Genomic DNA, 113,128 nt, shown 5'->3' on the forward strand with positions numbered 1-113,128 from the left:
ATCCCGAACAGGACCGTGAAACGACTTTGCGCCGATGATAGTGCTGCAACCAGTGTGAAAGTAGGTTATCGTCAGGCTCTTATTAGAGAAAGCCCACCAGGCATGCGCCGGTGGGCTTTTTCGCTTTCCAAACCCAGAACAATCTCACGGCAATTGACGGTGTCTGACCCTTGGGTCAGACACCGGTTTACCGGGTTTCGGATTATGATACGGCTCGCAGTTTCTTTTAATTACACACAAAAGGAATCCGATGCCTTACAAAAAACTCCTGGCTGGCGCAATCACCCTGGCGCTAGTGTCCTTCCAAGCCTCCGCCGCAACCGAACCCGCCTGGGTCACCAAAAGCAACGAAAACGCCAAGCTGCTGCTGAAAGTCCAGGCCAAATACGGCCCGGAAAACGCCAGCAGCCTGGGTGTGGACGGCTACGACGAACAAATCACCGACATGTCGCGTGACCAGTTCGACGCCATCAACAAAGACACGCGCGCCGTAATCGCCGAGCTGCGCAAACGCCTCAAAGCCGAGACCGACGCCAAGGTCAAACAAGACCTCGAGATCCTGATCAACACTGCGGAAGACCAACTGCGCTCCGCCGCCGTCAATCGCAAGCACCTGCTGCCGTTCATGGACGTAACCCAGCTGATGTTCGGCGTGATGCGCCTGACCCTGGACCCGCGCATCCCGAAGGAGCGCCAGAAGACCCTGCTGGTGCGCCTGGAAAAATACGCTGGCATCACCAAAGGCTACCGACCGATCACCGAGCTGGCCTACGAGCGCTATGTTGAACGCCAGAAAGCCGACAAGAACCTGCTCGGTCCCTACAAGGGCGAAGTCGAGCAGGCGCTGAATGCGGCGCCGGCCATGATCAAAGGCATGAAAGACCTGCTCACCAAGAGCGAGCTGAAAGGCTGGGAACCGGCATATGCGGCCATCGAGAAGCAACTGACCGCCTATAACGCCAAGATCAAGAGCGAGATCCTGCCGAAGGCGCGCACCGACCACCGCCTGCCGGCGGACGTCTACGCCGACAACCTGCGCCAATACGGCGTGGATATCGCGCCGAAAGAGCTGATGGCCAAGGCCTTGACCTCGTTTGCCGAAATCCGCAACCAGATGACGATCACCGCCAGCCTGATTGCAAAAGAGCGCAACCTGCCGAACGCCGACTATCGCGCCGTGATGAAAGAGCTGAAGAAGCAGCAAATCCCGGTCGACCAGGTGATGCCACTGTACGGCGAACGCCTGCAGCAGATCGAAGCGGCGGTGCGCCAGCAAGGCATTGTCACGCTGCCGGACCGCAAGGCCGTGATCCGCCTGGCGACTGAAGCGGAAAACGCCCAACAGCCGGCGCCGCATATGAGCCCGCCGCGCCTGATCGGCAATACCGGCGAGTATGGCGAGTTTGTGCTGACCACCGGCATGCCGCCTGACGCCAGCGGCAAGAAGCTGGTCTTCGACGACTTCACACATCAGGCCGGCAGCTGGACCCTGACCGCGCATGAAGCCCGTCCCGGCCACGAGCTGCAGTTCGCCAAAATGATAGAAATGGGCGTGTCCACTGCTCGCGGCGTATTTGCCTTCAACAGCGTGAACGTGGAAGGCTGGGCCCTGTATGCGGAAGCGGAAATGCAGCCGTACGAACCGCTCGATGGCCAGCTGTTCGCCCTGCAGGCTCGCATGCAGCGCGCCGCCCGCGCCTTCCTGGATCCAATGGTGAACTTGGGTGAAATCACCCCGGAAGGCGTGAAATCGTTCCTGATGGACGAAGTTGGCCTGTCCGAAGGGATGGCGACGCAAGAAATGCAGCGCTACACCTTCCGCGCGCCAGGCCAGGCGACCTCATACTTCTACGGCTACCAGCGTCTGATGGAAACGCGCCAGGCGGCGGAGGTGGCGCTGCGCCAGAAGTTCAACCGCAAAGCCTTCAACGATTTCGTACTGGCGCAAGGCATGCTGCCGCCCGCGCTGCTGCGCAAGGCGGTGATGGAAGAGTTCGTGCCAAGCCAGCGCTAAACGCCCCACACTATGTCGTGCCCGCCCGTCTGGGCGGCACGCAGCATCTCCAGCAGGGGGAAGGCACGCTGCGCGAAGCCGACCTTCTGCGTCTCGGCGAAATCGCTCTCGCCATCGTCATCCGGTAAAGCATGGGTCGGGTGGTGGGCTGCATGCTGGGAATCAACTTCCGGATGCAGTTTGCTCAGCGCAACTTCTTTCTCAAGCAGTTGCAGCGCCTGGGAAGCTTCCGCCGCAGTGATGACGCCCCGCGTGGAACTCTTCTTTAGCAGATCCATGATGCGTTCAACATGCTCGTGAGCCATCATGACTTCCGGCGACGATATGGAGTTAAATTTGATCAACATGGCGCGCTTCCCGTAGTTTGTTGATGTGTTCTTACGATAGCACGAGTGCGGCCGCGCGCATCGTGCTACTTAATACAATTTAAACGAACTCAAGAATGTATCAACCGTATCCGCATCAAAATGTTTCTGGTTGCCCAGCATGACGACTTGATACACGCGCTTATCTCTGGACAGGAAGCGCCCGTGCATGGCCAGCGGCGTGCCGTTGGCAGCGGTGCCGCGCGCCTCCACTTCGAAGGCGCCGTTCTTGGTGCTCTCTTTAGTGATGGTGCCGTTGATGTTGCGCACCATGGCCAGGCGCATGGCCTGCACCGCCAGGGCCGCCTTGGCCGCATCGGGTAGCTCAGCAGTACCGACGGCGAACATGGTGCCGTCCACTTCCGATGCCGACATGGTCATCTTCACTTCCTGGCCGTCGAGGTTGACGGTGCGGGTGTGGGTGGCCGCCTTGCCCGGCATCATGATGGCGTAGGGCGCATCGGTACTGCGGAAGTCGCGCCAGTCGAATTTGGGGCTGCAGGCAGCCAGCGCAAACGCCGTGGCAAGCACGGCGCAGGTTTTATGCAGGGTATGTTTCGTCATACCCCGCATGGTAGCACTTTGGACCGGGCTTAACCGCCGCCCGGACCCATGCCGCCACCGGGTGGCGGACCCATGCCGGGGCCGCGCATGCCAGGGCCGCGCATGCCATCCGGACCGCCCTCACGCGGCGTGCCGGTGGCGCCGCCGAAGCGGTAGGACAGGCCGACATAGATGATGCGGCCGTCGAATTGGCGCTCCGAACGCTCGCGCAGGGCGTAGGTATCGGTGATGTTGGTCATCTTGTTGCTGTTGAAGACGTCGGTCGCATTCACCATGAAGGCCAGTTGCGGCGTGAGGGCGTGGCGCCAGGTCAGGTTCAGCGTGGTGTTCGGCTCGCGGTAGCCCTGGCCGGTCAGCATCTTGCCCTGCGCCTGGATGGCGGCTTGCAGCATGTCGGTGCTGGTGGCTTGCCAGTTCACGCGGAAGCGGCCGCTCAGCGAAGAGGCGGTGCGCTTGGTCTGCTCGCCGTTCATCTCCAGCACCGACTGCTCGCTGCGCGCCAGGTTGCCGCTCAGGTTCATGGTCAGCGACGGCAGCACCTTGCCGCTCAGGGTGAACTCCAGGCCGCCGGAACGTGTGCTGCCGGCATTCTCGCGCGTGGTCAGCAGCACCGTGTCGCTGATGAAGTACTTGCGCTCGAGGATGGAGTCGCTCTCGTCGCGCAGGAAGGCGCGCAGGTTGGTCTCCAGACCGAACAGGCGGGTTTCGTAGCCCAGCTCCAGCGAATCGGTCTTGGCCGGCTTGAGCTTGGGATTGCCGGAGGAGACGTTGAATTCATCGCGGTACACCACGAACGGGTTCAGGTCTTGCGCGTTAGGGCGGCGCAGGCGGTGCGCGTAGGCGAAGCGCATCTGCGCGTCCTCGCTCACCTTGTAGGTGGCGAAGAAGCTTGGCACCAGGTTGGTATAGCTGTTGCCTGCGCTGACCTGGCTGGTGAGCTGGTCGATGTCCATCTCGGTGTGCTCGGCGCGCAGGCCGGCCTGCAGGCCCCATTCCTCGGTCAGGCGCATCTGGTAGGAACCGTAGGCTGCGAAAATGGTTTCCTTCATATCGAAGGCGTTGCTGCGCAGGGCGTTGGGCGAACCGGCTTGCGTGATCGGGTCGATATTGGTGTAGTCGATATCCGATTCGTTGCGGTTCTGGACCACCTTGTAGCCGAACTTGGTAACGCCGCCGAACAGCGGCGCCTCATAGTCGCCGGTAAAGTCGATGATGCCGTTCTTGCTGCGGCTCTTCTGCGCGCTGTCCATCACGCCGCCGGTCGCCGGGCGCACGATGTAGTTGTTGCGGTAAGCGCTGTCGGCGTCATTGGTAGCGGAGGACACGCGCAGGTCCATCTTGAAGGTTTCGCCCGGAGCGTCGCCTTTGTGGTCCCAGCGCGCGCCCCACGAGAAGTTCTTGCTTTCGCCTTCGCGCACGGTGCTGCGCTGGTAGTTGTCGGTCACGGTGCCATCGGCCTCGGTCGACAGGTAGTCGTCGCTCGAGCGCGCATCGTTGCTGCGCTGCGAGTAGTTCAGTTGCGCACCGAGGGTATCGTTCGCGCCCAGGTTGTAGGTGACGCCGCCGTTCAGGCCCACATTGTCATTCAGGCCGTTCGATTGCGATTTCTGGATCGCGTGCGACAGGGCGCCGGTGCGCGGGTCGATACGGTCGCGCACTGTTTCGCCGCTGGAGTTGCGGCCGTCGTGGCGCACGTTGATGCCACCCTGGAAGCCCCACAGGCCTTCGTTGTAGGTGCCGTTCAGCGCGCTGTTGTAGCGGCCCGCCGTGCCGTAGTTGGCGTTGGCCACGCCGAAGCCGCCCGGCTTGCGCGAACGGCGCATGACCAGGTTGATGATCGGACCACCGCCGCCTTCATTGCCGAATTGCGCGCCGGGGTTGTTGATCACCTCCACCGACTCCAGGTCTTCCGCCGGGATCGACTGCAGCGCCGGGCCGCGGTTCTCGCCCTGCAGCATGGCGGACGGTTTGCCATCCACATAGACTTGCACATTGCTGCTGCCGCGCAGGGTCAGCGAGCCGTCCGGATCGACGTTGACGGAGGGGACATTGTTCAGCGCATCGGCAGCCGAGCCATTGCTGGCGGCGGCATCGGTCTTCACGTCATAGACCTGGCGGTCGATGCGGTTGGTGGGACGTTCGGCAGCGACCGTCACGCTTGGGACGGTCGCTGGTTCTTCTTTGTTTACCGTTGCTGGCTTGGCGTCTGCCTTGGCTGGCTGGGTAGGCTGGGCTGTTTGGACCTGGGCGACTGCGCTGCCGCAGCACAGGAGGAGCAAGAGCGGGCCGGCGCTATAGCGCGAATAACGGTATAAAGTTGTCATGATGGCCGCCATTCTAGCGAAAGAAACGGCCCAGAAGTCATTGATTTACTTGAAATTACATTTGAAACTTTGAGGTGAAAACCTGGCGGCGTAAAGCTTGCGCCTGCCGAGTTACTCATCGTAACTGTGACCTTTGCCAAGCAGCGCCGAAAGATCTAGAGCTCGCGCAGCGCCCGGCGCAGCTGGATGGCTTGCGACACGTGGCGTGCGCCGACCTGCTTCTGGCCTTCCAGGTCGGCCACGGTGCGTGCGACGCGCAGCACGCGGTGGTAGGAGCGGGCGGACCAGAGCATTTTGCGCATGGCGGCGCGCAGGACTTCCTGGCCGGCGGCATCAGGGCGGCAGTAGCGGTCGATTTCGCGTGGGGTGAGCAGCTGGTTGGCTTTGCCCTGGCGCTCGACTTGGCGCTCGAAAGCAGCGGCGACGCGGACGGCAATGATGCCGGACAGTTCGCCGCTGGCGTCGGCTTGCAGCACGTCGGGCGGTACCGGGCCGACTTCGATGTGCATGTCGATGCGGTCCAGCAGCGGGCCGGAAACCCGGCTCTGGTTGGACATCGCCAAAGATGTACCAACGGAGAGCTTCCTTATTTTCAATGAGTTACCGAATTTGTGCGTAATGCGAAAGGGAACCTAATCTTCACAGTTAAGCGGAACATGGCGCTGCCATAAAACGGGCGCATCCCAGCTCATGCATAATGAGGTCTCATTTGACTTGGAAAAGTGTGTAATCCAACTGGAGAGAATGTGTACGACGCAGCGAAGCACCAACAATTGTTGATCGCCCGTTCCGCAATCATTGAGATTAAGAATCGCATATCCGGCACTCACGAGCTCATTTTGGGCGCAAGCGCACGCGCTGACGCAGCGACTTGGAAGCATGCACGGCAGGCGTATATCGATAGTGTTGAGGACATCATTCGGGCTGCGGGATTCGACTGGGAGGTTTGGAAACCCTTAGTCTCGAAGAATGCGACTGAAATTAAGAATGCCTATCTCTCGCTTGGAAGGGTATCGAGCCGGGGCGGAAGGAATGGGAAACCGAGCGCAAACAAGCAGGCGCTTCGTGCGTTATATTCGAAGGAGTGGGGGGCGGTTGAGAATGCTCTGAAGGCGATCCCACCATCGATCGAAAAAGCTCGTGGTGCGATTATTTCTGAACTTGAGCAATGCGATCCAGCGGGTGAATACGAAATTTTTCCAGAGTGGGTCTTGTTGGCTGACGGAGAAAGGCCGCGGAACTTAGGCCCGCTCAAAGGGCGATTGCGCGCCGACCTGATCGCTGGCCATGCATATACCGGCCCTCGATATTGGGAGGAGGAATGGGCACTTGCGCAAATTCGCTACGCGGAACGCAATGTACTAAAGGACTCAAAGAGCTTCCTGGAATCGGAAGTAGATCGAGTGGAGGAGGAGCTTAGACTTGCGGTCGACGCCGCGTACGCTCCGGCAAATTATTCAGCCGCAAAGTGTGACCTACGCCCTTTACTGCACCGTTCATGGCTTGCAATGTCCTCATTTAAAATGCGGGCTCGTATCGAAATGATGGTTCGAGAAGCATTGAGGATAGCGTTGACCTGGCAGAGTATGGATGGCAGCTGGCCTTCGGTGTTTGAGGAGGGTAAGCCGTGTATCGCCACGACAGCGTTTGCGACGGCTTGCCTATCAATGCTCAACGACCATTCACATTGGCGCGAAAACCGTGAGCGTGGTCTGAACTGGTTGCTTTCGCACCGGACTGAACAGGGCGCATGGGGACCAGTAAAAGAAATGGGGGCGACCAACGAGATCAATCTCATTGTAACGGTAGCCATTCTTGATGCGTGTCGAATGGAAGGCATTCCGCTAGACCATCCCGCAGTAATTGAGGCGGAAGCGGCCCTCCTTTCTGCTCAATCCCCAGCTGGACTGTGGGAGGACTATCGTGGCATGGGGGAGGAGTATCTGACAGCTCTGATTGTTGAGTATTTTCAACGGCGAGAACAACGCCAAGTCGACATGAGCGAGGCAACCATTCTCGGGCGGGGGCTCATTCTGCGGGGGCATGCGTTGAGCATGAATGACTCTGTCAGCGACCAAGTTCTTGCCCTGGCATCGATATACCATGGCCTCGAGTATGTCCTTTATGGTTTCCTGCTGAAGAACGACGTAGAGATTCGAACGCAAAAAGGAGAGACAATTGGCTTCCGCGAAGCACTGTCTGCGTTCGAAGTGTTGGCAAGAAATAGCAATTGGATTGGACATGCCGCATCCCTTCCCTTCAGGACTCAGCTTGCGGAAATGGCTGCGAAGCGTGACGAAGTGATACACCGGATGGGGCGTGTTGAAGCAGGCCAGTTGTCAATCTTTGTTGAGCGTGTCTTTGCGTTCGTAGGGAAATTTGATGTGAATGCCCTGGGCTATAGCTTGTTAGTTTGATCAGGATGCGTATGATTGGCTCAAACTTGATCTGACACTGACTGTTAGATGAGGTGAAGTCCTCCCTGGTTACTTGAGCTTTTCTCTTTTCATTCGAAGTTGGGGCGAACTTTTGAGTCGCCCCACTTCTTTTGACGCCCATGCTTAATGTCTTGATGCGATTTGTTTTTCGACGGCTTGAACCAGGTTGCATACAGATGACAGTGCCTGTCGATTATCGTTCTGACAGTAGCGCAATAGTTTTAAGAGCAATCCATGTCGATCAGCACATTCAACCAAAGCTGCAGTCCAGCCAACTCGATCCCTAACCAACGCTGGCCGAAGTCGATGGGCCTGTAATTCAATTGGCCATAACTTACGTCGTCCATGGGGGAGCGATTCTACGAACTTACAAACAACGTCAGGGTTTATGATCTCCAAGGCTGGGCAAATTGCGGGGTAGAGGTCACTCATCATTCCGCTCGCAAACAGTGCCTGTCGAGTCCCGGCAGAAGCATCATATTCAGTTAAGACAATTGGTTGTTCGACCAATTCTTGCACGAATCCTAGGTCAAAAGTACCGCTTTCAAACATGCCTTCCGATTGTGCCAAAATCGGCAACCTCCGAATATTCTTTGAACGTTGAATCTCTTCTGTCAACTCAAGATATCTCAGTGTTTCATGGGTCAAGAACCGAACTAAGCCAGCGCGGAGTTCGTTTCCTTCTTTGAAAAAATGTTTGTGAATGTTTGGACACAACTGTGCTTGCCGGTATTCGTCGATCGTTTTGATGCGAGACAAAAAAGACTTTGTCGGCCCAGTCCAACTAAACTCAATGGGCTCGGGAGACAGTAGGTTGAGAATTGTTTCAATGCCGTCTTTGAATGTTAACTTCGCCTCACCTTCAACATTAAATCTCTCGTAAAGATTTGCTTCGTGGCGATAGGTTGCCATGTTCATTAAGATTGATGACTTAAGTGAGCTTGCGCTGCCTGTTACGAGCGCCGACAATGCGGCTTTCCACAATGACGATTCCGTCAGGTTCCTGCCCTCGAGGACTCTGATACCTCCTATACGTTCCTTGAACGCGCGTTCGAAGAGTCTATCCGCGATAGCCGAGATTTCGGAAAACCTCGCTTGTGTAAAGAGATCCAACACGACGTTGTACTCAATCGGCTGCGTATAAATTAGTCCGCTGAGATTCGTTACTTTGATGGCTTCAGCCAAGGGGATAGCGCGACTTTCCCTGGAGAGTCGCGAAGCGGTTCGGCGCTCATATATTACGCGCAAGTCTGGATCCAGTTGCGTGAGCTCATCGGATGTTAGTCGATAATCGGCCTGAGCCTTTAGCCTCGCGACAGCGGCAGCCGGCGCACAAGTAATATCCGTACCGATGGACTGAAGTAGGGCTTTGGCCTCACCTGGTTCCAATGTACCCAACTCGCCTAACATCAATTGATGATAGCGAACTTCCAACTCACGCTGGCGCTCTGGAAGGTCACCATCTATTCCACTATCGTAGTATCTAATCGCCCTAGCATGAATATCGGCAGTTTTCGAACCATCCTCAGTTAACAAACTTAACATAAGTTGCCGCAAATCTTTTCGATGTACTAATGCACCGCTTTTCGGTTCGCGATGTACAAGCCAAACTTGAGACCCTAAGGTTTCGAACATTTGTCTAGCCAGCCTTGAGCTCACAACTCCAAGGCCACAAGGCTCTGCAAGAACATGTTGAATAATTGATGGAGTAACTCGACGTAAGATCAATCCTGGAGACGCAAGTTTTTTCACATTTTCATCTGTGCGCATTCGTCCAAGGATTCGCCGATAGAGCACACCTTGTACGATCGCGTTTGGAATTCTCGTGCTTGTATCGCTTGACGTTAGATCCGACAACGCAAAGTGAGGATCCTGGTTTATCCAGCCTGCGAGCAATTTCAGAACTAATGGATTCCTTCCATATCGTTCCAATAGCAAATCGTAAGGTATTGAAGCGCGACCATGCCGCTGCTCGCGCTCAATTAGATTTTGTAACAATCTTCTTGCATCGCTTTTCGGCAGATCTCCGATCGCCATAGCCTGGACCGACTCGAAATCGGAACCCTGATCGTGCCGAGGCATGGTTCGCCCAGACTTTACGACACGCAGATCGTCCAGTTCGAACTCGCTAACAAGCGCCAATAGCCAGCGGTCAAGTCGTCTGGCAACTTCGTCGGTTTGAATCGCGATTTCTTCAAAGGTGTCAAGAATGAGAATGATAGGCGAACGTAGTTGGATGCCATCTATGCATCGCCTCCAAAGTGAACTTAGGACTTTTAACTCGATCGATGAGCTATGAAAATCTAATGCTCTCTCTGAAGACTTGCCCACCGAACTTTCGGATGCAAGGCGCCGGAAGGTATTCATGGAGTCAGCCCACTCTGGCTTCGCTATTCCGATTTGCCTGCTCAGCTCCATTGTCAATACGAGCGGATTGGCAGATGCCATCTCTTTGCGATCAAAGTCAATCCAAACTACCGGGCTACCGTCCCATGATTTCCCGCGCATTTTCCATACAAACTCTGCTAACAAAGCAGACTTTCCGCTTCCACCGGGACCCGTTACTTCAAAAGACTTCACTGGACGGAGTGAACTACCTTTCTGTTCCACGAAGCCCCTCAAGCGACGCAACTGCCAGTGGCGGCCAAACACCTTCCCGGAGCGGGCTAACTGCACAGAAGCATCCGCATCCAGGCGTTCGATACGACGATTTATTGCATGCAGAGTTGATGCCAACGCGCTAGATTCAACATATAGAGCTGCTTTGCGTAACAACTGTATGGAAGTGGGCGGCAGAGTATCTAAATTAACGTCTTTGTCCAGGATCACTGTGGCCAACCAGCAGCCTAAACTGTCATCGCGAGAGTTTTCGGCATCAATCGCAAGTGTGCGAAGACGCGAAGTACTCAAGGAGCGCAATGTATTTGCGCGAGCGTCAGGTTGAAGAGACCATCTCAGCCCATAAGGCGTTTCAACCTCCACACAGAATTCCGCAAGCCGGCGAATTGCATTTGTCCACGAGTGATCGCTTCTAGAAATTTCTAGGATTTCGTCGGGAATAAATGTGTCCCGGAATGCCGCTTTCTCCAAGGCCAAGCGAACTTGATCGGCAGTTGCGTTTTCGATGCTAGGCGCTTTCGCCATTAGTGACCTCCACGCGCGATGATTGAACAAACGCGATCGGTATAGTCCTTAGCGAGTGTCCTCAATGGGGGCGTTCTTGGATGGTGGGGGCAAAGAATTTCGGCCACAGTTTTGGGGTCTAATTTCGCTTTGTGCTGAGATGAGACCAGATGCCTCTTGATTGTGTTTTCAACATCAATTTTGGTGACTAACGATAATTGATCAAATCGAGTCTCTACCGGTAATCCAGGTAGCAGGGCTCGTCCAAGAAGTATGATTCGCAGATTTGAAACCTGATGAACTGAGTGCAACAGCAGAGCTAATAGCTGCGTTGATGTTGTCTCGGGAAGCGGCTCATCAAGATCGTCGATGATTATCCACATGATTCTTGGAATTGCGGTAGTAACCAACAGCTCCAAAAATACAGGAAATAGCTCATCTTTTAACCACGCTGCATTCGAAGTATGCGACTCCTCGGCCGAAGGCAATGCAGCGAAACTTTCGGAGGAAGCTCCGCATTTATGCAGCAGAAATATGGCAGCGGACTTAGCCTCTTGTGGAAAATCACGGGCGGATACGTGCACGACTGCATGTTCACCGGCGCTCAGGTGGGCGCGAAGAATCTCAACGCTGAAACTACGTCCTGCTTGTTGCTCGCCTTGAACGGCGATAATGCGACTACTGCCAGTGATCGCCATAATCACCAGTTCTTGGAAATGTTCCCGTCCAAAGACTGGATGATTTGAGTTGGGGAGCAAACAGATCGGTTCTAGGCCATCTGTCACGCTAACATTCACGCCGCGCTCGGCGATCAGCGATGTCGGTACTGCGCCGTTTACGATGGAATTTCTCATTTTGTTCCAACCACCGCTTTGATGCAAGGCAACTACTTCGCCTGAAGCATCGAGTACGAGTCCTCCAGAAGAACCTTGGGTTGTGTTTGCCCCATGTAAGAGTCGAGCTCTGATCGACTTTGGCCAGTATTCGGTGGCTGTGCCACTTGCGAACTTCAATTTTGTCGAGCCAGGATGCTGATATAGAGTGAGCTGGCATGGCAATTCTGCAAATCTGTTTCGATCTAGAGGGTAAAAACCTCGTTCGATCCCAACTGGGCGAGCCAAGAAAATCATCGCAAAATCAAGATTGGATTCGAAGCCGTCTATGGTTACATCGGGGTCGAACGTAACTGCTTGCTTCAACTCGAGTTCATGGGCTGGGCTGGCTCCCAAAAGCCAATTTTCGTGTGCGCGGACGACGGTTCCAGGGTTGTTCTCGGTGTAGTCGAAAACAATCTCCAATCGTTCTGCAGTGTCGGCTTTTGCTCTGGTGGGATTAGCATCCTCCACTAAATTTTTGATCACATGCCATGCGGTCAGTACCACTTGAGGGCCGATTAAGAAGCCGGTACCAATGGTGTCGTCGGGAGCAATCCGGATCATGCAAACTCGATGCATTGCGCGCACTAAACTCGGCATATGTAGTCCAGCGTCCAAGAATCCAGCTTGGGGGTTGATCATTGCCTCTAGCTGTATCGCGCTTGATGACTTCGGGCTGATTGCCTCTTCCCGAAATGCATCGGTACGTGCCAAGAGCCGAACAAGTTTATTTAACCAGCCTGCATTGTGGGCAGCTTCCAGTGCATAGTGGTAGCGCTGATTGTGGTCTGCGGGCGGGTGGAAAAGCGCATTTACCACTAAAAGAGGATCACTATCATGGCTTTCCGCTAACCGATCATAGATCTCGGTGAACTGTGCGTGACTTATCGTGATTAGACTGGAGATATATTGATAGTTGGGTTTCCCCTGAACCGCGTCCGAACCTACGCCCATACCACGCCCCCCGTCTTCAGGAAGTCAACCGAGTTAGCAAGCTGGGCCGTAGCGTGTGCATAATTTGCGTGCCTCGCTGTTCCGGCATAGTGAAGCCCAATTGCTCGTGCATCCCCGCTCAATGCAATTACGCTGGATCCCGAGTTGCCTGGAAGCGAGGTGGCGTCATGATTAAATGTCCAGAAATTTTCGGTCCCGGGGATGCCGCTGGCAGCGGACATAACTGTACCTGGCGAGAAATAGCGTCGGCCATATTGTGGATAAAGTTTGCTCAATATTTCAATCATCTCGAGGTCCGGCTTTCCTCCCAACATCGGCTGCTTTGGTCTGCCTGGATACCCGACAAGTGCGATTGATCGATTCTTTGCGCTTTCACTTGGCGCTTTTAATAGACCTATAGGGGCAGGCAGTGATTGAGAGCTCAGATGTGGTTCGACTCGCAATAGCGCGGCATCTAGCAGTCGATGATTTGCTACGACCGGTATCGGATCTGAGCCAGTACCAACTACTTCGACAACCCGAAAACGATCAGATCCATTGGAGTCATCGGGGCAGTCCGAAAAATCGATCGAAATGTCGAGATCATCGAGTTCGAAGCGATCGGGGGGGCCATTGCTCGACATTGGAGAGGCAACTGCTTGAAGAACGTGTCGATTAGTAAGGATTAGGTCGGATCCAACCACAAAGCCCGTGCCAGCATGCTTTCCTGCCCGATCGATTCGCCCAACGCTTCGGATGCGTTTCGCTAAAGTTCCGTCTAGCGCGAAAGGCGTGAGTCGTTCCTTCCAGCTGGCGAGCAAGGGATCCTCTAAATCAACATTGCCGTTTTTCGTCGCTACTGCGGGCCGTCCGTTCAAACGAACCAAGGCTTCAAGCCCGAACTTGCCGGCCTCAGAAAGCTTCTGGTTATTAGCGGCGCAGGACAAGGCCTCTTGAGCAGCATTCACCAATTTTTGAAATGACGACGACGATATCTCGGGCTGTAATTTGAGCAGGGTTTCGAGACGCTGCATTTGTTGATTGGTCCCTCCGTGTCGGAGATATCGCCTAGCTTGGTCTGCGGTCAATACGTTGTTATTTGATTCCAATGCGTCTTGGGTTAAAACTATCGCAAGAGTAAGCTCGTAATCGTCCACATTCATAAAATGAGTCATTTCGTTCGGCTAGAGTTTTAATTGTAATTTATTGTTGCCATAAAGTGGATACGTGGGAATGCGCGTTAATTTTACCTCGACTCGAGAGCAGCGCATTTGTTGGCGGGGATTAAGAAATGAAGATAATGTGTCGGTTTGCTTGGCGCTTGCTCGCTCAATTTTCCGCCTCCCGCTAAAACTGCGCGAACACCGCTTAATCGAAAGTGAGATAGCAGAAACCCATGTAGTGGCAAGTCGGCCAATCGCCCCCCAGAGTTCATGACGCCGGCTGGTAGCCCTGCAGTACTTGTTCGATGGCGATCGCAATATCCTTTTGCGGGTTGCATCGCGGTTCATTTAGGCTCTCCTCATCCGTGCATCTATCATCGACCGCTGGCTGCTGGCGCCTTTCTGGAGGTGCAAAGGTGCGAAAGAACGCAGATAAGAATTTTCCACATTGCATCAAGCAGAGCATGTGTTAAATTCGGTGGTCTGAAATGTTAAAAAAGAAAGAAAAGGTCCCCTTGGGCTTGCAATTTTGATTATTCCGCCCCAGATGCTCTGTTCCACCATGAACTTTTGAAAAAAGTTTTCCGGTTCTGGCGAGAAGCCTCGATTAGGTTAGAAAGAAGCACCAATGCGCCAACCCAAGGAATGCAAATGGACCAGAACACCACCGATGACGAGCTCGGCGACAATGAATCCGAGCATGTGAGTAGTACCAATTATGATCGCCCTCCGGAGATGGAGAGCGTGTTGGCTGGGGTGATGGCAATGCGCGAGCCAGACTTGCTCGACGCCCTCGCGATCAAGGCACACTCTTCTTCGGGGTTCATACCTTCTGAAGTCTTGGTCACCCTGACCCGGCTAAAGTTCGGCAATCCTAAAGTTCAGCAGTCTGTTGCGTTGACCCTGCACGAGCGAATCGTGAAGGTGACCATTTGGTACCTGCGTAGGAACCCGCAGTGGTCAACGGTAATCGAGCGGAGCAGCGAATCGAAAAAGGAGCTGGTCTCCGACCTCTGGGTGAAACTTATGGCTACGCGCGCCTTGGTTTCCTTCGCAGAGGTGCGCTTTTTGCCATTCCTCGAATCCCGCATCTTGGACTGGTTAAAATCACAATTACGGCAAAAGAACTCGGCTCCTGCAGCGGAAGCGCTGGCAGCGCCCGTTGATGAGAATGGCGACTCCATGTCATTGGTGGACATGGTGCCGGATGATGATGCTATGCCGGTCCAAGACCAGGTCGAGCTGAAGGAGTTGCTGCAGCGTTTGGAGCTCGATGTGCTTAAGTTGCCGAAAAAACTTAGGGATGCCGCGTACTACTGCTTCGAGTTGGAAATGACTCAGGATGAAGCAGGCAAGCTTATGAAGTGTTCCACCAGGTCGGTTCGGACGTATCTGAACAAGGCTCTGGTTCTGTTGCGCAAGGGGGTGTGAGATGGACAACATGAATGTGAAAGTAAGTCGTGAAGCCACGGCTTTGATCGAGGCACTCTTGCTTGAGAATCCACACCCTACGAATAGTGATTGGAAGGCTCTTGTGATGAACAATCCAGACTACGCATCGGAAATTGTCGACTTCTCTATTCTGTTTGAACGAAATGTTCATCTTCAGTCGGAGGCTTATGATGAACCTCTTGATCAAGATTTATTTGATGAGTTGAGTGAGCATATCTTTGATATGCTTGGGACTGTAGAAAGTTCAGCGAGCGAGGCTCAAGCAAAATTGTCGAAGATTGTAGGACCTAAGTCTCGAGTCATAGCTCGGGATATTGGGCTTCGTGAGCATGTGGAGATCTTAGATCAAATAATTAGTGGGGAAACTAAAGCTCCGTTTGTCTTGGTTAAGAGGCTTGCTAGCAATCTGGGATTAGAGATTGCTTCCTTGGTACAAGCTTTTGCACTAAATTTTTCTCGTCGGCCTGCGCAAGCATTCAAGTCAGATGGCAAGCCTAAATTGGAGCAAGAACCAATTGATTGGGAAGTCGCGGTTCGAGCTGCTGAATTAGATCAAGAAGACACAAATTACCTTTTGGGTTTAGAGCGAAAGATAGAATAGATTGAATGCTTTTTTCCGTGCGAGACATGAGGCCTCACTCTTGCGACAAGAGTTGGTGGGGGACGCTGCGTTTACGGCAATCGATTCAAAATCCCTCTTTGCCAACGTCGAAAGTGTTCTCGATATTGGGGTAAAAGCGGTTGCGTCCACCAGCTCGGTTCTAAAGGGAGGAAATGCAACTCTTCGTCGGAAAAGCAAATTTATCTATTATCGAAGAGATCTCAGCTGGGATGATCAGGCATACTTGATTGCACATGAGTTGGGTCATCTCCGGCTAGATGACATCTCGGACGAGACGACCAATCACGTTCTTGCATCCGGTGTTAAGCCAACCTCACAATCAACGGCTGTGGTTGATTCGTATGGCGCTCGTGAACGGGATGAGCTCCAGAAAAATACTTTTGGACGTGAACTGCTTCTTCCTAGAACGGTAGCAAAAGCATTATTTGCGCAAGGATGGGGCCCCAAGAAGATTGCCAAGGTTTTAGGTGTTCCTTTAGAGGTCGCTAGACAGCAATTGTTGGACGCTATCTTGTTACCAGAGTACGTCCCTCCGCCGCCGCAGGATATGCCGCAACCGACGCCGGACCAGGTTTCGGCGATCAATGCGAGCGAAAAGCACGTCAATGTCGTTGCAGGCCCTGGTACCGGCAAGACAACTACTCTTGTTCATCGAGTGAAGAAGCTCATTGAAGTTGACGGCGTGCCTCCCAAGAAAATTCTCGTTCTGACCTTTACCAATAAGGCTGCAGCCGAATTGGTTGAGCGTCTTCAGCGCAGTGGGGTGAAAGGGGCATCAGAGATCTGGGCTGGGACATTTCATGCCTTTGGCTTAGAGTTTCTTCGGAAGTACTATCAGCACTTTCAGTTGCCTCAGGACGTGACAGTGGCGGACAAGATTACCGCTATTACGCTGACCGCTAATGCGCTCGCCGGCTCTACACTTGAGCATTACCGACGAACGGATGACCCTTATGAATGGTTGCCGAAGGTGGCCGAGGCGGCGCGACGGATCAAAGAAGAGTTGGTCAGTGTTCAGGACTATTTGGAGTCAGCGCTTAAGGTCTGTGAGGACTCCCAAGAAGCTATCTATCGTGACGTGGCAACTGTCGCGAATGTCTATGGTGGGGTTTTGAAGGAAGCTAAGTTGGTCGACTTTGTTGACCTGGTGGCTCTTCCAGCAATAGCAATCGCAACAGACCGCAGCAAGTTTGTTGACATTGCGGATCACTACGAACATATCCTTGTTGATGAGTTCCAGGATATGACGACAGCGATGCTTTCTCTCATTGAAGGCTTGTCGCTAAACGCGAAGGCACTGTGGGTGGTTGGAGATATCCGACAAGCCATCTATCACTGGAGAGGGTCATCACTCAATGCTCTTTTAGGCTTCTCGGACCGGTTCGCTGACGCCAAGTTATACGTCCTCACGCAGAATCGGCGTAGCAGCGATGAGATCATCGCTTTAACGCGATCAGTTGGAACACATCATCCTTTGCAAGCGCGTCTCGCTCTTCCAAAGGTAACTGGAGTTTTAGGGAAGACCGGAGCCGTTCCTTCTATGGGATGTGCTAGTTCCAGAGCCGAGATGTGGAACGGGCTGATACAGGGAATCGAAAGTCTTCATCGAGCCGGCGTGGCTTACAAAGACCAAGCAGTTCTCGCTCGTAAAGGAGGATGCGTTGCCGCCGCGGCAGAAGCATTGCAGTCTGCTGGTATACCCACAGTGTACATAGGCGATATTGCCGAGCGCGATGAGATCAAAGACATACTCGCGGTAGTTCAGTTGGTGGTTGAACGTCAGCCGCGCGCATTACTTCGAGTCGGCTTGTTTACCTCGCCACCAATGAGCTTATCGGACGTACAAAAAGTATTTGAAACTCTTACATCGAATCCGGACTTGCAGCGTATGGGGTGGTTGAAACATGCAATTCCAGGGGCATCAAAAAATGGAGAGCTTAGTCAACTAGACCTAAGGAGGCGAATCGGGAAATTTACTTGGTCGATGTCTCCGTGGGATTTCATTTGTGAGCTCATTTTAGAACAGCGCTTCTTGTTGCCCGATGTTGATGATCTTTCTTTAGACGGTCATTTGAAGCGGCTGGCGGTGTGGCAGTTTGCCTATATGAGCAGGATTAGTGATGGACTACGTAAGCGGTGGACACTACATCGTTTCCTCAATAGATTGAGATTGCGGCAGCAAATCAATGATTCGTATGTTGATCGACAGCTTCCCCCTGAAGCAAATGCTTTGGACGGTGTGCGCGTAATGACTGTCCATGCCAGCAAGGGGCTTGAGTTTCAGACCGTACATCTCTGCGGTGTGCACGGCGCAGACTTTGCAGGCGGGAATGAGCCTTCTCCGCTCCTGCCACCAGAGGCGATTAACAGCAGCCCACGAGATTATCAGGAAGAGTCTGATATCGAATGCCACAACTTGCTTTATGTAGCCGTATCACGTGCGAAGCAGCAACTGAGAATTTTTGAAAGCTCCGATGAGTTCCCCTACCCATTTAAACGTGCTGATGCTTTGCAGCATGCAATAGATGAAGGCGCTCTTACTCTACATGCGCTGGCTTCGCTTCCAAAGCCGCCCGTCCAGGGCTCAAACCAGCGTCCGCAGCAGGTTGGACGCGCGCATGTCAGCTTTGACGAATTTAGGACATACGATAGATGTCCTCGGCAGTATATGTATCGTTTCATCATGCAGTTGGGAAGAGAGGTTGCGCCTAACGCTGCCCTTCAGGCGCGCGCGACAGTGATCAAAGCTCTGGATATCATGGCGCGGGCCGGCGATTTTCGTAATGCGATTACCGTCTTTTACACCGAATGGATAAGAGCGCGCTTACCAGAACCGCAGTTAGATATCCAATTATGGGAGCAGGCTTGGAACGCATGTGAGCGAGGGGCGTCTGTTTTAGCTGCGGTGAATGGGGCGCATTTGGTGGCGTCTGCTGACATAAACGGCATGACGATCGAGCTCCCATGGGGAGTGGTAACGCCGGCGCCCGGCGGGCATCGCTTACACACTGTCGGCTTCTATCCATCGTCAGCCATTGAACTTGATAAATTGAGGAAAATTGTCGGGCAGATGATGAGCTGTACTTCGACAGATCTGGCACGTATCGTCGAAATACATATGTTTGATTTGAGTCGCGACAACCTACTTCAAATTCATCCTGTTGGCGTCTACGCAAGGTCAGCGCTAAACACACGCACTATTGGAATGCTGAACAAAGAGTACGGCGTCTCTGCCAGTGACTACCCTTGCAAGCGTTGCGCGTACGCGTATGTGTGCCCGTCCCTGATGACGTGATGTGATTTCAAAAAAGCTTTCCGCATTTGCTTTGATGGCCCGATTAAGGAAGTGAGGGTCACATGTTGCTGATCCGTTGAAAGCTTAAAATGCAAAACTTCGAACCCCTGAACAAAGTACCTCGCTATGCCGTTGAAGTAGCCGGCGCTACTATCGAATTCACTACCGTCCAGCTTGCTGACGGTACGCCGACAGGCCGCCAACTGGCACTTGCCGCCGGACTCCGCAACACCGACGACATCGTCATTTTGGAAATGCTGCCAGATGGTCAGCTGGAAGATGTCCGCCCGGACGAAGTCGTAAATCTCCAGGACTCTTCTCGCAAATTCATCTTGGTTAATAGCGATCGAAGCTATAACTGTTTTGTCGACGGTGCCCGCCTTAGCTGGCCAGTGCGCTTGATCTCGGGTGCACAGCTGCGCAAATTGGGTAATGTGCCTAGCCATCTGGCGCTCTACCAAGAGCTCACTTCTGCTCCGGACAAATTGCTCGAAGTGACAGACTTGGTCGATCTCGACAGCGCCGGTGTTGAGCGCTTCGTAAGCCGTCCAGCATCCTGGCAACTCAATGTCCAAGGTGTGGTGATCAACAGCGAATCGCCAACGATTAGCGTTCGCGACGCACTAATCACGGCGAAATTCGATGTCACGCAAGGTTGGCAGATTTTCCTCAAGGTCGTTGACAAGCCGAAGAAGCAGGTCGACCTCGATACTATCGTTGATTTGCGTGAGCCAGGTATCGAGAAATTGCGCCTTACTCCTAAAGAGGTAATTAACGGTGAAGCGGGCCCTGCCGAGCGCCGTGACTTCGCTCTACTCGACGTGGATGAGGACCACCTGGATAGCCTTTCGGCTCGTTGGGAGACCGTTCTGGACAGCGGCCGCCGATGGCTCATCATTGATTCTTACGATGTCCCCTATGGCTATACGTCAGGTTCTACCCGCCTGGCTTTGGAAATTCCGCCAACCTACCCAGGCGCCCAGATTGATATGTTTTATGTCTATCCACCTCTCGCACTGTCTGATGGTCGGGAAATCCTAGCCACTCAGGTACGCGCGACGATTCAGGGTATCGAATTCCACGGATGGTCGCGTCACCGCGGCCCAAGCCCCGGCTCTGAATGGAAAATCGGAGTCGATAATGTAGTCACGCACCTTGCCCTCGTCGAGTCGGCGTTGCAGAAGGAGGTCGAGTAATGTCGCCCGCCATTACTCTGACGATACCGCAGAAGACGCACGTTCAGCTGCAGCGTCATCTGTTCTGCGGTGACGGCCGTGAATCGGCTGCGATCATCCTGTGCTCACGTACGCCTCGCCCTCGTTGCCGGCTGCTTGTTAAGCACGTGCTGCTCGTTCCTAACGAAGCTTGTACGCTGCGTCGGTCAGATGAAATTAGTTGGCCCGGCGAGTATGTTGAGAAAGCGATTGATATCGCCGAGATGGAGGGCCTAGCTATTATTCTGATGCATTCGCACCCCGGCGGCATGCTGGCATTTTCTCCGGTCGATGACCAGAGTGACAAGGCCGTTATTCCAGCTCTGTTTCATGCACTGGGTGATTTGCACGGAACCGCCATCATGGTGCCTGATGGGACCGTCCGGGCTCGTTTGTACACGAACGACATGAAACGGCGAGCTGTTGATTTGGTCTCTGTTGCTGGTGACGATTTGCAGTACTGGTGGGATGACGGTGCTGCGCAAAGGCCGCATGTACGACCGGTCGCTTTTACCAGCGAAATGACCAGCGAACTTAAGCGTCTCACTGCAATAGTTATCGGTGTATCTGGCACCGGCTCACCGGTTGCGGAGCAAGTGGCGAGGCTTGGGTTCGGAAAGGTCGTATTGATTGATCCGGATCATGTGCAGTCTCGTAACTTGAACAGGATTATTAACGCGAGTTTTCAGGATGCACATACCAATGCGTCGAAGGTTGAAATGTTCGCGGCCGCTATCGCACGTCATCGGGGCGACGACGTCGCACAAGCAGTTCCAGCCAGTATTCGCACGAGGGCGGCAGTTCTTGCTGCCAGCCAGGGAGACGTGATCTTTTGCTGCACCGATACCGTTGAGGCGCGTTTCATCGCGGACCTCATGTGTAGCGCGTTCTTGATTCCAGTGTTCGACGTCGGCGTTGTGATTCCCGTCAGGCGAACAGATGATGGCATCGCTATTGTAGATGCATACGCAAGGATTGACTATGTGAAGCCAGGCGGAGCATCGCTGTGCGATCGAGGCGTCTATACTCCTGCCAGTCTGGAGGCTGAGTATTTGAAGAATGCAGCCCCTGCGGAGCATCGCGATCGCGTAAATGCAGGGTACATGCACGGTGCAAATGAAGAAGCTCCTGCGGTAATTTCATTGAACATGAAAGCAGCAGCCACGTGTGTTTTGGAATTCATTAATCGGGCGTACCCCTTTGGGGAGCCCAATCGGAAATATGCACGGTTCGCTTTTAGTGTCGGAGATCGTGAGAACGAGTTTCGTTCTGAAGATAGCTTCGCGTCTGGGCCCTCCATGTCATTTGCCAGAGGGGCTGCGGAGCCGCTGCTGGGGCTGCCTGAACTGAAGGTGCCCAGAGGAAGGGCTGACGTATGAGCGTGCGTTTGTGGTGTCGAAAGGTGTGGGATCGCTTTGGTCCGACTCGGCGTCTTCGAATCGTAGAAGGCGATAGTCTTCCTCTTTTCCTACCTCGTCGCGATCTGGTGCTAGCGCGTGAGGCCGGGGAAAACTGGTGCGTGGGAATGCGTTGTCCTTGCGGGTGTGGCGATACTATCGAGCTTTTACTTGTGGCAGAAGCAAAACCTCGCTGGGACATAACGATTGACCGTCAGTATCGACCTTCGATTGTTCCCTCTGTGTGGCGTTCTTCCGGTTGCAAAGCTCACTTCTGGATAAGCAAAGGTCGAGTGCATTGGTGTAGTTGATGTACGGTTGGTGGCATGCGTTGGTGTTGGCCGCATGCTTTTCCAAAGAGCTTAGTCGACTGAAGACAATGGCTACGCCCGAAGTTTGATTTGCGTCAAAGTCGATCTAGTGCTTGGTCCCTAGAAGGGCCTCATGCCGAATTGCTTTGAGCGTCATTAAACTGGGCAGGCGTACGCCGCTATCGTGCTGGAGCCACGCTTGACTGTCTCGCCTGCTTGCATTGTGCCGAGGCTCGGCATGTCGCTGCCAATTGGGCATTGGCGCGATTTCGTAGAATCCAGCTCAAGTGGCCTGTTAGATAAGCGCCGAAAATTGCCCACTTCGGTGCAAGCGAGGCGAATCACCGGTGTCTCACGTTCTCTGGTGGGTTGCACGACCTCTGCCTAAGCGCTGAGCCTGGAGCCTGAACATTATTCTCGTCCTGGGTTGGAGGGTTCACGTTGGTAGCCCCAAATCTCATTTGGCAAACAAACTTTGAGGTTGTGTAAATGATAACTTGGCTGGCATGTTTGATAAGAAACTGATAGTCTGCATGTTTCCAGCCGGATATTTTTGCTCTTCTTATGCTGCGATTATTTGTGCCAGTTTTGTTGCTAATGCGTGTTACAGGATCTGCCTACGCCGGTCGTGTTCAGGCAGCTTTGGATGACAAACCGACGAGCTTCTTATTGATTAACAGCCTTCACGTGACGGATCTCACTTCTATCTGCTTCACTCGTTTTGGGGTTCAGCATGGGCCTAAGGGGCTGACGACTATTGGCATTTTGGGATGCTTTCTCATGACCTCCCGGGCATTGATGAACTTTGATGCGGGCAATGTCTTAGGGCGATAGCAATGGCTCGGATGATTCCAACATTTGGTCCTGCCGCTACAGAAAGCCCGGCCGAGCCGACCATCTACCACCTTTTAAAGAAGCAGCTTGGAGATGACTTTGTCGTTATCCATAGCCTTCCTTGGCTATCTGCAGCCGCGAAAGAAATCGGGATGGCTTGGTCTGCTCCAACAGGCGAAATCGATTTCTTGATTCTGCACGCTGAACTTGGGATTCTCGCAATCGAAATCAAGGGCGGGCGCTATCGAATAGAGGGGGCTGCGTTTGTCCCGATTGCAGGCGGAGCTCCTCTTTTTGTTCTTAATCAAGTGAGACGAAATGCTCATGGTGTGGCGCATTGGCTCGGAGGGAAAGGGGCAATCCGTTGGCCAATCGGATACGCTGTTAGCCTCCCTCGCAATGTATTTCCAGATGAAGCGTTGCCACCTGGCTTGTTCGATTCGGTAAGTGGGCAGCGTATTGTTTTTGACATGCGAGACTTACCTGACCTTGGTGCAAAGGTAATCGAGGTAATGTCGTATTGGAAGTCGGCTCTCAGGCTTGGCACGCTCGGTAACGCGCGGATGACGGACGTCGTCGAGATGCTATGTCCCCAGTTCGATGGGACGCCGAATTGGGCGCATCGTATTCAGTATGACGGAAAATTCTGGCTCCGACTGACGGAGGAGCAAAGTGCGGTGGCAGATCGAGTCCTTAATGCTCATGGAGGGATTGTCACTGGATGGCCGGGTACAGGTAAGACCCTTGTTGGAATTGAAGTCGCGCGGCGACTAAGCGCGGCCGGTGAACGCGTCCTATTCCTGACATTCAACGCTCTCCTTTGCGATCATCTTCGTGTCCAATTGACGGGGACGAAATGCCAGGTCTTCACCTGGCACAAGCTATGCAGTTTCGCTCGTGATCTCATGGGCCGACCGAGCGCGGATAGCGATTGGTTCGAGAAAGAGTGCCTTGATGATCTGAAGTTAGCTATTGGTCTCGCTCCTCTAGGATTTGATGTACTAGTTGTGGATGAAGCTCAGGCACTGCGTCCAACGTGGTGGAGATTTCTCTGCGATTGGTTCTCTGGTAAAGCGGTTTTCGCGTTCTGTGATGAGACCCAAGTTTTTCCGTTTGAAAAGGAAACTACATCGCTAGCGTTACTCATCGAATTGAGTGGGCTGAAATCACTCCAGCTCTCGGTCGTCCTTAGAATGCCTCGGGCCGTAACGGAGCGACTGGTTCATGCAATGCCTAGTCAGATCCAGATTTCATCGCCAAGGCAAGTTGACTCCGACTCGCTGCGCGAGCTCGTAGTGGCTGATTGGGAAAAGGTGCTGAGCGAGATAGTCGCTGGCCTTGTACGCCAAGGAGTCAAGCATTCGGAAATCATGATCCTTAGCAAAAATTCATACGTGTCTGCCGCAATTGTTGATTTCGTGGAGGCGAATGAGGAGCTCCGGCATTCATTAGTATCGCGGTTTCGCGGCATGGAAGCCGCGATCGTTATTGTTGTGGAGGCACACCAGCTTTCTGATGCCGAACTCTTTAGTGCCTATTCACGCGCCACAACCGCTTGCTTCGCGCTTTACTCAGCGGATTCGCTTGCTGATTACTCGGCTAGTAAATTTCAGGCAGCAGTTTTTAGCTCACCGACGAATCAAGAGGTTCTTCAAGAAGTGAGGACGCGCCGCAGTATCGCGTACCGCCTGTCCGACCACGAGATGGTTGAAATTGAAGAGATAAAGACGATTGCACTTACCTGGTCAAGAACCTTAAAGGCTTGGGTCGTGCGGCTTTCAAAGGAAAGTCCTGCAGAACTTTGGATTGACTACATTAAAGAAGTCATGAGGAGGCCTGTTTTGGCCCTTTATGCTGAGGATCCTGAATTTCTCAGTGTTGCGTTACCAGGCAAGATCTATGATCGATCCGCTCGCTTAGTGGAGTGCAACCAATGCGAGAAAATGACTCCGCATTATTTGGCTCCGAACGCGTGCTTGATTTGTAGCGATTTGCTGGGGCGAGAAGAGCGAGAGCTTTCAAGGGGCGACGTGCGGAGGCTTGTGGCATTCGATAGAAAAATGACGGAGGTATCGTCGTCACCAAACCTCGACGAATCACTGTCAATCTACCACCAGCTACCATTTCTTCTCGGGGCCGCCGCAATTGGAATTCACGTCTGCCAAAATGGTGGCGCGAAATTACCTCCGAGCTTACCAGATCGGTCATCAATCTATCGGGCTGCGGTCATACTGGCCTATTCGTACGCTCAATTGAGTGGCCCCAGTAGCCAACTTTCGCTGACAAGACTTGTCGATAGCACTTGGCACTGGGAACTGAAGGAACTTGGCTTGCAACGTGATGCTTGGCACAAGCACGTGGCCAATGCACTGAGCCGTCTTTACCAGCGAGGGGTAATCACGAAGGTTGAAAAGGGCGTGTACCGCATTGGTGTGGACGAAAAATGAGTCTTGCCTATACATGCTCGCTAGGCGTTGGTGTGCGATTGCACCCCGCAGCTCGATTTTTCCGGCTCCATCCAAGCAGCCCAGGTACCCGTGTCGTGATTACAGCAATTGATCAGAACCATAGCTGTGTTAGAGGCTGCGAAGCTTGAGTTTGAAGAAGATCAGTTCTGCAGCCCGGAAAGAGATCCAGCCATGGTTGTACGCCCACATCGTCAGTGCTTTAGTGATCGTGAGGAGTTTGGATCTGACCGCAGATGGTCCACGGGAAATGGAGGTGCGTGGCGATATGTACTGACCTGGCAATTTATTGGAATGCATTTTGTCCTTCGCTTTCTCGCTGCATGGAAGGCAGCGCATGAACGAAGAATAGTTCAGGCAAGTGTGGGGGCGAATGGGGCTAGCGTAGCCAGCATCATGAAGCTGCAAATTACGCGCTAGCGTAATTCGCGTCCAAGTTCGAAATATGCGCTAGTTGCGCATTATGGAGCAACGTCTTGAAGACGTTTAGAGATCAAACACAGTACGTCGGCCCTGAGATCAGGATCATCAAGTGTTTGCGCAATGTCGTTTAGCGCGCGAAGACGAGCCGCATCCGAAGGGAAGCGTCGGCGTCCCTGCCTTACGCGATCAATTTCAACGGACAACTGCTCGACCTCCTGCTGTTCGCTGGCGCTCATGAGGTGCCTTGATGCGGCCGCCCTATGAATGGTCAGAGCGGTGGCGCCGCGAGCCGCCGACTCGAGAGCTAGTTTCGCTTTAGCGTCAAGCTTAATCCCGGTCGTTACAGTTGCGGTCAATACCCTTCTTGTAGCGCTCAAGCTGCGTGCAGGCCAACCAATAGTGACTAAAGCGTGAACGTATTCCACTGGAATATCTATGAACGCGTCTGCAAATCTACGTGCCAGTGCCAAGATGAATGCGCGGACACAGGGATCCCCTGAATTACTTGAGGGGGCACAGACAGGCCGCGTCCAATGGCACAAGGAATCAAGACCAGTTCGGAACTCAAGTGTGTTCGCAGGTGCTGGCAAATAAGGCTGCGCTGGCAGAGCTGCACGCATCGATTTAGCCTGATCGCGGACTTTTAGAACGACGCGAGGATTGATTACGTCTACTTCTGTTTGGAGCCCCAACTCCGTATAGGCGTCGGAAGCGATCTGACAAACCGTCAGACGGGACATCAAATTCTCCCGGGCGCCTTTGAAGAATATCCTAGCGGGTGGGGGCGCTGTACACATTGAATACCAAGCGGTATCAATCCATGCTTTGCGAGGAGTATCGGCGAACGTATTCAAAGCATTCGCTACCTCCTGCGGGATTGAGGTAGGCCCCCATGTAATCTCCTGGGCGTTCCCAGTTGTAGCCGTTTCGATGACCATGATCAGAATCGTCCGCTCCAAACTCACACAGGCTTAAACATTTGAAATAACGACGTTGGGTACTGACAATAGTCCGAGTATACATTACGCTGTACGAGCATACAGTGGTTTGGTGAAGGATTTCCAGTTGCGATGAGTACTTCGAGCTCCACGGGCGACGGACTCAGAATACAGCGAGTGCCAGGAACTGAAACCGGTCGACAAGTTATGGAAGCACTTACTGTATTACCGTTGCGTCAGTTAGCGTCCTTTAATTCCGCCTCTACTAAGAGCAGTATTTTGGACGGAGTCGTACCGAGCGCCTCCGCCAGCTTAAAAATCACCTTTAGCGCCGGCTGGTTGACACCTCGCTCAATCAGGCTGACATAGTTCCGCTCAATCCCGGCCGCAAGAGCAAGTTGCTCCTGTGTCAACCCAGCTTCCTTGCGAAGCTGGCGAAGAACCCGCCCAAATGAGACCAATGGATCCAAATCTTCTCCCAATATATTGGGAGAAATGGTCGTCGCACAGTATCATTAAGTCTTCATAATATATTGTGAATTTTAAGGAAAGTGCAATGTCGACAAGCGCTTGGGTTGAGACCCTATTAATGTACGGTGGCGGGGGAGCTCTAGTTTTATGGGTACTCTGGGCAATGCTCCAGCATGACCTCGCACAACGACGCGCTCTTGCAGGCCTTGTATCCGGTGGCTTCAAAGTCGACCACCAGATCAACAGCTCGAAAACCGTGGTGTTTGATGACACCCTTCGCGAGATGGCGATCATCGTCGGGCCGACGCTGCATCGCTACGCCTATTCCCAGATAGACACCTGGAACCATCAGTACGTTGATCGAAACGGCACCCCTATTCGAAATAAGCTTGTGATTACCGTGCTCGACACCAGGCATCCAAGACATGAAATTGATGTCTCTGCCAAAGAAGCGCAGTTGTGGATCGCCAAGATGCGCGCTATTCTGGCCCAGTAATCAACAGCGGGCTCGTGATGTGAAATCTCAAGTTGCTTCTGATTCCTTTATCGATCGCTGCGCCAGTCTTGGCTTGACTCTGAACAGGGCCAAGGAATTGGCAAGGGAAGATGATGCGAACGACGCAGATGCGTTAGCGCGTGTGCTTGGCATGGACACCCAAACGTTGCTGCCAGTCGGTGCGCGCCACTGGACCAGGATGGCAGCGCAGGGCGCCAGTGTCAGCTATCGGGAAGTGATGGATGAACGGTCTTTGGTCGAAGCCATATCGTCCGGCCAGGTCCCAACAAAGTACTTCGCGCACATTTGTATGCTCCTTGATGAAGTCCCGCTTCAAGTCGTGGTCATGGCATGCCACCAGGTTGCGCAACAGAACCACATTGCGATGGATACGGTCTGGAATAATGTCGCGATCCTGGCGCGCCTTGTTGGGGCTCGCCGAGCGAGATTCTGGAGCGCGAAAGATTAGATGCTGGGGGCTTGTGAGTAATCGAAAACTCAAGCGGCGATTAGTTCACCGGCGCCGTGCACTTTGAGTCCGCGCCCTTGGCGCCTTCCGATTCACTGTAGAGGATTGCGTCTGGCTCAATATGAAATCTGTTGGCCGCGAGTATGGCAGCTCGGCTTGGCCAGCTAATTAATTGGGATGGCTTTCCGGTAAGCCAAATATTTCATCAAGTGTGAGGTAGCAGCAATCCTTGTATCGGCTTAGCTTCTTCCGACTCAAGAGCAAACTGTCTTTACTGATGTCCGCAGTTGCCAGGTGCAAGTAGCATTCAATCTCTCGGTTTGCACTATCCATCAACCCACAAATGACGAAATCGGCATGGGCGCCGCAGGTCAAAGGCACACGCCAGCGCCGGCATCCGTCTTCACATCTTCTGTAAGAGGCTACGGAGACTTTGACGGACAGGCGGCCATTAAGGCGAAGGACATTCCAAACCGACGTACGGACAGCTTTAGCACCGGCGCGTGTTGCCAGGCTTAGGACGTCAATGATCAAAGAATCTATGAGGATTCGGACGCTCCTTAAAGCAAGTGCTCCCGTGGATGTATTCTCGGTTGGCAATCCTGCGGCTGCGAACGCATTCATATAGGTTCCAAACATGCGATACATCGTATTTTTCTTTGGGAGGGGAGATGCGTTGCAAAGCTTGGCGTTAATCGTTCCATGCTGCTGGAACACCTCCCGTATTTGTGCGAGCACTTTTTCACGTTCTGGGCCGGCGGCACGGCGCCGACGGATGGACATCGCGGCTTCAAATAATTCTCGTGAAACCATCGGCTCAAGTGCGTTTTTGCAATGCACCCAGTCCTCTTCCGGATTTGCCGCCACTTTGCTTCGCAGCCGGCGTGTGGTCTGATTGAAAATCAGCTCGCCACAATACCTTGGGTTGATCAGAATTCTTCGTACATCCACGGGATCCCAATGGTTGCCTAGGTGTGTAAGATGCCCTTCCGAGCAAAGCTGTTTGGCGATACGGCTATCCGTCCATTCCTTGTAAACATACAGATGATAGATGCGCCGAACAATTTCAACTTCCTCCGGTGGCCCAAGGTGGAGCGCGACGCGATCTGTCGCGACAGGCTTCCTTTCACCGAACTCCAATGCTTGCTTGATCTCGCCGTCCTTGGATACAGGGATCCGGCGTAATCCGTAACCTGGACGTCCACCTTGCTTGTATCCCATTTGCGAGAAGCGGCATTGTGCGTGTAGGACCTTCGCACCCAGCTCACGGCTATACTCTGCCGCCATTATGCGCTTCATACCCTTCATGAGCGAGTACATCGGGGAACCGTCGTCAATGAAATGTTCGGCACAGTAAATTACTTGAACACCCGCTCGGCGGCAGATGAATTCGTAATGAGCGCTTTCATCGATATCCTGGAAGCGGCCCCATCGGCTTACGTCATATACCAGAATTGTGTCGAAGCCGGCGGTGCCTGATTGGACGTCTGAGATGAGGTCCTGCAGCCCATCGCGGCCGTTGATGCAAAGCCCGCTTTTGCCGGCGTCTGCATACATCCTAACAATCTCGAACCCGTTCTCATCGGCGTAGTTGTTTAGCCGATCCATCTGGTGCTGGATGGAGTGGTCTTGTGGGATGCTGGACATGCGCACGTACATTGCAGCGCGCCGTGCACTAGACTTGGGTGAAGCTGAGACAGACTTGGTTTCCACGCATCCCCTCAACGGCGTTGGGTATTGTCCTAGTCGTCAGTCACATAGTGCACTCTTGCGTCCTCCGGAATTGCGGAAAGGAACGCTACGAGCATTGCGCTTCGATGTTCTGCGACAAACGCATCGGCAAAATTACGTCCGTGGCTGCTCTCAAGTGTCACATGCACGACGACAAATGCCGTCCTAATGTCAGCAATGGCGAGATCCAGCGGTGTCGGTGCGAGCGCTTGGTTCATCCTGATCCTCCCTTGGAAAATTCAGAATAGCACCTGAAACTACATGAGATTTGAGATTTCGCAAGACCTCGTCGGATTGGAGGCCTCGCTGCGGAGATGGCAACTATGGGACTTAGAATGAAAGCAGCGCTAGGGACTAGGCTACCCGCAGTTTTATCATCGGCCAGAACGACGGCATCGACTCAGTGCTGCGGTGTGAAGGTGCACGGTGTAGGCGGATCGACACTTTCGTTGGCTCCAAGCCTATGCCGCACAACAAGAAAATTCTCGCATTAGCGCTGAGGCGGGAAGCAAATGTCTGCAAATCGCAATTCGGGCGCCGTTCTTTCAAATCTCAGCAGGTCTGACCGCTCAGCGCTATTGATCGCATCCTTGGATCGGAATACCGCAAAGGATGCCTTCCAAGCTCTCTAGCTATGTCCCGGCTACACTTTTCTAGACAGTGTCACCCAGAGCAATTCGCATGACGAGGCGCTCATGAAATGAACGGACGACATCGTTGTATTGTAGTGCGTAGGCAGCATAGGCATGATCCCGAGATGGCCTAGGCCTTACTTGCGAATGCGATGCGGCAAAAGTCTCATCGAATGCTCTCCAGAGGACGTAAGCTTCGTCAGAGCGGAGTTTTGCTTGTGCAAGTTCAAGAAACGTCGTGCGGAGCCAATCCCACCTCTGCTTGACTTCCTCTTCGTCGATGCCTTCGACCAAACCTGTGAAATCGGCAGGGTACGCCTCGCGAGCTCGTGCATCCAACGTCAACCGAACCTCGTCTATGTTGAGCTGATTGGACAGGTTAGAGAAAACCTCCTCCCTAAGACCTGCAGCGAATGCATAGGACGCTCCTGTGGTATCTTTTTGCCATGCCTTGTGCAAGTACTTCGCCAGTGCACTGGTGGGTTTAGTGAGGTCATTGAGCGTGTGAAACAGGTGATCGATAAGGTTAAAGATTAGATTGACCTTCCGCTTTCCCGCCACCAGGTCCGTCTCTCCCCAAATCACTGGCGACTCCCAATAAACAGGCGCTCCAGCATCGATGCGGAAAGCGGGCAGGATGGGAAAATTGACGAACGTGTGTGGGTAGCCAAATAGTTGTTCAGCTTTGCTCGCTCTACTTCTAACCCGCTTCAGTTGATCTGGGGAAGTTTCGGACTTCATTGGATCATTAAACGCCATTGCGATCGGCAAAACCCGACCAGGGAATTTCTTCGATAGTGCGTCAAAAGTCTTCACAAAGCGCGTGCCTGTAATGACGTCATCTGCAAAGACGACCAAGTCACCAGGATCGACATCGCTCGAAAGCGATCCCGCTGAGTCCGAGACTGTCCACCCGGCGCCAGCCCGATCATTTCTTGGCGCGTTCCATGTAACGACTTGGGTGGACAAGCCCGCACGGCCAGCAAGCGAATGAAGAACGGCAACTGGGACGCAGTTCCCTAATGGTGACTCTATCAGAACCACACGTTTCCAAGCTTGTTTGATAAGCCAATTGACTAGCTCATGGCAAACCTGCCTCAGCTTTTCGAATTGCGGATAGCCAGCGTCATAGAGTGCATCTGCACCGACCTGTAGCAACCGTACTGCAACCGGATCGGCCTGTGCTGTGCGCAACGGTTCGCGGATGAGTATTGGCATGGCAAGCGCTTGCGCCGCCCAGAACTTCTTCGCGGTCTTGGCACGAGAACCTTGGTCGCTGACCGAAACGACCCTTTGTGTCCAAATGGCGAGTTGCTCAAGTTCCCCGTTTCTAAAGGGCTTCTTGGAGTAATGATCGATTTCTTCTGGCGAAGCCCCGAGAAGTTCGGCAAGAGGCGCTATTAACGGTCGGGCAGCGCCGTTTGGTGCAAGCGCAAAGCGCCACTCTAGATAAGCGGATGTACCAAAGGTCATTTCTTCTCCGAACAGTAAAACTAAGTGCAATATTCACCCGCTGGGGGCTGCCAATCTCCACTCAGCAATTTCCAGTTATTTCAAATGAAACATGCGTGATATCTAAAGTTGCACTGCAAAACAAAGCTTAAAAAGTTTGCTCTGTAGCAATTATACAGAAGAAGATATAGGGTGGCGGAAACTGGTTAGGTTCCGACATCTACAGTTAAGTCGGGAAAATCTTCAATGAGCAGGGCTTCCACAAGCGAAACGAGATAGCTGTTGAATTGATATGCTACTAAGCAATTCGCTACACGATGAGATTGGGCGCGCACCGAAAATAAAGGGCTGCTAAGCAGCCCTTTACAACTATTTAATCATGGCAGACAGATCGCGAAAAATGTCGGGCGTTATTCGTATCCCCATATTGTCTGGGCAGGTCCCATACGCATGTACTGCCACAACAGTCCTGTTGCCGTCTTTATCGAAAGCAAAAATGGGACTTCCGCTTTGTCCTCCTTCCGTGTCAAGCCCATAGGCCAAAACGCGAGGTTTCACTGCGGTAAGCCGACTTGCATTAAACCACATCGTTCCAAACTGCTTGTCGACTGGGTAACCCGCGTTGTTAACTAACAGATTGGCAAGTTCAACGTCGGACAGTGCCGCAAATCCGAACCAGCCAAGCCGTTGGCCAAAAGCATTCTTCGTGTATATAACACCAATATCATATTCACGATCCTTGTTGGCCTTCCATCGAGGATGTACAGCGAAGGACTTGGAAACTTCATAGCCGTAAGGCGCGACGTCGCCTGTACGTCCTGGTGTTATCCATACTTGAACAGCTTGCTGGCCTGAGTCTACATCTAGCAAATTATGACCTGCGGTTACTATCGTATGGGGGCCTGCAAGCCAGCCAGTGCCGAGAATCCTCGCATTATGAAGTCCATCTACCACAAGTTGACAAACGCATCTCCAAGGCAAGGCTGTCGTATTTGGGACCAACACTCTATCATCTTGGCCACAGGCGGACTGGGGCGCTGCGAACTGAAGATCGCCGGCGTCGAATACCATAGTCGATCGTAACTGGCGTGGAACGCGACCTCCGCTGAATCCCACTGTAAGCGCTCGTTCCACATCAAACCCCGGGACCGATTCCAATCTTCCCCCATTGTTAGTTTCGATCATGTTACAGGGGCGATATAGGCTCTGTACCGCGCCCTTCTGGTTATTGTTTTTTTTCGGGGAGGCCATTTTTTGCTCCAATCTGTCCGTCATTGCTCGGGTTCTTAAGTGGCTTTTTCCCTTGTGCAGGCTTCTGGTTGTCTGGCTTGGCGTCAACCACCGGCTGCACCGCACCTGGCGGGGTGCCATTGAAATCAGGTACGGATGGGGTTGCCGGGTCTCCGATTGTCATAACGAGCAAACGCCCAGCCTGGCCGCCAAGAAGCGCGCTTTCCTTTTTGGATAGTGCTTCAAGAGCCTCGGCAATCTCTTTGCGCCGCTTTACTTCAGCAAGGTCTTGTTCGAGAAGGCTTACCTCAGCTTTGGAGGTGTCTATCTTCAGTTGGATTACTTTGGTTACTACATCTGCCATCGTGCTCACTACGTCAAGTGGAGCCTTGACGAACGCAAGTGCGCTGCTGGGTCGGTCGCGTTCGTATTCTGAGACTATGCCGTCTTGTAGGGTCAGCGTATGTTTAACCTGAACAAATGGCGCTCGATCAAGCGCGAGAGTCATTATCGGTCCGCCGTTTGGAAGATTTACCAGGGACACTTTGGAATTTCCCAAGAGAGTGGCATGTATCTCATAGGGGATTGTGCCTCTATGGCAAATGCCAATGTCGCAGGCAGTCAAGTCCGTTATCCCTGATGATTTCAGAGTTCTGCTCCCGACCACCGGGCTTACAGAGATGGAGAAGTTGTCCGCTGCACCTGGCCTGTATTGGTTGCATTCAGGTAACTGGGGATTCTTGGGGTCTTTGCAGGCTTCAGCAAAAAACCTCGCAAGTGCCTGATTAACCTGATTTTCGAGGGGCTGCTTTTGCTTACTGTTAAAAGTGGCCGGATCAATTAAGATTTGGATCACTGATGTAGGTGGAATGGGCGCCGCCTCCGCCACTGCAAACGCAACGGCATTCTTGATTACATCAAGCGTCTCATCTTTACTGGTCACCGTCACGCTTTTGAGTAGTGAAGTCTTCGGGTCAACAACTATTTTGGCTGTGTCCGAACTAAACCAATTAACATTGGGATTTAAAGCGAATTCATAATCTGTATCGCCCATATATACAGGATCAAGCAGTTCTATTTTCATTGATCCGGAGGAAACTGTTACGGTTAGCGGAACTAACGCTTTTGGCAGCATATAGAACTGTCCCTGATTAAGCGCCGACCTGTCGACTGGCTTCGATCCGTAAATCGTGCAGCCACTGAGAAACATCGCGAGAGCGCAAGCCAAAGGAAGATAAAGTGATCTTTTCATGCAATGCCCCCTAAATATTGAATTGTTTATACGAAATCCAATACTGATGAGATTCCTCTAGAAAAAGTCTATCAAATTATCACTTTGTCATCTGCAGGCAACAATCATGACGATTGATTTTTTAGATCGCACTTGGCAAGAGGATAGTTGGAGACTTCGACGGCAGTGCTTCGCACGGAGCAGTTACTTGGATTTTCCAAGCAAATCAATCTTTTACGAATCTGCGAAGGCTCGAGTCTCATCTACTCTGAAAAGATTTCACTTTCTATGACAGAATTCTCGCGTTCTGTCCCGACGCTTAAGAGGCAAGGTAATTTGGTGTCCCAACTAATTCGAATGGAGTCACAGCAAGGATGAAGGAACAAGAAGAAAAAAGCGTAGAAAAGCCTGATTTCGAAATGATGTTTCCCGGGTGGAGCTTCATCCGTCGGCACTTATTTGAGATCGTAGCGTTGGCAATACCATTAATTGGAATTGTCGGTTTTGCCGCCGGCACCTCGTTTCTTGAGGGGTGGAGTAAGGCTGCGGGGATTGGAAGCAATCTTTTCCCAGTGGGCGTGAACGAGACAATCTTGTTAGGCTTGAAGTTGACTCGGCCTTGGGCCTACAGCGGTGGCCTACTTGCCGTTATCGTTGCCTACTTCTATTTGACTGAGGTGATTACCGAATGGGAGCGGGCAAAGTGGGGCCGAGAAACTCATTGGCAGCGATGGCAAAGGATTAAGCTTGCTAGAGCCGCGAGCTCTGCCCGAAAGCTAGGTGAAATCCATGATCGGCTGACCGATCCATCAAATAGCGCATGGAGAAGTCTTGGACCAAGGCGGCGCTGGGGGCGTAAGGAGCCAACGGTGAGCCTAAGAGCGAAGCGTTGGCGCAGGTTTGGCATGCGCACAATTGGGCTCGTGTTGTTCCTTTTTGCCATTGCTTTGACGCTTTTCTTCCATTTTTTACTGAAAGTTTTCATTATCGAAGAAGCTCACGTGGAAGGAGTGAGGCGCTACGGGCAACTCTATGTAGCAATCACCGGTAAGTTGCCGCTTAATTTTTACGACAAGCTCTCGCAAGCCCAGTTGCAGCAATTTGCGTGTGCAGGCAATGAGCTCTTGTGGCATTACAGATCGGTCGAGCTTTCGGTAGGCAATGGCGCTTCAGTTGCTAAGCAACAGGCGTACATTATTCACAGTACGGACAAACTATTCTTCCTGCTGGATAAAGACGGCTCTCGATTGCATTCGTTTGGCGATGAGCCGTACAGCCTCCGTGAGAGTTCCAATAGGCCAGTCTCTGCTTGGATCAAGACTTGCGTGCAGTCCTCGTAGTTTTGAAGAACCGGCAGGATCTGACTTGATGGCACCATCTAATCCACCGAACAAGGATGTCTGCCAACGTGCTGGCGCAGTAGGACTGATTGCCTTCAAAAAGCAGCTTCGCCTGGCGAAAGAACTAGGAATACATCCGAGCTTCGCCAAAGATCTGCGGGAAACCCGTTTTGCATTAGCTTTGAAATTCGCGCGCGCACACAATGACCAAGAATTGGGAGCCCCCATCGCGAAAGGAAGAAAGGGACATCCGCTGATGGTTGTTGTCGGCTCTGCCGCTGGGAGATTTCTTCAAAAATCCGATGAGCCAATTTTACGATGTACTTACGCTGCTGTTCACGTGGCTTGCTCTGCCCCTGAAGCAGGATGAGAACCTGCGACCTCGATAGGTTGCAAACCTGCTCTATCTTGAGTTTTCCCAGGATAGAAAGTACGAATATTAAGAAATCCCTTTGAGCCGCAGTGCGCTGATGCCGTTCCTGAGGCGCCAATGTGTTGGCGATCGCAATGCGCCGAAGTATCTCCCGAAGCTCTTCGGGCGTTGCATGGCGCCGCTGGCACATCATCCTGTTTAGGACGGCGCTTTCAGTCACTTGAAGGCGGCGGCGAACCTCGGACTTGCTTACGCTATTTCCGCTTTCGCTAATCTCATCCACTGCTCGCTTGATTGATTCTCGAGTAGCTTTGGTCCTATCTCGCAATACCAGATGCTGCCGAACTTCTTTCTGTATCCAATGCGGTGCCAGATGCAAGGTTCCGCTGAAGCGTTGTAGCGACACAGATGATGCCTTGGTCAATCGGATGAATCGGTCAGGCCATTCATCGAGAAGCCATCTAGCCGCGGCGAGGATCGCTGCACGTTGCGCGACTGGGACCTGCTCTATAGTCGTGCTGGCAGGGCTCTCCATTTCCGCTATGGAAGCAAAGCTGAAGACTTTGGATCGAAGTAATCTGGATCTGCGGCGAATCAACAACTGGGACACGTACCAAAGTGCATTGATATCGCTATCAGCTGACTGAATTTCGCTATACTCAGTCACTGCCTTAGCTTGACGCTTGGGAGCGCGGCGCTCGCTTTTTGCTAGGCTTTTCCCACAGCTTTGGCAGGAGTCGAATGGAAGCCAAACTAAGCACTCACGTCGGTGGCATGTAGTGGGCCATACCGAACTCCCACAGAACGGACATCTCTCTTCTAGCATGCAGCCGTGTATCTCGCAGCGGGCGTTGCACGCCAGGCGCCACGCTATCCGGAAGTATGGAACTTCGTCTTCCTCAAGGCATTGAGGGCAGAACATTGGACGTCCGGAGACGCTAAGCGCATCGCCATTGTGGGGAAGCACCCAATGTAGTTTGTCACCTTCTAAAGATGCGCAGCCCAATAGAGAAAGCGCATGATCCAAGGTCAGAGAGCGTAGCTCTTTCTCGGTCAAACGAAATTCGCTTCGTAACCATGCGAGCTCAAAATCCGATCGAATGCGATCCGGATCAGAGTGCCGAGTGCAACCAGGAGCAACTGGGTATCGGCGCAGACCATTCATCGTAGCGGCTCGCTGCCGCCACGATGACAGCGACTCAGAATTAAATGGCGGAGGACGAATTAGGAACACGATGGTCTCTGTTATGAAAGGTGTCTCCAGAGGGGGCACTTATGAGGGAGATTCGAAGTCGGATCAGGAGCATGGTCATAGCCTCGTTGGTTTGGCTGGAAGCGAGCACAATGCCGGCCCTACGACCAAGCGCATAGAGTCCTCTGACTTTTGTTAGGTCCACAAGGGCCAACCACGTATCGTTTCGCGCTCATAGCAAAATTGAGCTCCTTGGGCCGCAGTCTGAATCATGACCTGAAGCAGGCTGCAAGCCTGGGCATCTAGTCCAGTAGCTGGGTCGACAAATAGGACTGCGCCCAGCCCAGGAAGATCAGGTCCAAAATTATTTAGATTGTCATCAATCGCAATCCAGCGTTCATTAGCTCTGAGGTGGTCGCAAAGCCATCGCCAGCACTCCCGTTCACGTTGTCGCACCCGCGCTGGACCTTCACTTGTCACGCCAACAAAACGATTGTGCAAGTCGTTCGGGAAATACGCAGCGAGCTGAATCAGGGTGTGAGACTTTCGCCAGTCCGAAGCGATGACTACATCGATGTCCATGTGTTGGCGAAGAACATTCGAGAGCAAAGGGACATGTCGCAACAACGAGCGTTCGCTTGCGTCATATTCATGCAGCACACCATCGAAATCTAAGAACAGAACCATTACAGGGTCCTTGAATAAGCAAAGGGAAGACGGCGTAGCGTGCTTCCCTTTGCGGTTTTTATCAAAGCAGGTTCAACGCCTTCTGGATAACGATGTTGGCGGGTGTCTCATATCGAGTCCACTCCGTTAGATCGTTGATGTACCGCGGATGCTTCTCTACGAAGTCGGTGGCCAGGTGAGCGAGGTCTGAATCAGTCATGTTTGCCACTTGCTCCAGCCATGCATAGTGCCTCAAACCCACGTACGGAAATTTGTCTTTTGGACGACTTCGTCCAGGTCGGTTGTGCCAGACGAGTATCCTGGCGATCGCCATATCGCTATGGCTGCGGACCGCGCAGAATCCAAGATCCGCACTGGGTGAAAATCTTTGCTTAAAGTTTGTCATCCAATTTCGGGCCGCTTTCGGTTCGTGGTCAAGAAAAATATTGAGACAGTTAATGCATTGGTGACGGAGCCGCCTTGTGTACGCTATAGGGGCATCACAAAATGGACAAGCGTCAAGCAGTTCGACGTCATGAGTGGGGCATGCCACGGACAGTGCATAGTTAAAGTAGTGTGGAGTTGCCATCCCCTTTCTAAGGCAAACTAAGCAGATTTTGGATGGCATGCCGAGACCATACGCTCGCATTTGTTGTACACGACCCATGCTGCATGGCTCAAGTTCTAGCTCTCCTCGGAAAAATTGAGTTAGTTCGACGTCATTCAATGCAACCAGCGCTGGGAAGGGCGCCTTGTATGTAAAGAGAAGATGACGCAGGCCGCCCAACGCGTTCAGTTCTGCCAGTTGCATCAAGTAGTCCTGCTGGCATTGATGAACCCCTCGGGGGGGGCGTATCAAAAGGCCTACCGTCTTCCTTGGGTGAACGGGAACAACAGGGTCAAGTGCAAGTGCACTTCTCATCGACGAGGGGATCATCTCAGTCCTTTCTCAATGGGTTGTCCCATGTATCGCACCAGTCATGGAATGGCTCGTCTTCCTGATCTAATGGACGATTCACAAAATTAGGAAGGAACGGATTGAGCGTCCGCTTGACGGAATCACCCATCACCAGTCGAAACGCTTCTTCGAGATCTTCCTGAGTGATACTCTCTCTTCCAGCGGTAACTGCCACGGCGACAGCGCGACTGAACAACAGGAATACATAGTTAAAGATCCCATTCGTTGCGTAATAAATCCGTTTGGTGAGGTCGACATCAAAGGATGTCGTGCATGCCAGCGGAAGTTCCTTATCAAGCCGTTGGAGGAAAGCTTGAAATTGTTCTAGCTTCTTCGGGGTGTTGATTTTGAAGTAGTCAATCCTAATCTGCCTGGTTGTCCTGCGGCGCAGCTGCGGACTCTTGTTGATGATCTCAATTGCGGATGGTGCCCCGAGCAGAATAAACAGGCGCCGTGAACTGTCGATGATGTCTCGCAACCAGTCTCCGATTTCTTTGATACCACCTGCTTTGCGACGTGCTGTAATGTCGTGCACATTGTCGATGATTACAACTCTCGTACCGATTTGAGAAAGAAGAACCTGAATTCGTTCCTCAACGGTCTGCTCATTGTGCGAAAGATTTGCAGTTGGCTGAATTGATCGCAACAGTGCGTGCGCGATACGGAGTTTCGTCACGACCGAAGGGAGCGTAAAGGTGACGACTGGAATCGTTGACTTCCATCCCTCATGGTCATCAGGCCACAGGCGCTTCAGGTAATTGGACAGGTGGCTTTTCCCCACTCCGGTAGGAGCCAAAAGAAGTAGACCTTCTCCTTTTTGCTGCTGTTCGCATGTCAAGACTTGGTTCTTGATTTCGACAAGCGAACGCACGAAGGCTGGGTAATTGACATGCATCTCATTTGCCATGTAGTAAAGGCGCTCTTTGAGCGGAGCCGAAGCCCATCGTTCCTTAACATTCTCAGTTTGTTCCATTTTCAAAAGTCCTCCGGAATGTCCCAGCTTTCGTCAGTGCTTTCCAGCACTACTTCGGCGATCTGTCCCACTTGATACTCAACCTCGGAGACAAGCTCTATAGTCTTTTCGACAGGGGCGGAACGCCCGCTATCAGGCAAAGCGTTGTTCGCCCAAATTCGCTCATGTCTCTTGACCGATAGACGAGACTGACAGATCAAGCTTTGCAGTTCTTGCCGGGCGCGGAGCAGGTCCGGAAGAGCTGGGTTATTTATCATTCGTTCTCTAGCCATCTTTCGTATCAGTCTGTGTTGATATAACGTGATCCGTGCCGTGTACTCGGGGTGCGCGCTTGGCACAGTGAAGTACTTTTGACTGATAGGGTCGAGAACGAAAATTCGACTAAGAGAGCCCTCGGACTGATAGCGGAAAACGACCTTGGCATTACTTCCTAAGCGCCTTCGCAGGTTTGCGAGCGTTTCGCTTTGGTAGATCAATCCTAGAAATCTGATCCCCTCCGGGCGCAATTGCACTGTATGTGAGTGTGCGAAATATGCATCAAACTGATCGAGGTTTGCGGGTAGTCTCGCCCTCGTATGGCGCATTTGCGAAGCCCAGCGTTGGGCAGGTGTTTGCCCGTTCTCCCGAGGCTTGTTCGGGTGCACGTTGTATGCCCAATGAAAGAGAATGTTTCGGAATTGCGTCAAACCCATAGTGGCAGTTTCAATTCCATCCTTGATTTGGTTTCGCTCTTTCTTTTCCCCACCAAAGCCTGGCAGTTCGGACAATAAGTACTCTACGAGCTCACCATTGAAGTTCTCTACTACCGATTTTTCAGTGGGCGTGTATGGCTTGGCCCAGGCGCACATGCTGTTTCCTGCTTCCCTGATCGCTGTTTCCAACGCCGATGCATGGAAGTAGAGCGCGTTGTCGAAGATAGCGATTCCAGGTGGGCCGAATGCATCGTCAACTTCGAGTCGGAGCCCTGCCTGGCGCATGACAGGGCCTTTAGGGAGCATGCAGGACCGGAAAGCATCTAATGCCGAGGATGTGCTTCGCTGGCGATGGCTCATAGACATACCTAGGCATCGACTGGCGAACTGGTCGACACCCGGGGTGACATATGCCCGACCCATTGGCAAATTGGTGAGTTCATCAATTAAGAAAGTGCGTGTGTCCTTATCATCAAACTCCACGACTTCGAGTGGCCGCATAGCTGCATCGCGCGGAAAGTGTGACCGGTACTTTTTCTGCGCATGCGCCAGACCTTTGTTGCGAACACAGACTTCATAAGCTGAGAACTCGGCCTTCACCATTCTTTCCACGGTGGATCGGCTGGGCCTGAACAAGCTGACCTGTTCTGCGGGAACTCTGCTCTGTAGCTGTGACTGGACATCGAACATGACGTCGAAAACGCGGATTTTTTTCTTGCCGTTCTGGCGGAGATCGCGAAAGACTTCGCGTATGGCTTCCACTGTTTCGGTTGGTATACGTCGTCCGAGTCCCGGTGCTCCGCGCTGGGAGTAGTCAGGGATGAGCGCGCGATAGTCCCCCTGCGCTTTATCGTACACGCATGACCACTTGTACACCGTGGGCAGGGTGAGATCGACGAGCTCTTCGCTTTCGGAACGCAGATGTTGCTTCAACCTCGCAAAATCTAGTTTCAGAATAGGAGTCGGGCGAAGACATCGATACCCGAGGGATCGCAGTTCCGTGATGTACTTGAACAAGCTGAAAGCATGCCTCCTCGCGGCTTCGCTGATGTCAGTTCCGAACATCGAGAAGGATGACCGCTCATAAGGAAGTAAGATGGGATCCGACGCGCCTTTTGTCGGTGAAACGGGAATTAGGCGCCTAGCGATGTACTCGTCATAAAGAGCGTCTGCTGCCGCAAATCGTTCTTCAAGCGTTGCAAGGTTTTGCAATACCACCTGCGTTCCTACGACCCTCACTACTTTTACCATAGACAGGCCGTGCTGCAGCGTCTGGCCAGGCTCGATAACGAACATTGTCGACGCGAGCTGCCGCCTGGAGCGACTTGCGCTTCCAATCGATTCATACGCTTCCATGATCTTAGGCCCTTGAAAGTTGTTCCCACCAGCCGTGTCCACCTGTGGACGTGCCAAGTGCAATCGCTGCTAAATCAATTATTGGCAGATGGGATACTGAGGTTTCGGGCCCAAAAGCTTCCTGGACCGGGAAGTACGCTTCACCGCGCCATGCTGCTGCAAGCACGCATCCTTGGTCGAAACCTGCGTCAACAAGTGAGAAAAATCGCGTGGGTCCGTGTTCGACTAGGTGCGCTCTGAGTTCCTGTGTCTCATCCTGCGGTACCAGCTGAGCGACCCGCCGCATTTCGACTAGGTTGTGGCGCAGATACAGTGATAGTGGATGATGGTCCGTCCAGCACACGTAGGTGATGCCAAGCTCGCTAAAGCGCTGCTTGTTCCGATCGAGATTGGCTTGCGTGATTGCGGTGATGAAGCGAGAGTTCTTCACCTCAATCACGTAGATCTTCTTGTCTCGATCGATGGCTAAAAAGTCGGGGATGATGGCATGCCCGAATTCCTCGGGCTCGGTGACAAAAGGCTGCTCTTTGAATCGGGTTATTTGCCCCAGCGTAGCGAGATGCTCCAACAACAAAAGCGCGATTGCCTCATTGCGACCTTGAGCACCGACAAACCGATTCACATGGTTGGACCACAATTCGTGGTACTGGGTCGACTTTGTGCGCCCTTTTAATTTACGTACGGGAGGAGTGGACAGGACACGGTCTAGCCATCCGTAGGAACCCATCGGATTAGGTATTTTATTCAACATGATCAATTTCCCTAGCACAGCAGTGCTACTTGAAGTTAAGTGGGATTGACCTTGCAGCCTAGGACAGGTATCTTGAAGGTGCTAAGCGTCAGAGAACCTATCTTTGGCCGAAAGGAGCGGCGGATCTACAAATTGTGGGTTCGTCGCTTTTTTCATCGACGAGATAACGTGGCTTACATGATCTTTCTCCTTGTCAAAATTTCCTCGATCTCGATTTGTTGCTCTGTTGGAATGTCTATGACTAGTCCATTCCAAACCACGTAAAGCCCTGGTGGGCCGTTGTGTACTTTCTCTGATTCTCCGCCAGAGGTAGTGATGCGCTCCATCGCAGCCATTCCCCAAAGTAGACGAAGGTCGGCAGGTGACAGTCGCAGCGCCGTAGCAATTCGTCGGACTTTCTCCAGTGGCGGAGGCGGCTTGCGCGAATTCTCGATCAGAGAGTAATAGCCGCGCGTTATACCAGCAGCGTCGGCAACCTCAGCCTGACTTAGGCGAAGCGCTGTTCGGAGCCTAAATAGCTCCGCCCCAAAGTTGATTTCGTCATTCTTGATGTCGCTCATAAAATGCCCTTAGCGGGCAACATCCTTTTTAAGATAGCACATGAAAAATATATTTTGCAATAGTGCTCTTTTGAAAAAAATTTAGTAAAATCAATTGGTTATGCGTTCATTTTGAGGTGTTTCGTATTATGTGCATGGTGCGAAACAATTCGCATCCATTGTTGTTTTGAATTGATCGGGTGCTCGGGTAAATTCATTAATTTTCCACGAACAAGATGAATAATAATTCCTATAAAATTCAAAGTTATGCCGCAATTTTGATAAATAGTTCGCTTAACTTTGGTGATGTCCACTGGTAGCGCAGGATCTGGTCGGGCGTGCATTGGCAACGGCCGGACGGGTGCCCCAGGTAGCCGCAGGGGCAGGGGTTCATTGCTGCGATCAGCTGGAAGTTGGCGGGGAAGTCTGCGTGGCGGGTGGCGCGGGCGATGGTCACGCGGCCGGATTCGAGCGGCTCACGCAGCACTTCCAGCACGCGGCGGTCGAACTCGGGTAATTCATCCAAAAAGAGGACTCCGCAATGGGCGAGCGAGATTTCGCCGGGGCGTGGCACGCTGCCGCCGCCCACCAGCGCGGCGCCGGAGGAGGTGTGGTGCGGCGAACGAAAGGGGCGCACCTTCCAGCCTTCGACGGAGAAGCCGCTGATCAGGGATTGCACGGCTGCCGCCTCCAGCGCTTCGTCGTCGGTCATGAGCGGCAGCAGGCCGGCGAAGCGGGTGGCGAGCATGGTTTTGCCGGCGCCGGGCGGACCGACCAACAGCACGGAGTGGCGGCCTGCGGCTGCCACTTCCATCGCTCGCTTGGCATGCTGCTGACCTTTGACATCGGCGAAATCGGGGATGGAGGGTGGTAGCGGCAAGGGCTTTGCGCGGTGGCGCGCGAGGGCAAAGCTGCCGTCGATATGGGGCGCGAAATGGGCGCACACCTGCAGCAGCGTATTTGCGGGATAGATAGCGGCATCGGCCACCAGCGCCGCTTCGTCGGCATTGGCCATGGGCAGGATGAAGCCGCGCGCGTGGCCGCCGGCGGAGCGCTGCATCGCGTAAGTCATGGCCAGCGCGCCGCGAATCGGGCGCAGCTCGCCGGTCAGCGATAGTTCGCCGGCAAACTCGTATCGCTCCAGGCCTTCGCGCGGGATCTGGCCGGAGGCGGCGAGGATGCCGATCGCTATCGGCAGATCGAAGCGGCCCGATTCCTTGGGTAGGTCGGCTGGGGCGAGGTTGACTGTGATGCGGCGGTCCGGTAGCTGGAAGCCGGCGTTGGTAATGGCGGCGCGCACGCGGTCGCGCGATTCCTTCACCTCCGTATCGGCCAGGCCGACCATGGCGAAGGCCGGCAGGCCGTTGGCCAGGTGGACTTCGACGCTGACTTCCGGCGCTTGCATGCCGGCCAGGGCGCGGCTTTTGATGACGGCGATGCCCATGATGGCCTCCTTGGTGAGAAGAACCATCCTAGGCCGCGTGCAGCGGCCCGCCTTTGCGCTAGCGCAAACTGACCTCAAACCATAGTTCGTGCTCCTTGAGGCTCGACTTGAATTGCTTGCGGGCAGCAGGGGAGAGTTCGGCCAGGCTGGCGTCACCGGGACGGTCTTCGTCGGCTACCAGTACGCGGCCAAAGGTCTTTTCCTTCAGGCGCTTGAGCAGTGGGTTGAAGGGCATGCCCATCCAGCGGTTCTTGATCGCCTGCGCTTTCGAGACGGGGATGAAGGCGACCAGATTTTCGCTGGTCATTTGCTCCAGGCCTTTGTCGCGCAGGGTCGCGTTGTGGCTGCCGTGGTGGCCCACTTTATAGAAAACCGTGCGCGCCAGCAGTTCGGGGCCGGTGACGACGCCGGAACCGACTTTCCAGCGCAGGTCTTGCCAGGACAGCCAGTTGCCGACCTGGGCGTCGGCGGGGAATAGCAGCACTTCGCCGCTGTCGATGAACTCAAAGGCGAGCACCAGGCAGGTGTTGTTGGTGTGGCTGTCCAGGTTGAGCGCAAGGGTTTCGGCGGCCTGGGTCCAGTCTTCTTCGATCTGGCGCCACTCGTCGCCTTGGGTATGCCAGACGTTGGCAAACATGTCGGCCAGCGCGGCGGAGCAGCGCTGGCCGGAATCCATTTCGCGTCGCAGGCTGGGATCGAAGGGGCAGTCGTCGAAGCCGTCGTCATCCGGTGCGCCGTCGGGGCCGAGGCGCAGGAAGGCGGCGTCCAGGTTGCTGGCCAGCTGCAGTTCGGAGGCCAACTCGTAGGCTTCGCGGCCTTTCTTGGTCGGGGCACTGCGCTTGATCATGCCTTCGTCCGGCGGCGGACCGAGGACGTAGACGCGCACGTTGGGTGCGCCGTCCAGCGTGCGCGGCGCCTGCTTGGGTGAGAGGTAGCGCGTTTTCACGTCCTGCTTGCCTTGCAGGTACTCGAAGGCGTCGCGTGTTTTGCCGATGCGGGTGCCGGCAGGTTCGCCGGGCTTCAGGCCGAAAAAGCCCAGCATGCGCCCCAGCTCGGTGCCGCGCTGTTTCATCCCGGGGGAGGGCGAGTTGTTGAAGGCTTCCACGGCGGTGGCCAGGGCGTTCAGCTTGGCGGCCCGTTCGGCGCGCAGACGCTGGCCCAGTTCATTGCGCGGGTCTTCGGTCCAGCCGTACCAGACTTCGCCGATTTCCATGCTGTCGAATATGTCGCGGGCCTGTGTCGGATGGAAGCCTGAGACGTGGTCCCAGTGTTCGTGCGTCATCACCACGACATCAAGGCGGCCCTGGCATGCGTCGCGTATGTCGGCGGCGACGGCTTGCATGGTTTGCCTGGGTTGCTCGGCGACGGTGATCAGGCCGCAGTCGATCAGCACATTGAAGGTGTCGCTGCTATCCGGCTTGGCGAAGCGCAGCAGCATGCAATCGCCCAGCCCGTGGCGGTACAGGCGGATGCGCACGCGCGCGCTGGCATCCGTCTGTTTGCGTGAACGGGTTTCGCCGGCGGCCTGGCTCTTGGGGGCTGCCTGGCGCGTGGATGTGCGCGGTGGGGCCTTGGCGCGTAAGGTCGGGGGCTGGACGTTGGGCGAGATCATGGCGGTGCCTTAATCGTTTGAGTGGAGCATGCAAAATGGTTCGGCCTTGTCGTTGCAGGCCTTGAAGTAGGTGGAGCGCAGGGCGACGCCTGTGTCGTAGCGCATGCTGCGATGTTTGCGCACGGCGGCCATGCGCTTGTCGTCCATGAGCGGGCGTTTGATGGCGTAGCGCAGGGTCGGGATCACGCCGCCGTCGTCCTGGATATCGCCTTCCAGGTCGAACACCAGGGTGCAGCCGCCCGGGAAGTCGAAGCTGCCCATGGCTTCATCCTGTTCGTCCACCGGTACCTTGCGGCGGCGCTGGGTGATGGAAATGATCAGCTGCTTGAGGATGTCGCCGTCCGGCATCACGCGCAGGGTGGGCTGCACCGAGTGCACTTCAAAGCTGGGCAGGCCATCGCGGTCGTAGCGCAGGCCGGGCACTTTGCCGTTGCGCTTGAGCTCCAGCCCGGTTACGCGCATGAATTCCTCGCAGCGCGCGTCGTCGCCGGAGCGCATCATCTCTTCCACGTTGTCGTGGGCGCGGATGCGGGCGCGCTTCAGGGTTTCGAAGACTTTGCTGCGTTTGCGCTGGTACAGCGATTCCTGCACCAGGCCACTCAGTTCGCGCGCGAGGGAGGTGAGCACGCTGGTGGGGTCGGGGCTGCCGTCGGCCAGTTCGATGCGCGCGTAGGGCCAGCGTAGCTGTTCTTCGGACAGCGTCTTCAAGCCGTCGGGCAAGATGCCCCAGCGGCGGAACGATTCGATCAGTGCCACGCGGTAGCCGTGGCGGTCGTTCGGCACCATGTCGTAATCGGCGGTGACCAGGGCGCGCAGGTAGTCGCCGAAGCTGATGTCGAAGGGCGGGCAGTAGTCGAGCGCGCGAATCGCCATGTGCAGGAAGGTCTGCGCCGTCCTGGTGGCGACTGCCGCCAGCTCATCGACCAGCACCGGGTGCAGCGCGCCGTCGGGAAGTTTGCCGGTGCCGGAGCTGGCCAGGCAGACGATGCCGGCGCTGCGCAGCTTGTACATTTCGAGGAAGGCGGAAAACATGGCGGCCACCAGGATCGAGCCGCGTTCATGCGGCTCCAGCGCTTGCGCCAGGCGCGCCGGGTCGGGCTGCACCGGCTGCCACACGCCCTTGTCGTCCACGTCGCCAATGGCGCTGCGCAGGGCGCCGTAGCGGCCGGTGGCGACGCCGAATTCGTGCGCCAGTTCGCTGAGCAGGGATTGCGTTTCCAGGTTGCCGCGCGTGCGCGAGACCTGGTGCTTGAGCACTTCCGGGAAGGTGAAGTGCTGGAACAGGGCCACCAGGTCGGAGAAGGCTTCGTGGAAGGCCAGCGTGTCGGGATGGTTGTCGTCGATGTAGCGCCGGTGCATGCCGTCCAGCAGCGCGTGCGTGGTTTCGTGCGTGATGATGTCTTGCGACAGGCAGGAGAACACCATGCCGTTCGGGCCCTGGAAGTAGCCGAACAGCAGGGCCTTCTTCTGCGGGCTGTAATAGGCGTTGGCGGCGCGCAGGGCGTGCGGGTAGATGCGCAGGGTTTGCACGAACTCTTCGCGCTTGCCGGCATCTTCGCGCGAGGACCATTGCGCCTGGCGCCCCAGTGCGCGTTCGAAATTGCAGATGGTGTTCATGGCCACGGCGTACACCATCTGCTGGTGGAATTGCGGGTTGCCTTCGGAGGGCGGGTGGCCGTCCTGTGCCAGCAAGTGGGCGCCGTTCAGGTCGACCGGTTCGTACCAGCAAGCGCTGGCGGGGTCGTAGTCCAGCACCTCGACGTACTCGCCGCGTGGGCCGGGCTGCAGCTCGCTTTCCCACGGGATGTTGAAGATGCGGTGGTTGATCGACGCGGTGTCGAGCTTGAGCGAGAGGCTGGGGTCGAAGGCGTAGCCGCGCAGGCGCCGGAAAGGCGGGCGCTTGGCGCCTTGCTCGATGGCCTGCTTGCTGTAGTCCTGGCTGCTGGTGGAGGAATACATGGGCGCTCCTATTGGGCCAGTTCTGGCGCCCAGCGTTGGATGCGCGCCGCCACCAGGGCGCCGCCGTGGCGCGCGAGGACGGCGCGTTCGGCGTCTTTCAGCGCCTTCAGGTTGGTGGCGATGCTGGAGGCGAAGACGGAATCGCCGGGCGTCGATTCGCCTTCCTCGCTGTCGATGGAGAACCAGAGCGGGCGCGGGCCGGCGCCGGCTTTGTGGCGGTGCTCCAGGCGGTCGAACTGCAGGCCGCGTATTTGTTCCATCATGATGTCCAGCCCTTCCTTCAGCACCAGGGCGCCGGATTCGGTGGGCTCAGTCTTGATCGCATACGGTTTGCCGCCGTCGCTCACCAGCAGGTAGTCCAGTTTGTTCAATGCGGCGAGGCCGGGGTTGATGCCCAGGTTGTCGTACACGCCGCCGTCGCTCAGGGTGACGTAGTCGCACTGGGCGGCGTGCTTGTAGACCTTTTCGTCCAGCCGCAGCGGCGGGAACACGGGCGGGAAGGCGGAAGAGGCGGCGACCGCGCGCGCAATCGGAAAGTGGGGCGCTTCGACGAACCCCAGTTCGTAGTCGCCCATCTCGCTCTTGCCGCGCGCGCCGGCAATGAAAGAGAACATATTGCCGGTGGCGAGGTTGGTGCTGTTCACGTAAATGCGCGGGCCTTCCGCCAGGTCGCCCAGCTTTTTGCCGTGGAACAGGTCGCGCTCGTAGGTTTCGGCCAGCTTGTCCAGGCGCGTATGGAAAGGGTCGAGGGTGCCGCCGATGACGGAGCCGACGGCGATCGAGCGCGTGGCCAGGTAGCGGTCCAGCTTGTCGAGTGCGAGCGGGTCGTGCCAGTGCAGCGCGAGGAAGGCGCCGGCGATGCTGCCGCCGCTGACGCAGGAAATGAGGTCGATCTTGTCGAGCAGCTTGCGCGCACGCAACTCACGCAGCACGCCCAAATGAAAAGCGGCAGCCCGAAAGCCGCCGCCCGACAAGGTAAGCCCAATGCGCTTGCTGGCGCCATTGATGGTGATGCTCATGGGACACCTCCGTAGGAAAGTGCGCACCCATGGCACGGGAATCAACCCGTTACGATAGGGCGATTCCTATAGAGTAGGCAATAAATCTGCCTTAAAACTCACCAATTATCACTTTTCGGCCAGTTTGGCTTCCAGCTCGGCCAGGCGCGATTCCAGCAGTTCCAGCTTGGCGCGTGCCTTGGCCAGCATCTGGGCCTGGATATCAAACTCTTCGCGCGTGACCAGATCCAGTTTGGCGAAGCCCTGGGTCATCATGGCCTTGACGTTCTTCTCGATATCCTTGGCAGGCGAGTTTTCGATGACCTGGTTGACTTTCTGTTGCAGGTCGTTAAAGAAGGCATTCATGTCCATGGCGTAATTCCTGATGTGTGAGGTTTTTGCACCACGAAGGTGCAACTTTGGCTTCAATTGGTGCGAGATGTAGGCAATACATCAATTGATGCACGTTCCCGGTGGTTAATGGGCTGGCACGCAATCTGCTAATAGGCAGTAAAGCTTGTCGATTTAAGCCTGAATTTTAAACCGCAATAAAAGTTCACTCAAAAGGAAATCGCCATGAATCACAAGAGCAAGAAGCTGGCCCTCACCGCTGCAGTCGCTTTGGCTATGGCAACGCTGGGGACTGGCATGGCCCAAGCGGCGGATGCCGCGCCGGAGGCGAAGCCTGACAATGAGATTAGCTTTAATGCTGCCATCACCAGCGATTACCGCTACCGCGCTATTTCGCAAACCCGCCTGAAACCAGCGCTGCAAGGCGGCGCCGACTGGGTCAACAATCCGACTGGTTTCTATGCGGGTGTTTGGGGCTCCACTATCAAGTGGATCAAGGATGGCGGCGGCGACGCTTCCGTTGAAGTCGATGTGTATGGCGGCAAGCGCGGCGAGATCGCGCCGGGCGTGAGTTATGACGTGGGCTTCCTGGCCTATATCTATCCGTCCAACGACCTCAACCCGAGTGCCAATACGCGTGAAGTGTACGGCCAGGTCGGCTATGGCCCGGCGACCTTGAAGTACTCGCATTCGCTCAGCAACCTGTTCGGCTTTGCCGACAGCAAGCACAGCACCTATATCGATGCGTCGGTCAACCAGGACCTGGGCGACGGTTATGTGCTGAACCTGCACGTGGGCCACCAGAAGGTGAAGAACTCCAGCCAGTACAGCTACACCGACTGGAAGGCCGGCGTGACCAAGGACCTGGGCTTCGCTTCGCTGGCGCTGGCCTACATCGATACCAATACCGAAAACTATCTCGCACCAAATGGCAAGAAACTGGGCAAGGCTGGCCTGGTGCTGACCTTGTCCAAAACCTTCTAAAGAGGCACCCGTATGAAAATGATTACCGCCATTATCAAGCCGTTCAAGCTGGACGAGGTGCGTGAAGCACTGTCCGCGATCAACGTGCAAGGCATCACCGTGACCGAGGTGAAAGGCTTCGGCCGCCAGAAGGGCCACACCGAGCTGTATCGCGGCGCGGAGTATGTGGTCGATTTCCTGCCGAAGACCAAAATCGAGGCGGCGGTGGATGATGCGATCGTCGAGCAAGCGATCGAGGCAATCGAGAACGCCGCGCGCACCGGCAAGATTGGCGACGGCAAGATTTTCGTTTCGTCGCTGGAGCAAGTGATCCGTATCCGTACCGGCGAGACCGGCAACGACGCACTGTAAGGGGAAACGTGATGCAATTCATGAAGAAGTTGCTGGCCGCAGGCGCTGTCCTGATGGCCTTTAGCGCAGCCCTGCCTGCGCTGGCGCAAGACGCCAAACCAGCGGAAGCGCCCGTTGCTGCCGCTACCGCCGCTACGCCGGCTGCTGCGCCGGCTGCGGATGCTGGCGCTGCTGCTGCCGCAGCGCCGGCTGCTGCCGCCACCGCTGAAGCCGCTCCTGCCGCCGCGCCGGCGCCGGTCGCACAGAAGGGCGATACCGCCTGGATGTTCGTCGCCACCCTGCTGGTCATCATGATGACCATTCCTGGCCTGGCCCTGTTCTACGGCGGCCTGGTTCGCTCCAAGAACATGCTGTCGGTGCTGCTGCAGGTGTTCTTTGTGTTCGCGCTGATTATCGTGCTGTGGTGCCTGTACGGCTACTCGCTGGCCTTCACCGAAGGCAATGCCTTCTATGGTGGTTTCGGCCGCGCGCTGCTGGCGGGCATTTACGACCCGGTCAAAGGCTTCGCCATGGCGGCGACCTTCAGCAAAGGCGTGGTGATCCCTGAGTTCATCTTCGTCGCCTTCCAGGGCACCTTCGCCGCCATTACCTGCGGCCTGATCGTGGGCGCCTTCGCCGAGCGCGTGAAGTTCTCCGCTGTGCTGGCGTTCATGGTGCTGTGGTTCACTTTCTGCTACCTGCCAGTGGCGCACATGGTCTGGTTCTGGACCGGCCCTGATGCGATCACCGATGCGGCTGCATTGGCGACGGAGACGGCCAAGGCTGGCTTCATCTTCCAAAAAGGCGCGCTGGACTTCGCCGGCGGCACCGTGGTGCACATCAACGCTGCAGTTGCAGGCTTGGTGGGCGCGATCCTGATCGGCAAGCGCGTTGGCTACGGCCGCGATTCCATGGCCCCGCACTCGCTGACCATGACCATGATTGGCGCATCGCTGCTGTGGGTGGGCTGGTTCGGCTTCAACGCCGGCTCCGCGCTGGAAGCTGGCGATATTGCGGCCCTGGCCTTCATCAACACCCTGCTGGCAACTGCTTGCGCCACTGTATCGTGGGTATTCGGTGAATGGATCGCCAAAGGCAAACCTTCCATGCTGGGCGCTGCGTCCGGCGCGGTGGCTGGCCTGGTCGCCATCACCCCGGCCGCTGGCTTCGTTGGCCCGATGGGCGCGCTGGCGATCGGCCTGCTGGCCGGCATCGTCTGCCTGTGGGGCGTGAACGGCCTGAAACGCCTGATCGGCGCCGACGACTCGCTGGATGTGTTCGGCGTGCACGGCGTGGGCGGTATCCTGGGCGCCGTGCTGACCGGCGTGTTCGCCGCACCATCGCTGGGCGGCCAGGGCATTTTCGACTACGTTGCCAACAAGGCAAGTGCAGACTACTCGATCAGCGGCCAGGTGATCACCCAGCTGACGGCGGTGGGCATCACCATCCTGTGGTCGGCCGTGGTTTCCTTCATCGCCTACAAGCTGGTTGACATCGTAATCGGCCTGCGCGTGCCGGAAGAAGAAGAGCGTGAAGGCCTGGACATCACCAGCCACGGCGAATCCGCTTACCACGCTTGATCAGGCATTTTTGAACGTAAAGCGCCCTGCGGGGCGCTTTTTTTGTTTAAAAGTACCTTTTATTTGCGAGTTTTGCCCCAAAATGGAGGGTCTGCGAATACCAACATAAGCAAGGAAGCAACATGGTGCCCCACCTCGCTACGGCCCTGACCGGACCGTTACTCGATCTTGAAGAAAAGATCATTGCCGCAACCCCAGCCATTGAGCGGTGGTTCCGCCTGGAGTGGCAGGAACATACGCCGCCGTTCTATGCCTCGGTCGATCTGCGCAATGCCGGCTATAAGCTGGCGCCGGTGGATACCAACCTGTTCCCGGGCGGTTTCCATTTCCTGGCCAATGAAATGGCCCCCCTGTCGGTACAGGCGGCGATGGCCGCCATCGATAAGTATTGCCCGGATGCGCGCAACCTGCTGCTGATTCCGGAAATCAAGCCACGCCATCCGACTTACTTCCAGAACGTGTCGAAGCTGATGCAGATCTTCCGCCAGACGGGGTTGCATGTGCGCCTGGGCTCGCTGGACCCGGAAGTGACCCAGCCAACGCCGCTGGCGCTGCCGGACGGCAATATGCTGGTGGTGGAGCCGCTGCTGCGTTCGCCGAACGGGCGGCGCCTGGGGCTGAAGGATTTTGATCCTTGCACGATCTTGCTGAACAACGATTTGTCGGCGGGTATCCCGGAAATTTTGACCAACCTTCACGAGCAGAGCCTGCTGCCGCCGCTGCATGCGGGCTGGGCGCTGCGCCGCAAGTCGAACCATTTCAATGCTTATGACGAGGTGGCGAAGAAGTTCGGCAAGCTGATCGGGGTCGATCCGTGGATGGTGAATCCTTTCCATGCCAAGTGCGGCGGGGTGGACCTGGCAACCGGGGAGGGGCAGGATTGCCTGGCGTCTTCGGTGGATGCCGTGCTGGCCAAGATCCGTAAGAAGTATAAGGAGTACGGGATCAAGGAGAAGCCGTTTGTCATCATCAAGCCGGATGCTGGCACGTATGGCAAGGGCATCATCACGATCCGCGATGCGGCCCAGTTGAAGGAGCTGTCGGACGAACAGCGGGCGCGCATGACCGTGATTAAGGACGGCCAGGCGGTGACCGACCTGAATATCCAGGAGGGTGTGCCGACCTTTGAGAGCATCAAGGAGGCGTTCGCGGAGCCGGTGGTGTATATGATCGACCGCTATGTGGTCGGCGGCTTCTATCGTGTGCATGGCGAGAAGGGGGCGGACCAGAATCTGAACGCGCCGGGCTCGCAGTTTGTGCCGCTGGCCTTTGCGCAGCAGCATGCGGTGCCGGATGTGAAGGCGAAGCCGGGGACTGCGGCGCCGAACCGGTTCTATGTCTATGGCGTTGTGGCGCGGCTGGCTCTTTTGGCGGCTTCGCTGGAGATGGAACGCACGGATCCGGATCCGGAGGTCTATTAAACCCGGTAAACCAGGGTCAGACCCAAGGGGCAGGCCCTCGGGTCTGACCCAGACTTTCCGGGTTTAGGCTAGAATCAGTTGTTACATTTTTGGACTAATCCATGAAAATCGCTTTCCTCGCCGACCCTTTGTCCAGCTTTAAGATCTACAAGGACTCGACTTTCGCCATGATGGCGGAGGCGGCGCGGCGGGGGCATGAGGTGTATGCCTTCCAGCAGCGCCACATGGCGCTCAAAGATGGCAAGGTCACGGCCTACGTTTCCCGCATCGAGCTGACCGGCGACGCCGACGAGTGGTACAAGGCCGCGCCGTCGGAAGACACCAGCCTGGCCGCCTTCGACGCGGTGATCCAGCGCAAGGACCCGCCGTTCGACATGGAGTATGTCTACGGCACCTACCTGCTGCAACTGGCGGAAAAGCAGGGCGCGAAGGTCTTCAACAAGCCTTCCGCCATCCGCGACCACAATGAAAAGCTGTCCATCGCGCAGTTTTCGCAGTTCACCGCGCCGACCCTGGTCACCAGCGACGAAACCCGCCTGCGCGATTTCCAGGCCGAACACGGCGACGTGATCCTGAAGCCGCTGGACGGCATGGGCGGCGCCGGCATCTTCCGCATCAAGGCCGATGGCCTGAACCTGGGCTCCGTGATCGAGACCCTGACCCAGCTTGGCGCCCGCACCATCATGGCGCAGCGCTACATCCCGGACATCGTCAAGGGCGACAAGCGCATCCTGCTGATCGACGGCAAACCGGTGCCTTTCTGCCTGGCGCGCATCCCACAGGCCGGTGAAGTGCGCGGCAACCTGGCCGCCGGCGGTACCGGCGTGGCGCAGCCGCTGTCGCAGCGCGACCGCGAAATCGCCGAGGCGCTGGGCCCGGAATTGGCGTCGCGCGGCCTGTTGCTGGTAGGATTAGATGTGATCGGCGATTACCTGACCGAGGTAAACGTCACCAGCCCGACCTGCTTCCAGGAGATCACGCAGCAGACAGGCTTCCAGGTTGCGTCCATGTTCATCGACGCGGTGGAAGCGCGGGCCGGCAAGCAAGGATAAACATGGTAGGGATTTTATTGATGACGCATGCGCCGCTGGGCCAGGCTTTCCTGGCAGCCGCAGCGCACGTGTTCCGGGCCCCGGTCGAGCGTTTGGAGGCGATCGACGTGGTGGCGGACCAGGACCTGAACGAGGTGCAGCAGCTGGCGCGCGAGGCGATCAAGCGGCTGGATAGCGGCGAAGGCGTCCTGGTCATGACCGATATCAAAGGCGGTACGCCCGCCAATTGTTGTAACAAGCTGGCCGATGCGGGCCGGGTCGAGGTGGTCGCCGGCATCAGCCTGCCGATGCTGCTGCGTGCCATCACCTACCGCACCGACACGCTGGACGTCGTAGTGGAAATGGCCCTGGCGGGCGCGCAGAACGGCGCGGTCAAGGTCGACAATCGTATCCGAGTCAACTAAACAAAACTAAAACATGATTCAGCAAGAACTTGAAATTATCAACAAGCTCGGATTGCATGCACGTGCTTCTGCCAAATTCACCCAACTGGCCGCCAAGTTCCAGAGCGATGTCTGGCTGTCGCGCAACGGCCGCCGCATCAACGCCAAGTCCATCATGGGCGTGATGATGCTGGCGGCGGGCAAGGGCGCCAAGGTCCTGCTGGAGGCGGACGGCTCCGATGAACAGGATTGCATCAACGCCTTGACCGCGCTCGTCAACGACAAGTTCGGCGAAGGCGAGTAAATGCGGGACGGCAGCCCGATGGCATCGTTCTCCCTCCACGGCATTCCTGTTTCGCGCGGCATCGCAATCGGCCGCGCGCATATCCTTACGCCGGCGGCGCTCGATGTAAAACATTACCTGGTGGCCGAGGAGCACCTGGAGGCGGAGGTGCGGCGCCTGCAGGACGCGCTGGCGGCCGTGCACCGCGAGCTGCAGACCCTGTGGAATGAGCTGCCGAAGGACGCCCCGACCGAGTTGGGCGCCTTCATCGACGTGCATGCGCTGATCCTGTCGGACCCCATGATCTCCGAGGCGCCGCTGGATATCATCCGCAGCCGCCATTACAACGCCGAGTGGGCCTTGCTGACCCAGATCGACGAGCTGTCGGCGCAGTTCGACGAAATCGAAGACGCCTACCTGCGCGAGCGCAAGGCCGATATCCAGCAGGTCGCCGAGCGCGTGCTGAAGGTCTTGATGGGCAGCGAGCAGCTGATGCCGAAACAGGGCGAGCTGGAAGGCGATGAATTCCTGGCGCAGATGATTGTGGTGGCGCACGATATTTCGCCGGCGGACATGCTGAAGTTCCGCGACCGCTCCTTCATCGGCTTCGTGACCGATGTGGGTGGGCAGAACTCGCATACCGCCATCGTGGCGCGTTCGCTCGACATCCCGGCGGCGGTCGGCATGTCGCAGGCGTCCACCCTGATCCAGCAGGACGACTGGGTCATCATCGACGGCGATGCCGGCGTGGTCATCGTCACGCCGAGCGCGCAGGTGCTGGAACAGTACCGCGAGCGCCAGATGGTGGCGCTGCGCGCCCGTAAAAAGCTGGGCAAGCTGAAGAAAACGCCGGCCATCACCAAGGACGGCACGGCCATCGCGCTGATGGCCAATATCGAGCTGCCGGACGATTGCGAGCACGCCATGGAGTCGGGCGCCAACGGCGTTGGCCTGTTCCGTTCCGAATTCCTGTTCATGGGCCGCGGCGCGGCCAGCATGCCGAGCGAGGACGAGCAGTACGAGCAGTACCGCCGCGCCGTCGCCGCCATGAAGGGCCGGCCGGTCACCATCCGCACGCTGGACATCGGCGCCGACAAGCCGCTGGACCAGATGGAGCACACCGCGCTGAACCCGGCGCTGGGCCTGCGCGCGATCCGCTATTGCCTGGCCGAGCCGCAGATTTTCCTGACCCAGTTGCGCGCCATCCTGCGCGCCTCGATGCACGGCAAGGTGCGCATCCTGATCCCGATGATGGCGCACGCCTTCGAGATCGACCAGTCGCTGGCCATGATCAAGCGCGCCAAGGCGCAGTTGGACGACCGCGGCGAGAAGTACGACCCGGATGTGAAGGTCGGCGCCATGATCGAGATTCCGGCCGCCGCGCTGGCGCTGCCGATGTTCGTCAAGAAGATGGACTTCCTCTCCATCGGCACCAATGACCTGATCCAGTACACGCTGGCGATCGACCGCGTCGATTACGAAGTGGCGCACCTGTACAACCCGCTGCACCCGGCCATCCTGCAACTGATCTCGATGACCATCGCCGCCGGCCACAAAGCCGGCATCGAGGTGGCGGTATGCGGCGAGATGGCGGGCGACACCAAGCTGACCCGCCTGCTGCTGGGCATGGGCTTGCGCGAATTCTCGATGCACCCGTCGCAGCTGCTGGCGGTCAAGCAGGAAATCCTGAACAGCGACCTGGACTCGATCGCGCCGCAAATGCGCAAGATCATGCGGGCCATGGACCCGGACGCGATCGCCGACGCGGTCATGGCACTGCAAGTCCTGTAATTTCTCATTCAATTTATTCACATGCCTTCAATTGGAATCGTCTCGCCGCAGACCATGCATTTTGCGGAACCCCTTCAGCTACAGAGCGGAGCGTCCCTGCGCGACTACATGCTGATGTACGAGACCTATGGCACGCTGAATGAGGACAAGTCGAATGCGGTGCTGGTGTGCCATGCGCTGAACGCCTCGCACCACGTGGCGGGCTACTACGCCGACAATCCGAAGAACGTGGGCTGGTGGGACAATATGGTGGGCCCGGGCAAGCCGCTCGATACCGACAAGTTCTTCGTTATCGGGATCAACAACCTGGGCTCCTGCTTCGGCTCCACCGGGCCAATGCACATCAATCCGGAAACCGGCAAGCAGTACGGCGCCGCCTTCCCGGTGGTGACGGTGGAGGACTGGGTGGCGGCGCAGGCGCGCCTGGCCGACCAGCTGGGCATCCAGCAGTTCGCGGCCGTCATGGGCGGCTCGCTGGGCGGCATGCAGGCGCTGGCCTGGTCCATCATGTATCCGGATCGCCTGCGCCACTGCCTGGTGATCGCCTCCACGCCCAAGCTGTCGGCGCAAAACATCGCCTTCAACGACGTCGCGCGCACGGCCATCCTGACCGACCCTGATTACCATGGCGGTGATTTCTACGAGCACAGCGCGGTGCCGAAAAACGGCCTGAAAGTGGCGCGCATGATCGGCCACATCACCTACCTGTCGGACGACGACATGGCGGAGAAGTTCGGCCGCAAGCTGCGCGATATCGCCTCCAGCGGCGGCGACTACAAGTTCGGCTTCGGCATCGATTTCGAAATCGAGTCCTACCTGCGCTATCAGGGCGACAAGTTCGCGGAGTACTTCGACGCCAACACCTACCTGCTGATCACCAAGGCGCTGGACTATTTCGATCCGGCGCGCAAGTTCGACGGCGACCTGACCAAAACGCTGGCCGCTACCCGCGCCAAGTTCTTCCTGGCTTCCTTCACCACCGACTGGCGCTTCTCGCCGGAGCGCAGCCGCGAGATCGTGCAGGCGCTGCTGGCCAACCGCCGCGAAGTGACCTATGCCGAGATCGACGCTCCGCACGGCCACGACGCCTTCCTGCTGGAAGACGCGCGCTACATGAACATGGTGCGCGCCTACTACGAGCAAGTGTGGAAAGAAACGAACAAGGAACAAGCAGCATGAACTTTGCAGAACTGAGCAGCGCCCGTCCCGACCTGGCCTTCATCGCGCACTGGGTGCGCGAAGGCGCCCACGTGCTCGACGTGGGCTGCGGCGACGGCGTGATGATGGATTACCTGCAAAGCGACAAGCGCTGCACCGGCTACGGCCTGGAGCTGGCCGACCCGCAGGTGCTGGCGTCGACCCAGCGCGGCGTGCGCGTGATCCAGCAGGACTTTGAAAACGGCCTGGGCATCTTCGGCGACAATTCCTTCGATACGGTGCTGTGCCTGTCCTCGTTGCAGATGATGAAACATGTGGAGGACCGCCTGCGCGACATCGTGCGCGTGGGGCGCGAGGCGATCGTGTCCTTCCCCAACTTTGCCTACTGGCCGCACCGCGTGGCGCTGCTCAAGGGCCGCATGCCGGTGTCCAAGTCGCTGCCGTACCAATGGTACGATACCCCCAACGTGCGCTGCGCTACTATTAAGGACTTCCAGGAGCTGGCGGAAGAAGTCGGGCTGGAAGTGATCGAGTGCGTGGCGCTGGCGGAAGGCAAAACTGTCTCCTTCCTGCCCAACTTGCGCGGCGACCTGGCCGTGTTCCGTCTGCGGAAGAAAACATCATGAAAATCAAACATACTATTCTTGCATTGTCGCTGGCGCTGGCCGCCGGTGCCGCGGCCGCCCAACAGCCGGCGCCCATGAACCCGAATGCCGACGGCATCCCCGTCAGCAAGCTGTCGCGCCTGCGCGTTTTCGCCGATGAGCAGCAAATGGACCAGCAGTCCAAGCTGCAGTACACCCAGCTGCTGCAGGAAGCCAAGCAGAAGGAAGCCCTGGTGCCGGACAGCGATCCGCAGGTCAAGCGCCTGCGTGCCATTGCCGCGCGCATCGTGCCCTTTGCCCAGCGCTGGAACCCGGCAGCCGCCAATTGGGACTGGCAGGTCAACCTGCTCAATTCCGACCAGGTGAACGCCTTCTGCATGCCGGGCGGTCGCATCGCCTTTTTCTCCGGCATCCTCACTAAATTGAACCTGAGCGACGACGAAGTGGCGATGGTGATGGGCCACGAAATCGCCCACGCCCTGCGCGAGCACGCCCGCAAACGCGCCGTGCAATCGACCGCCGTGTCGATCGCCAGCAAGCTTGGCGGCGCAGCCTTGTCGCAATACCTGGGCGTGGACCCGCGCTTGATCGATGCCGGCGCCAATGTGGCCGGCCAGCTGACCGTGATGAAATTCTCGCGCGGCGACGAAACTGAATCCGACCTGGTTGGCATCGACCTGGCGGCGCGCGCCGGCTTCGACCCGCGCGCCGGCGTGGCGCTGTGGCAGAAGATGGGCGCCGTCAACGCGCAGCAGCCGATGGAATTCCTGTCGACCCACCCGAGTGGCAACTCGCGCATCCAGGATATGCAGAAGCAAATGCCGCTGGTGCTGCCGGTCTATGCCCGCGCGCGCGGCCTGAACGTGAACAAGCTGCCGCCTTACCAGGCCACCCCGCTGCCCAAGTCCTGATATGGCGCGTCCGCAGCAGGCCCCGAGCGCGCCGCCCTTGCCGATGCGCGACGGCGTCACGCCCAGCTACCTGTGGCTGCCGGAGGGCGACTGGCCGGACATGATCAGCTTCATGTCCGCCAATTATCCCGCCGTGACGGAAGCGCAATGGCGCGAACGCATGGCGCGCGGCGACGTGGTGGATGGCAAGGGCGTGCCGGTGCAGCCCGGTTCACGCTACGTGCGCGGCGCCCGCATCTGGTATTACCGCGAGCTGGCACACGAAACCCCGATCCCGTTTCAAGAAGAAGTGCTGCACCAGGACGAGCATATCGTGGTGGTGGACAAGCCGCATTTCCTGCCCACCATCCCGTCCGGCCGCTTCGTGAAGGAGACGCTGCTGGTGCGCGTGCGGCAAAAGCTCGGTATCGAGGACCTGGTGCCGATCCACCGCCTGGACCGCGAGACGGCCGGCCTGGTGATCTTCTCCTGCAATGCCGCCAGCCGCGGCGACTACCAGTCGCTGTTCCAGAAACGCCTGGTGCAGAAAGAGTACGAGGCGCTGGCCGGCCCGCTGCCGGGGCGCGAGTTCCCCTTCGTCTACCGCAGCCGCATGGTGGAGGGCGACAAGTTCTTCACCATGAAGGAAGCGCCGGGCGAACCCAATTCCGAAACCATGATCGACGTGATCGAACAGCGCGGCGAGCACATGCTGTATCGGCTATGGCCGCACACCGGCCGCCAACACCAGCTACGCGTGCACCTGTCGTCGCTCGGCATTCCGATCGTGAACGATGTCTTCTACCCGGTCGCCCTGCCGTGCAAGCAGGATGACGTCTCCGCCCCCCTCAAGCTGCTGGCCAAAGCCATCGGCTTCCCCGATCCCCTGAGCGGGGAGTGGCGCCATTTCGAGAGTCGTCGGAGCTTATAGGGCGAACTGCACGTCCTGGATTGACGCGTCCAGCATCGCGTCGCCGTCGAACTCGGTGTACAGGGTCAGGTATCGCGCATAGTCTTTCAGGTACCAGGTGCGCATCTTCGTGTCACGCGCCGGCGCCGCGCAGGCAAACTCCGTAGCGTGGCCGGTCAGGGACAGGTGCAGGGTGCGCGCCTCGACCGTTGATTGGGGATGGCATATCAGGTCGAACTCCGTACCATCGGACTGCCGGTGGCGCAGGATATAAGCCGCGTTATCCGAATAGGGGGCGCCGGCGGTGAAGCGCACCTCAGTGACATTGGTTGACTGGGGCCAGCCACTGCGCTGGAACCGGCTGTTCCAGTAAGTCAGTGACGCCAGTCCATGCAGTTCTACTCCGCCTTCGGATAGTTCGTCTGTTTCGGCATCGCCGGGCACGATATGGATCATCAACTCCAGTCCATGTCCCAGCTTGTTGTACATCATGACGGATACGCCTTGGCCTTTGTGCTTTAACGACAGCGACTTGATCTCGGCTTTGGGAACTGGACGTAATGCAGCGATTTCGATGGCAGCTTTGAAACGTGGGTCTGACAAGGTAGGTTGCGGCGGCATGGCAGCCGTGGTGGCGGCCAGGAACAGTGTAAGCATGGGGAATTGATTAGGAATGAAGGGGTTACAGGGCGCTGCCTGCATCCCGAACGCATAACGCGAGGTCGTCAGCAGGAGCAGGGCATTGTCCGGCATCTGCATGCGCCGTCGTCATGCCGTGGGCCTGGCTACCAAAGCTGCGTGTGCGGCTTTCTGGATGACTGCCGGGTGCGCTGAGGAGGAGGGTGGCAGGGAGAGCTTTCATGCCGCGATTCTAGTCGCTGGCCGGCGTGCAGAAACTCTCCAATGCTCACTGGCGCCTTAAGCCAGCCAGTGGCGGGCCAGCAGGCTGATGGGGTACCACATGCCCAGTTGCGCAGCCAGGGCGATGAACACAGCCTGGTAGGACGGCCGCAGGCCGCCGCTGGCTGCTTCCTGCAGGGTGCGCGTCATGGCGGCATGCGCCACGTCGCGCAGCGTCATGCCCGGGGTGGACACTTCGGTCAGGATGTCGGACAGCGGGATCATGGCCGTCACGCGCCCCAGGATCCAGGGCAGGGGCTTGGGCAGGTCGGATTGCAGGTTCAGGAAGTTGCGCCATTGTTCAACGAACTTCTCCGTGCGTCCGCTGCCGGGCTGGTAATGGATGGCGCGCATGAAGCCCTCCAGGATGCTGCTGCCGGCTTTGGCGATCAAGCCTGACTGGCCTTCCACCACGCGCGCGAGCACGCCTTGCAGGCCCAATTTGTAGGCCAGCAGAATGGTCAATCCGACTGCAATGATGAAGGGCAGGGCGATCAGGCCCAGCATGGGCAGGGCGGCGCCGGTCTTTTCGCTCAGCTTGACGTCGACAAAAATGAAGACGCCCAGCGTGTTGACGGCGAGCGCCGCCAGCAGCGCCAGGGCCGCCCACAGCAAGCCGGCGCCGGTGCCGCGTGCTACGCCAGAGGCGAGTTGTTTAGCCAGCGCGATCTTGTCGACGCTGCCGTTGATTTCGGGTGCTGCTGCCTGGACGTAGTTCATTGCCTGCTTGCCTGTGGTTTAGATGGCTGGCATTTTAAGCAACATCGGCAGGGACTGGCGCACGATGTGCGCCGCGCGCATCCCTTAGTGCGCCGGGGCGGATTTCGGGCTGTAGTTGGAGCCGGGCGGGGTCCAGAACAGCGGGCCTTTGGGCGAGATTTGCAGGTTGTCGGGCAGGCCCTGTTTTTTCAGCTCGCGGCGCAGGCCTTCGATGCCGTCTTCGCTTTCGATGATGAAGGCCTCGTCGATCACGTCGCCGTAGTGGCGGTTGGTGGTTTCGGTGGCCAGGTCGACCAGGTCGCCGTCGGCTTCGATGCTCCACAGGTGCACATCTTCATCCTCGGCGAAAGTCTTGAAGCGCCAGGTGCCTTTTTCGGTCTGCACGAACTGGATCGTGTCGAACTGCTCGTCGGTGGCTTCGGATTCTTCGTCGTTGATAAAGCTGCTCTTGATGGTGAGCAGGAAGAGGACTAATACAGATTTCATTTTCAATTCCGGGCGGTTTTTACCCCGTTATTATAGGCGTCCACGCTATGTACCGGCTCCCGTGCGCCCATGATGCACAGCCATAGGCAGGTGCCGATCTCGCCCAGCGAGGCGGGAATGGAGAGCAGGTCGGCGCCGGGCAGGGCGGCAAAACCGGCATGCAGGACGTAGCCGAAGGCTTCCACCGCATAGCCCGCGCTGCCCACCATCAGCAGGATGCCCAGGAAGCGCGGCAGGATGCCGGATTTGAAGACCAGGTAGCCGAATGGCCACAGCCACAGCGCCCAGAACACCTGGTTCAGGATCATGCCCTTGCTGTAGGCTTTGAGCGACAGCATGACCTGCTGCGCCAGCGCGTCCGGTGCGATGCCGCGCAGGTAGTCGGCGCCGCTGACCAGGTTCAGCACCTCCAGCCGGTGGCCGACATTGGCGAAGGAGAGCGGCACGCTGGCCACGGCCAGGGCCAGCATCACCGTCGCCGTGCCGCGCCCGTAAGGGCTGAGGAGCTGGTAGAGCGCCAGCGGTAGCAGCAGGAAGGCCACGTAGCACACCAGGCTGGCCGCGATCCCGGCGCGGAACAAGCCTTCGTTGGCGATGATGCTGGCCATGGCGGCGGCGGGATCGCTGCCGATCCTCAGCTGGGAAGGCACGTACATCAGCGCAAAGATGCCGCTAACGACGACGATCAGGTAGAGCAGGCCGGCGCTGCGCGCCAGGCGTTTGGTGGACAAACCTTGCATCGTCTTCTCCTTGTCAGGAAGGTGCGTTCAGTTCGTTTTCTCAGCGTCGGATCGTGTCGGAAACCGTGACAGCAATCACGGGTGGTAGTCGATGATCAGCGGTGCGTGGTCGGAGAACTTCACGTCCTTATAAATCGACACGCTATGCGCCTTGGCGGCGATGCCTGGGGTGGCGACGTGGTAGTCGATACGCCAGCCCACGTTCTTGGCATAGGCCTGGCCACGGTTGGACCACCAGGTGTACTGCTCTTCGCGCGGGTCCAGGCCGCGGTGCACGTCCACGTAGCCCACTTCGTCGAACAGCTTGGTCATCCAGGCGCGTTCCTCCGGCAGGAAACCGGAGTTCTTCAGGTTGCCTTTCCAATTCTTCAGGTCGATCTCTTTGTGGGCGATATTCCAGTCGCCGCAGATCACGAACTCGCGGCCTTCGGCGCGCAGCTGCTGCAGGTGCGGCAGGAACAGGTCCATGAAGCGGAACTTGGCCTGCTGGCGTTCTTCGGACGAGGAGCCGGACGGGCAGTACACCGAAATCACGGTCAGGTTGCCGAAGTCGGCGCGCACATAGCGGCCTTCGGCGTCGAATTCCTCGCTGCCGAAACCGATCTCCACGCGGTCCGGCGCCACCTTGCTGTAAATGCCGGTGCCGGAGTAGCCCTTCTTCTCCGCGTAATGGAAGTGGCCGTGGTAGCCGTGCGGATTGAGGAATTCCGCCGTCATATCCGCCGCTTGCGCCTTCAGCTCCTGCAGGCAGATGATATCGGCGTCAATCGTGCCCATCCAGTTGAAAAAGCCCTTCTTGGCGGCGGAGCGGATACCGTTCAGGTTCGCGGAAATGATTTTTGGCATAGGTGTTCCGGTTAAAATACTGGCACTTTGAACAAAGATGGGTGCACTATGAGCAATTTGAGGCAAGAGTTTATCGCGTTTTCCGTACAGGCGGGAGTGCTGAAATTCGGCGAGTTTACGACCAAAGCAGGGCGCCAATCGCCCTATTTCTTCAACGCCGGCCTGTTCCATGACGGCGCCACCCTGGCCAAGCTGGCCGACTTCTACGCCCAGACCCTGCTGGACTCCGGCGTCGAATTCGACATGCTGTTTGGCCCGGCCTACAAGGGCATCACCCTCGCTTCCGCCACCTCGATGGCGCTGGCCGGCAAGGGCCGCAACACCTCCTTCGCCTACAACCGCAAGGAAGCCAAGGACCACGGCGAAGGCGGCACCCTGGTGGGCGCCAAGCTGACTGGCAAAGTTGTCATTATTGACGACGTGATCTCGGCCGGCACTTCGGTGCGCGAGTCGGTGGAAATGATCCGCAACGCCGGTGCCGAGCCGTGCGCGGTGCTGATCGCGCTGGACCGCATGGAACGCGGCGGCAAGGACGGCCAGATGTCCGAACTGTCCGCCGTGCAGGAAGTGAGCAAGAACTACGGCATCCCGGTGATCTCGATCGGCAACCTGTCCGACCTGTTCACCTACCTGTCGGCCGACCCGTCGCTTGCACAGCACAAGGATGCTGTGGCCGCCTACCGCAGCAAATACGGCGTAGAGTAAACGCGACTGGCGGCAGCGCCGCCTTGTGCTAGACTGCGATTGCTTCCTTACAACATTAAACCGAGGAAAGTAATGAACATAGCAACGCTCAAGGTGTACGGCGACGAAGCCGCCGTCGCGGACGTGCGGGACGGGCTCCCGAGCGAGCCCGACAGCGACTGGAAGAAGGGCGATGTCAGTCCCACCGGCCGTACCCGCATCGACCACGGCTTCTACGTCTCGCTGGGCACGGACGCCAATCCTGACGTCCTGCTGCGCCAGATCCGCGCTTACCTGCACGAATGCCAGGCGCGCGGCATTACCTTTGACGTGGCGCCAATCCAGGCGGAGTTGCGTATTGCCTTCGTTTCCGCCGCGCCCGACCAGGGCTCCTCCACCCTCGATTTCACGCTGGCCGACCTTGCTCTCTTGCTGGAGATGGGGATTGCGCTGAGCATTTCCTCCTGAGCGCATGAACCGATTCTCCGAAGACCGCTTCGCCACCTTCAAGGGCCGCCACGGCGCGGAACGCAAGATCCACATCTGGGAGCCGGAGCAGGCGCCTGCCGGCGTGCTGCTGGCGATCCACGGCGGGCTGGCGCATGCGGGCGATTATGTGACGCCGGCGCTGTATTTCAAGCAGCACCGCTTTGCCACCGTGGCCTTCGACCTGTGCGGGCATGAGAATGCGCGGCGGGTGGATATTCCGGACTTCGAGGTCTTCCTGGAGGAGGTGGAGCTGTTCCTGCATTGGGTTAAGCAGCATTTCCCGAATGTGCCGGTGTTTATCATGGGGCATTCGATGGGCTCCCTGATTGCCACGCGCTTCGGGCTGGAGCGCTTGCAGCGCGATCCGCTGGTGCAGGGCTTTGTGCTGTCGTCGCCGTATTACGTGAATGCGATCAAGGTGCCGGCGCTGCTGGAGAAAATGTCGGGCGTGCTGGCAAAGCTGGCGCCGACCATGAAGGTGCCGATGGCGCCGATGACGGATGTGCTGACGCACGATAAGGCGATTACGGCGCGGCATCATCGCGACGAGGCGGATGGCGTGCGCGCGAGCGAATGCACGGTGCGCTTTGGCGTGGCGCTGCAGAACGCGCAGAAGGGACTGGCGGCGCTGATGCCGACCTGGCGCTGGCCGCTATACGCGGTGGTGGCGGGGGATGACAAACTGGCCGACCCGAAGGCGACGCTGGATTTGCTGGCGATGGTTGATCCCAAGCTGCTGGAGTGCCATGTGCAGCATGAGAACTATCACGAGAACTTCAATGAGGTGAATCGCGAGGAGATCTTCGCGGACATCTTGCGCTGGATGTGCGGACGGCTGCGGGCCAAACCGGTAAACCAGGGTCTGACACAAGTGTCAGACCCTGTATGATCTCGCGCTCGCGGGGTTGGGTTTAAGTCGCACAACCAACACCACAGGCTGCTGCACGGAAGGGGTCTGACCCTGCGGGCCAGACCCCGGTTTGCCGGTTTTAGGACGCCAGCTTCTGCTTCAACAACTCGGTCAGTTGCGCCGGGTTGGCCTTGCCTTTCGAGGCTTTCATTGCCTGACCGATCAGGGCGTTGATGGCCGCTTCCTTACCAGCGCGGTACTGTTCAACCGATTTCTCGTTGTTGGCCAGTACTTCGTTGACGATGGCCTCCAGCGCGCCGGTATCCGAAATCTGCTTCAGCCCCTTCTGTTCGATGATCACATCGACCAGGTTCGCATCATCAGACTTGGCCTCCCACATCGCGCCAAAGACTTCCTTGGCGATCTTGTTGGAGATGGTGCCGTCGGCGATACGCTTCAGCATGCCGGCCAGTTGCGCAGGTAACACCGGCGCTTCGGTGATGTCCACGCCTTCACGGTTCAGGGTCGACGACACATCGCCCATCAGCCAGTTCGCCGCAGCCTTGGCGTTTTCCTTGCCCGCCGCAGCAACGACCGCCTCAAAGTAAGTCGCCATGCCCTTGGAAGCAGTCAGCACCAGCGAATCGTATTCCGGCAGCTTGTACTCTTCCACGAAGCGCGCGCGCATCACGGCCGGCAGCTCAGGCATGGAAGCCTTGACACGCTCGATCCAATCCGCGCCGATGGTCAGCGGCGGCAGGTCCGGGTCAGGGAAGTAGCGGTAATCCTGCGCATCTTCCTTCTCGCGCATCAAGCGGGTTTCCTTCTTGTCCGGATCGTACAGGCGGGTCGCCTGCACCACCTTGCCGCCGTCTTCCAGCAGCTCGATCTGGCGCGCCACTTCAACGTGCACGGCTTCCTCGATGAAACGGAAGGAGTTCAGGTTTTTGATCTCGCAGCGGGTGCCGAATTCGGCCTGGCCTTTCGGGCGCACGGACACGTTGATGTCGCAGCGGAAGGAGCCTTCCTGCATATTGCCGTCGCAAATGCCCAGCCACATGACCAGGCCGTGCAAGGCTTTGCAGTAGGCCACGGCTTCGGCGGCGGAACGGATTTCCGGCTCGGACACGATTTCCAGCAACGGGGTGCCGGCGCGGTTCAGGTCGATACCCGACATGCCGTGGTAGTCCTCGTGCAGCGACTTGCCTGCATCCTCTTCGAGGTGGGCGCGGGTCAGGTTCACGGTCTTGGTGACGAACTTGCCGTCCTTCTCGTAGCCGAAAGTCAGCTGGCCGCCTTGCACCACCGGATCCTCGAACTGCGAAATCTGATAGCCCTTCGGCAGGTCAGGGTAGAAGTAGTTCTTGCGCGCGAAGATCGACTGCGGCGCGATTTTCGCACCGACGGCCAGACCGAAACGGATCGCGCGGTCAACCGCCTGCTTATTCATCACAGGCAGCACGCCCGGCAGCGCCAGGTCAACCGGGCTAGCCTGGGTGTTTGGTTCGGCGCCGAACTTGGTCGACGAGCCGCTGAAAATTTTGGAGTCGGTAGTGAGCTGTACGTGGTTCTCAATACCAATGACGACTTCCCATTCCATTTTGTTCTCTCTTTCAAGGTCGGGAGGAAGTGAAAAATAGGGACGTACCCCATTTTTCACTTCCTCCCGAATTTCTTAGATGCCAGCCGGGGCGCGTTTGTGCCAGTCGGTTGCTTGCTGGAACTGGTGGGCCACATTCAGCAGCTTCGCTTCGGCGAAGTAGTTGCCGATGATTTGCAGGCCGACCGGGCGCTTGGCGTTCTTTTCGCCTTCGCCGAATCCGCATGGGATCGACATGCCGGGCAGGCCGGCCAGGCTGGTGGACAGGGTGAAGATGTCGGCCAGGTAGTTCGCTACCGGGTCGTCGGCCTTCGAACCCAGGTCCCAGGCGACGGTCGGGGCCACCGGGCCCATGATCACGTCGCACTGGCTGCCCAGCACGTTGGCGAAGTCCTGCGTGATCTTGCGGCGGATCTTCTGCGCTTTCAGGTAGTAGGCGTCGTAGTAGCCGTGGCACAGGATGTAGGTGCCGACCATGATGCGGCGCTGTACTTCCGGGCCGAAGCCCTGGGCGCGGCTCTTCTTGTACATGTCCTGCAGGTCTTTGTAGCCTTCGGCGCGGTGGCCATAGCGCACGCCGTCAAAGCGCGACAGGTTGGACGAGGCTTCGGCCGGGGCAATCATGTAGTAGGCCGGGATCGACAGCGCGGTGTTCGGCAGCGAGATGTCGACCAGGGTGGCGCCCAGCTCGACGAACTTGGCCAGCGCGGCGCGTACGGCTTTTTCCACGTCGGCGGCCAGGCCTTCGCCGAAGTATTCCTTCGGCACGCCGATACGCAGGCCGGTCAGCGGCTGGTTCAGGTCGCGCGTGTAGTCTTCGGCGGCGTTGCCTTGCTCGGCGGTCAGGCTGGTGGAGTCGCGTTCGTCAAAGCCGGTCATGGTGGACAGCAGCAGTGCGCAGTCTTCCGCGGTTTGCGCCATCGGGCCGGCCTGGTCGAGCGAGGAGGCGAAGGCGATCATGCCGAAGCGCGAGGCGCGGCCGTAGGTCGGCTTGATGCCGGTGATGCCGCAGAACGATGCCGGCTGGCGGATCGAGCCGCCGGTGTCGGTGCCGGTCACGCCGGGCGCCAGGCGCGCGGCAACCGCTGCGCCGGAGCCGCCGGAGGAGCCGCCTGGCACCGCCGACTTGTCCCACGGGTTTTTTACGGCGCCGAAAGCCGAGTTCTCATTGGAGGAGCCCATGGCGAATTCGTCGCAATTGAGCTTGCCCAGGTTGACCATGCCGGCGTCCAGCATTTTCTGCACCACGGTGGCGTCGAACGGGCTGGTGTAGTTGGCCAGCATTTTCGAGCCGGCGGTGGAGCGCCAGCCTTGGGTCACGAAGATGTCTTTGTGGGCGATCGGCACGCCGGTCAGGGGCGTGGCGGTGCCGTTGGCGATGCGCTGGTCGGCTGCCTCGGCCTGGGCCAGGGTCAGGGCGCGGTCAACGTGCAGGAAGGCGTTCAGGTCGCTTTTTTCGATGCGGTCGAGGAAGTGGGTCGCCAGTTGGACGGCGCTGACTTCTTTCTTTTGCAGCAGCTCGGAGAGCTCTTTGATTGTTTTGTTGTGCATTCGTTTTCCTTTTTAAACCCGGTAAACCGGGGTACGACCCAAGGGTCGGACCCCAGTCGGCGGCAGCCGCGTGGTCTGGGTCAGACGGGACGGCCATCCGGCTTGGGTCTGACCCAGGTGTGCCGGGTTTTAGTCGATCACCTTCGGCACCAGATACAGGCCATCTTCGGTCTTCGGCGCCACCTTCTGGTATTCCTCGCGGCGATTCGGCTCGGTCGCCACGTCTTCGCGCAGGCGCAGGGCGACTTGCATGGCGTTGGCCAGCGGGTGGGACAGCGGGGCGACACCCTCGGTGTCCACGGCCTGCATCTGCTCGGCCAGCGCGAAAATGCCATTCAGCTTGTCCAGCATATTGGCGGTATGGGCTTCGTCCATCTCCAACTGGGCCAGTTTGGCGATGCGTTCAACGTCGTTCAGTGTCAGGGACATGGAATTGTCAGAAATGTAATTTATTGGATCGGTTGCCTATCACCAGTTAAATCGCGGCCAACGCCGCATATTTCAACGGTTGCGTGCTCGCACAATAGAGTGGATTTAAGGCAAATATCCTGTAGATTATAAGGTACAATCGCGGGTTAATGCGTTGCTGGTGCTGAATTCCCGCCCGGCTGCATTGAACCAGATTCCCAAATAACGAATTTTGCGCATTGCGCCCTACAGGACACTCATGTTTGGTTTTTTACGTCGCTATATTTCGTCTGACCTGGCCATCGACCTGGGCACGGCGAACACCCTGATTTACGTCCGCGGTTCCGGCATCGTGCTGGACGAGCCTTCGGTCGTTGCCATCCGCCAGGAAGGCGGCCCGAACGGCAAGAAAACGATCCAGGCCGTTGGTAAAGAAGCAAAACAGATGCTGGGTAAAGTCCCTGGCAACATCGAGGCGATCCGCCCGATGAAAGACGGCGTGATCGCCGACTTCACCGTCACCGAGCAGATGCTGAAGCAATTCATCCGCATGGTGCACGACTCCAAGTTCTTCCGCCCGTCGCCGCGCATCATCATTTGCGTGCCGTGCGGCTCGACCCAGGTGGAACGCCGCGCGATCCGCGAATCGGCGCTGGGCGCCGGCGCTTCGCAGGTGTACCTGATCGAAGAACCAATGGCGGCGGCAATCGGCGCCGGCCTGCCAGTGTCCGACGCGACCGGCTCCATGGTGGTCGACATCGGCGGCGGCACCACCGAGGTGGGCATCATCTCGCTGGGCGGCATGGTGTACAAGGGCTCGGTGCGCGTGGGCGGCGACAAGTTCGACGAGGCGATCGTCAACTATATCCGCCGCAACTATGGCATGCTGATCGGCGAACAGACCGCGGAAGCGATCAAGAAGGCCATCGGCTCCGCTTTCCCTGGCTCTGAAGTCAAGGAAATGGAAGTCAAGGGCCGCAACCTGTCGGAAGGTATCCCGCGCTCCTTCACCATCTCGTCCAACGAGATCCTGGAAGCGCTGACCGACCCGCTGAACAACATCGTTTCCGCCGTGAAGAACGCGCTGGAACAAACCCCGCCGGAACTGGGCGCGGACATCGCGGAAAAAGGCATGATGCTGACCGGCGGCGGCGCGCTGCTGCGCGACCTGGACCGTCTGCTGATGGAAGAAACCGGCCTGCCGGTGCTGGTGGCCGAAGATCCGCTGACCTGCGTGGTGCGCGGCTCCGGCCTGGCGCTGGAGCGCATGGACCAGCTGGGGTCCATCTTCTCCTACGAGTAAGGTTGAGTAAAAGGGCAGCGCGAGCTGCCCTTCTTAATTGGAAGACATGGAATACAGTCCACCGCCACTGTTCAAGCAAGGCGCGTCCGCCCGTTTTAAGATGATGGTGTTCGCGTGCATTTCGATCGCGCTGCTCCTGGCCGATTCGCGCATGAATGCGCTGTCGGAGGTGCGGAAGGGCGTCGGCTTTGTCCTCAATCCCCTGCAGAAGGTTGCCTTGCTGCCGCGCGACGCGATGTACGGCATGGGGGAGTATTTCTCGACTTTGTCCAAGCTGGAAAAGCAAGTCCATGCGCTGCAACAGCAGCAGATCGCGGCATCGCAGGCTTTGCAGCAGGCGCAGCTCTACCAGGCCGAAAACAACCAGTTGCGCAAGCTGCTGGACGCGCAGCAGCGCGTGCCGGGCAAATCGCAGCTGGCGGAAATCCTCTACGAAGCGCGCGATGTCTTCACGCGCAAGGTGATCCTGAACCGGGGCACCCAGCATGGGGTCGTGGCCGGCCTGCCGGTGATCGATAACCAGGGCGTGGTGGGGCAGGTGACGCGTGTTTTCGCCTATACCTCCGAAGTCACGCTGCTGACCGATAAGGAGCAGGCGATTCCGGTGCAGATCCTGCGCAACGGCTTGCGCTCGGTGGCGGTTGGCCGTGGCCAGTCGGGCAACCTGGACCTGCGCTTCATGGCGCCGACTGCCGATGTGGTGGTGGGCGATATCCTGATCACTTCCGGTATCGATGGCGTGTACCCGGCCGGCCTGGCTGTGGCGCGCGTGGTGCAGGTGGAAAGCCATGCCGCCGGCGCGTTCGGGCGCGTGGTGTGCGCGCCGCTGGCGGGCATCGAGCGCAATACGGCGCTACTGATCCTGATGTCGCTGCCGGAGATGCCGCCGCGTCCGCCGGAAGAGGAGCCTGTCACCAAACCGCCCAAGAAAAAGGCCAAGGATGCCGCCGCCGCTGGCGAGGCCCCTGCCGCGGGCACCGCACCCGCCGCTGGCCAAGCACCCGCCGCTGGCGCACCGCGCGCGCCGCAGGCCGCAGGCACCGCGCCAGCCGGCATGACGCCGACGCTTAGCCTGCCGCCAGGCAGCCGCGCCGCCACGCCGGCCGCCGCCCCCGCACCGAAGGAGACGACCCGATGAATCGTCCACAATACATCCTGCTGCCGGTCAGCCCGCTGTTCATCATGTTCAGCATGCTGTGCGCCGTGCTGCTGAATATGCTGCCCTGGGGCCGCTTTGTCGCCGCGCCCGACTTCGTGGCGCTGGCCCTGGTATTCTGGGGCGTGCACCAGCCGCGCAAGGTCGGCATCGGCACCGCCTTTTGCCTGGGCCTGCTGATGGACGTGCACGACGCCTCCCTGATGGGCGAGAACGCACTGTCCTACACGCTGCTGTCCTACTTCGCGATCATGCTGCACCGCCGTATCCTGTGGTTCCGCGTGACCACGCAAATCCTGCACGTGCTGCCGCTGCTGCTGCTGGCGCAAACGGTGCAGATGCTGGTGCGCTTCATGGTGGCCGGTAAATTCCCCGGCTGGTTCTTCTTCATCGAAAGCCTGGTCGCCGCCTTGCTGTGGCCCTTGGCCACCATGCTGCTGCTGGCGCCGCAGCGCCGCGCCGTCGATAAAGACCACACCCGTCCGATCTGAGCATGACCGAGTTTAAGAATACAGAGCAAGACCTGCACCGCTTCCGGGTGCGCCTGTCCGTGCTGGGCGGGCTGGTCTTCTTTTGCTTCTCGCTGCTGCTGGCGCGCTTTATCTGGCTGCAGGTCATCAAGCATAGCGACTACATCGCCAAGGCCGAGGACAACCGCATCGCCGTGGTGCCGATCGTGCCCAACCGCGGCCTGATCCTGGACCGCAACGGCGTGGTCCTGGCGCGCAACTACTCCGCCATCACGCTCGAGCTCACGCCCTCCAAACTGGCGCAGCCGCTGGAAAACGTGATCGACGAACTGGCCAAGCTGGTCGAGATCACGCCCAAGGACCGGCGCCGCTTCAAGAAGGTGATGGAGGAATCCAAGAGCTTCGCCAGCATCCCCCTGCGCAACCGCCTGACCGACGAGGAGGTGGCGCGCTTTACCGCCAACCGCTTCCGCTTCCCCGGCGTGGATATCCAGGCCCGCCTGTTCCGCCAGTACCCGCTGGGCGAGGTGGCTTCGCACGTGATCGGCTATATCGGCCGCATCAACCAGGCCGAAGCCAAGGCGCTGGAAGGCAGCGAATACGAAGCCAATTACAACGGCACCGAGCATATCGGCAAGGAAGGCCTGGAGAAGAGCTACGAACGCCAGCTGCACGGCATCACCGGCTACGAAGAGGTGGAAAAGACCGCCGGCGGCCGCGCCATCCGCACGCTGTCGCGCACCCCGGCCACGCCCGGCGCCAACCTGATCCTGTCGATCGATATCGAGCTGCAGAAGATCGCCGAAGAAGCGTTCGGCGAACGGCGCGGCGCGCTGGTGGCGATCGAACCGAGCACCGGCGACGTGCTGGCCTTCGTCTCGCGCCCCGGCTACGACCCCAACCTGTTCGTGGACGGCATCGACTCGCAAAGCTGGAACGAGCTCAATACCTCGCTCGACCGGCCGCTGATGAACCGCCCGCTGTCCGGCACCTACGCCCCCGGCTCGACCTTCAAGCCCTTCATGGCGCTGGCCGCGCTGGAAACCGGCATGCGTACCACCAGCCAGGCCATCCACGATCCCGGCTTCTTCTACCTCGGCAACCACAAGTTCCGCGACGACGTGGTCAACGGCCACGGCACGGTCGACATGCGCAAGTCCATCATCGTGTCCTGCAACACCTACTACTACATCCTGGGCCGCGACATGGGGATCGACAAGATCCATGACTTCATGAAGCCGTTCGGCTTCGGCCAACAGACCGGCATCGACCTGGAAAACGAGAAGACCGGCGTGTTGCCCTCGCAGGAATGGAAGCGCAACCGCTACAAGAAGAATCCGCAGGCCGGCAAATGGGTCGGCGGCGATACCATTTCCGTCTCCAACGGTTCGGGCTACAACAATTACACGCCGCTGCAGGTGGCGCACGCGGTGGCCAACCTGACCAATAACGGCGTGGTGATGAAGCCGCACCTGGTGAAGATCATCGAAGACGGCGCCACCCGCAAACGCACCCTGACCGTGCCGAAGGAAAGCTACCGCATCCCGCTCAAGCAGGAAAACATCGACTTCATCAAGAACGCGATGGTGGGTGTGACCAGCGAAGGCGGCGGTACCGCGACGCGCGCTTTCGCCGGCGCCGAATACGTGGTGGGCGGCAAGACCGGCACCGCACAGGTGGTGGCGATCAAGGCCAACGAGAAGTACAACGCATCCAAGCTGAATGAACGCCTGCGCGACAACGCCTGGTTCACCGCCTTCGCCCCGGCCGAACAGCCGAAAATCGCGCTGGCCCTGATCGTGGAAAATGCCGGCTTCGGCGGCGCCGAGGCGGCGCCGATCGCGCGCAAGGTGCTGGATTACTGGCTGCTGGGCAAGCGGCCGAAAGAGAAGGATACGACGCCGGTGCCGAAGGAAGACGCGGTCACGGTGCCGGTGGAAGATTTGCCAGCGGCCGACGTGGAAGCTGCCGCCGAGCGCCGCGCCCAGCAACTGGGCGAGAGCGGCGCGCCGCCGGCGGCCCAGCCGGGCCAGCAGCCCGCCCCGGCCCCGACGCCCGCGCCGACCGAGCAGAAACCGCCTGCCGGGCCGGCGCGCAAGAGAGATTAAGGAGGCAGCATGCCTATCAATGAAAGGCGTTCACTGTGGCGGCGCATGCGCCCTTATGTGACGGTGTTCGACGGCCCGCTGATGCTGGTCATTACCTTCCTGCTGGCGACCAGCCTGGTCGCCCTGTATTCGGCCAGCATCGGCATTCCGGGCAAGATCGAGGACCAACTGCGCAATATCGCCATGTCCTTCTTCGTGATGTGGGTGGTGGCCAATATCTCGCCGCAGAACATGATGCGCATTGCGCTGCCGGCCTACATCGTGACGGTGTCGCTGCTGCTGGCGGTGGCGCTGTTCGGCACCATCAAGCTGGGCGCGCGGCGCTGGCTGAACCTGGGCTTCATCCAGATCCAGCCGTCCGAGTTCGCCAAGATCGCGGTGCCGCTGATGCTGGCCTGGTACTTCCAGCAGCGTCACGGCCACTTGCGCTGGCAGGCCTACGCCCTGGGCGCCTTGCTGCTGCTGGTGCCGGTGTTCCTGATCGCGCGCCAGCCCGACCTGGGCACCGCCTTGCTGGTGGTGGCCGCCGGCGGCTGCGTGATTTTCCTGGCCGGCCTGTCCTGGAAAGCCATCCTGGCGCTGGGCGCGATCGGCGCGGCCTGCATGCCGGTGGCCTGGTCCATGATGCACGACTACCAGCGCGAACGCGTGATGACGCTGATCGACCCCACCTCCGACCCGCTGGGCAAGGGCTTCCACATCCTGCAGTCGACCATCGCCATCGGCTCCGGCGGCATCACCGGCAAGGGCTGGACGCAGGGCACGCAAGCCCACCTGGAATTCATCCCGGAGCGCACCACCGACTTTATCTTTGCCGTGTATTCCGAAGAATTCGGCCTGATCGGCAACCTGATCCTGATGACGTTCTACCTGCTGCTGATCGGGCGCGGCCTGATGATCGCCTCCGGCGCGCCGAACCTGTTCACGCGCCTGCTGGCCGGCGCCATCACCATGATTTTCTTCACCTATGCCTTCGTCAACATGGGCATGGTGAGCGGCATCCTGCCGGTGGTCGGCGTGCCGCTGCCGTTCATGAGCTATGGCGGCACGGCGCTGCTGACCCTGGGCCTGGCGTCCGGCATCCTGATGTCGATCCAGCGCCATAGAAAGCTGGTGCAAACATGATGCGCGCATGCCGACTTTTGCCGCTGGCGGCCGCCGCCTTGCTGGCCGCTTGCGGCAGCACGCCCACGCCCACCGAGACCGCGCCGCGCAAATCGCCGGCGCCGGTGAGCGCCACGCCGCAGCCGGGCATTCCCGTGCTGCCGCCAGCGAACTCCGGCCGTGGCGCCTACTACCAGGACGATGGTCCCGGCGACAATCCGCCGCCCGGTTTGCTGGAAACGCCCGACGCGGAGGTGCGCAACGACCCGCTGCGGCCCGGCTCCAACAAGCCCTACGTGGTGTTCGGCAAAACCTACAAGCCGATCCCGCTCGGCTCGGACTTCAAGCAGCGCGGCCCTGGCACCTGGTACGGCAAGAAATTCCACGGCCAGCGCACCTCGTCCGGCGAGATCTACGATATGTACAAGATGACGGCGGCGCACCCCACGTTGCCGATCCCGTCCTACGCGCGCGTGACCAATCTTGGCAACGGCAAATCGGTCGTGGTGCGCATCAACGACCGCGGCCCCTTCCACTCCAAGCGTGTGGTCGACGTTTCCTACACGGCGGCGCTGAAGCTTGGCCTGCTGGTCAACGGCAGCAGCCAGCTGGAAGTGGTGCACCTGAAGCCCGAGGAAATCGAGCGCATGATCGCCGCGCGTAAATCCGGCGCCGCCGCGCCGGTAGCTGTGGCAAGCAGCCCGGCGCCTGCGCCGGCGACACCCGCCGGCCAGCCGCAGGCGATGCCCAAGGCCGCGCCGATGCTGGCTTCCACGGATGGCGAGAACGAAGCGCGCGCCATGCTGGTGGGCGGCGCGCCTGCGCCGGGCTTTTACCTGCAATTGGGATCGTACGCGCGCGAGGATGGCGCGGACGGCTTGCGCAAGCGGCTGGAGTCGAGCGACGCCGGCTTGAAGCTGGACGTGGAGCAGGCCGGCAAGTTCTACCGCCTGTTTGCCGGCCCCTACGCCACGCGCGAGGACGCCCAGGCAGCGGGCAAAGCGCTGCCGTCGAGCCTGAAATTGAAGCCTATCGTTATCGAGCGCTAGCGCAGGAACGGGTTTCCTGCTCAGGGAATTTGGCCAGGATCTTGACGATGCGCGCCTTGGTGTCCTCGCTGATGTCGCGGAACTGGTAGACCAGCTGCTTGCTGCCGGTATAGCGCGGCGCCACGCGCGCGCTTTGCACACCCTGCTTACTGAGCGCGGCCAGCTGCGCCTGTGCCGCCGCCTCGGTACGGAACACGCCGAGCGAAATGCCGAAGCGCAGCGGCGAGCTGTCATTCATCACGAAGAAATTGGTAATACCCAGGCTGCGCAATTCCTCCGCCTTCTTGTCAGCGGCAGCACGGCTGCCTTGCGGCGGAATATGCACGATATAGCTGGAGATTTCCTGGCCCGGCAGGTTGCGGCGCTGCTGGCGCTCGCCCAAGGCCAGCGGCGCCAGGCGATCCTCGAACTTGCGCGCCTCCGGCAGCTGGAAATTGCCCGCTTCCAGGCAAGCGATAGCGGCCGGCTCATCGCGCGGCACCGGTGCCGGCGCTGGCGCGCTGGTGGTGGCGGCAGCGGTGTTGGCAGCGCTGGCGCTGGCCGCCGCTTCCGCCTTGCTGGCGCTGACCAGCTGCAGCTTGTCCACATTCTGCTGCTTCTGTAGGCGCGCCGGCTCGTGTTCATTGCCGCTGAACTGGCCGAGGTAACCCTTGCCGTAGGCGAACAGCGCGGCATTGGCAGCGACCAGCAGGGCGAAAATCAGTTTCAGCACGGGTACTCCATCCGGGTCAGGCGCTGCGCAAGGCGGCGTGCAGGCCTATCATCACAATGTTCTCGACATGGCGGTGCGGCACAGTGACCGCAGGCGCGATATACGGCGCCGCGCCGCCGGAAATAATACATTCTACGGCCTGGTGCAGTGTACAAGCGCGCTCGATCGCTCCCGCCTGCGCCGCCAGGCAGCCGGTCAGGATGGCGTCATCCGTATTGTCGGCAAAGCCCGCCGGCAGTTTGCCGGGCTGGATTTGCGGCAGTTGCGCCGTATTCTTGGCCAGGCTGGTCGCCATCAAGCCCAGGCCAGGCAGGATCATCCCGCCCAGGAAGGTGCCGTCGGCGCTGATGGCATCGATGGTGGTCGCCGTGCCGCAGTTGGCGACTATGACTGCCTTGCCCGGCGCCAGCGCATGGGCCCCGATCGCGGCTGCAAAGCGGTCGCAGCCCAGCTGGGCCGGATTGCGATAGCCGTTGCGCACGCCGGCCCGCTGCGGCAGCGACGCAAACCATTCGACCGCATCCGGCGCAATCCCGAGTTCCGGCGCCGACAGCCACCCCGCCAGCAGGTCCCGCACGGCCGGCCCCGCCACATTGGCCACCAACACGCGGCCGATTTGAGTCCCTGCCAGTGCGCGCGGCAAGTCGGCGGCGGCGGCGTGCATGAGGGCGCCTTGCGCGTGCCAGGTGCCCAACGGGGCGCCGGGGGCGGCGAGGGCCCATTTGACGCGGGTGTTGCCGGCGTCGATCAGCAGGTCGTATTTCATGGGGCGAGCCTCAGGGATACGTCGCCGGACAGCACAGCCACGCGGCCGGCCGGCGTGTCGAGCAGCAGGCGGCCTTGCTCGTCGACGCCAGCGGCCAGGCCTTCTTGCTGGATGGCGCCCTGGTCGAGCAGGCGCACCGGCTGGCCGCGCCAGGCTTGCAGCGCGTTCCAGCGCTCGGTGAAGGCGGCAAAGCCGGTGTCGTCGAATTCCGCCAGCACGGCGCACAGGCGGTTGAGCAGTTGCGCCAGCAGGGCGTTACGGTCCATCTGCGCCAGCCAGGGGGCGGAGGAGACGTCGCGGCCGATGGCCGCTTCCAGTTCGTCCGGCATCAGCAGGTTCATGCCGCAGCCGACCACGGCCCAAATGGTGCCGTCGGGCGCGGCCTGGGTTTCAACCAGGATGCCGGCCAGCTTGGCGCCGTCCTTCAGCACGTCGTTCGGCCATTTCAGCTGGACCGGCAGGCCCAGGCCGCCCAGTGTTTCGGCGATGGCGACGCCGACCGCCAACGGCAACCCGACCATGCGGTGCAGCGGCGCGCGGAACGGCCACGCGACCGAGAAGGTGAGCGAGGCGCCGGGCGCGGACAGCCAGCTGCGGCCGGCGCGGCCACGGCCTGCGGTCTGCACCTCGGCGACGCGCAGGAGCGGCCCGCGCAAGGCCGCCGCGCCGGCAGCGGCGGATGGCACGCGCGCCAGCAAATCGGCATTGGTGGAACCGGTTTCGGCCACGACTTCAAGCGCGACGTGGGAGGCGCTGACAGCCAGCAGCGCGCAGATCGCCTCGGCGGCGAGCGGTGTTGCGTTCATGATGTGCCCTTGCGCGCCTTGTGCGGCGCTTTGGCGAAAGCCCTGTCGTACAGCCAGTTCGGCAGCGCGCACAGCAGGCGCGCCACCACGCCCATCTGCCACGGGATCACGCGGTAGCTGGCGCCGCGCGCGATGCTGCGCGCGGCAGCCGCCGCGAAGGCGGCCGGCGCCATCAGGAACGGCATCGGATACTTGTTCTTTTGCGTCATCGGCGTGTTGATATAGCCCGGCGCAATGGTGACAACCTTGATCGGGCTGGCGCGCAGTTCCACCCGCAGCGCCTCGCAATACACGCGCAGCGCCGCCTTGGACGCGCTGTACGCGCCGCCGCCCGGCAAGCCGCGCACCCCCGCCACGCTGCCGATGCCGACCAGGCGCGCCGGCGTGCCCTGCGCCCGCATGGCAGCCACAAAGGGGGCGAAGGTGGCGACGGTGGCCGTGACATTGGTGGCGACGATGGATTCGAACACCGGCAGGTCTTGCGCCAGTTCAGTGATGGTGCCGTGGGAGATGCCGGCGCTGGCGATGACGATATCGCAGCCGCCGGCATGCGCCAGGAAGGACTCGGCCGCCGCGCGCACGGCGGCGTGGTCGGTCACATCGGCGGGATAGCAGCGGTGCAGCTGCGGGTTGGGCAGGGAGGCGGCCAGCTGCGCCAGGGCATCGCCGCGGCGCGCCAGCAGGCCAAGCGTGCAGCCCTGCGCCGCGTAGTGCGCCGCCAAAGCCGCGCCAATGCCGCTCGAGGCGCCGGTGATGAAGACGCGCTTCAAGGCCTTACTTCTTTTCCGCTTTGGCCTTGGCCACCAGGAAGTCCAGCACCTGCAGCGCGTTGGCATGCTGCTGCTTTTCGTCCGGTTCCGGCTTGATGCGGCGGCTCGCCTCGGCCGGGGAGGTCATGTATTTGCCGTCGACGAACAGCATCGGCCAGTAGTCGACGCGGTAGTCGCCCATCATGCGCTCGGCGCGGCGCACCTTGGCCGTGACGCCCATGCCGTTATAGGTTTCCATGAATTTGCGGCGGTCGATGCCGCGGCTGGCGGCCCAATCGAGCACCATGGCATCGTTGCGCAGCGGGTTGTTTTGCAGGTGCATGGCGTCGAACGCCTTCTGGTGGTTCTGCTCCAGCACCCCCAGCGCCTCCATCGTGAAGAACAGTTTTTGCTGCGGCAGGACGGACGGGCCGCGCCCCACGTGCACGCGTTTGAACACGATATTGTCGCCCTGTTTTTTCACCCAGGCCGCCAGCGCCGGTTCCAGCACGTAGCAATGGGGGCAGTAGTAGGCGAAGAACTCGATGACTTCGACTTTCTTGCCGGTGTCGACGGCTTGCGGCTCGGGCAGCACAACGTATTCCGCACCGGCGCTGGGCGCCGCCGGCGACGCGCCCGCGCCGACTGCCAGGCTGCACAGCGCGGCGGCCAGGATCTGCTTGAAGAAGTTCATCGTGCTGCCCCCTGTTTATTTCTGGTTGCGGACAACGGCCACGTCGATGCCGTTTTCAGACAACTTGGCGCGCACCTTGTTCATGGCTTCCACTTGCGTGAATGGGCCCATGCGCACGCGGTGCAGCACGCCGGCGTCGGTGCTGCGGTCGGAAACGCTGGCCTCGAAGCCGAGCAAGGCCAGCTTGGCGCGGGTGTTCTCCGCGTCGGCCGCCTCGCGGAAGGCGCCGGCCTGCAGGTAGTAGACGAACTTTTCCTCGCCCGGCAGGGCCGGCGCCGGGGCGGCGGCCTGCGCTGGCGGCGCGGCGCTATTGACCGGCGGCGGCGCGGCAGGGGAGGTGGCCGCAGGGGTAGGCGCCGGTGCGGCCGGCTTGGCCGGGGCATTGCCCTGGGCCTGGATGGTGTCTACGACCTTTTGCAGCTCATCGGCCGGCGGCGGCTTGACGGACTCGCGTTCGAACTCGCTGTTCGCCTTGCGCACGGCGTCTTTACTGCCGTACATCGGCTTGTTCGGATCGGCGATCTGGCCGGCTGCTTCATCGGCCGGCTTGCCGTTCTTCGGCGCCTTGTCGGTAAAGGGCGTCTGGCCCTTGGTGATCATCAGCGCGACGACGACCGCAATCACCAGGCCGATGACCAGGCCGATGACGATGCCAACCAGGGTGTTGCCTTGTTGCCGGCGCGGGGAAAAGCGAGTGGAACGAAAATCCATGTGGTCCTTACATTTGGTTAGGAGCGGATACGCCGATCAGCGCCAGGCCGTTGCGCAGCACCTGGCGGGTGGCGACCATCAGCGCCACGCGGGCCAGCTTGGTGGCCTCGTCTTCCACCAGCACTTTTTCGGCGAAGTAGAAGGAGTGCAGGGCGGCTGCCAGGTCGCGCAGGTAGAAGGCTACCTGGTGCGGGCCGAGTTCGGCCTGGGCGCGCGCCAGCACTTCCGGGTACTGGGCCAGGGCGGCCAGCAGGGTCGCTTCGGTCGGCGCGGTCAGCGGCGACAGGTCGACATTGGCGACGGAGGCTTCGTCGCCGCCCCAGTTGGCCAGCATGCGGCAAATACGCGCGTGGGCGTATTGCACGTAGTAGACCGGATTCTCGTCGGAGGTCTTGAGCGCCACGTCGACGTCGAACACGAACTCGGTGTCGGCTTTACGCGAGATCAGGAAGAAGCGCACGGCGTCGCGGCCCTTGGTGATGTCGCCGCCGCCCGACCATTCGATCAGGTCTCGCACGGTGACGTAGGAGCCGGCACGCTTGGAGATCTTCACCTCGGCGCCGTCCTTCATCACGGTGACCATTTTATGCAGCACGTAGTCCGGGAAGCCTTGCGGGATGCCCAGGCCGACAGCTTGCAGGCCGGCGCGCACGCGGGCGATGGTGCCGTGGTGGTCGGAGCCCTGGATGTTAATCGCCTGGGTGAAGCCGCGCTGGAACTTGACGATGTGGTAGGCCACGTCCGGCACGAAGTAGGTGTAGCCGCCGTCGGTCTTGCGCATGACGCGGTCTTTGTCGTCGCCGTAGTCGGTGGTGCGCAGCCACAGGGCGCCGCCTTCTTCGTAGGTGTGGCCGTTGGCGACCAGCGCCTCCACGGCTTTTTCCACCTTGCCGTCGGAGTACAGCGAGGACTCCAGGTAGTAGTTGTCGAACTTCACGCCGAACGCTTGCAGGTCGATGTCCTGTTCATTGCGCAGGTAGGTCACTGCGAAGGCGCGGATGTTGTCGATGTCTTCCACGTCGCCGGAGCCGGTGACCGGCTGGCCGTCGGAGGCGGACACGGTTTTCCTGGCCAGGAAGTCGGCGGCGATGTCGGCAATGTAGTCGCCGTTGTAGGCCGATTCAGGCCATTCCGCGTCGCCCGGCTTGAAGCCTTTGGCGCGGCACTGCACCGAGTTGGCCAGGGTCTGGATCTGCACGCCGGCGTCGTTGTAATAGAACTCGCGGGTGACTTTGGCGCCTTGCGCTTCGAACAGGGACGACAGGGCGTCGCCCAGGGCTGCCTGGCGGCCGTGGCCCACGTGCAGCGGGCCGGTCGGGTTGGCGGAGACGAATTCGATGATGACGTTCTTGCCGGCCAGTGCGTCGCTCTGGCCGAAGGCGGCGCCTTGCTGCAGCACGGACTTGACCACGGACTGCTTGGCAGCGTCGGTCACGCGCAGGTTGATGAAACCCGGGCCGGCGATTTCGGCGCCAGCCACCAGCTGTTTGCCGGCCGGGTTTTCCAGCAGGGCGGCGACGATTTTCTGCGCCAGTTCGCGCGGGTTCATCTTCAGCTGCTTGGCCAGCTGCATGGCGATATTGCAGGCGACGTCGCCGTGGGAGGCATCGCGCGGACGCTCCAGCACCACGTTGGCTTTAACGTCGGAACCTTCCAGGATCGGGTTCAGGGCGGCCTGGAACAGGGAAATGATCTCTTGCTTTTGTTGGGCGAGCATGTGATTGACTGGGCGGCGCTTGGCCTGCCTCTATATAAACGTGTCTGAAAGAGGGACATTATACTTGTTTGCAAGAACGGGTAAATCTGCCTCCGTCCCGCCCTTCATAATGTGAAAAGCGTATGATTTCCATGGTCGGTTGATGTAGCGCAGGATGTGCGGCAGGAGCGTGACCTCGCCCGAACTGGGCCGAAGTCTTCCTGACTAAATCCGTCATCTTCCAGCCCCTCCCTTGCATGAAATGAAAGCCTATTCACGCCGCATACATTGCGTGCGATTGACCGTATGCAGGCCGAGCGTGATGCTTTTCCTTCTATCCGGCAGGCGCCTGTGCTGGTTTTTCCAGCTTAGGTAGGCCCTGTCCCGGGTTACAATCGAGGTTTTCACAGATTTACCGCGATTAGGTGGCCTCCCCGGCTGCCCCGCCGGCTGGCGGGCGCGATGACAGGATTGCAATGACTAAGAAAGAGCGCCCAACTTTATCCCTCAAGCCTCAGGCTAAACCGGCTGCGCCGGCGGCCAAGGGACCTCGCGCGCAGGGGGAGGGCGCTAAACGCGGCGCCGGACCAGGTACCGGCGGCCCACGCGCCGCCGGTCCGCGTCCAGCTGGCCAGTCGCGCAGCGACTCCGCGCCACGCACCGGTGGCCCGCGCCCAAGTGGCGACGGCCAGCGCGGTTTCGGCCCACGCGGCGGCGGCGAAGGTCGTGGTCCACGCGACGAAGGTCGCGGCGAAGGCGGCCAGCGTGGCTTCGGCCCACGCGGCAGTGGCGAAAGCCGTGGCCCACGTGAGGAAGGTCGCGGCGAAGGCGGCCAACGCGGCTTCGGCCCACGCGGCGGTGGCGAAGGTCGTGGTCCACGTGAGGAAGGTCGCGGCGAAGGCGGCCAGCGCGGTTTCGGCCCACGCGGCGGCGGCGAAGGTCGTGGTCCACGTGACGAAGGTCGCGGCGAAGGCGGTCCACGCGGCTTCGGTCCACGCGGCGGCAGCGGCGAAGTTCGTGGTCCACGTGACGAAGGTCGCGGCGAAGGTGGCCAGCGCGACTTCGCCCCACGCAGCGGCGGCGAAAGCCGTGGGCCGCGTGAGGAAGGCCGTGGCGAAGGCGCACAGCGTCGCTTTGGCCGTGACGGCGGCGATTTCCGCAACGATTCGCGCTCTGACAGCGGGCAACGCGGCTTCGGCCGTGGCGAAGGTGCGGGTTCTGGCTCGCCATGGGGCGCACGCAAGCCGGCGGCCGGCGGGGCAGGCGCGCAGCAAGCACCGCGCGCCCCAAGCAAGCCCGCCATGCGCGAAAGCCACCACCGCGACCTGAAACCCCGCGTCCAGACCGACTTCAAATCCGAACTGAAACAGGAATCCCTGGCATTCGCCATGCTGGGCGCCGCCAGCGCCACCGTGCAAGTCCAGCAAGGCATGGCCCTGCCGCAAGCCCTGGCTGGCATTTTTGCCAACAGCAATGCCACCCCGCAAGCGCGTGGCGCGATCCAGGACATCGCCTACCGCGCCATGCGCCAGCTGGCCTTGAGCGAACTGCTGATCAGCTACATGGCCGAGAAAGCCCCGGACCCGATGGTCGCCGCGCTGCTATCCGTCGCGCTGCCGCTGATCGTCCCGGTCGATGGCAGCCCGGCGCCGTATGAAGCCTTCACCGTGGTCGACCAGGCCGTAACAGCCGCTGGCTCCCACCCGGATATCGCGCGCGCGAAAAACATGGTGAACGCCCTGCTGCGCCGCTTCCTGCGCGAGAAAGACGTGCTGATGGAGGAGGCGCTGGAAAATCCGGAAGCCAAATACAACTACCCGCAATGGTGGATCGACGCCGTCATCACCGCCTACCCGAAACAATGGCAGCAAGTGCTGGAAGCCGGCAACAAGGCCCCGCCGCTGACCCTGCGCGTGAACGCGCGCCGCACCAGCGTGCAGGACTACCTGGCGCGCCTGGCGGAAGAAGGCATGGAAGCGCAGCAAATCGGCCCATCCGCCATCCGCCTGGCCAAGCCGGTGCCGGTGCTGCAGATCCCCGGCTTCGCCGAAGGCGACGTCTCGGTGCAGGACGCGGGCGCCCAACTGGCGGCCCCGCTGCTGGATGTGCAGCCGGGCATGCGCGTACTGGACGCCTGCGCCGCCCCCGGCGGCAAGACCTGCCACATCCTGGAGCTGGCCGACGTCAGCCTGACCGCCCTGGACGCCGATCCAAAACGCCTGCAGCGGGTGCAGGAGAACCTGGACCGCCTGCAGCTGCAAGCCACCCTGCAACCGGCCGAAGCCCAGAGCGACGCCTGGTGGGATGGCCAGCAGTTCGACCGCATCCTGGCCGACGTGCCCTGCACCGCCTCCGGCATCGTGCGCCGCCACCCGGATATCCGCTGGCTGCGCCGCAAGAGCGACACCCGTCAACTTGCAACACTTTCGGCGGAAATTCTCGACAACCTTTGGAAAATGCTCGCCCCCAATGGTAAATTGCTGTTCGTGACATGTTCGTTGTGGCCGCAGGAGTCCGAGGCGCAGGCGGCCGCTTTCGCGGTGCGCAACCGCGCCACCCGCCTCGATGCGCCCGGCCAATTGCTGCCATTGGGCAGCTCCGAGCAGGATCACGATGGATTGTTCTACGCATTGTTCCGGAAAGATGCGTAACCCTTTGACGAGCACCAGGCAAGTGATCCAAAGATTTTTTCGACTCCTTTGCTGGCAGTTGCTGTTAACGCTTGCGTGTGCGTTGCCGCACGCCGCCCGCGCCGCCGATGAAACGGTGGAGATCACGCGCGCTTATATCGAAGCGGCGGAAGAGGGCTATCGCCTGTCCGCCGCCTACGCGTTCGACCTGAGCCACGGGCTGGAAGACGCCGTGCAAGCCGGCGTTTCGCTGCACTTCACCACCGAAATCAGCTTCACCCGCCCGCGCTGGTACTGGTTCGACGAAAAAGCCGTCACCGCCAAACGCACCCACAAGCTGTGGTATGACGTGCTGACGCGCCAGTACCATGTCAAGATCATCGGCTCCGTGGCGCAGCCTTTCGCCACCCTGGACGAAGCCCTGTTTTTCATCCGCCGCCCGACCCGCTGGGTGGTGGCGCCGCGCGGCGCCCTGAAAGTGGGCGAAACGTATAACGTTACCCTGCGCATGGGCATGGACAAGGACTACCTGCCCAAGCCGATTCAGGTGAACGCCTTCAACAACAGCGAGTGGCGCCTGTCGTCCAGCAAAAAAACCTTCCAGTACAGGGCTGAGTAAGTGAAGTCTGCCCTCAGGTATTTGTTTGTCGTCGCCGGCGCGATCTGCAGCATATTGCTGTTCCTGTTGGCTTCCGCTTCCGACAATTCCGGCTTTTTCGACCGCTATTACGGCTGGCTGCTCGGCCTGAACGCATCCGTCGCGGTGGCGCTGGTGCTGCTGGTCGGCGTGTCGCTGTTCCGCCTCTATTCGCGCTACAAGAGCGGCAAGTTCGGCTCCAAGCTGATGACGCGGCTGGTGGTGCTGTTCGCCGCCATCGGCGTCCTGCCCGGGCTGGTGATCTTCCTGGTGTCGGTGCAGTTCGTCTCGCACTCGATCGATTCCTGGTTCAACGTGCGGGTGGAGGAGGCGCTGGACGCCGGCCTGGACCTGGGCCGCTCGGCGCTGGACGATTCGCTGGCCGAACTGGAAGCCCAGGCGCGCGGCACCGTGCGCCAGCTGGCTGAGGACCCCTTCTACGCCGCCCCGGCCACCCTGGCGCGCTTCGTGCGCCGCCATCCCGGCACCCAGAGCGCCATCATCGTCGACGCGGACGGCGGCCTGATCGTGTCGGCCATGGGCGAGCGGCGCGTCAACCTGTCGGCCGACCTGCCCAGCGCTGCCATGCTGAACAAGGCCAAGGACGAACCGTCTTACGCCGCCTACGAGGGCGGCGGCGAGCTGCGCGACGACCGTGTCGGCGCGCCGCAGCCGGCGCCGCTGGACGCCAACAGCGTGCTGCGCCTGCGCGTGCTGATGGCCATTCCCGACGGCGTGCAGCCGTCCGGCGCCCACCTGGCGCCGCGTTACCTGCAGATCATCCAGGCCGTGCCGCAGCGCCTGGCCAGCAACGGTGAAATGCTGCGCACCGCCTTCTCCGAGTACAAGGAGCGCTACGTGGCGCGCGACGGCCTGCGCAAGATGTACACCGAGACGCTGACCCTGACCCTGCTGCTGGCGGTGTTCGGCGCCATTGCCGCCGCCTTCCTGATCGCGAACGACCTGGCCCAGCCCCTGCTGCTGCTGGCCGAAGGCACGCGCGCGGTGGCCGAGGGCGACCTGTCGCCGCGCCCGATCGTGGCCAGCTCGGACGAACTGGGCACCTTGACCCAGTCCTTCAACACCATGACGCGCCAGCTGTCGGAAGCGCGCAGCGCGGTCGAACGCAACCGGATCGCGCTGCAGAACGCCAAGGCCCACCTGGAGTCGGTGCTGGCGAATATGTCGGCGGGGGTGATGGTGCTCGATTCCGAATTCCGCCTGGTCACCTGCAACGACTCGGTCGAGCGCATCCTGCAGCACGCCGGCGTGACCCTGATCGGGCAGCCGCTGGCGCAGGTGGAGGGCATGCAGGAATTCGCCACCGCCATCATCAACGCCTTCTCGGCGCAGAGCGCGCAGACCGCCGCCGGCCGCAACGTGGCGCGCCTGCACTGGCAGCGCCAGATCGAGATTCCGCGCCCGCCCGGCAGCGCCGAGGACCATGAACTGATCCTGCTGACGCGCGGCTCGCGCCTGCCGCTGGAGACTGGTGCCGGCTATATCGTCGTGTTCGACGATATCACCGACGTGATCTCGGCCCAGCGCTCGATCGCCTGGGGCGAGGTGGCGCGCCGCCTGGCGCACGAAATCAAGAACCCGCTGACGCCTATCCAGCTGTCGGCCGAACGCCTGCAAATGAAGCTTGAATCCAAGCTTGCCGGCCCCGATGTGGAATTGCTCAACAAAGCCTCCACCACCATCGTCAACCAGGTCGCCGCCATGAAACGCATGGTCGACGACTTCCGCGATTACGCCCGCACCCCGCCTGCCGTGCTGCAGCCGCTGGACCTGAACTCGCTGGTCGAGGAGATCCTGCACCTGTACATCGCCGGGGAGGGCAGCGACACCATCCACGCCAACCTGGCGCCAGCCCTGCCCATGGTCATGGGCGACGAGACACAATTGCGCCAGGTAATCCACAACCTGCTGCAAAATGCGCAGGACGCGCTGCAGGAGCACCCTCCTGAAGACGCCGAGCCGCGCATCGACGTGGTCACGGAGGGCATCATTTACCAGAGTGCGGACGGCGGCACGCGTATTGCAGTGCGCCTCTCAATCTCGGACAATGGCCCCGGATTCGCGCCGAAAATCCTGGCCAACGCCTTCGAACCGTACGTGACGTCGAAGGCCAAGGGCACCGGTTTGGGCCTGGCGATGGTGAAAAAGATTATCGAGGAACACGGGGGCCGGATCGATATCCAGAACCGTGACGATAGAAGTGGTGCGTCGGTGCTGATTTTGCTGTTAAAGTTGGCGCCGGTGTAGTTGGCATAATATTGTTGGACTCATAAAATCATTGTCGCGCCGACAGGTATAGAATGCCTGCGTAGAAAGCGACAAATAAGAGGGAAGGGGCAAGGGATACATGGCAAACATTCTCGTAGTTGATGATGAAATGGGCATTCGGGAGTTGCTCTCGGAAATCCTGGGCGACGAAGGCCACGCGGTGACGCTGGCTGAAAACGCCCAGCAGGCACGCCTGGCGCGTGCCGCCGGGGCGCCCGATCTGGTCCTGCTGGATATCTGGATGCCGGATACGGACGGCGTGACGCTGCTGAAGGAATGGCAGCGCGACGGCCTGCTGACCATGCCGGTGATTATGATGTCCGGTCACGCGACCATTGATACCGCAGTGGAAGCGACGCGCATCGGCGCAATGAATTTCCTGGAAAAGCCGATCGCCATGCAAAAGCTGCTGAAAGCGGTGCAGGCGGGCCTGAGCCGCGCCCAGGAAGCGGTGCGGGCGCCGGTGCTGGCGTCCCGTCCGGTGATGCCGGCGCCGGTCGAGGAAAGCAGCGCCTTCGGCCAGGTGCAGGTGGCGCAGCAGCCGGTCACCCATAACCTGGGCATGGCGCGCGCGCTCAACGGCGACAATCCGATCTTCAACCTGTCGTTCGACCTGCCGCTGCGCGAAGCACGCGACGCGTTCGAGCGCATGTACTTCGAACACCACCTGGGCCGCGAAGGCGGCAGCATGACCCGCGTGGCCGAGAAGACCGGGCTGGAACGCACCCACTTGTACCGCAAGCTCAAGCAGCTGGGTGTGGAGCCTGGCAAGCTGTCCAAGAAAAACCAGGCTTGACCGCCACCACCCTGGTCATCGGCCCGACGGCCGCAGCGCGTGAGCACGCGATTGCGGCCGTTTTGTCGCCTGGACGGCCCACCGCCATCATTCTGGAAGGTTTGGCCGACGGAAATTCCCCATTGGTATATGATGAAAGTGACCCGGCGGCATGGCAGCCGCAGGTGCACCGTATTGCCCCCGGCTGCCTATGCTGCGCCGGTAATCTGGTGTTGCGTGTTACATTGAATCGTCTCTTGCGCCGTCCCCCGGCGCAGCTCTTTATCAGCCTGGCGGACGCCACCCACGTCGACCGCCTGCGCGCCATGCTGGCCGAGGCTCCATACGACGCCCTGCTGCGCCTGGAGCCGGTACTAACCGCGTAACCTGGCCGCTTGAATTTGGCGACCACAGCCCCATCTCGGTTTGGTAACTGGTAACGGAACTGTGAAGGAAGCCATATGAATCTCATTTACAACAGCGAGCAATACAGTGTTGTCGAATTTGGCGCGGACCGTAGCCTGGAAGCCCTGCGCTTCGGCGGTTATGAGATCGTCGACAAAGGCGGCAAACGTGAAATCTTCATTGCCGGTGTCCTGGCACAGAGCTTCCGCCGCGACGTTAACGAATTGATTGCCAGTGAACCCACCATCGAGGAGATCGATGAATTCCTGGGCAATTACGAGGCTCTCATGAGCCAACCCGTCCTCCTGCATTAATCCCCGCCCAGCGCCGGGGCAGACGCTTGCCCCGATTTTCCAACTGATGCTAATATTTGCAAAATGCTAACTGAATAGGTCAGTTGGCGGCACTTTTGCGGGAGCATCGTTTGGATCTGAACGAAGACACGGCGCGAACCGCCCCAGTGGTGTCCCTGGCCGGCCAGCCAAACTATCGCCGGCGATACTGGCCCCTGCTGTTGCTCGCTGTTTGCCTGGGCGCAAGCGCGCAAAACCAGGATTTGCCGGTCGCCAAGTTGGCGGACAAGGTGCACGTGTACATCATCCCCACCGACGGTATCGCGGAGCAGGGCGCAGGCCGTATGGCGCGCGGAGTGAGCGCGGAGACCGGCTTGACGGTCAGGTCCACCCTGTGGGCACCGTCCGGCAAGCTGGAACCATTCGCCGGTACCGACCAGTACGCGGCGGAAGACCTCATCGCCCTTAGCGCGCCGATCGCACGCACGCTGCACGATGCCTCGCCGAGCACCTATTACATCGTGCTGACCAACCGCGACATCAATTCCTCCGACCGCACCTTCCGCTACGCGATCGCGCACCACAACCCGGCGGCAAATACTTCGGTACTATCGATTGCGCGCCTGCTGCATAACCGGAATGGCACGGCGGCCACGCCGGAGGTGGCGGGCATGCGGATCGGAAAGATGCTGGTGCGGACTGTCGGCGAAATGCGGTTGGGCTGGAAGCGCACCGGCGAACCGCACGACGTCATGTACGCGCCCATCATGTCAACCGACGATATCGACCGTATGGACCTGGCGCGTTCCGTCCAGGCGCGCAGGAAGGGGGGATTGCAATGAGCACCACAGACGCCTTGCGCGAGCTGTACGCTGCGCTGAACCGCGGCGATATCGATACGGTGGTGAAGGACTTCGACCCGGCGATTGTCTGGATCGAGTTCCCCGATGCGCCAGGCGGCGGCACCTATCGCGGCCGCGATGTTGTGCGCGCCCACTTTACGCAAGCGCGCAGCAAATGGGCGGAGGGCAGTTGCGAGCCGGAGCGCTTCGTCGTTGCCGGCGACAAGATCGTCGCCTTCCTGCAAATCCATGTGCGCCTGCAGGGCGAGACCGAGTGGCGCCAAGGCCGGCACGCCGCCGCCTACACCTTCCGCAACGGCAAGGCCGTCGAGATGCGCATCATCGAAGACGAGCAGGAAGCGATGGACTGGGTGGGCGCCTGATGCCAGCCCTCGGATTCAGCCACTACAACCTGCGTGCGCCGCGCGCGCTGCTGGATGAATTGCGCGATTTTTACTGCGACGTAGTCGGCTTGGCGCCCGGCCCCCGGCCGCCGTTCAACAGCTTCGGCTACTGGCTCTACGCGGGAGCGCACGCCGTGCTGCACCTGTCCGAAGCGCGGCCCGGCGAGGAGCGCGAAGCGCGCGCCAGCGGCACCTTCGACCACGCCGCCTTCCGCTGCACCGGGCGCGCGGCCTATGAACGCGAACTGGCGCAGCGCGGCATCCCGTACCGCACAGCCCTGGTGCCGGAAACGCAGGTGCTGCAAGTGTTTTTTAAAGACCCGGCTGGGAATGGCGTTGAACTGAATTTCGAGGAACAGGATGACTGAATCGCTTATCTCTCCCATGGCCGCGCATGGTGCCCTGGCGGCCTGCTTGAACGCGCTGTTGACGGTTGCCGGCGCTCCGGCGATCCGGGGCGTGGGCCGCAAGCCGGTGCTGGGCATGTGGTTCAGCCGCATTGGGCGCTAACGCCGGTGCTGACCGTCGCCGTCATACTGTTGTTCCTTACCGGCCTCGCCCACTCCTACCTGGGTGAGCGCTATATTCTCATGCGCCTTTTCCGGCGCGAGAACTTGCCGAAGATGTTCGGCAGTACCGACTTCACCACCGGCACCTTGCGTTTCGTCTGGCACCTTCTCACGGTTGTCTGGTGGGGGATTGCGATCCTCATCCTGCTCGCGATGGACGAGCCGCTGCAGACGCGCGTGGTGCTGCAGGTATTCAGCGCCGTGGCGCTGGTCTCTGGCTTGTTTCCGCTGTACTTCACGCGCGGGCGGCATTTGTCGTGGGTGGTGTTTTTCGCGGTCGCCGCGCTTCTTTGGTTGGCCGCAACCTGATAAAGTTGCGGGATGTGCCAATTACTCGCAATGAACTGCAATGTCCCGACTGACATTGTGTTCAGCTTCACCGGTTTTGCCCTGCGCGGCGGTCAGACCGATACCCACCATGACGGCTGGGGCATCGCCTTTTTCGAAGGCGCCGGCGTGCGTCATTTCGTCGATCACCAGGCGGCGATCCATTCGCCCATCGCGGAGCTGATCAAGAACTATCCGATCAAGTCGAAGAACGTGATCGCCCACATCCGCAAGGCCACGCAGGGCGAGGTCATGCTGGAGAACTGCCACCCCTTCGTGCGCGAGCTGTGGGGCCGCTACTGGGTATTCGCCCACAACGGCGACCTGAAGGAATTCGCGCCGGTGCTGCACGGGCCGTTCCGCCCGGTCGGCACCACCGACAGCGAGCAGGCCTTCTGCCTGATCCTGCAGGAATTGAGCGAACGCTTTGGCGACACCTGCCCGCCGCTGCCGATGCTGCGCGCCCAAGTCGAGAAAACGGTACGCAATATCGCCGCCCATGGCACCTTCAACATGATGCTGTCCGACGGCCGTGCCATGTTCGCGCATTGCTCGACCCATTTGCATTACATTGTGCGCCAGCATCCTTTCGATAAGGCGAATCTATCGGATGAGGATGTCAGCGTCGACTTTTCCCAAGTGACCACGCCCAACGACCGGGTGGCCGTGATCGTGACCCAGCCACTGACTACTAATGAGCAATGGACTGCCTTCGCGCCAGGCGAGATAAAATGCTTTGTGGACGGCCTGCCGCAGAAAAGGGACTTCGAGCAGATTTAGACAGACAGGGGGCAGATTTGATGCCAAAATGATAGGACACGTCAGGAATTTCCCTATGATCGACCTTTCCAGCAACAATGCGGCCTCCCAGAGCCTGAAAGTTCGCGAATTCTATCTGGGCCGGCAGCCCATCCTGGACCGGAACCAGGCCTTGTTCGGCTACGAGTTGCTTTTTCGCAACGCCCCGGTCGGGCCTGCCAACATCGATACCTCCCAGCTTTCCGCCACCGCCGCTGTGGTCGCGCACGCCGCCCAACTGGGCATGGAGCGCACCATTGGCGACGCGATCGGCTTTGTCAACGTCGATGCCGACGCCATCCTGAGCGATATCTTCGGCTTCCTGCCGCGTGAAAAACTGGTGCTGGAAGTGAGCGGCGCGGCCGACCTGGCGCCGGCGGTCATGGCGCGCATGTCGGAACTGGTGAGCCACGGATTCCGTTTCTCGCTGGACGAGATCAATGCCGAATCGGCCCAACTGCCAACCCTGCTGCCGATGGTGGAGTACATCAAGCTGTCCATGCGCGATATGCCGCTGGATGCGCTGGTCAGGCTGGCGCCGCGCCTCAAGCAGGACGGCAAGAAGCTGGTGGCCTGCAAGGTCGAGAACCGCGACGAATTCAAGACCTGCCTGGACCTGGGCTGCGACTACTTCCAGGGCTATTACTTCGCCAAGCCGGTCATCATGAGCGGCAAAAAGCTGTCGCCGTCGCAAATGGCGGTAATGGAGCTGATGACGCTGGTCACCTCGGAAGCGGACAACGCCGAAATCGAGCGCGCCATCAAGAAGGATGTGTCGCTGGCGCTGAACCTGCTGCGCCTGGTGAACACGCCCGCCGTCGGCGCGCGCCAGCGCATCGATTCGCTGAGCCAGGCCGTGCATATCCTGGGCCGCCGCCAGTTGCAGCGCTGGCTGCAGATCATACTGTACGCGGAGCCGGGCAAGCGCGGCCACTCGATGACGCCTTTGCTGATGCTGGCCACCACGCGCGGCCGCCTGCTGGAACTGCTGGCGACCAAGCTGCGCCCGGCGCACCGCCACGTGGCCGATATCGCGTTCACGGTCGGCATCATGTCGCTGATGGATACGCTGTTCGGCATTCCGATGAAGGAGATCCTGGCGCAGATCCCGATGGGCGACGAAGTCGGCGAAGCGCTGCTGTTCCGTGGCGGCTTCTTCGGCGACTTGCTCAAGCTGGCCGAATGCATCGAACGGCTGGAGGATATGGATACCCGCATCCTGCCGGCGCTGGCCGAACTGGCCATCTCCACCGAGGAGCTGGTGGAGCTGGAGATGTCGGCATTCGAATGGAGCGACAACGTAGTGCGATACGCCCTGTGACGGCGTAGGCACCGACAGCGGCGCCGCATTCGCGGCGCCGTTTTTTTTGGGGAGGCCGATTGTGTTAAGTGTGAGTGGGCTGGTCAAGTCATTCGGGGAGCGGCGCGCGGTGGATGGCGTGTCGTTCCAGGTGCGGCGCGGACAGACGGTGGGTTTGCTGGGACCGAACGGCGCCGGCAAGTCGACCACGGTCAGCATGATCTGCGGCCTAATCAAGGCCGATAGCGGCAGCGTCACCCTTGATGGCGAGGCGGTCGGGCAGGGCGCCAGCGCGGCCAAGGCGAAACTGGGCCTGGTGCCGCAGGACCTGGCGCTGTACGAAGATTTGCCGGCCATCGAGAACCTCAAGCTGTTCGGCGCGCTGTATGGCCTGAAAGGGGCGGCGCTGGCGCGCCGCGCGGAGGAGGTGCTGGCGCTGGTCGGATTGTCGGACCGGGCGAAAGACAAACCGTCCACCTTCTCCGGCGGCATGAAGCGCCGCCTGAATATCGGCGCGGCGCTGCTGCACGACCCGCAGCTCCTGATCCTGGACGAGCCGACCGTGGGCGTGGACCCGCAAAGCCGCAACGCCATCTTCGATACGCTGGAGGCGCTGAAGGCGCAGGGCCGCTCGCTGATCTACACCAGCCATTACATGGAGGAAGTGGAGCGCCTGGCCGATCATATCGTCATCATCGACCACGGCAAGGTGCTGGCCGACGCGGCGCCGGCGGAGCTGCAGCGCCGCTTGCCGGCGCAAGCGGCGCTGCAGGTGGAGCTGGCGGCATCCAGCGCGGCGGTTGAAGCGCTGGTGGCGCAGCTGGCCGCGCAGCCTGGTGTGGCGGGCGTGCGCCATAGCGGTGTGCTGTTCGACATCAGCCTGCACGACGCCGCGCACGCCGCGCGCGTGCTGCGCTGGCTGGACGAGCAGGGCCACACGTTGGCCCATTTCTCCACCGCCCGCACCAAGCTGGAAGACATCTTCCTCACCCTGACCGGCCGCACCCTGCGCGATTAAGGAATTCCGATGACAGCAATTTTCGCTATGGTCCGCAAGGACCTGATCCTGTACCTGAACGATAAGCGCGCCCTGATGCTTAACCTGCTGATGCCGATCGTGCTGGCGGCCTTCTTCGGCTCCCTGTTCGGCGGCGCCGGCGGCGGCAATAACAGCAAGCTGGAGATCGGTCTGGTGCAGCAGGACAGCAGCGTCATCGGCCGCAAGATCGGCGATGCGCTGAAGGCTGATTCGACGCTGCAGGTTACGGAGTTGAGCCAGCAGGAGGCGCAGGACAAGGTGCGCGCGGGTAAATTGATGGTGGCGGTGGTGATTCCGGCCGGCTTTGGCGACGCGGCAGGCCAATCGCTGTTCCAGCCGGGCAGCAAGCCACAACTGCCGCTGTATTACGATCCTTCGCAGACGACGGTACTGGCGATGGTGAAGGGCTTGCTGACGCAGCATGTGATGCAGGGCGTGACGGGCGAGGTGATGGGCGGCGCGTCCGGCAGCAAGTTCACCGACGCGAGCCTGAAGCAGCTGGAGGAGGTGCCCGCCAGCGATGATAAGGAGGCGCTGCTAGGCCTCTTGGGCGGTTTGAAGAAGTACCAGGAGCATGAGGCGTCCAAGGTGGAGAGCCAGCGCACCGTGGCTTCCGGCGGCGGCTTGACCGTGCCTTTCACCACCAGGGAAGAGGCGCTCAGTTCGGGGCCGAAGTACAACGCTTATGCGCATGCGTTTGCCGGCATGGGGGTGCAATTCATCCTGTTCATGGGGATTGATGTGGGCATCAGCATCCTGCTGGCGCGCCGCATGGGGATCTGGAACCGCCTGCTGGCGGCGCCGATTACGATGACGCAGGTGCTGCTGTCGCGCGCTTTGTCGGGGGCGTTGATTGCTGCTGCGCTGATGGTGGCGATTTTCGCGTGCGCGATGCTGATCTTTAAGGTGGAGATCACCAATGTCGCCGGCTTTGCGCTGGTGGTGGTGGCGTTTGCGCTGATGACGGCGTCGTTCGGGCTGCTGATTGCTGCCTTTGGTAAAACGCCGGAGGCGGCGCGTGGGTTGGCGACGTTTGCGACGCTGATCCTGGTGATGCTGGGCGGGGCATGGGTGCCGACGTTCGTGTTCCCGGGGTGGATGCAGCAATTGACGCTCGTGGTGCCGACGCGCTGGGCAGTCGACGGGCTGGATGCCATGACCTGGCGCGGCTTGGGGATGGATGTAGCGCTGCAGACGGCCGGAGTGCAGCTGGCGTTTGCGGTGGTGTTTGGGGCGTTGGCGATCTGGCGCTTCCGCGCCCAAACCCGGTAAGGCAGGGTCAGACCCAAGGGTCAGACCCTCGGGTCTGACCCAGGTTTACCGGGTTTAGAGATTCGGCGCCAGCCACCGCTCCAGCTGCTCCTTCGACTCGCCGCGACGAGCAGCCATATCCAGCACCTGGTCCTCATTCACCTTACCCACAACAAAGTACTTCGCCTCCGGATGCGCGAAATAGAACCCGGAAACCGCCGCCCCCGGGAACATCGCAAACGACTCCGTCAGCTCCATCCCGATTTCCTCCGCAGCCAGCACGCGGAACACATCCTTCTTCACCGTATGCTCAGGGCAAGCCGGATAGCCCGGTGCCGGACGAATACCGCGGTACTCCTCCTTGATCAGCGCCTCATTCGACAGCGCCTCGTCGGCCGCATAGCCCCACAGATCCTTACGCACACGCTCGTGCATATACTCCGCAAAGGCCTCCGCCAGGCGATCCGCCAGCGACTTCAGCATGATCGACGAATAATCGTCATGCGCATCCTCAAAGCGCTTCTCATACTTCTCGATGCCCAGGCCCGCAGTCACCGCGAACATGCCGATGTAATCCGTCTTGCCCGATGATTTAGGCGCAATGAAATCCGCCAGGCACTGGTTCGGGCGCTGCACGCCATCGATCACCGGCTTCAGTCCCTGCTGGCGCAGGCCGTAGTAAGTGAAGGCGACTTCGCTGCGCGTCTCGTCGGTGTAAATCTCGATATCGTCGTCGTTGACAGTATTCGCCGGCAGCAGCGCGATCACGCCATTGGCGGTCAGCCAGCGGCCATCGATGATCTTCTTCAGCAGCGCCTTGCCTTCCTCGAACACCTTGGACGCCGCTTCGCCCACCACCTCGTCGGTCAGGATGGCAGGGAAGGGGCCGGCCAGGTCCCAGGTCTGGAAGAACGGGCCCCAGTCGATGTACTCGGCGATGGTTGCCAGGTCCACATTCTTGAACATGCGGCGGCCCACGAACTTCGGACGCACCGGCGCGAACTCCAGCTTCATCTTGTTGGCGCGTGCCGCTTCCAGCGACACGGTCGGCAGCGCCTTCTTATTGGCGTGCTGCTCGCGGATGCGCGCGTAGTCGTGGTCCAGTTCCTCCACAAATTTGTTGCGCTGCTCCTCGGTCAGCAGCGACTGTGCCACCGAGACCGAACGCGATGCGTCCGGCACGTACACCACCGGACCATCGTAGTTATGCGCGATCTTCACCGCCGTGTGGGCGCGGCTGGTGGTGGCGCCGCCGATCAGCAGCGGGATTTTCAGCATGCGGAAATGCTCATCGCGCTGCATCTCTTTCGCCACGTGCGCCATTTCTTCCAGCGACGGCGTAATCAGGCCGGACAGGCCGATGATGTCCGCGTTCTCCGACTTGGCCTTGGCCAGGATTTCGGATGCCGGCACCATCACGCCCATATTGACCACTTCAAAGTTATTGCACTGCAGGACCACGGAGACGATGTTCTTGCCGATATCGTGCACGTCGCCCTTCACGGTCGCGATCACGATCTTGCCCTTGGGCTTGGCGACGATACCGGTGCGCGCTTCTTCCGCCTTTTTCTCTTCCTCGATGTACGGGATCAGGTGGGCCACGGCCTGCTTCATCACGCGCGCCGACTTCACCACCTGCGGCAGGAACATCTTGCCCTGGCCGAACAGGTCGCCCACGATATTCATGCCGTCCATCAGCGGGCCTTCGATCACATTGATCGGACGGCCGCCGGAAGCGAATACCTGCTGGCGCATTTCTTCCGTGTCGTCGGTGATGAACTGGGTGATGCCGTGCACCAGCGCATGCGCCAGGCGCTTCTCCACGGGCGCGTTGCGCCATTCCAGGTTGGCCGCCTCCTGCTTGGCGCCGCCCTTCAGCGTCGCCGCGAATTCGATCATGCGCTCGGTGGCGTCCTCGCGGCGGTTCAGCACCACGTCCTCCACGCGCTCGCGCAATTCGGCCGGCAGGTCGTCATAGACGCCCACCATGCCCGCATTGACGATACCCATGGTCATGCCGGCCTTGATGGCGTGGTACAGGAACACGGTATGGATCGCCTCGCGCGCCGGGTCGTTGCCACGGAAGGAGAACGACACGTTCGATACGCCGCCCGAAATCTTCGCGTGCGGCAGGTTGTCCTTGATCCAGCGCGTGGCGTTGATAAAGTCCACCGCGTAATTGTTGTGCTCTTCGATGCCGGTCGCAATGGCGAAGATGTTCGGGTCGAAGATGATGTCTTCCGGCGGGAAGCCGACTTTCTCGGTCAGCACCTTGTAGGCGCGTTCGCAGATTTCGATCTTGCGCGCGAAGGTGTCGGCCTGGCCGGTTTCGTCAAAGGCCATCACGATCACGGCGGCGCCGTAGCGGCGGCAGAGCTTCGCCTGGCGGATGAATTCCTCCTCGCCTTCCTTCATCGAGATCGAGTTTACCACCGCCTTGCCCTGCACGCACTTCAGGCCCGCCTCGATCACCGACCACTTGGAGGAGTCGATCATGATCGGCACGCGCGAGATATCCGGTTCGGACGCGATCAGGTTCAGGAAGCGGGTCATGGCGGCCTGGGAATCCAGCATCGCCTCGTCCATATTGATGTCGATCACCTGGGCGCCGTTTTCCACCTGCTGGCGCGCCACGGACAGCGCCTCGTCGTACTGCTCGTTCAGGATCATGCGCGCGAAGGCCTTGGAGCCGGTCACGTTGGTGCGCTCGCCCACGTTGACGAAGAGCGAATCGTCGTCGATGGTGAACGGCTCCAGGCCGGACAGGCGCTGCGCCACCGGCACGTGCGGCACGGCGCGCGGCTTGGCGCTGGAGAGCAGCTTGGCGACCGCCGCGATGTGGTCGGGCGTGGTGCCGCAACAGCCGCCGGCCACGTTGATGAAGCCCGCATCGGCGAACTCGCGCAGCAGGCGCGACGTATCTTCCGGCAGCTCGTCGAAGCCGGTGTCGCTCATCGGGTTGGGCAGGCCGGCGTTCGGGTAGATGCAGACGAAGGTATCGGCGATCTGCGACAGCTCCTCGGCGTAGGGGCGCATCAGGGTCGCGCCCAGCGCGCAGTTCAGGCCAATGGTGATCGGCTTGGCGTGGCGCACCGAATTCCAGAACGCCGGCACGGTCTGGCCGGACAGGATGCGGCCGGAAGCGTCGGTCACGGTGCCCGAGATCATCAGCGGCAGGCGCTCGATGTCCGGACGCTCGTCGAAATACTGGTCGATGGCGAACAGCGCCGCCTTGCAGTTCAGGGTATCGAAGATGGTTTCCACCAGCAGCACGTCGGAGCCGCCGTCGACCAGGCCGCGCACCTGCTCATAGTAGGCCGCCACCAGCTGGTCGAAGGTCACGTTGCGCGCGGCCGGATCGTTCACATCCGGCGAAATGGAAGCGGTCTTTGGGGTCGGGCCCAGGGCGCCGCAGACGAAGCGCGGCTTGTCCGCGGTCGAATATTTGGCGGTGGCCGCCTTCGCCAGCTTGGCCGCCTCCACGTTCATTTCATACGCCAGGTGGCCCATGAAGTAATCGTCCTGCGCGATCGAGGTGGCGCCAAAAGTATTGGTCTCGATCATGTCCGCGCCAGCGGCCAGGTAGCGCTCGTGGATTTCCTGGATCACGTGGGGCTGGGTCAGGGTCAGCAGCTCATTATTACCCTTGACGAAGAGCTCGCGATGGCCGCTACCGGCCGGCGCCGCGAAATCCTTGAAGCGCTCGCCCCGATACGCCTGCTCATCCAGTTTGTACTGCTGGATGATGGTACCCATCGCCCCATCCAGGAACATGATGCGCTGCTTGAGCATGTCACGCAGCTGGGCTTCGGTCTTGGAAGTTGGACGGGTCTGGATAGTCATTTTGAAATCAAGGGTTTGGCAACGTGGACCTGAAATTATACGGCAAAGCAGCATTTTCCCCCGCCAAGCCCCCCCACCCGCCGATACAAATTCGGCATTTGCTTATGCGAAATGTCCACCTTGGGGCGGTGCGGCGGCCGGCAGGACGAAAAGGGGACATTTGTGCGGATTTTGCACAAATCATGTGTTGCCAGGCGGCTACCAAAAGGGCGGCGGGCTGCCTAAGATGGCTCCATCAACCAACCACTTGAAGGAGATCCAAAATGCCCATCCTGAACATCACCGTCAGCGCTACCCCCGATAAAGTGCCCGCCAAGCAGGTCAGCGACATCCTGATGAAGCACACGGGCGCGATCCTGCATAAGGCGCCGGCGCTGACCGCCATCGCGGTGCATTACACCCCGCGCGAGCAGTGGTTCGTGGGCGGGGAGTCGCTGGTGGCGCTGGGTAAGGCGAGCTTCTTCTTCGACATCAAGATCACGGATGAAACCAATACGGCCAACGAGAAGGCGGCTTATATCGCGGCGGTCTATCAGGACTTGCAGCAGCTTCTGGGCGAGCTGCATGAGGTGAGCTATATCCACATCGACGACGCGCGTCCGGCGGCCTGGGGCTGGGGCGGGCTGACGCAGCAGTTCCGCGCGGTTCAGAAGATGTTGATGTAAACGCTGGCGGCGTAGTCGACAAAGGCGCGCACCTTGGGCGACAAATGGCGGTTCTGCGGGTAGAGGGCGTACAGCACGCGCGGTTTGGGGCTGTAGCCGGGCAGGACCGGCACCAGGCTGCCGCGCGCCAGCTCTTCGCGCAGGATGAAGGCGGCGGCGTTGGCGATGCCGACGCCGGCCAGCGCGGCGGCGCGCAGGGCGATATTGGTGTTGGCTTGCAGGGTGCCGCGCACGGTCACCGTCTGCTCGGCGCCATCGGGGCCGGCCAGGGTCCATTCGTTGGGACGGGCGGCGGCGGTGTAGACCAGGCAGTTGTGCTGCACCAGGTCGGATGGGGTGGCGGGGGCGTCGTGCCGGCGCAGGTATTCCGGGCTGGCGGCCAGCACCACCTTGCTGCTGGCCAGGCGCCGTGCCACCAGGGTGGAATCGGGCAGCTCGCGCGCCAGGCGCAGGGCGACGTCGAAGCCGTCTTCGATCAGGTCCACCATGCGGTCGTTGCACACCAGGTCCACCTGCAGGCCGGGGTAGCGGGCCATGAAACCGGGCAGCCATTGCGCCACTTCGATGGTGCCGAAGGCCATGGGGGCGTTGATGCGCAGGGTGCCGGTGGGTTCGGCCTGGTGGCGGCCGATATTGCGGTCGGCGTCGTCCAGCGTGTCGAGCACCTGGCGCGCGGCTTCGTAGTAGTCGCGGCCGGCGTCGGTCAACGCCAAGCGACGCGTGGTGCGGTTCAGGAGCTGGACGCCAAGGTGCTCTTCGAGCTGGCGCACCTGGCGTGAAACGATGGTGTGGGAGATGCCGAGGGCGTCGGCGGCAGCGGTGAAGCTGCCCAGTTCGACCACGCGGCGGAGCGCGCGCAGCGCCGCGAGTTGGTCCATTTACTGGAAGCGCTGCCCGTCGAGCGGGAAGCCTTTGATGAATTCGGCGGCGGGCAGGCGTTTGCCGCCTGGTTTTTGCAGCTGCGTCAGGCGCAGGGCGCCTTCGCCGCAGGCGACAATGATGCCGTGCTGGGCGTCGGCGGCAATCACCTCGCCCGGCGCGGCGCGGCTGCTCTCCTCCAGCACTTCCGCGCCCCACAGCTTGACCACCGTGCCGCCGACATCGCCATGCGCGCCGGGGAAGGGGTTGAAGGCGCGGATCTTGCGGCTGATCTCGCGCGCGCTCTGGGTGAAGTCCAGCGCGGCTTCTTCTTTCAGGATCTTGTTGGCGTAGGTGACGCCCTGCTCGGGCTGCGGCACCGCTTCCAGCACGCCTTGCTCCATCTTGCGCAGCACCTTGACCATCATCTGGGCGCCCATGGCGGCCAGCTTGTCGTGCAGGCTGGCGGTGGTGTCCTGCGGCGTGATCGGGGTGCGTTCGATCAGCAGCATCGGGCCGGTGTCCAGGCCTTCTTCCATTTGCATGATGGTGACGCCGGTTTCGGCGTCGCCCGCCTCGATCGCGCGGTGGATCGGGGCCGCGCCGCGCCAGCGCGGCAGCAAGGAGCCGTGGATGTTCAGGCAGGGCTTGATGTCGAGCGTGGAGCGCGGCAGGATCAGGCCGTAGGCGGCCACCACCATCACGTCGTAATCGGTGGCCAGCAGGCGCTCGTGGGCGGCTTGCGCTTGCGCCGCGCGCTGCGGGTCTTTGGCGTCCATGCGCAGCGACAAGGGCTGCAGCACTTCAATGCCGTGCTGGACGGCGTACTGCTTGACCGCCGACGGCTGCAGCTGCATGCCGCGGCCGGCCGGGCGGTCGGGCTGGGTCAGCACCAGGGGAATCTCGAAACCTGCTTCATGCAGGGCCTGGAGGGCGACGGCGGCAAATTCCGGCGTGCCCGCGAAGATTACTTTCATGCTTCCCCCGCGGCGGTCAGTAACGGCGACCCGCGGCGCGCAGCGCTTCTTCGCGCTGCAGGCCGCGTTCTTCTTTTTGCAGTTTGGTCTTGATACGGTTGCGCTTCAAGGGGGACAGGTACTCGACAAAGACCTTGCCCTGCAGGTGGTCCATCTCGTGCTGGATGCAGACTGCCAGCAGGCCGTCGGCTTCCAGCTCAAAAGCTTCACCCTTGACGTTGAAGGCGCGCACTTTCACCTTGGACGGGCGTTCCACGCCGTCGTAGATGCCGGGCACGGACAGGCAGCCCTCGTCGTACACCTGCTTGTCTTCGCTCGACCACAGAATTTCCGGGTTGATGAAGGCGGTCAGGCCGGATTTGTCCTCGGTGGTGTCGATGACCACCACTTGCTCGTGCACGTCCACCTGGGTGGCGGCCAGGCCGATACCGGGGGCGTCGTACATGGTTTCCGCCATGTCGTCGACCAGCTTGGCAAGGCGCTCGTCAAATACGGCGACGGGTTTGGCGACCTTGTGCAGGCGGGGATCGGGGTAGCGGAGAATATTCAGTTTCACGGGTTGGATCTTAGTCAAACGACAATAATTATGCAGCGAATGTGCGGTAAACGGCCCTTATAACGTGTGCACGGTTGCTCCTGTGACACGATTTCCTTGCTTGATCAGGGTAATATGGGCAGAATTTGATTTCAGTGAGGCAAGCCTTTCGGGCCTTCCGTCATTGCCGCACCTAACGGATATATCAATGAAAAATTTTAGCACAAGCAGCCGCCGCCTGTTGGCCGCCGCCCTGTTTTGCGGTGTGACGGCCGTTTCGGCCCAGGCGAAACCGCTCGTTTGCGAATTCAAGCCGAACGCACCGGACAGCCATACCGTCGTCAAGGGCGATACCCTGTGGGGCATCGCCGGCACTTTCCTGGACAAGCCCTGGTGCTGGCCGCAGGTCTGGGGCATGAACAAAGAAGAAATCGCCAACCCGCACTGGATTTACCCGGGGCAGGTGGTGTGGTTCGACCGCGCGGCCGGCCGCCTGCGCCTTGGCACCAAGGTGGGCGGCAATGGTTCCGGCGCCGGGGATATGCGCCTGTCGCCGCAGCTGCGCATGCAGGGCCTGGGCAAGGATGCGGTGCAATCCATCCCGTCCGGCGTGATCGAGCCCTTCCTGAGCCAGCCGCTGATCATCGAAGACGATGAACTGAAGAATGCGCCGCGCATCATCGCCACGCGCGGCAGCCGGGTGTACCTCGGTAAGGATGACAAAGCCTATGTGCGGGGCGACCTGAAGGGCGGCACCTCGTTCCAGGTGTTCCGTCCGGGCAAACCGCTGAAAGACCCGGTCACCAAGGCCGTGGTGGCGCAGGAGGCGTTCTACCTGGGCACCCTGAAACTGGAAGCGGTGGCCGAGAAGGGGAGCGATGTGCACACCTTCGTGGTGCAGAACGCCAAGGAGGAGATGGGCAAGGGCGATATGCTGATGGCCATGCCGCCCATGCCGATGCAAAACTACGTGCCGCACCCGCCGGACGCCGATGTCACGGCGCAGGTACTGGCGATCTATGGCGGCGTCACGCACGCGGGCCAGAACCAGGTTGTCAGCATTAATCGCGGAAAGCTTGACGGACTCGATGTCGGATCCGTGCTACAGCTGTACCATCGAGGTGAAACGGTGACCGATCCGGGCGGCGAAAAAGGCTGGCACGGATTGAACAAGCCGCAGGTCAAGCTGCCCGATGAGCGCGTAGGCAGCCTGTTTATCTTCCGCGTGTTCAAGAAGGTGTCGTACGGCTTGATCATGCAGGTGACTGAACCAATCGTCGTGGGGGATGTCGCCAAGTCAGCGGAGTAACTCCCATGGCCGTGCAGGACACGGACGCCCCCACCCCCGCCTGCCAGGACGTCGAGCGCCTGGCAGCGTGGCTGCGCCTGGCAAACTCGCCGGGCGTCAGCCGTCACGCAGCGTTTGAACTGCTGCAGTTCTACCAGTCCCCCCAAGCTGTTTTCAGCGCCGCCAACCTGCTCCTGGCCGGTCCGCCCGCGCGCAACGATGCCGAGCCGCCGGCGCGGGCGCATGCCACGGACGACACCGAGGCCGCGTTCGGCCCGGCGCCGGCCCAATCACGGGCGCGGCCCTGGAACTGGTTGCCGCGCTTCGAGCCGGACGGCGCGGGCGAACGCCTGTCGCGCCAGGCCGCGCGCCTGCTGGCCGGCCCGATGCCGGAGCGCTTCTTGCGCCTGGCCGAGGCCACGCTGGAGTGGGCCAGCCGGCCCGGCAACCACGTGCTGCGGCTGGGCGATGCCGCCTATCCGCCCAGCCTGCGGCATATTGCCGACCCGCCCCTGCTGCTGCACGCCAAAGGCGACCCCGGCCTGCTGCAGCGCGAGGCGGTGGCGGTGGTGGGCGCGCGCAAGGCCACCACGCAGGGCACGGCCAATGCGCGCGCCTTCGCCGAAACGCTGTCGCGGGCGGGCTTGCTGGTGGTGTCCGGCCTGGCGCTCGGCATCGATGCCGCCGCGCACGAGGGCGGCCTGGCCGGGCACGGTGGCACGGTGGCGGTGATCGGCACCGGCATCGACCGCATTTATCCGCGCCGCAACGCCGGCCTGGCGCGCCGCATTGCGGAGGAGGGCTGCCTGCTCAGCGAGTTCGCGCTGGGCACGCATGCGCGCGCCGAGCATTTTCCCATCCGCAACCGCATCATCGCCGGCATGGCGCGGGCGACGCTGGTGGTGGAGGCGGCCGCCAAGTCGGGCTCGCTGATCACGGCCTACGCCGCGCTGGAGGCGGGGCGCGAAGTATTCGTGCTGCCCGGCTCGGTGCACGCGCCGCAGTCGGTGGGCTGCCATGACCTGATCCGCAGCGGCGGCCGCCTGGTGGCGTCGCCCGGGCATTTGCTGGAGGACCTGGGCGTCGGTCCGGGCGGCGTGCCGGGCATGGCGGGCGGGGTGGGGGACGGCGCGCTGGACGAGCTGGCGCGGGGCTTGCTGCAGGCGCTGGGTTACGATCCGGTCGGCGCCGATGAGCTGGCTACAAGGTTGCAACTTGACCCAAGTGATATGCAGGCAAGCTTGTTAACTTTGGAACTGGCCGGTGTGGTGGAAAGGCTGCCGGGCGGTACTTTCCAACGTGTGAGAGCCCCCTGAACCGCCGCGAAGCTTGTGCCGGGCGCGCAGATGCTGCTAAAGTAGCGGCATGTTTGACATCCTGGTTTACCTGTACGAGACCTATTACCGCCCTGATGCCTGCCCTGAACCTGCAGCATTGGCAAAGAAACTTTCCGCAGTCGGTTTTGACGACGTGGAAATTTCCGAGGCGTTGGTCTGGCTGAACGATCTCACCGCCATGGCTGGCGTTGAGCAGTCGTCGGCGTTTGCCTCCAAGGGCACGCGTTTCTACGTGCGCCAGGAGCTCGACGTACTTGGTGCTTCCGCCGTCGGCTTCATCCAGTTCCTGGAGAGCGCCGGCCTGTTGTCCCCGCTGCAACGTGAAATCGTGATCGAACGCGCCCTGGCGCTGGACGAGGCGCCAGTGTCGCTGGGCAAGCTGAAAATCATTGTGCTGATGCTGCTGTGGAGCCAGGGCAAGGAGCCGGACGCCCTGATGTTCGACGACCTGTTCGGTGCCGAGGAAGACCAGGCGCCACGCCTGTTGCACTGAGCGCACTCTTGCCAGCGTTGCCCTGCGCCGGCCGTTTCCGTAATAATATTTGCAGCGTTGCGGTTTCAGTCATGAAACCCAAAGACTTCCTTTACTTGCGAATGTTGTATGATGCGCGCTGCCGCACACACCTACGAGAACTATAAATATGAGTAAAGCCCTCATCATCGCTGAGAAACCATCTGTCGCGAACGACATCGCGAAAGCCCTTGGCGGCTTCAGCAAGCACGATGAGTATTTCGAATCCGACGACTACGTGCTGTCCTCGGCGGTGGGTCACCTGCTGGAAATCGCCGTGCCGGAAGAGCACGATGTCAAGCGCGGCAAATGGACTTTCACCCATTTGCCGATGATCCCGCCATACTTTGCGCTGAACCCGATCGCCAAGACTGAATCGCGCCTCAAGGTGCTGAACAAGCTGATCAAGCGCAAGGACGTCACCACCCTGATTAACGCATGCGACGCGGGCCGCGAAGGTGAACTGATCTTCCGCCTGATTGCGCAGAATGCGAAAGCCAAGCAGCCGGTCAAGCGCCTGTGGCTGCAGTCCATGACGCCGACCGCGATCCGCGACGGCTTCACCCACCTGCGCAGCGACGAGGAAATGCTGCCGCTGGCCGACGCGGCGCGCTGCCGCTCCGAGGCGGACTGGCTGATCGGCATCAACGGCACCCGCGCCATGACCGCCTTCAATTCGAAAGAGGGCGGCTTCTACCTGACCACCGTGGGCCGCGTGCAGACGCCGACCCTGTCGATCGTGGTCGAGCGCGAAGAGAAGATCAAGAAGTTCGTCTCGCGCGACTACTGGGAAGTGCGCGCCGAGTTCGTGTGCGCCGCCGGCATCTATGAAGGCCGCTGGCTCGACACCAATTTCAAGAAGGACGAGCACGATCCGGAAAAACGCGCCGAGCGCCTGTGGAGCAAGGCCGCCGCCGATTCGATCGCGCTGGCCTGCAGGGGCAAGCAGGGCAATGTCAGCGAGGAGTCGAAGCCGACCACCTCCATGTCGCCCGGCCTGTTCGACCTGACCTCGCTGCAGCGCGAAGCCAACTCGCGTTTTGGTTTCTCGGCAAAAAATACCCTCGGTCTGGCGCAGGCGCTGTACGAGAAGCACAAGGTGCTGACTTACCCGCGTACCGATTCGCGCTTCCTGCCGGAAGACTACCTGCCGACCGTCAAGGACACGCTGGCCGTCATCAAGGAAAGCAACAACTACAACCAGTTCGCCAAGCAGATCCTGGACAAGGGCTGGGTCAAGCGGAACAAGCGCATTTTCGACAACACGAAGATCAGCGACCACTTTGCGATCATCCCGACCGGTATCCAGCCGAAGAACCTGAGCGAGCCTGAGCAAAAGCTGTACGACCTGGTCACGCGCCGCTTCATGGCGGTGTTCTTCCCGGCGGCGGAATTCCTGGTCACCACCCGCTTCACCGAGGTGGCGGGCCACCAGTTCAAGACCGAGGGCAAGGTGATGACCAACCCGGGCTGGCTGGCGATCTACGGCAAGGATGCCGCCGGCGACGACGAGAAGGAAGGCGGCGGCGGCAACCTGGTGCCGGTCGCCAAAGGCGAGAAGGTGCTGACCGAGAAGGTCACGCCGAACGGCCTGGTGACCAAACCGCCTGCGCGCTATACCGAGGCGACGCTGCTGTCCGCCATGGAAAGCGCGGGCAAGCTGGTGGACTCGGATGAACTGCGCGACGCCATGGCCGGCAAGGGCCTGGGCACGCCGGCCACCCGCGCCGCCATCATCGAGGGCCTGCTGACCGAGAAATACCTGCTGCGCGAAGGCCGCGAGATGATGCCGACGGCGAAAGCCTTCCAGCTTATGACGCTGCTGCGCGGCCTGGGCGTGAGCGAGCTGACCGCGCCGGAACTGACCGGCGAGTGGGAATACAAGCTGTCGCAGATGGAGAAGGGCCGCATTTCGCGTGAAGAATTCATGCGCGAGATCGCCCAGATGACCCAGATCATCGTCAAACGCGCCAAGGAATACGACAACGACACCATCCCGGGCGACTATGCGACGCTGTCGGCGCCGTGCCCGAACTGCGGCGGCGTGGTCAAGGAAAACTACCGCCGCTTCGCCTGCACCAAGTGCGAGTTCTCGATGACCAAGGTGCCGGGCGGCCGGCAGTTCGAAATCGCGGAAGTGGAACAGCTGCTGCGCGAGCGCACCATCGGCCCGCTGCAAGGCTTCCGCTCCAAGATGGGGCGTCCGTTCGCTGCCATCCTGCGCATCGTGAAGGACGAGGAGATCAAGAACTTCAAGCTGGAGTTCGATTTCGGCCAGAACGACGATGACGGCGAGGAAGGCGAGGGCGTGGACTTCACCGGCCAGACCCCGGTCGGCCCGTGCCCGAAATGCAATGCCGGCGTGTACGAGATGGGTCTGGCCTATTCCTGCGAAAACCAGGTGGCCAAGCCGAAGACTTGCGATTTCCGTTCCAGCCGCATCATCCTGCAGCAGGAGATCCTGCCGGAGCAGATGGCCAAGCTGCTGAACGAGGGCAAGACCGACCTGCTGCCGGGCTTCGTCTCGCAGCGTACCCGCCGGCCGTTCAAGGCCTTCCTGGTGCGCGGCAAGGACGGCAAGATCAGCTTCGAGTTCGAGGAGCGCAAGGCCAAGCCGGGTGCTGCGGCGAAGAAGACCGCCGCCAAGGCCGATGCCGGCGGCGATGCGGGCGCGGACGAGGCAGCGGCGCCGGCCAAGGCCAAGCCAGCCGCCAAGGCTGCGGCGAAGAAGGCGCCAGCCAAGAAAGCTGCGGCCAAGAAGCCGGCAGCCAAAAAGGCAGCCGCCAAAAAGACTGCGGCAGCGGAATAAACCAACGGGACCCTTGCGGTCCCGTTTTACTTTATACGACCTTATGAAGAAATCCCGCATTCCGGCGCTGCGCGCCATCGCAGCGGCGGCGCTGGCGGTGGCGGCGCCCGCGCACGCAGCTGTCGAACGGATTGAGATTACCGAACGCGCGCCTTTCGCGCCGGGCGTGAAATTCGGCGAGGCGGGGGAGTATGAGAAGCTGCGCGGCATTGCGCACTTCGCGCTGAACCCGAAAGCCACGCCCAACCTCCCCATCGTGGACCTGAAGCGCGCGCCGCGCGACAAGCGCGGCATGGTGCGCTTCTCCAGCGAGTTTGTCTTGCTGCGCCCTGTGCACGGCAGGTCGACCACGCTGGTGTACGACGTGAACAATCGCGGCGGCATCGCCATGCTGGGCCAGATCAACGGCAAGAGCCCGAAGAACAACGACCCGACCACGGCGGAAGACGCGGGCGACGGCTTCCTGATGCGCCATGGCTTCAGCATGCTGTTCTCGGCCTGGACCTGGGACGTGGCGCCGCAGCCGGCGGGCGCGCGGCCGCTGGTGTTCAAGCCGCCGGTGGCGAAGGGCGTGCGCGGCATGGTGGCCAACGAATTCATCGTCAATGCCGCCGCTGAAGTGGCGACCTACGCTGGCATGCGCGGCCTGACCTATGAGCCGGCCACGGCGGACGACCCGCATGCCGTGCTGACGGAGCGCGCCAGCCAGGGCGGCGAGCGCAAGGTGCTGCCGCGTGCGCGCTGGCACTTCGTGGCGCCGGAGCAGGCGGGCGGCCCGGGCCGCATCAAGCTGGAGCGCGGCTTCCAGCCCGGCGCCATTTACGAAGTGCGCTACGAGGCGAAAGATCCGCGCGTGAGCGGCGCCGGCCTGGCCGGCATCCGCGACCTGCTGGCTTACTTCCGCGACAATCCGGTGGAAGACGCCATGCCGCCGAAAAACGTGCTGGTGTTCGGCATCAGCCAGTCGGCGCGCGTGATCGGCCGCATGCTGCACGATGGCTTGAATGTGGACGAGCAGGGCAGGCTGGCCTTTGACGGCGCCTTCCTGCAGGTGCCCGGCGCCGGCGGCTCGGCGGGCTTTAACAGCCGCTTTGTGCAGCCCACGCGCCACCCGTCGATGCTGGAGGAGCACGACTATCCGGCCGACGCCTTCCCCTTCACCAGCCTGCCTTCGCGCGATCCGCTCACGGGCCGCAGCGCCTCCACGCTGGACAAGGCCAAGGACAAGCGCGGCCGCCTGCCCAAGATCGTCATCGCCAATACCTCGACCGAATTCTGGAACCGCGGCGCCTCGCTGCTGACCACGGCGCCGGACGGCTCGGGCGATGTCGGCCCGGCCGCCAATGTGCGCGTGTACGGCTTCATGGGCGCGCAGCACTACGTGGGCCGTTCGCGCACGCGCGCCCCGTTCACCGCCTGCGTCTCCACCAGCAACCACTACCTGCCGATGCGCGCGCTGATGCTGGCGCTGGACGCCTGGACCAGCAAGGGCACGCTGCCGCCCGCCAGCGCCTATCCGCGCGTGGAGGATGGCACGCTGGTCACGGTGGAGGCTTACCGCAAAGCCTTCCCCGCCGTGCCGGGCATCGCGCCGCCGGCGCAGAACCTGCGCCAGCCGCGCCTGGACTTCGGCGCGCGCTTCCCGCTGCAAGGCATCGCAGATATCGTGCCGCCGCAGCAGAAAGTGCCCTACGAAACGCGTGTGCCGGCGCCGGACGCCGACGGCAACGACCGGGGCGGCGTGCGCCTGGTGGAAATGCAGGCGCCGCTCGGCACCCACACCGGCTGGAACCTGCGCGCGCCGGAAACCGGCTTTGCCGGCTTCACTTCGCGCTTCGATGGCAGCTTCGTGCCGTTCGCCCGCACGGAAGCGGAGCGCAAGGCCGGCAACGACCCGCGCCCCAGCCTGGAGGCGCGCTACGCCAACCGCGAAGCCTTCCTCGCCGCCACCCGCGCCGCCGCCGAACGCCAGCTGGCGGCGCGCTTGCTGCTGCAAGAGGACGTTGAACGCATCATCGCCGAGCGCGCCGGCCTGTACGACCGCATCATGGCGCGCGACCCGGCCGAGCAGGGCTGCAACTACCTGTTTGCGGCGCCCTGAGCGGCAGGGGCGGCGTCGAGCCGCACATTGAGCAGGGAGTACGCCTCCGCGCTGTCGGACGCGTAGCCGACGCTGGCCGCATCGCGCGACAGGCGGAAACGGAAGCTTGGCTGCGGCGGCGCGGCGCGCGGGTCGCCGCCGGCAACGCCGAGCGCTTCGGGCTGGTCGCTATCCATCAGGCGCTCCATTAATTCGACAATCGCGTTGTTGGCCAGGATGTCGTTGGCATACAGCGCACCGCGCAGGGCCGGGCGCGCGGGATCGAGGCGGCCACCGGCCTTGTCCGGCGCCGGGGTATGGCGGCCGCTGGCCAGGTCGAAGCGGTCGCCCCGGTCCAGGTAGCTGAGGCGGGCGTTCGCCACATTGAACGGGCCGGGTGTCGTGCTGGCCTGCGACAGGTCGGCCAGCAGCACGCCTTTGTAGCCCACCACTTCCAGCTCGCGCTGCGCGCGCACCACCACGGCCGTGTTTTCATCGATCCCCAGGCCAAGCTGGTAGCCGGCATGCAGCATGGCGGGCAACATGCGGGCGAAGCGGCCGCGCACCAGGAAGTGCTGGTCGATGAAGACCTGGCCGCCGATGAAGCCGAGGCCGGGCGCCAGGTCGCGGCCCGTCGTCAGGCCCTGCTGCAGCATGGCCAGCGTGGGGCGCGGGTCATGGAACATGGTGCTGCTCATGATGGCCGCGCCGGCGCTGGTGCCGGCAATGACGCCGCCGCGCTGGTACACGTCCCACACGGCTTGCAGTACCGCGCTGCGGCTGCCGTCCGGCCGCAGCAGCGCCTGCGTGACCAGGGCCTGGTCGCCGCCGCTGAAGTAGACGCCGCCGGCAGCGCGCACCGCCTCGGCCAGCGCGGCGTCGTCGGCGCGCGCACGGTAGTCGCTGCCGGCCAGGCGCACGGCGACCGGCACCACGAAGGCGTCGGCGCCGTAGCGCCGCAGCGTGGCCGCTATATTGGCGCCGGAACGCTCGGGCCGCGCGGCGGCGCTGGGCA

At 59.8% G+C, this 113,128-nt stretch carries 99 protein-coding genes and 2 pseudogenes; 55 read left to right on the forward strand and 46 right to left on the reverse strand.

Features of this window, described 5'->3' with window-relative positions; all coding sequences use genetic code 11:
* The first annotated feature begins 250 nt into the window (after positions 1-250).
* Entirely contained in the window at positions 251-2,014 is a 1,764-nt protein-coding gene (locus tag GTP41_RS20710; protein ID WP_161027485.1) for a DUF885 domain-containing protein, read from the forward strand.
* Here GTP41_RS20710 and GTP41_RS20715 read toward each other — a convergent pair.
* From GTP41_RS20715 to GTP41_RS20730, 4 genes are all read right to left on the reverse strand, one after another.
* Entirely contained in the window at positions 2,011-2,361 is a 351-nt protein-coding gene (locus GTP41_RS20715) for a DUF1840 domain-containing protein (protein ID WP_161027486.1), read from the reverse strand. The genes GTP41_RS20710 and GTP41_RS20715 overlap by 4 nt on opposite strands.
* Positions 2,362-2,430: 69 nt before the next feature.
* Positions 2,431-2,943, reverse strand: coding sequence for a hypothetical protein (locus GTP41_RS20720; protein WP_161027487.1), 513 nt, complete (start codon positions 2,941-2,943; stop codon positions 2,431-2,433).
* A gap of 29 nt (positions 2,944-2,972) precedes the next feature.
* On the reverse strand, positions 2,973-5,267 hold the full coding sequence (locus GTP41_RS20725) for an outer membrane beta-barrel family protein (protein WP_161027488.1): 2,295 nt from the start codon (positions 5,265-5,267) through the stop codon (positions 2,973-2,975).
* A 155-nt stretch (positions 5,268-5,422) separates the two neighbouring features.
* A complete protein-coding gene (locus GTP41_RS20730) occupies positions 5,423-5,824 on the reverse strand; it encodes a magnesium chelatase subunit ChlI family protein (protein ID WP_161027489.1) in 402 nt (133 codons plus the stop codon).
* Between the two features lie 189 nt (positions 5,825-6,013).
* Between GTP41_RS20730 and GTP41_RS20735 the strand changes: the two genes are divergently transcribed.
* Complete coding sequence (locus GTP41_RS20735; protein ID WP_161027490.1) at positions 6,014-7,684, forward strand: prenyltransferase/squalene oxidase repeat-containing protein; 1,671 nt, start codon at positions 6,014-6,016, stop codon at positions 7,682-7,684.
* 144 nt (positions 7,685-7,828) lie between these two features.
* Here the strand turns inward: GTP41_RS20735 and GTP41_RS20740 are convergent, their stop codons facing one another.
* The 3 genes from GTP41_RS20740 to GTP41_RS20750 are packed head-to-tail and all read right to left on the reverse strand — an operon-like array spanning position 7,829 to position 13,670.
* Complete coding sequence (locus GTP41_RS20740; RefSeq protein ID WP_161027491.1) at positions 7,829-10,849, reverse strand: ATP-binding protein; 3,021 nt, start codon at positions 10,847-10,849, stop codon at positions 7,829-7,831.
* The gene (locus tag GTP41_RS20745) at positions 10,849-12,657 is read right to left on the reverse strand and encodes a trypsin-like serine peptidase (protein WP_161027492.1); all 1,809 of its coding nucleotides are present in this window, start codon (positions 12,655-12,657) and stop codon (positions 10,849-10,851) included. Before GTP41_RS20745 ends, GTP41_RS20740 begins: the two co-directional genes overlap by 1 nt.
* Complete coding sequence (locus GTP41_RS20750; protein WP_161027493.1) at positions 12,648-13,670, reverse strand: trypsin-like serine peptidase; 1,023 nt, start codon at positions 13,668-13,670, stop codon at positions 12,648-12,650. The genes GTP41_RS20745 and GTP41_RS20750 overlap by 10 nt, the downstream gene beginning before the upstream one ends.
* 780 nt (positions 13,671-14,450) lie before the next feature.
* Between GTP41_RS20750 and GTP41_RS20755 the strand changes: the two genes are divergently transcribed.
* From GTP41_RS20755 to GTP41_RS20780, 7 genes are all read left to right on the forward strand, one after another.
* Positions 14,451-15,230, forward strand: coding sequence for an RNA polymerase sigma factor (locus GTP41_RS20755; protein ID WP_161027494.1), 780 nt, complete (start codon positions 14,451-14,453; stop codon positions 15,228-15,230).
* Position 15,231: 1 nt separating this feature from the next.
* Positions 15,232-15,852 carry a hypothetical protein gene (locus tag GTP41_RS20760; protein WP_161027495.1) on the forward strand — a complete coding sequence of 207 codons (621 nt, stop codon included), beginning with the start codon at positions 15,232-15,234 and terminating at the stop codon, positions 15,850-15,852.
* A gap of 40 nt (positions 15,853-15,892) precedes the next feature.
* Positions 15,893-19,168, forward strand: coding sequence for a UvrD-helicase domain-containing protein (locus tag GTP41_RS20765; protein WP_161027496.1), 3,276 nt, complete (start codon positions 15,893-15,895; stop codon positions 19,166-19,168).
* 89 nt (positions 19,169-19,257) lie between these two features.
* The gene (locus GTP41_RS20770; protein ID WP_161027497.1) at positions 19,258-20,364 is read left to right on the forward strand and encodes a multiubiquitin domain-containing protein; all 1,107 of its coding nucleotides are present in this window, start codon (positions 19,258-19,260) and stop codon (positions 20,362-20,364) included.
* Complete coding sequence (locus GTP41_RS20775) at positions 20,364-21,761, forward strand: ThiF family adenylyltransferase (protein ID WP_161027498.1); 1,398 nt, start codon at positions 20,364-20,366, stop codon at positions 21,759-21,761. The genes GTP41_RS20770 and GTP41_RS20775 overlap by 1 nt, the downstream gene beginning before the upstream one ends.
* Positions 21,758-22,090, forward strand: coding sequence for a ubiquitination-like system serine protease family protein (locus GTP41_RS28165; RefSeq protein ID WP_260115412.1), 333 nt, complete (start codon positions 21,758-21,760; stop codon positions 22,088-22,090). The genes GTP41_RS20775 and GTP41_RS28165 overlap by 4 nt, the downstream gene beginning before the upstream one ends.
* Positions 22,091-22,926: 836 nt before the next feature.
* Positions 22,927-25,371: a DNA/RNA helicase domain-containing protein gene (locus GTP41_RS20780; protein ID WP_161027499.1), complete on the forward strand. Its 2,445-nt coding sequence runs from the start codon at positions 22,927-22,929 to the stop codon at positions 25,369-25,371.
* 479 nt (positions 25,372-25,850) lie between these two features.
* On the opposite strand, the gene GTP41_RS20785 is transcribed toward GTP41_RS20780, so the two are convergent.
* Together GTP41_RS20785 and GTP41_RS20790 are read right to left on the reverse strand one after the other, a co-directional pair.
* Positions 25,851-26,552, reverse strand: a complete 702-nt coding sequence (locus GTP41_RS20785; protein ID WP_161027500.1) for a hypothetical protein — start codon at positions 26,550-26,552, stop codon at positions 25,851-25,853.
* Between the two features lie 434 nt (positions 26,553-26,986).
* The gene (locus GTP41_RS20790; protein ID WP_161027501.1) at positions 26,987-27,220 is read right to left on the reverse strand and encodes a helix-turn-helix domain-containing protein; all 234 of its coding nucleotides are present in this window, start codon (positions 27,218-27,220) and stop codon (positions 26,987-26,989) included.
* An 86-nt stretch (positions 27,221-27,306) separates the two neighbouring features.
* Between GTP41_RS20790 and GTP41_RS20795 the strand changes: the two genes are divergently transcribed.
* Positions 27,307-27,717, forward strand: a complete 411-nt coding sequence (locus GTP41_RS20795; protein WP_161027502.1) for a hypothetical protein — start codon at positions 27,307-27,309, stop codon at positions 27,715-27,717.
* 19 nt (positions 27,718-27,736) lie between these two features.
* Positions 27,737-28,186, forward strand: coding sequence for a hypothetical protein (locus GTP41_RS20800; RefSeq protein WP_161027503.1), 450 nt, complete (start codon positions 27,737-27,739; stop codon positions 28,184-28,186).
* 168 nt (positions 28,187-28,354) lie between these two features.
* On the opposite strand, the gene GTP41_RS20805 is transcribed toward GTP41_RS20800, so the two are convergent.
* The 5 genes from GTP41_RS20805 to GTP41_RS20825 form a co-directional block, all read right to left on the reverse strand.
* Entirely contained in the window at positions 28,355-29,845 is a 1,491-nt protein-coding gene (locus tag GTP41_RS20805; protein ID WP_260115413.1) for a recombinase family protein, read from the reverse strand.
* A gap of 83 nt (positions 29,846-29,928) precedes the next feature.
* Positions 29,929-30,135, reverse strand: coding sequence for a hypothetical protein (locus GTP41_RS20810; RefSeq protein ID WP_161027505.1), 207 nt, complete (start codon positions 30,133-30,135; stop codon positions 29,929-29,931).
* 435 nt (positions 30,136-30,570) lie between these two features.
* A complete protein-coding gene (locus GTP41_RS20815; RefSeq protein ID WP_161027506.1) occupies positions 30,571-32,022 on the reverse strand; it encodes a hypothetical protein in 1,452 nt (483 codons plus the stop codon).
* A gap of 348 nt (positions 32,023-32,370) precedes the next feature.
* Entirely contained in the window at positions 32,371-33,072 is a 702-nt protein-coding gene (locus GTP41_RS20820; RefSeq protein WP_161027507.1) for a trypsin-like serine peptidase, read from the reverse strand.
* A 154-nt stretch (positions 33,073-33,226) separates the two neighbouring features.
* Positions 33,227-34,315 carry a hypothetical protein gene (locus GTP41_RS20825; RefSeq protein ID WP_161027508.1) on the reverse strand — a complete coding sequence of 363 codons (1,089 nt, stop codon included), beginning with the start codon at positions 34,313-34,315 and terminating at the stop codon, positions 33,227-33,229.
* A 521-nt stretch (positions 34,316-34,836) separates the two neighbouring features.
* Between GTP41_RS20825 and GTP41_RS20830 the strand changes: the two genes are divergently transcribed.
* Both GTP41_RS20830 and GTP41_RS27475 read left to right on the forward strand, forming a co-directional pair.
* Positions 34,837-35,802: a hypothetical protein gene (locus GTP41_RS20830; protein WP_161027509.1), complete on the forward strand. Its 966-nt coding sequence runs from the start codon at positions 34,837-34,839 to the stop codon at positions 35,800-35,802.
* A 28-nt stretch (positions 35,803-35,830) separates the two neighbouring features.
* Positions 35,831-36,172, forward strand: a complete 342-nt coding sequence (locus GTP41_RS27475; RefSeq protein ID WP_229502987.1) for a hypothetical protein — start codon at positions 35,831-35,833, stop codon at positions 36,170-36,172.
* Between the two features lie 835 nt (positions 36,173-37,007).
* Here the strand turns inward: GTP41_RS27475 and GTP41_RS28015 are convergent.
* The 12 genes and pseudogenes from GTP41_RS28015 to GTP41_RS20890 all read right to left on the reverse strand — a co-directional run.
* A pseudogene (locus GTP41_RS28015) lies at positions 37,008-37,448 on the reverse strand (TniQ family protein); the annotation flags it as partial.
* Positions 37,449-37,562: 114 nt separating this feature from the next.
* On the reverse strand, positions 37,563-38,054 hold the full coding sequence (locus GTP41_RS20840) for an HAD domain-containing protein (protein ID WP_161027511.1): 492 nt from the start codon (positions 38,052-38,054) through the stop codon (positions 37,563-37,565).
* Between the two features lie 61 nt (positions 38,055-38,115).
* Positions 38,116-38,844 (reverse strand): hypothetical protein, encoded by a 729-nt coding sequence (locus GTP41_RS20845; protein ID WP_161027512.1) that lies wholly within the window; start codon positions 38,842-38,844, stop codon positions 38,116-38,118.
* Positions 38,845-38,971: 127 nt separating this feature from the next.
* Positions 38,972-39,964, reverse strand: a complete 993-nt coding sequence (locus GTP41_RS20850; protein WP_161027513.1) for a TniB family NTP-binding protein — start codon at positions 39,962-39,964, stop codon at positions 38,972-38,974.
* A gap of 2 nt (positions 39,965-39,966) precedes the next feature.
* Entirely contained in the window at positions 39,967-41,952 is a 1,986-nt protein-coding gene (locus GTP41_RS20855; protein ID WP_161027514.1) for a TnsB C-terminal domain-containing protein, read from the reverse strand.
* Between the two features lie 64 nt (positions 41,953-42,016).
* Positions 42,017-42,763, reverse strand: a complete 747-nt coding sequence (locus GTP41_RS20860) for a hypothetical protein (RefSeq protein WP_161027515.1) — start codon at positions 42,761-42,763, stop codon at positions 42,017-42,019.
* Positions 42,764-42,936: 173 nt separating this feature from the next.
* Positions 42,937-43,323 (reverse strand): helix-turn-helix domain-containing protein, encoded by a 387-nt coding sequence (locus tag GTP41_RS20865; protein ID WP_161027516.1) that lies wholly within the window; start codon positions 43,321-43,323, stop codon positions 42,937-42,939.
* A 292-nt stretch (positions 43,324-43,615) separates the two neighbouring features.
* Positions 43,616-44,746: pseudogene (locus GTP41_RS20870) on the reverse strand (YifB family Mg chelatase-like AAA ATPase); the annotation flags it as partial.
* 58 nt (positions 44,747-44,804) lie between these two features.
* Positions 44,805-46,358 carry an MBL fold metallo-hydrolase gene (locus tag GTP41_RS20875; RefSeq protein ID WP_161027518.1) on the reverse strand — a complete coding sequence of 518 codons (1,554 nt, stop codon included), beginning with the start codon at positions 46,356-46,358 and terminating at the stop codon, positions 44,805-44,807.
* 9 nt (positions 46,359-46,367) lie between these two features.
* Complete coding sequence (locus GTP41_RS20880; protein ID WP_161027519.1) at positions 46,368-48,317, reverse strand: gluzincin family metallopeptidase; 1,950 nt, start codon at positions 48,315-48,317, stop codon at positions 46,368-46,370.
* An 8-nt stretch (positions 48,318-48,325) separates the two neighbouring features.
* A complete protein-coding gene (locus GTP41_RS20885) occupies positions 48,326-49,336 on the reverse strand; it encodes a patatin-like phospholipase family protein (protein WP_161027520.1) in 1,011 nt (336 codons plus the stop codon).
* Between the two features lie 108 nt (positions 49,337-49,444).
* Complete coding sequence (locus tag GTP41_RS20890; protein WP_161027521.1) at positions 49,445-49,687, reverse strand: accessory factor UbiK family protein; 243 nt, start codon at positions 49,685-49,687, stop codon at positions 49,445-49,447.
* A gap of 204 nt (positions 49,688-49,891) precedes the next feature.
* On the opposite strand from GTP41_RS20890, the gene GTP41_RS20895 reads away from it, so the two are divergent.
* From GTP41_RS20895 to GTP41_RS20950, 12 genes are all read left to right on the forward strand, one after another.
* Positions 49,892-50,650, forward strand: a complete 759-nt coding sequence (locus tag GTP41_RS20895; protein WP_161027522.1) for a TorF family putative porin — start codon at positions 49,892-49,894, stop codon at positions 50,648-50,650.
* A 12-nt stretch (positions 50,651-50,662) separates the two neighbouring features.
* Entirely contained in the window at positions 50,663-51,001 is a 339-nt protein-coding gene (locus GTP41_RS20900; RefSeq protein WP_161027523.1) for a P-II family nitrogen regulator, read from the forward strand.
* Positions 51,002-51,021: 20 nt separating this feature from the next.
* The gene (locus GTP41_RS20905) at positions 51,022-52,560 is read left to right on the forward strand and encodes an ammonium transporter (RefSeq protein ID WP_161027524.1); all 1,539 of its coding nucleotides are present in this window, start codon (positions 51,022-51,024) and stop codon (positions 52,558-52,560) included.
* Positions 52,561-52,682: 122 nt separating this feature from the next.
* A complete protein-coding gene (gene gshA / locus GTP41_RS20910) occupies positions 52,683-53,981 on the forward strand; it encodes a glutamate--cysteine ligase (RefSeq protein WP_161027525.1) in 1,299 nt (432 codons plus the stop codon).
* 101 nt (positions 53,982-54,082) lie between these two features.
* Positions 54,083-55,033, forward strand: coding sequence for a glutathione synthase (gene gshB / locus GTP41_RS20915; RefSeq protein ID WP_161027526.1), 951 nt, complete (start codon positions 54,083-54,085; stop codon positions 55,031-55,033).
* 2 nt (positions 55,034-55,035) lie between these two features.
* Entirely contained in the window at positions 55,036-55,437 is a 402-nt protein-coding gene (locus GTP41_RS20920; protein WP_161027527.1) for a PTS sugar transporter subunit IIA, read from the forward strand.
* A 13-nt stretch (positions 55,438-55,450) separates the two neighbouring features.
* On the forward strand, positions 55,451-55,720 hold the full coding sequence (locus tag GTP41_RS20925; protein ID WP_155455207.1) for an HPr family phosphocarrier protein: 270 nt from the start codon (positions 55,451-55,453) through the stop codon (positions 55,718-55,720).
* Positions 55,721-55,738: 18 nt separating this feature from the next.
* Entirely contained in the window at positions 55,739-57,490 is a 1,752-nt protein-coding gene (gene ptsP, locus GTP41_RS20930) for a phosphoenolpyruvate--protein phosphotransferase (protein WP_161027579.1), read from the forward strand.
* A gap of 54 nt (positions 57,491-57,544) precedes the next feature.
* A complete protein-coding gene (gene metX, locus GTP41_RS20935; protein WP_229502991.1) occupies positions 57,545-58,669 on the forward strand; it encodes a homoserine O-succinyltransferase MetX in 1,125 nt (374 codons plus the stop codon).
* Positions 58,666-59,274 (forward strand): methionine biosynthesis protein MetW, encoded by a 609-nt coding sequence (gene metW / locus GTP41_RS20940; RefSeq protein WP_161027529.1) that lies wholly within the window; start codon positions 58,666-58,668, stop codon positions 59,272-59,274. Before metX ends, metW begins: the two co-directional genes overlap by 4 nt.
* The gene (locus tag GTP41_RS20945; protein WP_161027530.1) at positions 59,271-60,164 is read left to right on the forward strand and encodes a M48 family metallopeptidase; all 894 of its coding nucleotides are present in this window, start codon (positions 59,271-59,273) and stop codon (positions 60,162-60,164) included. The genes metW and GTP41_RS20945 overlap by 4 nt, the downstream gene beginning before the upstream one ends.
* 1 nt (position 60,165) lies before the next feature.
* A complete protein-coding gene (locus GTP41_RS20950) occupies positions 60,166-61,074 on the forward strand; it encodes a pseudouridine synthase (RefSeq protein ID WP_161027531.1) in 909 nt (302 codons plus the stop codon).
* Here GTP41_RS20950 and GTP41_RS20955 read toward each other — a convergent pair.
* The 5 genes from GTP41_RS20955 to GTP41_RS20975 all read right to left on the reverse strand — a co-directional run bounded on the left by GTP41_RS20955 (position 61,069) and on the right by GTP41_RS20975 (position 64,745).
* Positions 61,069-61,812, reverse strand: coding sequence for a hypothetical protein (locus GTP41_RS20955; RefSeq protein WP_161027532.1), 744 nt, complete (start codon positions 61,810-61,812; stop codon positions 61,069-61,071). The two genes, GTP41_RS20950 and GTP41_RS20955, sit on opposite strands and share 6 nt — an antisense overlap.
* A gap of 159 nt (positions 61,813-61,971) precedes the next feature.
* Positions 61,972-62,673, reverse strand: a complete 702-nt coding sequence (locus GTP41_RS20960) for a hypothetical protein (protein ID WP_161027533.1) — start codon at positions 62,671-62,673, stop codon at positions 61,972-61,974.
* An 84-nt stretch (positions 62,674-62,757) separates the two neighbouring features.
* Positions 62,758-63,159, reverse strand: coding sequence for a hypothetical protein (locus GTP41_RS20965; protein ID WP_161027534.1), 402 nt, complete (start codon positions 63,157-63,159; stop codon positions 62,758-62,760).
* Positions 63,160-63,161: 2 nt separating this feature from the next.
* Positions 63,162-63,899, reverse strand: coding sequence for a DUF4386 domain-containing protein (locus GTP41_RS20970; protein WP_161027535.1), 738 nt, complete (start codon positions 63,897-63,899; stop codon positions 63,162-63,164).
* Between the two features lie 75 nt (positions 63,900-63,974).
* Complete coding sequence (locus GTP41_RS20975) at positions 63,975-64,745, reverse strand: exodeoxyribonuclease III (RefSeq protein ID WP_161027536.1); 771 nt, start codon at positions 64,743-64,745, stop codon at positions 63,975-63,977.
* A gap of 48 nt (positions 64,746-64,793) precedes the next feature.
* On the opposite strand from GTP41_RS20975, the gene pyrE reads away from it, so the two are divergent.
* From pyrE to GTP41_RS20990, 3 genes are all read left to right on the forward strand, one after another.
* Positions 64,794-65,450: an orotate phosphoribosyltransferase gene (pyrE, locus tag GTP41_RS20980; protein WP_161027537.1), complete on the forward strand. Its 657-nt coding sequence runs from the start codon at positions 64,794-64,796 to the stop codon at positions 65,448-65,450.
* A 72-nt stretch (positions 65,451-65,522) separates the two neighbouring features.
* Positions 65,523-65,897, forward strand: coding sequence for a hypothetical protein (locus GTP41_RS20985; RefSeq protein WP_161027538.1), 375 nt, complete (start codon positions 65,523-65,525; stop codon positions 65,895-65,897).
* Positions 65,898-65,901: 4 nt separating this feature from the next.
* A complete protein-coding gene (locus GTP41_RS20990; RefSeq protein ID WP_161027539.1) occupies positions 65,902-66,807 on the forward strand; it encodes an alpha/beta fold hydrolase in 906 nt (301 codons plus the stop codon).
* 100 nt (positions 66,808-66,907) lie between these two features.
* Here the strand turns inward: GTP41_RS20990 and gatB are convergent, their stop codons facing one another.
* The 3 genes from gatB to gatC all read right to left on the reverse strand — a co-directional run bounded on the left by gatB (position 66,908) and on the right by gatC (position 70,348).
* Positions 66,908-68,368 carry an Asp-tRNA(Asn)/Glu-tRNA(Gln) amidotransferase subunit GatB gene (gatB, locus tag GTP41_RS20995; RefSeq protein ID WP_161027540.1) on the reverse strand — a complete coding sequence of 487 codons (1,461 nt, stop codon included), beginning with the start codon at positions 68,366-68,368 and terminating at the stop codon, positions 66,908-66,910.
* 75 nt (positions 68,369-68,443) lie between these two features.
* Positions 68,444-69,919: an Asp-tRNA(Asn)/Glu-tRNA(Gln) amidotransferase subunit GatA gene (gatA, locus tag GTP41_RS21000; protein WP_161027541.1), complete on the reverse strand. Its 1,476-nt coding sequence runs from the start codon at positions 69,917-69,919 to the stop codon at positions 68,444-68,446.
* Between the two features lie 129 nt (positions 69,920-70,048).
* Positions 70,049-70,348 carry an Asp-tRNA(Asn)/Glu-tRNA(Gln) amidotransferase subunit GatC gene (gatC, locus tag GTP41_RS21005; protein WP_161027542.1) on the reverse strand — a complete coding sequence of 100 codons (300 nt, stop codon included), beginning with the start codon at positions 70,346-70,348 and terminating at the stop codon, positions 70,049-70,051.
* Between the two features lie 238 nt (positions 70,349-70,586).
* Between gatC and GTP41_RS21010 the strand changes: the two genes are divergently transcribed.
* Genes GTP41_RS21010 through GTP41_RS21035 form a run of 6 tightly spaced genes read left to right on the forward strand, consistent with a single transcriptional unit; the run spans position 70,587 to position 77,517 of the window.
* The gene (locus tag GTP41_RS21010; RefSeq protein WP_028102363.1) at positions 70,587-71,630 is read left to right on the forward strand and encodes a rod shape-determining protein; all 1,044 of its coding nucleotides are present in this window, start codon (positions 70,587-70,589) and stop codon (positions 71,628-71,630) included.
* 46 nt (positions 71,631-71,676) lie between these two features.
* Positions 71,677-72,768 carry a rod shape-determining protein MreC gene (gene mreC / locus GTP41_RS21015; protein WP_161027543.1) on the forward strand — a complete coding sequence of 364 codons (1,092 nt, stop codon included), beginning with the start codon at positions 71,677-71,679 and terminating at the stop codon, positions 72,766-72,768.
* A complete protein-coding gene (mreD, locus tag GTP41_RS21020) occupies positions 72,765-73,277 on the forward strand; it encodes a rod shape-determining protein MreD (RefSeq protein ID WP_161027544.1) in 513 nt (170 codons plus the stop codon). The genes mreC and mreD overlap by 4 nt, the downstream gene beginning before the upstream one ends.
* Before the next feature lie 2 nt (positions 73,278-73,279).
* Positions 73,280-75,364 carry a penicillin-binding protein 2 gene (mrdA, locus tag GTP41_RS21025; RefSeq protein WP_161027545.1) on the forward strand — a complete coding sequence of 695 codons (2,085 nt, stop codon included), beginning with the start codon at positions 73,280-73,282 and terminating at the stop codon, positions 75,362-75,364.
* A 9-nt stretch (positions 75,365-75,373) separates the two neighbouring features.
* Positions 75,374-76,489 (forward strand): rod shape-determining protein RodA, encoded by a 1,116-nt coding sequence (rodA, locus tag GTP41_RS21030; protein ID WP_161027546.1) that lies wholly within the window; start codon positions 75,374-75,376, stop codon positions 76,487-76,489.
* Positions 76,486-77,517, forward strand: a complete 1,032-nt coding sequence (locus GTP41_RS21035; protein WP_161027547.1) for a septal ring lytic transglycosylase RlpA family protein — start codon at positions 76,486-76,488, stop codon at positions 77,515-77,517. Before rodA ends, GTP41_RS21035 begins: the two co-directional genes overlap by 4 nt.
* On the opposite strand, the gene GTP41_RS21040 is transcribed toward GTP41_RS21035, so the two are convergent.
* The 7 genes from GTP41_RS21040 to argS are packed head-to-tail and all read right to left on the reverse strand — an operon-like array spanning position 77,504 to position 83,672.
* The gene (locus tag GTP41_RS21040) at positions 77,504-78,229 is read right to left on the reverse strand and encodes an SPOR domain-containing protein (protein ID WP_161027548.1); all 726 of its coding nucleotides are present in this window, start codon (positions 78,227-78,229) and stop codon (positions 77,504-77,506) included. The two genes, GTP41_RS21035 and GTP41_RS21040, sit on opposite strands and share 14 nt — an antisense overlap.
* A gap of 16 nt (positions 78,230-78,245) precedes the next feature.
* Positions 78,246-78,995 (reverse strand): type III pantothenate kinase, encoded by a 750-nt coding sequence (locus GTP41_RS21045; protein ID WP_161027549.1) that lies wholly within the window; start codon positions 78,993-78,995, stop codon positions 78,246-78,248.
* A complete protein-coding gene (locus GTP41_RS21050; protein ID WP_161027550.1) occupies positions 78,992-79,801 on the reverse strand; it encodes a biotin--[acetyl-CoA-carboxylase] ligase in 810 nt (269 codons plus the stop codon). Before GTP41_RS21050 ends, GTP41_RS21045 begins: the two co-directional genes overlap by 4 nt.
* Complete coding sequence (locus tag GTP41_RS21055; protein ID WP_229502988.1) at positions 79,798-80,571, reverse strand: SDR family oxidoreductase; 774 nt, start codon at positions 80,569-80,571, stop codon at positions 79,798-79,800. Before GTP41_RS21055 ends, GTP41_RS21050 begins: the two co-directional genes overlap by 4 nt.
* A 4-nt stretch (positions 80,572-80,575) precedes the next feature.
* Positions 80,576-81,244: a thiol:disulfide interchange protein DsbA/DsbL gene (locus GTP41_RS21060; protein WP_161027552.1), complete on the reverse strand. Its 669-nt coding sequence runs from the start codon at positions 81,242-81,244 to the stop codon at positions 80,576-80,578.
* A gap of 15 nt (positions 81,245-81,259) precedes the next feature.
* Complete coding sequence (locus tag GTP41_RS21065) at positions 81,260-81,955, reverse strand: SPOR domain-containing protein (RefSeq protein WP_161027553.1); 696 nt, start codon at positions 81,953-81,955, stop codon at positions 81,260-81,262.
* Positions 81,956-81,962: 7 nt separating this feature from the next.
* Complete coding sequence (gene argS / locus GTP41_RS21070; protein WP_161027554.1) at positions 81,963-83,672, reverse strand: arginine--tRNA ligase; 1,710 nt, start codon at positions 83,670-83,672, stop codon at positions 81,963-81,965.
* 1,280 nt (positions 83,673-84,952) lie between these two features.
* Between argS and rsmB the strand changes: the two genes are divergently transcribed.
* From rsmB to GTP41_RS21145, 15 genes are all read left to right on the forward strand, one after another.
* Positions 84,953-86,302, forward strand: coding sequence for a 16S rRNA (cytosine(967)-C(5))-methyltransferase RsmB (rsmB, locus tag GTP41_RS21075; protein ID WP_161027580.1), 1,350 nt, complete (start codon positions 84,953-84,955; stop codon positions 86,300-86,302).
* Positions 86,303-86,384: 82 nt separating this feature from the next.
* Positions 86,385-86,900 carry a DUF4390 domain-containing protein gene (locus tag GTP41_RS21080; protein ID WP_229502989.1) on the forward strand — a complete coding sequence of 172 codons (516 nt, stop codon included), beginning with the start codon at positions 86,385-86,387 and terminating at the stop codon, positions 86,898-86,900.
* Positions 86,901-89,186, forward strand: a complete 2,286-nt coding sequence (locus GTP41_RS21085) for a sensor histidine kinase (protein ID WP_161027556.1) — start codon at positions 86,901-86,903, stop codon at positions 89,184-89,186.
* Between the two features lie 100 nt (positions 89,187-89,286).
* Positions 89,287-90,003: a response regulator gene (locus GTP41_RS21090; RefSeq protein WP_161027557.1), complete on the forward strand. Its 717-nt coding sequence runs from the start codon at positions 89,287-89,289 to the stop codon at positions 90,001-90,003.
* A gap of 236 nt (positions 90,004-90,239) precedes the next feature.
* The gene (locus tag GTP41_RS27845) at positions 90,240-90,368 is read left to right on the forward strand and encodes a hypothetical protein (protein ID WP_308700870.1); all 129 of its coding nucleotides are present in this window, start codon (positions 90,240-90,242) and stop codon (positions 90,366-90,368) included.
* A gap of 75 nt (positions 90,369-90,443) precedes the next feature.
* Positions 90,444-90,701 (forward strand): BTH_I0359 family protein, encoded by a 258-nt coding sequence (locus GTP41_RS21100; protein ID WP_161027559.1) that lies wholly within the window; start codon positions 90,444-90,446, stop codon positions 90,699-90,701.
* A 110-nt stretch (positions 90,702-90,811) separates the two neighbouring features.
* Complete coding sequence (locus tag GTP41_RS21105; RefSeq protein ID WP_161027560.1) at positions 90,812-91,522, forward strand: hypothetical protein; 711 nt, start codon at positions 90,812-90,814, stop codon at positions 91,520-91,522.
* On the forward strand, positions 91,519-91,905 hold the full coding sequence (locus GTP41_RS21110; protein ID WP_161027561.1) for a nuclear transport factor 2 family protein: 387 nt from the start codon (positions 91,519-91,521) through the stop codon (positions 91,903-91,905). Before GTP41_RS21105 ends, GTP41_RS21110 begins: the two co-directional genes overlap by 4 nt.
* Positions 91,905-92,294, forward strand: a complete 390-nt coding sequence (locus GTP41_RS21115; protein ID WP_161027562.1) for a VOC family protein — start codon at positions 91,905-91,907, stop codon at positions 92,292-92,294. The genes GTP41_RS21110 and GTP41_RS21115 overlap by 1 nt, the downstream gene beginning before the upstream one ends.
* Entirely contained in the window at positions 92,287-92,436 is a 150-nt protein-coding gene (locus GTP41_RS21120) for a hypothetical protein (RefSeq protein ID WP_161027563.1), read from the forward strand. Before GTP41_RS21115 ends, GTP41_RS21120 begins: the two co-directional genes overlap by 8 nt.
* Positions 92,437-92,441: 5 nt before the next feature.
* Positions 92,442-92,804 carry a hypothetical protein gene (locus GTP41_RS21125; RefSeq protein WP_202419826.1) on the forward strand — a complete coding sequence of 121 codons (363 nt, stop codon included), beginning with the start codon at positions 92,442-92,444 and terminating at the stop codon, positions 92,802-92,804.
* Between the two features lie 12 nt (positions 92,805-92,816).
* Positions 92,817-93,602, forward strand: a complete 786-nt coding sequence (locus tag GTP41_RS21130; RefSeq protein ID WP_161027565.1) for a class II glutamine amidotransferase — start codon at positions 92,817-92,819, stop codon at positions 93,600-93,602.
* A gap of 55 nt (positions 93,603-93,657) precedes the next feature.
* Positions 93,658-94,941, forward strand: a complete 1,284-nt coding sequence (locus GTP41_RS21135; RefSeq protein ID WP_161027566.1) for an EAL and HDOD domain-containing protein — start codon at positions 93,658-93,660, stop codon at positions 94,939-94,941.
* Between the two features lie 61 nt (positions 94,942-95,002).
* Positions 95,003-95,938 carry an ABC transporter ATP-binding protein gene (locus tag GTP41_RS21140; RefSeq protein WP_371867378.1) on the forward strand — a complete coding sequence of 312 codons (936 nt, stop codon included), beginning with the start codon at positions 95,003-95,005 and terminating at the stop codon, positions 95,936-95,938.
* A 9-nt stretch (positions 95,939-95,947) separates the two neighbouring features.
* The gene (locus GTP41_RS21145; RefSeq protein ID WP_161027567.1) at positions 95,948-97,231 is read left to right on the forward strand and encodes an ABC transporter permease; all 1,284 of its coding nucleotides are present in this window, start codon (positions 95,948-95,950) and stop codon (positions 97,229-97,231) included.
* Between the two features lie 54 nt (positions 97,232-97,285).
* Here the strand turns inward: GTP41_RS21145 and metH are convergent, their stop codons facing one another.
* Positions 97,286-101,053 carry a methionine synthase gene (gene metH / locus GTP41_RS21150; protein WP_161027568.1) on the reverse strand — a complete coding sequence of 1,256 codons (3,768 nt, stop codon included), beginning with the start codon at positions 101,051-101,053 and terminating at the stop codon, positions 97,286-97,288.
* 263 nt (positions 101,054-101,316) lie between these two features.
* Here metH and GTP41_RS21155 point away from each other — a divergent pair, with 263 nt between their 5' ends.
* Entirely contained in the window at positions 101,317-101,718 is a 402-nt protein-coding gene (locus tag GTP41_RS21155) for a tautomerase family protein (protein WP_161027569.1), read from the forward strand.
* On the opposite strand, the gene GTP41_RS21160 is transcribed toward GTP41_RS21155, so the two are convergent.
* From GTP41_RS21160 to def, 3 genes are read right to left on the reverse strand one after another with little or no spacing between them, the layout of a single operon-like run.
* Positions 101,700-102,596 carry a LysR family transcriptional regulator gene (locus GTP41_RS21160; protein ID WP_161027570.1) on the reverse strand — a complete coding sequence of 299 codons (897 nt, stop codon included), beginning with the start codon at positions 102,594-102,596 and terminating at the stop codon, positions 101,700-101,702. The genes GTP41_RS21155 and GTP41_RS21160 overlap by 19 nt on opposite strands.
* Positions 102,597-103,553, reverse strand: a complete 957-nt coding sequence (fmt, locus tag GTP41_RS21165) for a methionyl-tRNA formyltransferase (protein WP_161027571.1) — start codon at positions 103,551-103,553, stop codon at positions 102,597-102,599.
* Positions 103,554-103,569: 16 nt separating this feature from the next.
* Positions 103,570-104,109 (reverse strand): peptide deformylase, encoded by a 540-nt coding sequence (gene def / locus GTP41_RS21170; protein WP_161027572.1) that lies wholly within the window; start codon positions 104,107-104,109, stop codon positions 103,570-103,572.
* Positions 104,110-104,296: 187 nt separating this feature from the next.
* Here def and GTP41_RS21175 point away from each other — a divergent pair, with 187 nt between their 5' ends.
* The 5 genes from GTP41_RS21175 (at position 104,297) to GTP41_RS21195 (ending at position 112,134) form a co-directional block, all read left to right on the forward strand.
* On the forward strand, positions 104,297-105,397 hold the full coding sequence (locus tag GTP41_RS21175; RefSeq protein ID WP_161027573.1) for a LysM peptidoglycan-binding domain-containing protein: 1,101 nt from the start codon (positions 104,297-104,299) through the stop codon (positions 105,395-105,397).
* Positions 105,398-105,402: 5 nt separating this feature from the next.
* Positions 105,403-106,692: a DNA-processing protein DprA gene (dprA, locus tag GTP41_RS21180; RefSeq protein WP_161027574.1), complete on the forward strand. Its 1,290-nt coding sequence runs from the start codon at positions 105,403-105,405 to the stop codon at positions 106,690-106,692.
* Positions 106,693-106,741: 49 nt separating this feature from the next.
* Positions 106,742-107,206, forward strand: a complete 465-nt coding sequence (locus GTP41_RS21185) for a Smg family protein (protein ID WP_161027575.1) — start codon at positions 106,742-106,744, stop codon at positions 107,204-107,206.
* A gap of 148 nt (positions 107,207-107,354) precedes the next feature.
* The gene (locus GTP41_RS21190; RefSeq protein ID WP_161027576.1) at positions 107,355-110,033 is read left to right on the forward strand and encodes a DNA topoisomerase III; all 2,679 of its coding nucleotides are present in this window, start codon (positions 107,355-107,357) and stop codon (positions 110,031-110,033) included.
* Positions 110,034-110,076: 43 nt separating this feature from the next.
* Positions 110,077-112,134: an alpha/beta hydrolase domain-containing protein gene (locus GTP41_RS21195; protein ID WP_161027577.1), complete on the forward strand. Its 2,058-nt coding sequence runs from the start codon at positions 110,077-110,079 to the stop codon at positions 112,132-112,134.
* Here GTP41_RS21195 and GTP41_RS21200 read toward each other — a convergent pair.
* On the reverse strand, positions 112,113-113,128 hold a 1,016-nt coding region (locus GTP41_RS21200; RefSeq protein ID WP_161027578.1), incomplete at its 5' end, for a cyanophycinase. The two genes, GTP41_RS21195 and GTP41_RS21200, sit on opposite strands and share 22 nt — an antisense overlap.

This window comes from Pseudoduganella guangdongensis, from assembly GCF_009857475.1.
Classification (GTDB): Bacteria; Pseudomonadota; Gammaproteobacteria; order Burkholderiales; family Burkholderiaceae_D; genus Rugamonas; species Rugamonas guangdongensis.

What these genes read in the sequence shown, in the direction of transcription:
- GTP41_RS20860 (WP_161027515.1), bottom strand. Translation starts at nt 42,763, where the DNA reads ATGTTGAATAAAATACCTAATCCGATGGGTTCCTACGGATGGCTAGAC.
- GTP41_RS20745 (WP_161027492.1), bottom strand. Translation starts at nt 12,657, where the DNA reads ATGGGCGTAGGTTCGGACGCGGTTCAGGGGAAACCCAACTATCAATAT.
- GTP41_RS20710 (WP_161027485.1), top strand. Translation starts at nt 251, where the DNA reads ATGCCTTACAAAAAACTCCTGGCTGGCGCAATCACCCTGGCGCTAGTG.
- gshB (WP_161027526.1), top strand. Translation starts at nt 54,083, where the DNA reads ATGAAAATCGCTTTCCTCGCCGACCCTTTGTCCAGCTTTAAGATCTAC.
- GTP41_RS20920 (WP_161027527.1), top strand. Translation starts at nt 55,036, where the DNA reads ATGGTAGGGATTTTATTGATGACGCATGCGCCGCTGGGCCAGGCTTTC.
- GTP41_RS27475 (WP_229502987.1), top strand. Translation starts at nt 35,831, where the DNA reads ATGGCACCATCTAATCCACCGAACAAGGATGTCTGCCAACGTGCTGGC.
- GTP41_RS28165 (WP_260115412.1), top strand. Translation starts at nt 21,758, where the DNA reads ATGAGCGTGCGTTTGTGGTGTCGAAAGGTGTGGGATCGCTTTGGTCCG.
- GTP41_RS20890 (WP_161027521.1), bottom strand. Translation starts at nt 49,687, where the DNA reads ATGGACATGAATGCCTTCTTTAACGACCTGCAACAGAAAGTCAACCAG.
- GTP41_RS21110 (WP_161027561.1), top strand. Translation starts at nt 91,519, where the DNA reads ATGAGCACCACAGACGCCTTGCGCGAGCTGTACGCTGCGCTGAACCGC.
- GTP41_RS21060 (WP_161027552.1), bottom strand. Translation starts at nt 81,244, where the DNA reads ATGAACTTCTTCAAGCAGATCCTGGCCGCCGCGCTGTGCAGCCTGGCA.
- GTP41_RS20985 (WP_161027538.1), top strand. Translation starts at nt 65,523, where the DNA reads ATGAACATAGCAACGCTCAAGGTGTACGGCGACGAAGCCGCCGTCGCG.
- GTP41_RS20885 (WP_161027520.1), bottom strand. Translation starts at nt 49,336, where the DNA reads ATGAGCATCACCATCAATGGCGCCAGCAAGCGCATTGGGCTTACCTTG.
- GTP41_RS21160 (WP_161027570.1), bottom strand. Translation starts at nt 102,596, where the DNA reads ATGGACCAACTCGCGGCGCTGCGCGCGCTCCGCCGCGTGGTCGAACTG.
- metH (WP_161027568.1), bottom strand. Translation starts at nt 101,053, where the DNA reads ATGACTATCCAGACCCGTCCAACTTCCAAGACCGAAGCCCAGCTGCGT.
- GTP41_RS20720 (WP_161027487.1), bottom strand. Translation starts at nt 2,943, where the DNA reads ATGACGAAACATACCCTGCATAAAACCTGCGCCGTGCTTGCCACGGCG.
- GTP41_RS20845 (WP_161027512.1), bottom strand. Translation starts at nt 38,844, where the DNA reads ATGCAACTGGCAGAACTGAACGCGTTGGGCGGCCTGCGTCATCTTCTC.
- metW (WP_161027529.1), top strand. Translation starts at nt 58,666, where the DNA reads ATGAACTTTGCAGAACTGAGCAGCGCCCGTCCCGACCTGGCCTTCATC.
- GTP41_RS21100 (WP_161027559.1), top strand. Translation starts at nt 90,444, where the DNA reads ATGAATCTCATTTACAACAGCGAGCAATACAGTGTTGTCGAATTTGGC.
- gatC (WP_161027542.1), bottom strand. Translation starts at nt 70,348, where the DNA reads ATGTCCCTGACACTGAACGACGTTGAACGCATCGCCAAACTGGCCCAG.
- GTP41_RS21045 (WP_161027549.1), bottom strand. Translation starts at nt 78,995, where the DNA reads ATGAAATACGACCTGCTGATCGACGCCGGCAACACCCGCGTCAAATGG.
- GTP41_RS20970 (WP_161027535.1), bottom strand. Translation starts at nt 63,899, where the DNA reads ATGCAAGGTTTGTCCACCAAACGCCTGGCGCGCAGCGCCGGCCTGCTC.
- GTP41_RS20830 (WP_161027509.1), top strand. Translation starts at nt 34,837, where the DNA reads ATGAAGGAACAAGAAGAAAAAAGCGTAGAAAAGCCTGATTTCGAAATG.
- GTP41_RS21135 (WP_161027566.1), top strand. Translation starts at nt 93,658, where the DNA reads ATGATCGACCTTTCCAGCAACAATGCGGCCTCCCAGAGCCTGAAAGTT.
- GTP41_RS20820 (WP_161027507.1), bottom strand. Translation starts at nt 33,072, where the DNA reads ATGGTATTCGACGCCGGCGATCTTCAGTTCGCAGCGCCCCAGTCCGCC.
- GTP41_RS20895 (WP_161027522.1), top strand. Translation starts at nt 49,892, where the DNA reads ATGAATCACAAGAGCAAGAAGCTGGCCCTCACCGCTGCAGTCGCTTTG.
- GTP41_RS20865 (WP_161027516.1), bottom strand. Translation starts at nt 43,323, where the DNA reads ATGAGCGACATCAAGAATGACGAAATCAACTTTGGGGCGGAGCTATTT.
- GTP41_RS21195 (WP_161027577.1), top strand. Translation starts at nt 110,077, where the DNA reads ATGAAGAAATCCCGCATTCCGGCGCTGCGCGCCATCGCAGCGGCGGCG.
- dprA (WP_161027574.1), top strand. Translation starts at nt 105,403, where the DNA reads ATGGCCGTGCAGGACACGGACGCCCCCACCCCCGCCTGCCAGGACGTC.
- GTP41_RS20760 (WP_161027495.1), top strand. Translation starts at nt 15,232, where the DNA reads ATGGACAACATGAATGTGAAAGTAAGTCGTGAAGCCACGGCTTTGATC.
- GTP41_RS20900 (WP_161027523.1), top strand. Translation starts at nt 50,663, where the DNA reads ATGAAAATGATTACCGCCATTATCAAGCCGTTCAAGCTGGACGAGGTG.
- GTP41_RS20825 (WP_161027508.1), bottom strand. Translation starts at nt 34,315, where the DNA reads ATGAAAATAGAACTGCTTGATCCTGTATATATGGGCGATACAGATTAT.
- GTP41_RS20740 (WP_161027491.1), bottom strand. Translation starts at nt 10,849, where the DNA reads ATGGCGAAAGCGCCTAGCATCGAAAACGCAACTGCCGATCAAGTTCGC.
- GTP41_RS21065 (WP_161027553.1), bottom strand. Translation starts at nt 81,955, where the DNA reads ATGGATTTTCGTTCCACTCGCTTTTCCCCGCGCCGGCAACAAGGCAAC.
- GTP41_RS20775 (WP_161027498.1), top strand. Translation starts at nt 20,364, where the DNA reads ATGTCGCCCGCCATTACTCTGACGATACCGCAGAAGACGCACGTTCAG.
- GTP41_RS20750 (WP_161027493.1), bottom strand. Translation starts at nt 13,670, where the DNA reads ATGCAGCGTCTCGAAACCCTGCTCAAATTACAGCCCGAGATATCGTCG.
- rodA (WP_161027546.1), top strand. Translation starts at nt 75,374, where the DNA reads ATGCCTATCAATGAAAGGCGTTCACTGTGGCGGCGCATGCGCCCTTAT.
- GTP41_RS20990 (WP_161027539.1), top strand. Translation starts at nt 65,902, where the DNA reads ATGAACCGATTCTCCGAAGACCGCTTCGCCACCTTCAAGGGCCGCCAC.
- rsmB (WP_161027580.1), top strand. Translation starts at nt 84,953, where the DNA reads ATGCGCGAAAGCCACCACCGCGACCTGAAACCCCGCGTCCAGACCGAC.
- GTP41_RS20780 (WP_161027499.1), top strand. Translation starts at nt 22,927, where the DNA reads ATGGCTCGGATGATTCCAACATTTGGTCCTGCCGCTACAGAAAGCCCG.
- GTP41_RS20950 (WP_161027531.1), top strand. Translation starts at nt 60,166, where the DNA reads ATGGCGCGTCCGCAGCAGGCCCCGAGCGCGCCGCCCTTGCCGATGCGC.
- GTP41_RS20785 (WP_161027500.1), bottom strand. Translation starts at nt 26,552, where the DNA reads ATGTCCCGTCTGACGGTTTGTCAGATCGCTTCCGACGCCTATACGGAG.
- mrdA (WP_161027545.1), top strand. Translation starts at nt 73,280, where the DNA reads ATGACCGAGTTTAAGAATACAGAGCAAGACCTGCACCGCTTCCGGGTG.
- GTP41_RS20755 (WP_161027494.1), top strand. Translation starts at nt 14,451, where the DNA reads ATGGACCAGAACACCACCGATGACGAGCTCGGCGACAATGAATCCGAG.
- GTP41_RS21120 (WP_161027563.1), top strand. Translation starts at nt 92,287, where the DNA reads ATGACTGAATCGCTTATCTCTCCCATGGCCGCGCATGGTGCCCTGGCG.
- ptsP (WP_161027579.1), top strand. Translation starts at nt 55,739, where the DNA reads ATGGCATCGTTCTCCCTCCACGGCATTCCTGTTTCGCGCGGCATCGCA.
- GTP41_RS20815 (WP_161027506.1), bottom strand. Translation starts at nt 32,022, where the DNA reads ATGACCTTTGGTACATCCGCTTATCTAGAGTGGCGCTTTGCGCTTGCA.
- GTP41_RS21090 (WP_161027557.1), top strand. Translation starts at nt 89,287, where the DNA reads ATGGCAAACATTCTCGTAGTTGATGATGAAATGGGCATTCGGGAGTTG.
- GTP41_RS20810 (WP_161027505.1), bottom strand. Translation starts at nt 30,135, where the DNA reads ATGAACCAAGCGCTCGCACCGACACCGCTGGATCTCGCCATTGCTGAC.
- gshA (WP_161027525.1), top strand. Translation starts at nt 52,683, where the DNA reads ATGGTGCCCCACCTCGCTACGGCCCTGACCGGACCGTTACTCGATCTT.
- gatB (WP_161027540.1), bottom strand. Translation starts at nt 68,368, where the DNA reads ATGGAATGGGAAGTCGTCATTGGTATTGAGAACCACGTACAGCTCACT.
- GTP41_RS21190 (WP_161027576.1), top strand. Translation starts at nt 107,355, where the DNA reads ATGAGTAAAGCCCTCATCATCGCTGAGAAACCATCTGTCGCGAACGAC.
- GTP41_RS20955 (WP_161027532.1), bottom strand. Translation starts at nt 61,812, where the DNA reads ATGCAGATGCCGGACAATGCCCTGCTCCTGCTGACGACCTCGCGTTAT.
- mreC (WP_161027543.1), top strand. Translation starts at nt 71,677, where the DNA reads ATGGAATACAGTCCACCGCCACTGTTCAAGCAAGGCGCGTCCGCCCGT.
- GTP41_RS20770 (WP_161027497.1), top strand. Translation starts at nt 19,258, where the DNA reads ATGCAAAACTTCGAACCCCTGAACAAAGTACCTCGCTATGCCGTTGAA.
- metX (WP_229502991.1), top strand. Translation starts at nt 57,545, where the DNA reads ATGCATTTTGCGGAACCCCTTCAGCTACAGAGCGGAGCGTCCCTGCGC.
- GTP41_RS20840 (WP_161027511.1), bottom strand. Translation starts at nt 38,054, where the DNA reads ATGGTTCTGTTCTTAGATTTCGATGGTGTGCTGCATGAATATGACGCA.
- GTP41_RS20975 (WP_161027536.1), bottom strand. Translation starts at nt 64,745, where the DNA reads ATGCCAAAAATCATTTCCGCGAACCTGAACGGTATCCGCTCCGCCGCC.
- GTP41_RS21145 (WP_161027567.1), top strand. Translation starts at nt 95,948, where the DNA reads ATGACAGCAATTTTCGCTATGGTCCGCAAGGACCTGATCCTGTACCTG.
- GTP41_RS20855 (WP_161027514.1), bottom strand. Translation starts at nt 41,952, where the DNA reads ATGTTCGTTATCGAGCCTGGCCAGACGCTGCAGCACGGCCTGTCTATG.
- argS (WP_161027554.1), bottom strand. Translation starts at nt 83,672, where the DNA reads ATGCTCGCCCAACAAAAGCAAGAGATCATTTCCCTGTTCCAGGCCGCC.
- GTP41_RS20850 (WP_161027513.1), bottom strand. Translation starts at nt 39,964, where the DNA reads ATGGAACAAACTGAGAATGTTAAGGAACGATGGGCTTCGGCTCCGCTC.
- GTP41_RS21175 (WP_161027573.1), top strand. Translation starts at nt 104,297, where the DNA reads ATGAAAAATTTTAGCACAAGCAGCCGCCGCCTGTTGGCCGCCGCCCTG.
- GTP41_RS20715 (WP_161027486.1), bottom strand. Translation starts at nt 2,361, where the DNA reads ATGTTGATCAAATTTAACTCCATATCGTCGCCGGAAGTCATGATGGCT.
- GTP41_RS20880 (WP_161027519.1), bottom strand. Translation starts at nt 48,317, where the DNA reads ATGTATTCCTCCACCAGCAGCCAGGACTACAGCAAGCAGGCCATCGAG.
- GTP41_RS20945 (WP_161027530.1), top strand. Translation starts at nt 59,271, where the DNA reads ATGAAAATCAAACATACTATTCTTGCATTGTCGCTGGCGCTGGCCGCC.
- GTP41_RS21130 (WP_161027565.1), top strand. Translation starts at nt 92,817, where the DNA reads ATGTGCCAATTACTCGCAATGAACTGCAATGTCCCGACTGACATTGTG.
- GTP41_RS20730 (WP_161027489.1), bottom strand. Translation starts at nt 5,824, where the DNA reads ATGTCCAACCAGAGCCGGGTTTCCGGCCCGCTGCTGGACCGCATCGAC.
- GTP41_RS20805 (WP_260115413.1), bottom strand. Translation starts at nt 29,845, where the DNA reads ATGTACGTGCGCATGTCCAGCATCCCACAAGACCACTCCATCCAGCAC.
- GTP41_RS21035 (WP_161027547.1), top strand. Translation starts at nt 76,486, where the DNA reads ATGATGCGCGCATGCCGACTTTTGCCGCTGGCGGCCGCCGCCTTGCTG.
- GTP41_RS20875 (WP_161027518.1), bottom strand. Translation starts at nt 46,358, where the DNA reads ATGATCTCGCCCAACGTCCAGCCCCCGACCTTACGCGCCAAGGCCCCA.
- GTP41_RS20925 (WP_155455207.1), top strand. Translation starts at nt 55,451, where the DNA reads ATGATTCAGCAAGAACTTGAAATTATCAACAAGCTCGGATTGCATGCA.
- mreD (WP_161027544.1), top strand. Translation starts at nt 72,765, where the DNA reads ATGAATCGTCCACAATACATCCTGCTGCCGGTCAGCCCGCTGTTCATC.
- GTP41_RS20795 (WP_161027502.1), top strand. Translation starts at nt 27,307, where the DNA reads ATGTCGACAAGCGCTTGGGTTGAGACCCTATTAATGTACGGTGGCGGG.
- GTP41_RS21185 (WP_161027575.1), top strand. Translation starts at nt 106,742, where the DNA reads ATGTTTGACATCCTGGTTTACCTGTACGAGACCTATTACCGCCCTGAT.
- GTP41_RS21155 (WP_161027569.1), top strand. Translation starts at nt 101,317, where the DNA reads ATGCCCATCCTGAACATCACCGTCAGCGCTACCCCCGATAAAGTGCCC.
- GTP41_RS20960 (WP_161027533.1), bottom strand. Translation starts at nt 62,673, where the DNA reads ATGAACTACGTCCAGGCAGCAGCACCCGAAATCAACGGCAGCGTCGAC.
- GTP41_RS20725 (WP_161027488.1), bottom strand. Translation starts at nt 5,267, where the DNA reads ATGACAACTTTATACCGTTATTCGCGCTATAGCGCCGGCCCGCTCTTG.
- fmt (WP_161027571.1), bottom strand. Translation starts at nt 103,553, where the DNA reads ATGAAAGTAATCTTCGCGGGCACGCCGGAATTTGCCGCCGTCGCCCTC.
- GTP41_RS20905 (WP_161027524.1), top strand. Translation starts at nt 51,022, where the DNA reads ATGAAGAAGTTGCTGGCCGCAGGCGCTGTCCTGATGGCCTTTAGCGCA.
- GTP41_RS21010 (WP_028102363.1), top strand. Translation starts at nt 70,587, where the DNA reads ATGTTTGGTTTTTTACGTCGCTATATTTCGTCTGACCTGGCCATCGAC.
- pyrE (WP_161027537.1), top strand. Translation starts at nt 64,794, where the DNA reads ATGAGCAATTTGAGGCAAGAGTTTATCGCGTTTTCCGTACAGGCGGGA.
- GTP41_RS21115 (WP_161027562.1), top strand. Translation starts at nt 91,905, where the DNA reads ATGCCAGCCCTCGGATTCAGCCACTACAACCTGCGTGCGCCGCGCGCG.
- GTP41_RS21050 (WP_161027550.1), bottom strand. Translation starts at nt 79,801, where the DNA reads ATGAACGCAACACCGCTCGCCGCCGAGGCGATCTGCGCGCTGCTGGCT.
- gatA (WP_161027541.1), bottom strand. Translation starts at nt 69,919, where the DNA reads ATGCACAACAAAACAATCAAAGAGCTCTCCGAGCTGCTGCAAAAGAAA.
- GTP41_RS20965 (WP_161027534.1), bottom strand. Translation starts at nt 63,159, where the DNA reads ATGAAATCTGTATTAGTCCTCTTCCTGCTCACCATCAAGAGCAGCTTT.